Origin of the sequence: Helicobacter pylori (assembly GCF_021062735.1) — a bacterium.
GTDB lineage: Bacteria > Campylobacterota > Campylobacteria > Campylobacterales > Helicobacteraceae > Helicobacter > Helicobacter pylori_DN.
Window position 1 is genome coordinate 115344 of sequence record NZ_JAHXLB010000001.1, and the last position, 115343, is coordinate 230686.

The window sequence follows — 115343 nt, forward strand, 5'->3', positions numbered from 1 at the left end:
ATTGTGGTGGTGCTTTTGATGATGATAAACCTTTACATGCTCATCAATCAAATCAACGCGAGCGCTCAAATGAGCCAACAAATCAAAAAGATAGAAGAAAGGCTTAACCAAAAGCAAAAATAAAGGCTTTGGCTTATTAAGCATGAGTAACAAAATTAAAAAAGCTTAAAGGCATTTTTTAAAATAAATACAATAAAAGAGCTTGCGAAAAGCAAGTGATAGCCTCTTTAAAAGCAGTCTTTTGGGATTAGGGGGTTTTTAGTTGGGGGTTGTAGGGGAGGGTTATTGTAAAATACCCCCCTATTCTTTTAAGAAAATGCGTTTTACTTAAAAAATGAGTTTGACCATAAAATCAAAAGCAATCAAACAATTTTTTTTAAAAAAACCTTATTTTTAAACTTTAAACTTTCCTTAAATTCAGCAATATTTAAGCTTATTTCCTTATAATATTCGCTTTAATTTTATCAAAGGATTCTCATGACAAAGACTGCTAAAGTCAATGACATCGTTCGTGATTGGGTCGTTTTAGACGCTAAAGACAAGGTTTTTGGCCGCTTGATCACTGAAATCGCTGTGCTTTTAAGAGGCAAACACCGCCCTTTTTATACCCCTAATGTGGATTGTGGGGATTTTGTGGTGGTTATCAACGCTAATAAGGTTAAATTTTCAGGCATGAAATTAGAGGATAAAGAGTATTTTACCCATTCAGGCTATTTTGGCAGCACTAAGAGCAAGACTCTCCAAGAAATGCTAGAAAAAACCCCCGAAAAGCTCTACCACTTAGCCGTTAGGGGCATGCTCCCTAAAACGAAATTAGGGAAAGCGATGATTAAAAAACTCAAAGTTTATCGTGATGATAAGCACCCTCACACCGCACAAACTAGCAAAAAGGACGCTAAATGAGAAAAATCTATGCTACCGGTAAAAGAAAAACCGCCATCGCTAAAGTGTGGCTCACTCCGGGTAAAGGCGAATTGAGTGTCAATGAGCAGAGCCTGAATCAATGGTTAGGCGGGCATGAAGCCATTAAAATGAAAGTCATGCAGCCCTTGCTTTTAACCAAACAAGAGCAGTCTGTGGATATTAAAGCGGTGGTTTTTGGTGGGGGCTACTCAGCGCAAGCGGAAGCCTTAAGGCATGGCATTTCTAAGGCCTTGAACGCTTATGATATTGCTTTTAGAGCCATTTTAAAACCTAAAGGCTTGCTCACTAGGGATTCAAGGGTGGTTGAACGCAAAAAATATGGTAAAAGAAAGGCCAGAAGAAGCCCGCAATTCTCTAAAAGGTAATTTTTATTTCTTTAGCTCTTCTTTGGGGGAGCTTTGGAGGGCTTTGGCTCTCTTTTATTCTACTTTTTGTTCTCTCTTGTTTTATTAAAATTTCAAAATAATGTATAATAATCATTCTCTATCAATTCGTTTTAAAAGGGCAAAAGGAATGAGATCTACAAGAATTGGTTCTAAAATTGTCATGATGGTGTGTGCGGTTGTCATTGCGATTAGCGCTGTTATGAGCGTTATTATCAGCTACAAGGTTGAAAGCGTGTTGCAAAGCCAAGCCACAGAATTGCTGCAAAAAAAAGCTCAGTTAGTCAGTTTTAAAATTCAAAGCATCATGAAGCGCATTTTTATTGGTGCTAACACCCTTGAAAAATTTTTAAGCGATGAAAATAGCGCTATCAACGACACCCTAAAAAAGCGCATGCTCTCTGAGTTTTTACTAGCAAACCCTCATGTGTTATTGATTAGCGCGATTTATACGAATGATAATGAACGAATTATCACTGCCATGAATTTGGATTCAAAAATCGCCTACCCTAATACCACGCTCAATGAAACCATGACCAATCAAATCCATTCGCTCAAAAGTATAACCCGTTCAGATCCCTATTATAAAGAGATTAACGGCGATAAAATCTATGGCATGGATATTACCCTCCCCCTAATGGGTAAGAATCAAAAGATTATAGGCGCGCTGAATTTCTTTTTAAACATTGACGCTTTTTATACGGATGTGGTAGGCAAGACAAAGAGTAACACCTTTTTAATGGGGAAAGATGGCAGGCTTTTAATCAACCCTAATCGTGGGATTCAAGATAAAATCTTAAGCGCCATTAATCCGGACAAGCGAGTCGCTAAAGCTGTGGAATATTATAACAACAACGAAGCCGGGACTTTGAGCTACCATTCATTGAGCGGGGATACAGAAACCTTTTTAGCCATACAACCCTTTGATTTTTTTTGAAGGAAAAGAAAATAACGGCAACCATTGGCGTTGGGCGATTGGGAAATATGTCAATAAATCTTTGGTCTTTCAAGAGGCGACAAACACCAGATACATTATCATCACCACTTTGATTTTAGGCGTGGTAGTGTTAGCCCTTTTAGTCTTTATCATCATTTCCAGTCTCATAACCAAACGCATCAGTAGGGTCAATAACACCCTAAATGATTTTTTCAACTTGCTCAATAACCCCAAAAATAACCATGCCATAAGCCTAACGCCCCCAAGTGCTTATGATGAAATCGGGCAGATGCAAGCTTCTATCAATGAAAATATCCTTAAAACCCAAGAAAACATTCAAGCCGATAATAAAGCCATTCAAAACAGCATTGAAGTAACCAATCATGTGGAAAATGGGGATTTCACGCAAGAAATCGCATGCGTGCCTAAAAACAAAGACTTGCAAGCTTTAAGAAACACCATTAATAGCATTATCCAGTATTTCCGTAACCAAATTGGCGCCAATATTGAAGCCCTAAACAACGCCCTAGAGCATTATAAAAACCTGGATTTCACCCACCACATCCAAAACCCTAAAGCTAACATGGAAAAAGCGCTCAACACTTTAGGGCAAGAAATTTCTAGCATGCTTAAAGCTTCTTTAGGGTTTGCGAACGCGCTCAATCATGAATCCAAAGATTTAAAAACTTGCGTGGATAACTTGACTAAAACCGCCCACAAGCAAGAAAGAAGCCTAAAAAACACCACCCAATCCTTAGAAGAAATCACTAATATTATCACAACGATTGATTCTAAAAGCCAAGAGATGATCTCTCAAGGCGAAGACATTAAAAGCGTGGTGGATATGATTAGAGATATTGCCGATCAAACCAATCTTTTAGCCCTAAATGCGGCTATTGAAGCCGCAAGGGCCGGCGAGCATGGCAGAGGCTTTGCGGTGGTGGCTGATGAAGTGAGGAAGCTCGCTGAAAGGACGCAAAAATCGCTCAGCGAAATTGAAGCCAATATCAATATTTTAGTGCAAAGCATTGCCGATAACGCTGAGTGTATTAAAATGCAAAATAAGGGCGTAGAAAACATCCATAATTCCATTAACGCCTTGCAACAAGATGTCCAGGATAATTTGACTATCGCTAACCATTCTTTACAAGTCAGCACCAAAATTGATGGGATCTCCCAAGATATTTTAGAAGATGTGAGCAAGAAGAAATTTTAATTTCTGCTTTTAATTTTGAGCGTCTGCAACGTGGAATCGCCCCTTTTTCTAAAGCAAGGGGCTTTCTAGCTGTAAAGTGTTCTAACGGACGCTAACATGAAAGGCTCTTTAAAGTCTGCATGGGCGTTTCTTACCCTAAAAAGATTAGAGGTATTTTGTTAGCTTGAATATAGCCTAAGCGCTTACATCTTGTGCCCTAAAGGACGGAGTTTTTTGTGCTAGTTTGATAAAAAGCTTCAGTTAGATTTTTAAAAAGCGTTCTTAGGGGGAGTTAGTTGTGGGAGGTTAAAGGGGTATCAAAATATCCCCCTATCCCCCTTAAAAGAATTATAAATAAAAATATTAAGTTTTGGCTATCACTCTTTGATGTTGGGGGTTAATCTCAATTCCCCATATCGCCACCCATATCCCCCATGTCTCCCATATCGCCACCCATGTCGTCGTTCATGTCTCCCATATCGCCCATGTCATCGTTGCTATTACCCATGTCGTCGTTCATATCGTTCGCGTTGTTCATGTCATCGCCCATGTCGTTGCTATTACCCATGTCGTCATTAGCGTTGCCCGTATCATCGTTGCCGTTGTTCATGTTGCTCATATCATCAGTGTTACCGGTATCAGTGTTACCAGTGTCTGTGTTGCCGGTATCAGTATTATTCATATCGCCGGTATTGTTGCCGCTAGCATCTTTATCATCAGTGGGGGTGTCGTTTGCGTTGCCGGTGTCAGTGGTGTTAGTGTCCATGTGATCATCGTTGTGATCATCGTTGGTGGTGTTGTTAGGGTTTATGAGTGCATTACCCCCTTGATCTTTGTTGTCATTTGCATGGGTGTTGTCCATGTTGTTAATAGGCGTTTGTTGCACGGGTTGTTGCATAGGGTTACTCATCGCATCATTCAAATCGTCTCTGTCATCGCCATCAATTTTCAAACTCCCGTCTAAATAATTCCCCACCACATCGCTGCTATGGCTTAATTGTTGCACGCTGTCTAGGGCTTTATCCACTTGAGCTTGTTGCTCGCTTGAAAGCCCTTTTTGATCTTTTAAGTCATTGTCTAGTTGGTTCAAGTTATTGTCTAATTTGTCTCTCACTTCCATAGCTTTATTGACCACTGAATCAATCTTATTAGGGCTCGCCCCATCTTGCTTCATTTCTTTGATTTGCCCCACTAAATGGTTAAGCTCTTTGGCTTGAGAAGTTATCGCATCCACGCTTTTAGTGGGCATGGCTTTAGTGTGGAAAAGCGAATTGTCTTTGAGCATGCGGCTGTTGTCTAAATTGACTAAAGCGCTATTCAAGCGGTTGGTTTGAATGCCTTTGCTGAATTTGGGATCACGATAAAAGTTCATGAGATTAGCCTGCTGTAAGGATTTATCGTCCTTATCATCTCTGTCATCATCAGTAGGCGTATCAAGTTGATTAACAGAAGCGTCATGGTCTAAAATCTCTTCTTGATCGATCGCATACATATAATTTTCTAACATCAAGTAATCTTGAACTTGCATCATGAAAAACATGTTAGGGTAGAAGCCATACATGCCATCATAAAAGTCATAAAAATCATACATGCCCATGCCATACATGCCATACATTCCCATTCCATACATGCCATACATTCCGTAATAAGGGCTATAGTAAGAGTTGTAATAGTTGTTGCTCCTATAATAAGGGCTTTGAGCCTTTTCTTTCTCTTGTTGTTTTTTAAGATACGCCCCTACCACGCTCAAATCAGCGAGCATTTTTTGAGCCGTTTTTTGATCTTTTAAAGAAATGCCTAAGGGGATATAAATACCGGTGCGGTAACTATAAAAAGAATCCCTAGCGATGATTTTAAGGCAATATTTCAAATTCTTTTGCAATTTTAGGGCTTGCCTTAAATACGCATGCGCTCTTAAATTCCCCAAGATGCCAGAGCCAAAACGCATTTTTTCCACTAATGCGCTGAATTTTTTCGCATCGCCATTAGCCGCATTGATATAGTTTAAAGCCGTAGCTCCCCACTCTGTGGTGCTGCTTTTATAACCCCCAAAATTCACTATTTTTGGCGTTAATTCCCCTTTTAATTGCGAATCTTTTAAATCAAACAACGCCCTATTCACGCTAATAGCGTTTAAACTGAGTGTCATTATAAAAAGTATTTTTATAGCTTTCATTGATAACCTTAAAAAATATCTCTTGCGAGCATTATAGACTATTTTTAGAAATCAAAATGACTTTTGAAAACAAGCCAAAGTAAAAAATCAAACCTAAAAAACAAAAGGTTCTGTTTTAAACGCTTCTTTAGTTTTTAAAAAACTTTCTTAAACAAAAACCTAACCCCCAACAAAACAAATATCGCAAAAAAAGAAAAAAGAAACCAACAGAGAGAAAACCCTCTATTGAAAAGAAGAAAAAGGCTTAGAAGTTGATCATGTAGTTGAAATAGATAGAGAAATTCCTTTTATAGAACACATCTACCGATCCATCTACGCCCCTTTCTTTATAGAATTGGTTGGTGAATAAAGGCAATTTAAAGCCCACTTCAATCCCGCTGTGTTTAGAAAAATTGCTCCTGAAACCAAATTCCACAGGCATTTGGAAATAGCTCGTGTTCATGCTCGCTGAACAACCGGCGGTGTTGTTGCAAATTTGCATTTGAGATTTTAAGTAGCTCTCTCCTTGAACGATAAACGAATCCCCTCCTAACCCAAAGCCTAAGAACAACCCTGCTGTGTTATAGCCCTCTTTACTTTCATAGAAGTTATAGAGCGCATCAAAGCCCACGCCATAAGTGAAGTTATTCACTTGAGACGCGCCCTCCATGATTCCAAGCTGGCTCCCCACAAAGCTTAAATTCGCATGGTTATAGCTGTAGTATCCATAAGACCTAAAGCCAAAGCGTTTAGTTTTGCCAAAGAACCACTTATACCCTGCCATCGCATCTACCCCATACATTTGCCCGTAATTATTGGTGTTGATCACGCTTGGCGTGTAGGTTGCTTGGGCTTGAGCGACAGCGGTTTGAATGTTTTTATGCACATTCATGAAAGCGTCTTTTTGAGCCATTAGATTGTTTTTTAGCGCGTTTAAGAAATTGATGGCATCTGTCGTTGTCGTTGTGCTATCACTAGCAGCTGCAAGCGTAACGGCTTGCGTTTTTTGCGTATCAGTTGCACTAAGATCGGCCAAAGCCATATCCACTTGATTGATAGCTTTATCTAACGCGCCCACAACCGCATTAGAGCCGTTTGTCAATTGTCCGATCGTCGCGCTAGAAGAATTTAAATAGCCTTTTAAAGTGTTTTGAGTGCTTTCTAATACGCTAAACGCGCTACTTAGCCCTTGAGCGTTGGGAATCACACTGCTTAAATCGGTGCTACTATTCAAAAGGTTGCCAATCGTTGCGGTTTGTTGAGACATGGTTTTTACCCCACTTAAAGTGGTGTTCATGCCACTCACGCTCACGCTCTTAAGATTATTAACCGTAGTGGTGTCTTTAACTAGCTGGCTTGCCACGGAACTCCCACTAGCGCTTGGTGTGCCACTTGTTTCATCTTTTTTAGCTGGTGGGGTTAATGGAGCTGGTGTGCCACCACTTGAAGCGGTGTTTTGGGCTTGAGTTTGGGCTTGTTGTTGCGTTGGTGAATCGCTTGTTAATTTACTATCCTTATCCTTTTCAGCATAATTACCAAAAACATGCGATGATTTTTGCAATGCTGCGTAGGTTTCTAAATCGGTAGCATTCATGCTCCCTAAAAGCACGCCACTAGCCGCTAAAGAGACAAAGCCTAATTTTTTGAATGACTTTTTCATAACTTCCTTCTTATTTTTTCATCCAACTTGAGCTTGGATTGACTTTAGTGTCCGGTTTAGAAGCGCTTTGCGTTTCTTTGGCTGGAGCTGTTTGATTGCTGCCAAACATTGAAGTGTCTATCGGGGTGTTATTGTTAGCACCTAGGGTGCGGGTGGTGTTTTGGTTTTCTAAATTAGAATATTGAAACCCCCCTCCTAAAAACGCGCCGCTTTTTTCTGCCATAGACACACTAAAGGCTAATGCCATACCTAAAAAAACTTTTTTCATTTAAAACTCCTTAATGTGAGAAATCCTAAGGATTTCTTTTTTTATTGCATTCATGCTATGGTGCAAAAATATAGGGAGCTATCAAAATTTGAGAGTTGTCCCCATACATTCGCTTCTACAGAATACAGTCCGCTCTTACAAATATTAAGCTTTGGAGTTATATCACAAAAAAGTGAATTTTTTGTTAAGAATGGGTTAAATAAATTGTTTTATGTTTTAAAAGTGTATTTATATATAAAAATATATATATAGAATTTAAAATTATATTTATAACTAGATTTTAGGAAGCTTTTACGCTATTTTTGTGTGGGGCGAAAATTTAGAGCTTTTAGGGTTTTTGGTCTAATGGGTGGCTATCTTAAAAAAGGCTGTTTTATCGCTTTTGTCGTATCGTGTAAAAATCCTATTCAAACTGGCTTTGAGCATGAGCGATTAAAGGGTTAATCACTTCATCTAAATTCCCTGAAAGCATGATTTCTTCTAAACTATACAGAGTTAAATTGATTCTATGTTCGCTCAAGCGGTTTTGCGGGTAATTATAGGTGCGGATCCTTTCACTCCTGTCCCCACTACCCACTTGCTCCTTTCGGTCTTTAGCGTTAGCGAGTTGCTGTTCTTCAATTTGTTTTTCATAAAGGCGTGCTTTTAAGATTTTTAGGGCTTTATCCTTGTTTTTATGTTGGGATTTTTCATCTTGCATGCTCACGCTGATATTGGTGGGGAGATGCGTGATGCGCACCGCAGAGTCTGTGGTGTTGACGCATTGCCCCCCATGCCCGCCAGCGCGAAACACTTCAATCTTTAAATCGCTAGGGTTGATAGAAACTTCCACATCATCCACTTCAGGCATGATCGCTACTGTGATAGCGGAAGTGTGGATACGCCCTTGAGATTCTGTCTCGGGGACTCTTTGGACTCGATGCGTGCCTGCTTCAAATTTGAGCCTTGAATACACGCCCTTGCCCTTAATCAAAGCGATGATTTCTTTATAGCCCCCTACGCTGTTTTCGCTAGAGCTCACTATCTCTACTTTCCATTTTTTCAAATCCGCATAACGGCAATACGCCTTAAACAAATCCCCCACAAAAATGCCCGCTTCATCGCCCCCCGTGCCGGCCCTTAACTCTAAATAAATGTTTTTATCATCGTTAGGGTCTTTGGGGATAAGGAGTTGCTTAATGGCAGTTTCTAGATCGCTTTTTTGGATTTCTAAAATTTTTAACTCTTCTTTAGCCAGTTCGCTCAATTCCTTGTCTTCTAAAAGCTCTTTATTTTCTTTGATATTTTCTAAAACGCTCAAATACTCTTTACTCGCTATGGAGATTTCTTCAATGGAGCTTTGCTCTTTGCTCAATTCGGTGAGTTTTTTAATATCGCTAATCACTTCAGCGCTAGAAAGCAACGCTGTGAGTTCGTCGTATCGTTTGAGAATGGAAGAAAGCTTTTCAGCTAGAATAGACATGCAAAACTACCTATTAAAAAGATGTGAATAAAAAGATGCAACAATCTAAAAAACACAGAACTTAAAAAGAAGCCCAATAACAAAAACCCATTACTGAGCTTAAAGAAGTTAAAAACGCCCTAAAACTAAGCGAGAGCGATTTTTTTCACTGAAGCGTTAAGCCTTGAGACTTTCCTAGAAGCGGTGTTTTTCTTTAAAATCCCTTTGCTGACAAATTTATGCAACTCTTTATTAGCGATTTTCAAACGCTCTTGAGCTTTTGTTACATCATTGATGGCGACCGCTTCACGCACGGCCTTAATGATATTTTTAACTTTAGTTTTATAGAACCTGTTGCGTTCGGTTCTTTTAATGGTCTGTCTGATTCGCTTTTCTGCGGACTTATGATTTGCCATAGCCTTGTTTTAATCCCTTTGTAATGTAAAATTTGGCATAATTCTATCTAAAAATTGATTAAAAATAGTTTAAAAGGTATTTTATAACGATGAAAATTTTTGGGACTGATGGCGTGAGGGGTAAAGCAGGGGTGAAACTCACCCCCATGTTTGTGATGCGTTTGGGCGTTGCTGCCGGATTGTATTTTAAAAAACATTCTAAAACGAATAAAATTTTAATTGGTAAAGACACTAGAAAAAGCGGCTATATGGTAGAAAACGCTTTAGTGAGTGCTCTCACTTCCATAGGCTATAATGTGATTCAAATAGGGCCTATGCCCACCCCTGCGATTGCGTTTTTAACCGAAGACATGCGCTGTGATGCGGGCATTATGATAAGCGCGAGCCACAACCCTTTTGAAGATAATGGTATCAAGTTTTTCAATTCTTATGGTTATAAGCTTAAAGAAGAAGAAGAAAGAGCGATTGAAGAAATCTTTCATGATGAAGGATTGCTGCATTCTAGCTATAAAGTGGGCGAGAGCATCGGTAGCGCTAAAAGGATAGACGATGTCATAGGGCGCTATATTGTGCATTTAAAACACTCTTTCCCCAAACATTTGAATTTACAGAGTTTAAGGATCGTGCTAGATACCGCTAATGGCGCGGCTTATAAGGTGGCTCCGGTCGTTTTTAGCGAGCTTGGGGCTGATGTGTTAGTGATTAATGATGAGCCTAATGGGTGTAATATTAATGAGCAATGCGGGGCTTTACACCCCAACCAATTGAGCCAGGAAGTGAAAAAATACCGCGCGGATCTGGGCTTTGCTTTTGATGGCGATGCCGACAGGCTAGTGGTGGTGGATAATTTAGGGAATATCGTGCATGGGGACAAGCTTTTAGGGGTGTTAGGGGTTTATCAAAAGTCTAAAAACGCCCTTTCTTCTCAAGCAATTGTCGCTACGAGCATGAGCAATTTAGCCCTTAAAGAATACCTAAAATCCCAAGATTTAGAATTAAAACATTGCGCGATTGGGGATAAGTTTGTGAGCGAATGCATGCGATTGAATAAAGCCAATTTTGGAGGCGAGCAAAGCGGGCATATCATTTTTAGCGATTACGCTAAAACAGGCGATGGTTTGGTGTGCGCTTTGCAAGTGAGTGCGTTAGTGTTAGAAAGCAAGCAGGTAAGCTCTGTTGCGTTAAACCCCTTTGAATTATACCCTCAAAACCTAGTGAATTTGAATGTCCAAAAAAAGCCCCCTTTAGAAAGCCTGAAAGGTTATAGCACTCTTTTAAAAGAATTAGACCAACTAGAGATCCGCCATTTGATCCGTTATAGCGGCACTGAAAACAAATTACGAATCCTTTTAGAAGCTAAAGATGAAAAATTGCTCGAATTGAAAATGCAAGAATTAAAAGAGTTTTTTGAAGGGCATTTGTGCTAAAAACCACCCAACAAAGCCTGTTAGTTTTTATAGGGGTTTTTTTCCTTATTTTTGGCGTGGATCAAGCGATTAAATACGCTATTTTAGAGGGGTTTCGCTATGAAAGTTTGATGATAGATATTGTTTTGGTGTTCAATAAAGGTGTGGCGTTTTCCTTGCTCAGTTTTTTAGAGGGGGGTTTGAAATACTTGCAAATCCTTTTGATTTTAGGGCTTTTTATCTTTTTAATGCGCCAAAGGGAGCTTTTTAAAAACCATGCGATAGAGTTTGGCATGGTGTTTGGCGCTGGGGTTTCTAATGTTTTAGACCGGTTTGTGCATGGGGGCGTGGTGGATTATGTGTATTATCATTATGGCTTTGATTTTGCCATTTTTAATTTCGCTGATGTCATGATAGATGTGGGTGTGGGCGTTTTATTGTTGAAACAATTCTTTTTTAAGCAAAAACAAAACAAAATTAAGGCATAATCGCTCTTTTTAAAATAAAAGGTCGCGTAGCTCAGTTGGTAGAGCACTACCTTGACATGGTAGTGGCCGCTGGTTCAAGTCCAGTCGTGGCCACCATTATCACTCCAATTTTAATTCTCATTTTTTTGTGGGTTTTTGATTTTATCAAATGATTCTAAAGGGTATTAAACGCGCTCCCAATAACGCTTTTATAGCGCTTCAAAACTATAACACTAATTTATTTTAAATAATAATTGGTTAATGAACGCTTCTGTTAATCTTAGTAAATCAAAACATTGCTACAATTACATCCAACCTTGATTTCGTTATGTCTTCAAGGAAAAACACTTTAAGAATAGGAGAATGAGATGAAACTCACCCCAAAAGAGTTAGACAAGTTGATGCTCCACTACGCTGGAGAATTGGCTAAAAAACGCAAAGAAAAAGGCATTAAGCTTAACTATGTAGAAGCAGTAGCTTTGATTAGTGCCCATATTATGGAAGAAGCGAGAGCTGGTAAAAAGACTGCGGCTGAATTGATGCAAGAAGGGCGCACTCTTTTAAAACCCGATGATGTGATGGATGGCGTGGCAAGCATGATCCATGAAGTGGGTATTGAAGCGATGTTTCCTGATGGGACCAAACTCGTAACCGTGCATACCCCTATTGAGGCCAATGGTAAATTAGTTCCTGGTGAGTTGTTCTTAAAAAATGAAGACATCACTATCAACGAAGGCAAAAAAGCCGTTAGCGTGAAAGTTAAAAATGTTGGCGACAGACCGGTTCAAATCGGCTCACACTTCCATTTCTTTGAAGTGAACAGATGCTTAGACTTTGACAGAGAAAAAACTTTCGGTAAACGCTTAGATATTGCGAGCGGGACAGCGGTAAGGTTTGAACCTGGCGAAGAAAAATCCGTAGAATTGATTGACATTGGCGGTAACAGAAGAATCTTTGGATTTAACGCATTGGTTGATAGGCAAGCAGACAACGAAAGCAAAAAAATTGCTTTACACAGAGCTAAAGAGCGTGGTTTTCATGGTGCTAAAAGCGATGACAACTATGTAAAAACAATTAAGGAGTAAGAAATGAAAAAGATTAGCAGAAAAGAATATGTTTCTATGTATGGCCCTACTACAGGCGATAAAGTGAGATTGGGCGATACAGATTTGATCGCTGAAGTAGAACATGACTACACCATTTATGGCGAAGAGCTTAAATTCGGTGGCGGTAAAACCCTAAGAGAAGGCATGAGCCAATCCAATAACCCTAGCAAAGAAGAACTGGATTTAATCATCACTAACGCTTTAATCGTGGATTACACCGGTATTTATAAAGCGGATATTGGTATTAAAGATGGCAAAATCGCTGGCATTGGCAAAGGCGGTAACAAAGACATGCAAGATGGCGTTAAAAACAATCTTAGCGTGGGCCCTGCTACTGAAGCGCTAGCCGGTGAAGGTTTGATCGTAACTGCTGGTGGTATTGACACACACATCCACTTCATCTCCCCCCAACAAATCCCTACAGCTTTTGCAAGCGGTGTAACAACTATGATTGGTGGCGGAACTGGTCCTGCTGATGGCACTAACGCAACCACTATCACTCCAGGCAGAAGAAACTTAAAATGGATGCTCAGAGCAGCTGAAGAATATTCTATGAATTTAGGTTTCTTAGCTAAAGGTAACACTTCTAACGATGCGAGCTTAGCCGATCAAATTGAAGCTGGTGCGATTGGCTTTAAAATCCACGAAGACTGGGGAACAACTCCTTCTGCAATCAATCATGCGTTAGATGTTGCGGACAAATACGATGTGCAAGTCGCTATCCACACAGACACTTTGAATGAAGCCGGTTGTGTAGAAGACACTATGGCAGCCATTGCCGGACGCACTATGCACACTTTCCACACTGAAGGTGCTGGTGGCGGACACGCTCCTGATATTATTAAAGTGGCCGGTGAACACAACATTCTACCCGCTTCCACTAACCCCACTATCCCTTTCACCGTGAATACAGAAGCCGAACACATGGACATGCTTATGGTGTGCCACCACTTGGATAAAAGCATTAAAGAAGATGTTCAGTTCGCTGATTCAAGGATCCGCCCTCAAACCATTGCGGCTGAAGACACTTTGCATGACATGGGGATTTTCTCCATCACTAGTTCTGACTCTCAAGCGATGGGCCGTGTGGGTGAAGTTATCACTAGAACTTGGCAAACAGCTGACAAAAACAAAAAAGAATTTGGCCGCTTGAAAGAAGAAAAAGGCGATAACGACAACTTCAGGATCAAACGCTACTTGTCTAAATACACCATTAACCCAGCGATCGCTCATGGGATTAGCGAGTATGTGGGTTCTGTAGAAGTGGGTAAAGTGGCTGACTTGGTATTGTGGAGTCCCGCATTCTTTGGCGTGAAACCCAACATGATCATCAAAGGCGGGTTCATTGCGTTGAGTCAAATGGGCGATGCGAACGCTTCTATCCCTACCCCACAACCAGTTTATTACAGAGAAATGTTCGCTCACCATGGTAAAGCCAAATACGATGCAAACATCACTTTTGTATCTCAAGCGGCTTATGACAAAGGCATTAAAGAAGAATTAGGACTTGAAAGACAAGTGTTGCCGGTAAAAAATTGCAGAAACATCACTAAAAAAGACATGCAATTCAACGACACTACCGCTCACATTGAAGTCAATCCTGAAACTTACCATGTGTTCGTGGATGGCAAAGAAGTAACTTCTAAACCAGCCAATAAAGTGAGCTTGGCGCAACTCTTTAGCATTTTCTAGGATTTTTTAATTTTCTAAGGTTTTAGGAGCGTTTCTCCTTAAATCTTAGGTTGTAGGCTCTCTAACTTTTTTATTAAAAGTTAAGAGCTTATTTTTTTGTTTTTATTTTTTGTCAATTTACTATTTTTCTTTATGATTAGCTCAAGCAACAAAAGTTATTCGTAAGGTGCGTTTGTTGTAAAAATTTTTGTTTGGAAGGAAAAGGCAATGCTAGGACTTGTATTGTTATATGTTGGGATTGTTTTAATCAGCAATGGGATTTGCGGGTTAACCAAAGTCGATCCTAAAAGCACTGCGGTGATGAACTTTTTTGTGGGTGGGCTCTCCATTATTTGTAATATAGTTGTCATCACTTATTCTGCACTCCACCCTACAGCCCCTGTAGAAGGTGCCGAAGATATTGCTCAAGTATCGCACCATTTGACTAGTTTCTATGGGCCAGCGACTGGGTTATTGTTTGGTTTTACCTACTTGTATGCGGCTATCAACCACACTTTTGGTTTGGATTGGAGGCCTTATTCTTGGTATAGCTTATTCGTAGCGATCAACACTGTTCCTGCTGCGATTTTATCCCACTATAGCGATATGCTTGATGACCACAAAGTGTTAGGCATCACTGAAGGCGATTGGTGGGCGATCATTTGGTTGGCTTGGGGTGTTTTGTGGCTTACCGCTTTCATTGAAAACATCTTAAAAATCCCTTTAGGGAAATTCACTCCATGGCTTGCTATCATTGAGGGTATTTTAACCGCTTGGATCCCTGCTTGGTTGCTCTTTATCCAACACTGGGTGTGAGATGATCATAGAGCGTTTAATGGGCAATCTAAGGGATTTAAACCCCTTGGATTTCAGCGTGGATTATGTGGATTTAGAATGGTTTGAAACGAGGAAGAAAATCGCTCGTTTTAAAACCAGGCAAGGCAAAGACATAGCCATACGCCTTAAAGACGCTCCCAAGTTGGGTCTCTCTCAAGGGGATATTTTATTTAAAGAAGAGAAGGAAATTATCGCCGTTAATATCTTGGATTCTGAAGTCATTCACATTCAAGCTAAAAGCATGGCAGAAGTAGCAAAAATATGCTATGAAATAGGAAACCGCCATGCGGCTTTATACTATGGCGAGTCTCAATTTGAATTTAAAACACCATTTGAAAAGCCCACGCTAGCGTTACTAGAAAAGCTAGGGATTCAAAATCGTGTTTTAAGTTCAAAATTGGATTCCAAAGAACGCTTAACCGTGAGCATGCCTCATAGTGAGCCTAATTTTAAGGTCTCACTAGCGAGCGATTTTAAAGTGGTCGTAAAATAGAAAAGAAATAGAAAAATAACAGAATGGATAAAGGAAAGAGCGTGAAAAGCACTAAAAAAAGCGTGGGTACGCCCCCAAAAACCCCAAAGACAGACAACAATGCTCATGTGGATAATGAATTTCTGATCTTACAAGTCAATGATGCGGTGTTCCCTATTGGCTCTTACACGCATTCTTTTGGGCTAGAAACTTATATCCAGCAAAAAAAGGTTACCAATAAAGAAAGCGCTTTAGAGTATTTAAAAGCCAATCTTTCTAGCCAGTTCCTTTATACGGAAATGCTGAGCTTGAAATTAACCTATGAAAGCGCCATCCAACAGGATTTAAAAAAAATCTTAGGGGTTGAAGAAGTCATTATGCTATCCACAAGTCCCATGGAATTACGATTAGCCAATCAAAAGCTAGGCAATCGTTTCATTAAAACCTTACAAGCCATGAACGAATTAGACATGGGCGTATTTTTTAACGCTTACGCTCAACAAACCAAAGATCCCACCCATGCCACTAGCTATGGCGTTTTTGCGGCGAGTTTGAATATTGAATTGAAAAAGGCTTTAAGGCATTATCTTTATGCACAAACTTCTAACATGGTAATTAACTGCGTTAAAAGCGTCCCACTATCTCAAAACGACGGGCAAAAAATCTTATTGAGCTTGCAAAGCCCTTTTAACCAGCTCATAGAAAAAACCCTAGAACTAGACGAAAGCCACCTGTGCGCGGCAAGCGTTCAAAACGACATTAAGGCGATGCAGCATGAGAGTTTATACTCGCGCCTTTATATGTCTTGAATTTTAATCTCAAATTGAAAGGAATTTTATGGTAAAAATTGGAGTTTGTGGTCCTGTAGGAAGCGGTAAAACCGCCTTGATTGAAGCTTTAACGCGCCACATGTCAAAGGATTACGACATGGCGGTTATCACTAATGATATTTACACTAAAGAAGACGCAGAGTTTATGTGTAAAAATTCGGTGATGCCACGAGAGAGGATTATTGGCGTAGAAACAGGAGGCTGTCCGCACACAGCCATTAGAGAAGACGCTTCTATGAATTTAGAAGCCGTAGAAGAAATGCATGGCCGTTTCCCTAATTTGGAATTGCTTTTGATTGAAAGCGGAGGCGATAACCTTTCAGCGACTTTTAATCCGGAGTTAGCGGACTTTACGATTTTTGTGATTGATGTGGCTGAGGGCGATAAAATCCCCAGGAAAGGCGGGCCAGGAATCACGCGCTCAGACTTGCTTGTCATCAATAAAATTGACTTAGCCCCCTATGTGGGAGCGGACTTGAAAGTCATGGAAAGGGATTCTAAAAAAATGCGCGGCGAAAAGCCCTTTATTTTTACGAATATCCGCGCTAAAGAAGGTTTAGACGATGTGATCGCTTGGATCAAACGCAACGCTTTATTGGAAGATTGATGAACACTTACGCTCAAGAATCCAAGCTCAGGTTAAAAACCAAAATAGGGGCTGACGGGCGGTGCGTGATTGAAGACAATTTTTTCACGCCCCCCTTTAAGCTCATGGCGCCCTTTTACCCTAAAGATGATTTAGCTGAAATCATGCTTTTAGCGGTAAGCCCTGGCTTAATGAAAGGCGATGCGCAAGACATGCAATTAAACATCGGTCCAAATTGCAAGCTAAGGATCACTTCGCAATCCTTTGAAAAAATCCATAACACTGAAGACGGGTTTGCCAGCAGAGACATGCACATTGTTGTGGGGGAAAACGCTTTTTTAGACTTTGCGCCTTTCCCGTTAATCCCCTTTGAGAACGCGCATTTTAAGGGCAACACAACGATTTCTTTGCACTCTAGCTCTCAATTGCTCTATAGTGAAATCATTGTCGCAGGGCGAGTGGCACGCAATGAGCTGTTTAAATTCAACCGCTTGCACACCAAAATCTCTATTTTACAAGATGAGAAACCCATCTATTATGACAACACGATTTTAGATCCCAAAACCACCGACATGAACAACATGTGCATGTTTGATGGCTATACGCATTATTTGAATTTGGTGCTTGTCAATTGCCCCATAGAGCTCTCTGGTGTGCGAGAACGCATTGAAGAAAGCGAAGGGGTAGATGGGGCAGTGAGTGAAATCGCTAGTTCTCATTTATGCGTGAAAGCTTTAGCGAAAGGCTCAGAACCCTTGTTGCATTTAAGAGAAAAAATCGCTCGCCTCATCACGCAAACCATCACGCAAAAGGTTTAAAAGCGCTTCAAAAAGATTAAATCCCTTTAGTCTTTTTAACCCCCCCCCCTTTTTTTTGACCCTATAAGCTGAAAGGCCTGAATTCAGTATAGCTGTCTTTAGAAAGCTCTACAAATAGCGCATTGAGTTTGTTTTTCAATGAAGGCAAATCTTTTTTGATAGCGTCTAAGTTTTCCCTATTACACATAAAGGCCAGGCATTGCTTGAAGTGGTTGTTTAACAACTCTTTTAACTTGCCATCGTAATTAGCTTGAATTTGTTTGAAATCATGCGCAAAGATGATGCAATACTGCTCGTTGTCTGTGGCTTTTTCTAAAAACGATCTTAATTTTTCCACCCCTACTTTGTCATGCCATTCTTTCGCTTCGTTGAGATTGTCTATCACAAGCACGCTGTTAGGATTCATAGCGGTGTCTAAAACGCTTAAGATATTTTCTACAGGCGTGATGCCGTATTCTTTTTGCACATCAAAAGACCTTATCAAGCGTTTTTCTTTATTGCAAAAAACCAATTCTTTGTTCGTGCTCTTAATGTTTTGGAACAAAAGCTTCATTAAAGCGATGCGAGCGTTTAAATCTTGACTCACCACTAACAAATGCGATTCGTTGTTTTCAAACTCCACTATCAAGTCCTTTTGCTCATAATCCACTTTTTTGCCCAGATGCAAACGCATTTCATTAGCCTTAAGGGTGTTGGGCATTTTTAAAGGTGTCTCGCCATTATAGATTTTACGATCTATGGATGCGAGATTTCTTTGGTTAAATTCAGCGTGTATTTTTGTGAGAAAAGATTTGAAATCATCAGGGGCTTTAGGGATACTCATCTTGGTGTGGTATTTTTGATGCCCCCCGTTGTTGTTGAAAATGCCTTCTGGTTTTTGAAGCCCACAAGCTACATCATCGTCCAAAATTTTAGTGCTGTCGTCTGCATCCATAGGCAAAGCGATGCGGTTGGCGATTTGAGCCTTAATGCTACTATCAATTTCACCGCCGCGCATGGTCTGAGTGGCTAAAACTAAATGCACCCCATAGCTACGACCCTTTTTAAGCAGAGTGTTTAAAGATCGTTCCACGCTCCCTTTCACTTGAGTGGATTTATCGCTAAAAAGCACCTGAAATTCATCAACCACTACGATCAGTCTGGGCATTTTTTCATGCTTTCGGTAATCGCTTAAATCTTTCACCTTAAACTGCTTGAACCGATCGGCTCTTTTTTTTATTTCATCGCAAAGCCAGCTTAAAAAACTAACACCAAAACCCACCGAACTCGCCACGCTCACCAACCTCGCATGCTCTAAAATCGGATCTGTGTATGCGTTAAATTCCACCCCCTCTTTATAGTCTAACAAAAAGAGTTGGACTTCATTGGGCGCGTAGTAGAAAGCTAAATTTTGGATCAACACATGCAAGAAATTGGATTTCCCGCTCCCGCTGCGCCCGCAAATGAGCGTGTGGTTTTGTTCGTTACCGATTTCAAAACACACTTCCTTATGGTTAATATCCCACCCCACCGGTACAACCACCTCATGCTGAGAGCTTTTAGTCCAAAATTCTTTGTCTCTTTGTAAGTCCTTCAACTCCCTTTTAACTTCTTTTTTTTGCTTGTAATACGCTTTAATTTTATCAGCGAAGTCTTGCATGTGCTGGGATTTAATACCTTGATCGTTGATCACTTCTACATTAAGGTATTTAAAGCGTTCAAAACTTGTCGTATCCCTAAAAAACTCCGCATGTTTTTTCAGATCTTCTGCGGATTTATTGTTTTTTTCGCTCTCCAAATTGACAGAGCTCAAAACCCCCATTTTTAGAGCCAAAACGCATGATTTTTTCCAAATAATAAAGTGCGTCTTTGCTCAAAGCATCTACCCCACTTAAAAAAAGTGCTTTTAAAGGCAAGGGGTCTGTGGCGTCTTCATTATAATGCGCAAAATCTCTAAAGCCGGCCAATTTTTCTTGCAAATTAACCTTTAAATATTCATACAAATGCTTTAGAGCTTCTTCTATTTCCTTGCTTTCGGTCAAAATCCTTTGCTGGTAAATAAAATCATTGTCTTTATGTAAAAGCCTTCTTGCCAGATTGAAAATACCCCCCAAGCTCAACGCATCAACCAAAATCACTTCCAGTTGCACTAAAGGCGTGCTGGAGAGTAAGCGCATGAGCATTTCTCTTAAAAACTGCCCGTCTTTTTCATGCTCTATATACAAGCTTTTAGGAGGGAAAGGATAAACTTTAGGTAATAAAAATTCCATGTTAGCGCCATTTTTGCCCCTAACATGCAATAAACCATAGCTTAAAAATTGGGGGTAAGCGCTCGTTTCATTGAATTGCGGCGCGTCTGTGAATTGCGCTTGAATTTGCCTGATACTCTTTTGATAGTCCTCTATTTGTGAGATGATCGGCTTGAGAAAACTCTCTGGCTCTTTTTTAGCAACAACTTTATCTAAGGCATCGTCCAGTTCTTTTAATAAATTACCCGCATCAATCATCTTTATCCTTAAGATATTCATCATAGTGCCTCTTGGCTTCTCTTTCATGCTCTTTGGCTTCACGCATAAGCCTATCGATCTCGCTTGATGAATGGAAATTCATATCAATTTGCCTCATCAAAGATTTGGCTTCTTCAATTTGCTCGTTGATTTTTCTTCTTTGGTATTGAGTGTCTTGCTCTAAATTTTCTAAGTCATGTGCGATTTTTAGCATCTCACTTTTAAGCTTCTGCCCCAAATCATCTTGCATGGCGTTTTCTACGAAATAGTCGCAAATCCTTCTTAACTCATTGGTGCAACCCTCCAAAAAAACTTTATGAGAAAACATTTTAACCCCTTGATTCCAATTTTTTTAAAAACATTTTAAGATTTAATAGCGCTTTTTTTGAGCCATCATCAGTGTCTAAAAACAGCACCACATCAGTGGTCGTATTCCAAAGATAATACCCCCCATACCCGTCATTAGCAAAAACGATTTCTTCAGGCTCTAACCATTCTTTCAAGCTTTGCATGAAATCAATCAATAAGCCCTTGCCCTCTAAATTGAAGTTCAAAACATGTTTAAATGTGTAGGATTCATTGCCCACCATGAAATAACGCCATTGGCTAAAACCATAGTTTGATCGTTTGATGAAGTCCTTAAACGCATCGCTCAAGCCTATTTTTAATCGCTCTTCTAACCCGTTCAACGCATGGTCATTGAGCGGCTCTACAAATTCCCAATTCAGTTCTGTGTTTGTAGGAATTTCTCCCATAGTTTGTATCCTTTCGTGTGTTTCACGCCTAATAATAACTCTTCTCTCACCAACGCCACATTCCCTAAAACATTCGCGTCAAAATGCCATAAATAGCCCCTAGGAATGAATCCTTTTGCGATCTGTTCCAAATCTGCCGCATCAAAGCCCAAATCGTTGTCTTTAAGCGCGGCTTGTAAAGCCTTTAGGGCATGATGAGCGCATGCGGTTTTATCTAAATTCTCTAAAGGCACAATGGCGCTAAAAACGCTATCAAATTCCGCTAAACGCAACGCATTAAAGCGGACTTCTTCCGGATAGGGGTTTTTTTCATCTACAATAAAGCCCTCTTTATGGCTTTCTAAAAACTCCCTATACTCCAACGCTTTTTGCGTATAATTTTCATTCCGTTCTAAGATGGGTGCTATTTTTTGGCTCAAACTTTCTGTGGCGCGTTCCAACTCTGCTTCCAAGCTATCAAAAGCTTCATTAATAGCGTTTGAATCGTTAGGGGATTCTTTGATTTTTTCCGCAAAATCTTGTAAAGCTTTCTTACAATTTTTAACGCAACGATTTTTGGCTAGAGTCAAGCTTTCGTTATAAGAAGGCACGCCTAAAACGCTTGGCATCAAATCCTCTAAATTCTTTTCAAATTCTCGCTCTTTAGAGCTTGCCATGCGATCTAATCCATCGTTAGACAAAGCGTTAGTTTTATCTCTAAAGCTTGGCGTTAAGTCCCCTAAACTCTTTTCAAATTCTCGCTCTCTAAAAGCTATCATGCGATCTAATTCCTCGTTAGACAAGGCGTTATGATGGATCTTGTCTTTCAAATCAGCGCATAGATCAGCGTATAAAGAAGCGAAATTTTCCCTCAAATCTTTCAAGCGTTCATCATCTGTAGCCCTCTCTAACTCTGTTTTTAAACGATTAAAAGCTTCGTTCATAGCGTTCAAATCGTTGGGGGATTCTTTGATTTTTTCTGCAAAATCTTGTAAGGCTTTCTTACAATTTTTAACGCAACGATTTTTGGCTAAAGTCAAGCTCTCAAAATCAACGCTCATCAAATCCAATCCATGCTCTTTAGACGCTTTAGTGCGATCTGATTTAGAAGAAGCGTTAAATCTGTTTTTCAAATCAGCGTATAAAGAAAAGCTAAAATCTTCCCTCAAATCCTTCAAGCGCTCATCAAAAACGCTTTTTTTAGGGTTATAAGAGAAAGTAGGCCGTTCAAAATCGTATTCCATTAAAACGCCTGGGGTTGGAAAGTTGTATTCGTTATCTATCGCGTCGCTCGCTTGTTTCAAACGCCTGATAAATTCCTGGTGTTTATCAGTATAAAAATGCAACATCTTTTTAACGCTCTCCCAAGCTCCCTCTACAAGTTCCACGCTCGCTTTGGCTTGAGTGGAGTAGATTTCAAGCATTCGTTCTAATAAGCTTACATTGTGTTCCCATTTTTCTATATTGTCTTCCATAAGGTTTAAGCCCTTTTCACAAGCTTCAGCGCCTAATTTAGCAGGAGGGAAAATAGTCGAGACTGCATCACAAACACCTCCACAAAAATCTAAAACAGATCCCCAAAAGCCCTTTCGCTTTTTTATGGCTGCGTTTAATTTTCCTATGGCTTTTTCCAATTGCATTTCAATTTTTCTGCGTTCTAGTAGAATTCCTCGCGCATAACTATCAAGATTTGTGATAAATTGAAGGCACTTTTCTTCTTGCAAGGATCTTTTAAATTCCCTGCATCTTCTAACAACCTCTTTGACTTCTTCTGTGTCCGTTTTCCATTCAGCCATAAATTATCCTTAATAATCTTCTTCTAAAACCCTAATCCTCTCTTTAAGCCATGCGATTTGCTCTTGCGCGGCTTCATCAAATTCATTGAAAGTGCTTTTCAAATTATCCAGCACCTCGCTAAATCTCTCTCTTTTAACGTCTTGCCATGAATCCAAATTATGGAAATGGTTGCTCAAGCTATTCACTTCCTCGTTTAGTAACTCTTTAAAGCGTTCTAAATGCCCTACAAATCCTCTGACCTCTTCGGTATCCATTTGCACTCTGCTCATCGGTTGTCCTTTCTTTTAAAAATTTTCTTCATTGGAATCAGGCTTTTTATCGCCGCTGATCCTAATGCTCCCACCCCCATAGCTAGGGGGTGTTATGGGGCGAACCTCTAGCGTTTCGCCTCTTTCTCTTTTGTATTTTTCTTGCTGGCTTTGGTGGTATGTTTTCATGCTGTCTATCACGATTGCTTTGTGGTTTCTCCCTAAATCAGCGTTGGTGAGCAATTTTTGAACGCCATTACCCAAGCTGTTAGAATGCCTGTCTTCTATCTTAAGAGACAAATTCAAGCCCTTAAAATTCTCCAAAGCCTCCACCAGTTCCACCACAAGCTTCCTGTCCCAAATGGAATTTTTCAAATCCTTACACAAGGAAAAAACCTCGTTTGGAAACTGGTAATCATACAAAAACAAAAGGTCTAAATTTTCTAAAAATTCCACGTTGCAACGCTCTTTAAAACTTCTCAAAAAGCCCTCTTTTAACGGCGCAAAGCCTTCCGTGATAGGGATTAGCCCCTTGTCTTGGGTGTGTTTAAACACCATAATGCTTTTTTCAATCACGACAAACGCATAAGCGTTCTTAGTCATCATAATTTTTCTGCCTCGCTTTCATAGATTAATTGGCCGTCTTTAAACAGCCCCACTTTAATGCTTTGGGAATCCACGCAACACACCTTCACATCCACTTCTTCATGCTCTTCTAGCGCTATGGAGATCATTTGCGTATCTTGAATGTCCAAAGTGTTGGTGTTGGCGAGAGGTTTATCGCTGTAGCGTATCTCTAACTCATCAAAGCCTCCCCATTCCTCTTTAGTTTGGAAAATCTGGTATTCATTAGGCTTTAAAGAATCCCTATGGATTTTAGCGTGGAATTTCCCCTCTATCTCAATGCCTAAATCGTATTTAAACACCGGATTGGAATCTATAGAGGGCCTTTCAATCCCTTTAGCCTTATCCCTGCTTTCTAAAAGCCCAAAAGCCACCCCGGTTTTGCAAGTGGGCTTTAAATAAGCGGGCGTGTTAGAGACATCTTCTCCGGTAAGCTCTAAAATCTGTTTGTCTGATTTTTCCGTGCCTAGCGGCTCGTAAATGATGAATGTGAAATCATCTTTAGAAGTCTTTTGCTTATAATCTTTGAGCTGCTTTTCTTTGGCGTTTTCAAACGCTTGTTTGACCAACACCGATTTGCTCGCATTCTCGCCTAAGAAAATATGAAACGCCCGACACTGATCATCAATGTTTTCAGCCATCACTTTAGAAAATCCGGCAAAGAAGTTGGCAACGCCTTCATTGATCTTGTCTTTTAAGAGGCTTAAAAGCTCTTTGCAATCAACTTTAAGATCGCATTCTGTTTCTACCCCATTCCTATCAAACAGCATGGCTTTAAAATCCTTTTTAAAATCCTCTATCTCAAACTCTTCGCCTTCTTCTATCGCTTCTATAATATTGGCGTCTAAATTTTCTAAAAAAGGGCGCAAGCTAGAAGCGATCGTTTGCAAATTCAAGCGCGCTTCTCTAGAGTTTTGCATAAACGATCCGAAGCGTTGCGTATCGATCCTGTCATAGTTGGGCTTAGCAATGACAATGTCTTTTGCTTTCAGCTCTTGGAAATTTTTGGCATACACTTCCCAAGCCAACAATTCCAATAAATTCTCACCGCCTAAATACTTATCCCCTCCACTGCTAAAATGCGTCATTTTGTAAAGGAATTTGGGGCTAGCGCTTTTTCCCATTTGCCAAAGTCAAAATCCGTCGTCCCGCCCCCAAAATCAAACACCCCGTAATAAATAGGCTTGTCTAACTTCTCTGATTTAAAAAACCCGTAGCTTTTTAAAGCACTAATGGCATATGCGCAAGGCTCGCTCGCTTCTCAATTCCACTTTGAAAGTTTTAGCCGTTTTTTCATCGTCAAAAACATGCCGGGGTAAGGATTTTTTCAAGCCTCTTTCAAAACTCTCTCTGATTTTTTCAGCCTGATGCTTTTCATACTTGATGGGGTAGGATAAAAAGTATTTCAAAAACACGCCATTTTCCATGTTGTTGATGCAGCGGCCGATGCAGTAAGCGTAGATTTCTATGGGGTTAAAATCCGTGCAATTAGTGAAGCTTTCTAAAGAAAAATCCTTTTCTAAATCCCTAAAATTCTGTTTTTCATCCGCTCCAGCCCATTGCTTCAATTGAGAAAAAAACCGATACAAATCATTCCCTTTAACGCCTGCAGCGTTCTTTTGGGCTTCATGCGCCACTTCTATATCGTTCTTTTCTGTGAAAGGGCGGTGATCTAGTGCATTGTATTCTATAATAAATTTTTTTCTGTGTCTAAACTCCATGATCGTAGGGTTTTCAAACTTTGTCAGGCTTGCGTCATCTACTAGCCCGCCAATAGAGAGCAAGCGGTATTTTCCGTTCTCATCCATATAGCTTGCGGTCGTGCTTTTAGTCCCAAAGTCAATAGCGACAACGCCCTTTTTTAAATCCTTCAAACTTGAGTGCGCATAGAAGTTCATTTCTTTGTTGTTGCTGTCTAAATTATCAAACCTAAAGGTTACGCTTTCTTTAGGCGTGCTAGGCACCTCTAAATCCCAATGCCCTCCGTCCAAATCAAGCAATTGGCTTTGGCTATAGCTCTTAAGGCCTACCGCTACACTATCCACATTGAGCATCAATTCTTTAAATGCTTCAAAATCCACATCCACATCGCTATAAGAAACGATCTCTAAGGTTTTTTCTATTTTCTCATTAGTGATCTTTTTATCTTGCGCTAAATCCTCTATGAATTTTTGATTTTCATCAGAAAGATACCTTAAAGAAGTCTCATTATTGACGATCGCATGAAGCACCCGCAGCACTTGTTTGAATTTGATTTTGTCTTCTTCTGACACTTCATCTTTGAAATGGATCGGTATTTCTTCATTGAATGCGACTCCATCTTTTAAAGACAACTTGCACAATTTTTCTACTAACGGGTGGCCAATAGGCAGTCTTAAACTCTGTAAGGGGTTTGCCATGATATTTCTCCTTCAATTATGATTTTTGTTGTTTTGAGGGTTGCTCTTTCAAGCCATCAACCCTCTCTTTGAGTGCGATGTTCTCTTCTTCTAATTTTCTGTTTTGGCGTTTTAAATCCTGGTTTGTGCTCGCTAAACGCCTGTTGTGTAAGTCCAGGTCGCTTTTAGCTTCCATACCTTCTAAGCTCTTCAAGCGCGCGATTTCTCGCTCCAGCTCGGTTTTTTCTTTGGCTGTTTTTTCTTTAGCTTGCGCTAATTGAGCGTTAGAGTTTTCTAAAGCTTGCCGTAATTGATTGTGAGTGTTTTCCAAATTTTTTTGAGCGCTTTCTAATTGTTTGAGTTTGTCGGTTAGGTGTTGGTTGTCTTTTTCTAAATTAGCGCATAATTTTTCTAAAAACCCATGCGCATCTTGCAATTGTGCTCGCTCTTGTTTGAGGCTGCCATGCTCTTTATTGAGTGCGACAACTTGGTGGTTGAGTTTGTCGTTTTCGGTTTTCAGATCGGCGTTTGCTTTAGTTAGATTATCTTTTTCTTTTGATAACTCGGTGTTTTCTCTTCTTAGCCTTTCTTTTTCTGTGGTTAGCCTCTGATTTTTTTCAGTCAGTTCTGTTTTATCTTTAGTTAGATTGTCTTTTTCTCTTAACAATTCGGCTTTTTCATTTTTTAAAACTTGCTGAGATTGTTCTAACGCTTTCACTTGCTTTTGTAATTCGTTAAGCTGATTGGTTAGATTATCTTTTTCGTTAGTTAGCCTTTCTTTGTCTGTGGTTAGTGTTTTATTTTGGTCAGCTAGCTTATCTCTTTCTCTAGTTAGATCATTTTTTTCTTGATTTAGTGCGGTGTTTTCTTCTTGGACTTTTTTAAGCGTTTCCTCTTTTTTTTGATCGTCTTTTGGGTTTTCTTGGGTGTCGTTAGAAGATTTTCCAAGCGAAAAGAAATTGCCTATAAAATGAGAGAGTTTTCTAAGGGGTTCGAGATTCTCTAATTTATCATCTAATTTTTGAATGCGATCTTCAAGATCTCTGACACGATTTAAAAGCTCTTCATTATTGGGGGGGGGTGGAAGCAGTCGTTCTTGAAATATTTGTATTTTCTGTATTCGTGTTTTCCACAGTATGAGCACCACTCATAAGAATACATCCTTTTATATCATACCAATGTTAAAAAGATTGTTATTGTAATTTGAGAAAACTTAAAATGAGCTTTATTATCAGAATACAAAGTGCAAGCGTTGCAACTAAAAAGCGATCGCAATAAACACCTAACGCATGGCGTTTAATTAAGATGGGTTAAAAAGCGTTTTTAAAAGCGGATAAAAGCGGGTTTAGAAAAGGGAAAACCCCTAGGATCTAGGGTTAAAGGCTAGTATCCCAGTGGTTCAGATTAGAAGAGTAAGGGTCAAAAAGACCTGAAGGCATGCCGGTCGTTGTTTGTCTTTCTGTGTGGTGAGCTTCTTTTTTCATCGCCTTGTCATCAACACAAGCAAGACCTTGAGACTTATAGCTAGAGCAACCACTCAACAACAACACGCCAATTGCACCAATCATCAAACCGTTTCTAATTGTTTTCATTTTATATCCTTTTGTTTTTAAATTTTTTCGTTTAATTTAAAATCGTTTCTAAAGCTTTTAAATTACACGGCGAGAATAATAAAATTTATTTTTAAACGAAAAGTAAATGAACTTTTTAAAAGATCAAAAATTCTCCCCATTTTAACGCTCAATTGGTAAATAATTACCACATTTGAATATATCAATTTTAATAATTAAATTCATTTAGTATAAAAACAATCAAAAAATAAAAATCATTATTAAAAAATGCCTGTTTAAAACATGTTATAATCAAGCCAAAACCTTAAGGAGAAAGAGATGCAAAAGATCATTGATGATTCATTAGAATTGGCTGAAAAGTTGCAAAATCGTATCAGTCAGCATTTGAGCGAGCAAGAAAAAGCGTTCCACTCTAAAATGCAAAAGCTTTTAAACAACCCTGAAAACAAAGTCATGCTCATAGAGCTTATGGATCGGAGTTTTAGATGCCTGGACAATAAAGCCCGCTTTGAAATGATTGAGCATGTTTTAGACAAATACAAAAGCCGTGAGATTTTTTCTCCGTTTGAAAAATTGCTTTTAATGGGGTTTTTAAGCTTTGGGAAAATGCTCCCTGATATGAGCGTGCCTTTCTTTGTCAATAAAATCAGAAGCGACACGAAAGCGATGGTCTTAGATCAAGAAGAGAGCCAGTTAAAAGAGCGGATTTTAAAAAGAAAGAATGAAAAAATCATTTTGAACGTGAATTTTATTGGCGAAGAGGTTTTAGGCGAAGAAGAAGCTAATGCGCGTTTTGAAAAATACTCTCAAGCCCTAAAATCCAACTACATCCAATACATTTCCATTAAAATCACGACGATTTTTTCTCAAATCAATATCCTTGATTTTGAATACTCTAAAAAAGAGATTGTCAAACGCTTAGACGCTCTTTACGCTTTGGCTTTAGAAGAAGAAAAAAAGCAAGGCATGCCTAAATTTATTAATTTGGATATGGAAGAATTTAGGGATTTGGAGCTCACGGTGGAGTCTTTTATGGAATCCATCGCTAAATTTGATTTGAACGCCGGTATTGTGTTGCAAGCTTATATCCCTGATTCTTATGAATATTTGAAAAAACTGCACGCTTTTTCTAAAGAAAGGGTTTTAAAAGGGTTAAAGCCCATTAAAATCCGCTTTGTTAAGGGAGCGAACATGGAGAGCGAAGAGACTATCGCTTCTATGAAAGACTGGGCGTTACCCACATTTTCTAGTAAGCAAGACACCGATTCTAATTACAATAAAATGCTGGATTTTGTTTTAGAGGGCGATAATTATAAATACATTCATATTGGCGTAGCGAGCCACAATATTTTTGAAATCGCCTATGTCTATACGCGCATCCATGCCCTTAATGACCCTGTTGTGTTAGAGCATTTTAGTTTTGAAATGCTAGAGGGCATGAGCTTGCAAGCGAGCCAGGAACTAAAAGAGATGCACAAACTCATTCTTTATGCGCCGGTGTGCGATGAAGCGCATTTTAACAATGCGATCGCTTACTTGGTGAGGAGGCTAGATGAAAACACCTCAAGCGATAATTTCATGAAAGCTTTCTTCAATCTCAAAGTAGGCACGAGCGAATGGAAAGACCAAGAACAACGCTTTTTAAACAGCCTTAAAGGAATCGCTACTTTAGACAATGCCACCCACAGGACTCAAGACAGAAACGCCAAACAAACCGGGCATACCACCTACCCAAACCACTCCTTTAAAAACGAAAGCGATACCGATTTTATTTTAAAAGCCAACCGAGAGTGGGCTAAAAAAGTGCGCGAGAAAATGCATAACGCTCCTATTTTAGAGCTTTACCCAGAGTTGGATGGGAGGTTTGAAGATCCTAATTTAACCCCTTTAGAAGTCTTTGATAGAATCCATCATAAAAAAATCGCCAGCGTGCATTTAGCGGATAAAGAAGCGATTTTAAAAGCCCTAGAAGTGGCTAAAAGCGATAAGAGCCGTTTCAGTCAAAAAAGCTTTACAGAAATCCATGCTTTATTGAGTCAAACCGCCCAGCTTTTTAGAGAAAGAAGAGGCGATTTAATAGGGATTTCGGCTTTAGAAGTGGGTAAGACTTTCGCTGAAACGGACGCTGAAGTGAGCGAAGCCATTGACTTTTTAGAGTTTTACCCTTACAGCTTAAGGGTGTTGCAAGAGCAAAACCTAAAAACCCAATTCACCCCCAAAGGCGTGGGCGTGGTCATCGCTCCATGGAATTTCCCTGTGGGTATTTCTGTAGGCACTATCGCTGCCCCCCTAGCCGCTGGCAATCGGGTGATTTACAAGCCCTCAAGTTTGTCTAGCGTAACCGGCTATAAGCTTTGTGAGTGTTTTTGGGATGCGGGCGTGCCTAGAGATGCGCTCATTTACTTGCCCTCTAAAGGGAGCGATATTAGCGAACACCTTTTAAAAGATGAAAGCATCCAGTTTGCCATTTTAACCGGGGGCGAAGACACCGCTTACAAAATGCTCAAAGCTAACCCCACTTTAGCCTTGAGCGCTGAAACGGGCGGTAAAAACGCCACCATTGTGAGCAAAATGGCAGACAGGGATCAAGCGATTAAAAATGTTATCCATTCAGCTTTCAGCAATTCAGGGCAAAAATGCTCTGCCACTTCGCTTTTAGTGTTAGAAAAAGAAGTCTATGAAGATGAGAACTTTAAAAAGACTCTAATAGATGCAACTCTAAGCCTTAGCGTGGGCGATCCTTTTGATTTCAAAAACAAAATTGGCGCTCTGGCGGACAAGCCTAATGAAAAAGTCATCAAAGCCATAGATGAATTGAAAAGCTATGAAAATTACGAAATCCCAGCAAGCTTTGTGAATGATAACCCCTATTTGATGAAACCAAGCATCAAATACGGCACTAAAAAAGGCGATTTCACGCACCAAACTGAGCTTTTTACGCCCATTTTATCCGTGATGGAAGCGCAAGATTTAGACGAAGCGATAGAAATAGTCAATTCTACCGGTTACGGGCTGACTAGCGCGTTAGAGTCTTTGGACGAAAGGGAGTGGGAATATTATTTAGAACGCATTGAAGCCGGTAATATCTATATCAACAAACCCACCACAGGAGCGATCGTTTTGCGCCAGCCTTTTGGGGGGGTTAAAAAATCCGCTGTGGGGTTTGGGAGGAAGGTAGGCATTTTCAACTATATCACGCAATTTGTGAATATCCACCAAGAAGAAGAAGATGAACACGCCCTAAAAAACCCCTTAAGTGAAGCTTTAGAGAGCTTGACTCAAAAAGGCTATGATGAGCATACGCATGAGTTGAAGCGCGCGATTTTTATGGCGAAGAGCTACGCTTATCATTACAAGCATGAATTCAGCCAAACTAAAGACTATGTCAAAATCAGAGGCGAAGACAATCTCTTTTCCTACACCAAAGTTAAAAGCGTGGGCTATCGCATCACCGAAAAGGACACCTTAAGCGACATGTTGGGCGTGGCTTTGGCATGTTTAATTTCTCAAATCCCTTTAACGCTCAGCACAGAAAACGAACGAGCGAACAAAGATTTAACCTTTTTTTTAGAATGCTTAAAAGCGCTCCGATCAAACGCCCCTATCGTTTATGAAAGCTTGCAAAAATTTAGCGAAAAATTGCATGCTTTCAATCGTGTCCGTTATTTAAAAAGCGATTTGGATTTATTGCACGAGCAAGCGAGCGCTTTAGGGATGGTTTTAGCCACGGCTAAACCCTGCTTGAACGGGCGTTTTGAATTGCTGTATTACCACTTGGAGCGATCGGTTAGCATTTCTTATCATCGTTACGGGAATTTAGGCTCAAGGGTTTTAAGGCAACCCACTTGCCACAAGTCATGCTGTGCTGAAAAATAAATATTGTATTAAATAAGGAGATCAAAATGGGACATGTTGTTTTAAGCACCCCTATTGTTACGATGTTTGTCGTTTATTCGCTGTTAATGCTCTATATTGGTTTTTATTTTTACAAGCAAAACGAAACGACTGAAGATTATTTCTTAGGCGATCGTTCTATGGGCCCTGTGATTAGCGCTTTGAGTGCGGGGGCGAGTGACATGAGCGGGTGGCTTTTAATGGGATTACCGGGAGCTTTATATGTGGGGGGCTTAATCAACTCGCACATCGCCATAGGCTTGAGTTTAGGAGCACTCATTAACTGGGTTTTTGTGGCCAAACGCTTACGCATTTATACGAGCGTGATCGCTAATTCCATCACCATTTCAGATTATTTTGAAACGCGCTTTAGCGATGATAAACACATCTTGCGCTTGATTTCAGCTTTTGTGATTTTAATCTTTTTTATTTTTTACATTTCTTCAGGGCTAGTGAGTGGGGCTAAACTCTTTGAAGCGACCTTTGGCATCCAATACAACTACGCTTTAAGCATTGGCACGCTGATTATTGTCTCTTACACCTTTTTAGGAGGGTATAAGGCGGTGTGCTGGACGGATTTGATTCAAGGGCTTTTGATGATGAGCGCTTTAATCGTGGTGCCGATCGTTATGACAATCCATCTTGGTGGGATTGGAGAGGGGATTAAAATCATTAGAGAAATCAAGCCTGAAAACCTTTCTTTCTTACAAGGCTCTAGCGTGGTCGCTATTATTTCAAGTCTTGCTTGGGGCTTGGGCTATTTTGGGCAACCTCATATTTTAGTGCGTTTCATGTCTATCCGCTCCATTAGAGATGTGCCTAAAGCGACCACTATTGGGATTTCTTGGATGGTTGTTTCTTTGATTGGGGCATGCGTTATGGGGCTTTTAGGCGTTGCGTATGTGCATAAATTTGATTTGAGCTTAGAAGACCCTGAAAAGATTTTCATTGTGATGAGTCAATTGTTCTTTAACCCTTGGATCACAGGCATTTTATTGAGTGCGATTTTAGCGGCGGTGATGAGCACGGCCAGTTCGCAACTGCTTGTAAGCTCTTCTACCATTGCTGAAGATTTCTATGCGACGATTTTCAATAAAAACGCTCCGCAAAAATTAGTGATGGTTATTTCTAGGCTTTCGGTTTTAGGGGTGGCTTGCATCGCTTTTTTCATTTCAACGGATAGAAACGCCAGCATTCTCAGCATCGTGAGTTACGCATGGGCTGGCTTTGGCGCGAGTTTTGGCTCTGTGATTTTGTTTTCACTTTTTTGGTCAAGAATGACGCGCATTGGCGCGATTGCTGGCATGCTCTCTGGGGCTAGCACGGTGATTTTATACGATAAATTTGGCAAAAGCTTTTTGGATATTTATGAAATCGTTCCGGGCTTTATTGTAGCGAGCATCGCTATTGTTGTGTTTAGTTTGTTTTCTAGCGTGCGAGCAGGCACTAAAGAGGCTTTTGAAACCATGCTTAAAGAAATTAAAGAAATTGAAAGCTTGAAGCATTAATACTTCAAATGAGCTTGGTTTAATCCTTAAATCCCTCTATGCTCTTTAATCAAACCTTAACCTATATTTCTTTATTTTCTGGGGCAGGAGTGGGGTGCTATGGGCTTTTAGAAGAGGGGTTTGAATGCGTTGCTACCAATGAAATTTTAGAAAAACGCTTGAATATCCAAAGGATCAATCGCAAATGCAAACTAGATGAAAGCTACATTAGTGGGGATATTAAAAAGCCAGAAACAAAAGAAAAAATTTTAAAACAAATTGGATTTTATTCTAAAAAATTTGGTAATGATAGGGTTGATTTAGTGATAGCAACCCCACCTTGTCAAGGCATGAGCGTGGCCAATCATAAAAAGAAAAACGATGAAATCAAACGGAATTCTTTGGTGGTTGAGAGCATTGATTTGATCAAGCAAATCAAACCCAGATTTTTTATTTTAGAAAATGTCCCTAGTTTTTATAAAACAGGTTGTATAGACAAAAATGACAATTTACTAGAAATAGGATCCATGATAGAGCAAAATTTGAGTGGTGAATATATGCTCTATGATGAGGTGATCAATTTTAAAAATTTTGGAGCTAATTCAAGCCGAACAAGAACTTTAGTGATAGGGGTTTGTAAAGAGTTTAAAGATTTTACAAGCGCGTTTGAGAACGTCCAAGATGCGATAAGCGATTTAGCCTATCTTCGTTCTAATGAGGGGGCGTTTGAGAGCGATTATTTAAACCCTATCCAATCAAGCTATCAAGCTCTAATGCGAAAAGATAGCCCTAAATTATACAACCATCAAGCCACCAACCACTCGCAAGCCGCTTTAGAGAAATTAAAACTCATTAACAAAGAACAAGGCAAAGAATGCTTGCCTAAAAACTTGCATGGCAAACAGCAATTCAAAAGCACATGGGGGTGCCTGAACTGGAATAAAATCAGCCCCACCATAGACACACGCTTTGACACCCCGAGTAATGGCACCAACTCCCACCCCAAATTGCACCGCTCTATCACGCCCAGAGAAGCCGCCAGGATACAAAGTTTTAGCGATAATTATATCTTTTATGGCAATAAAACGAGCGTTTGTAAGCAAATCGGTAACGCTGTGCCTCCTCTTCTAGCCCTAGCTTTAGGCAAAGCGATCTTAAAAAACTTAAGAAAATGATACAAATTTATCACGCTGACGCTTTTGAAATCATCAAGGATTTTTACCAACAAAATTTAAAAGTGGATGCGATCATCACAGACCCTCCTTACAACATTTCGGTTAAAAACAATTTTTCCACCCTAAAGAGCGCTAAAGGGCAAGGCATAGATTTTGGGGAATGGGATAAAAATTTCAAGCTTTTAGAATGGATCAAGCGCTACGCCCCCTTAGTCAATCCAAACGGCTGCATGGTGATTTTTTGCTCTTACAGGTTTATAAGCTATATCGCTGATTTTTTAGAAGAAAACGGCTTTGTGGTCAAAGACTTTATCCAATGGGTTAAAAATAATCCCATGCCAAGAAATATCCACCGGCGCTATGTCCAGGACACGGAATTTGCTCTGTGGGCGGTTAAAAAGAAAGCTAAATGGGTGTTTAACAAACCCAAAAATGAAAAATATTTACGGCCTTTGATTTTAAAAAGCCCTGTGGTGAGCGGAATTGAAAAGACCAAACACCCCACGCAAAAAACTAGCCTTAATGGAAAAAATCATTTCCATCCACACAAACCCTAATGACATCGTTCTAGATCCTTTCATGGGGAGCGGCACCACCGGCTTAGCGTGCAAAAATTTAGAACGGAATTTTATCGGTATAGAATCAGAAAAAGAATATTTTCAAACCGCGCAAAAGCGTTTGAGCTAGCTTTTAAAAACGCTATTTGAATGAGATTGTGTTATAGTTATTTAAAAGGATATTTTTAATGAAAAGAATGTTAGCGGAGTTTGAAAAAATCCAAGCGATTTTAATGGCGTTCCCCCATGAGTTTGGCGACTGGGCGTATTGCATCAAAGAAGCTAGGGAAAGTTTTTTAAACATCATTCAAACCATAGCCAAACACGCTAAAGTGCTAGTGTGCGTCCATAATAACGATACTATCGGCTATGAAATGCTTAAAAACTTACCCGGTGTAGAGATCGCAAAGGTTGACACTAACGACACATGGGCTAGGGATTTTGGAGTAATCAGCGTTGAAAATCATGGCGTTTTAGAGTGCTTGGATTTTGGCTTTAATGGTTGGGGGTTAAAATACCCGTCCAATTTAGACAATTTAGTGAATTTCAAGCTCAAACATTTAGGGTTTTTAAAACACCCTTTAAAAACGATGCCCTATATTTTAGAGGGCGGGAGCATAGAAAGCGATGGGGCTGGGAGTGTTTTGACTAACACCCAATGCCTGCTAGAAAAAAATCGTAACCCCCATTTGAATCAAAATGGAATAGAAAACATGCTTAAAAAGGAATTAGGGGCTAAACAGGTGCTGTGGTATTCTTATGGCTATTTAAAAGGCGATGATACCGATAGCCATACCGACACGCTCGCTCGTTTTTTGGATAAAGACACCATTGTTTATAGTGCATGCGAAGATGAAAACGATGAACATTACACAGCCTTAAAAAAAATGCAAGAAGAATTAAAAACCTTTAAAAAACTAGACAAAACGCCTTATAAACTCATCCCCCTAGAAATCCCCAAAGCCATTTTTGATGAAAACCAACAACGCTTACCGGCAACTTATGTGAATTTTTTATTGTGCAATAACGCTCTCATCGTGCCCATTTACAACGACCCTAAAGACGCACTCATTTTAGAAACCTTAAAACAACACACGCCCTTAGAAGTGATAGGGGTTGATTGCAATACCTTAATCAAACAGCATGGGAGTTTGCATTGTGTAACGATGCAGCTTTATTGAATAAAATCACGCTTTTTGGCGTGGTTCAAGGCGTGGGCATGCGCCCTTTTATTTATACCCTGGCTCAAAAATTAGGGCTTGTAGGCTTTGTGCGTAACGCCCAAGCGGCTTTAGAGATTGTCTTACCCGCTCACAAAACAGAGTCTTTTTTAAACGCCCTAAAAAAAGAATTACCCCCTTTAGCGTTGGTGGAAAAAATCATTATTAGCCCTTATGATAAGGTGCTTCATTTCAATGATTTTAGGATTTTAGAAAGCAAGAACCACCCTTTAAATTTGCTCAGTCAAATCCCTAAAGATTTAGGCGTGTGCAAGGATTGCTTGAGAGAAATTAGAGATAAAAACTCCCCCTATTTTCATTACGCTTTCAATTCTTGCGCGAAATGCGGGGCGAGATACAGCCTTTTAAACGCCATGCCCTATGACAGAGAAAACTCCGCCCTAAAACCTTTCAAACTCTGTGAATTTTGCACTTCTACCTATCAAGACCCCACCAATAAGCGCTTCCACATTCAAGGCATCAGCTGCAAAAAATGCGGTATCGCGCTCAATTATAAGCGATTCAAAAATGATGACGCTCTTTTAGAATGCGCTAAAGACATTCAAAAGGGTAAAATCATCGCTCTTAAAGGTTTGGGAGGCTTTGCTCTCTTGTGCGATGCGAGGAATTTTCAAACCATAGAAAGATTACGGCTTTTAAAAAACCGCCCCCTAAAGCCTTTCGCGCTCATGTTTAAAGATTTAAACACAGCCAAACAGCATGCGTTTTTGAACGTATTAGAATGCGAGAGCTTAAATTCTACAAGCGCCCCCATTCTTTTAGCGCGTAAAAAACCAAACACACCATTAGCCCCTAATATCGCTAAAAACTCCCCCTTTTATGGCGTCATCTTACCCTATACCCCTTTGCATGCTTTATTACTGGATTTATTGGATTTCCCTATTGTGTTCACGAGCGCGAATTTCAGCTCCCTCCCTTTAGCGAGCGATGAGGCTGAGATTGACGCCTTGAGTTTCATTTTTGATTTTAAACTCACGCACAATCGCGCCATCATTCACAGGATTGATGACAGCATCGCGCAGCGTGTGGATAATATCATTCGCCCCATGCGTTTGGCTAGGGGGTTTGCCCCCCTTTACCTTGCTTTGCCTAAACACTCTAATGGTTCACCAAAAAAGATTTTAGCGCTTGGAGCGGAGCAAAAAGGGCATTTTAGCTTATTGGATAGCGAAACTTCCATTCTTTTACTCTCGCCTTTTTGTGGGGATTTGAGCGTTTTAGAAAATGAAAAACACTTTAAAGAAACCCTGAATTTTTTCTTAAAAACCTATGATTTCAAGCCCACGCTCTTAGCTTGCGATAAGCATCAAAACTACACCACCACTCAAATGGCTTTTGAATTTAATACGCCCTTATTGCAAGTCCAGCACCACCATGCCCACTTTTTAGCGAGCGTCTTAGACGCATTGTTACAAGATCCGCATTTAAATCACCCCTTTATAGGTATCATCTGGGATGGGAGTGGGGCTTATGAAAATAAGATTTATGGGGCGGAGTGTTTTATAGGGGATTTGGAATACATTGAAGAAGTGGCTAGGTTTGAAGAATTTTGGCTTTTAGGGGGGCAAAAAGCGATCAAAGAACCTAAACGCCTGGTTTTAGAAATCGCTTTAAAACACCAACTCAACAAGCTTTTAAAACGCGTTCAAAAACATTTTAAAGAAGACGAATTAGGAATTTTTAAACAAATGCATGACAAAAAAATTCAAAGCGTCGCCACCAATTCCATAGGGCGTTTGTTTGATATAGTAGCGTTTAGTTTGGATTTAGTAGGAACGATTAGTTTTGAAGCCGAGAGCGGGCAGGTTTTAGAAAATCTAGCCTTACAAAGCGATGAGATCGCCTTTTACCCTTTTGAAATCAAAAACAGCGTGGTGGGTTTGAAAGAATTTTATCAAGCGTTTGAAAAGGATTTGGGCGTTTTAGAACCCAAACGCATCGCTAAGAAATTTTTTAACAGCTTAGTAGAAATCATTACCGCTTTGATTGCGCCTTTTAAAGAGCATGTCGTGGTGTGCAGTGGGGGCGTGTTTTGCAACCAATTGTTGTGCGAACAATTGGCCCAACGATTGAGGGGGCTAAAGAGGCAGTATTTTTTCCACAAGCATTTCCCCCCTAATGACAGCAGTATCCCTGTCGGTCAAGCCTTAATGGCGTATTTCAACCCTACAATCATCAAAAAAGGATAAAAATGGATAGCGTAACTCTAGCATGCGGGAATGGGGGGAAAGAAACAAACGCTTTGATTGAGCGAGTCTTTATGCCCTATTTAAAAGAATTCATTAGCGCATTTGATGAAGACGCCCCTAAATTTGAAGCTAGTGGGGAATATTGCGTGAGCACGGATAGTTTTGTCATCACGCCTTTAATTTTTAATGGGGGCGATATAGGCAAGCTTTGCGTTTGTGGGAGCGCGAATGATGTGAGCGTGCAAGGGGGCGAACCTTTGTATTTGAATATGGGTTTTATTTTAGAAGAAGGCTTAGAAATCCCTCTTTTAAAACAAATTTTACAATCCATACAAAAAGAATTATTTAAAGCCAACCTGAAACTCCTCTCCCTAGACACTAAAGTCGTGCCAAAGGGGAGCGTGGATAAGCTTTTTATCAACACAACCTGCATTGGTAAAATCATCAAGCCAGGGATTTCTTCGCGCCATTTAAAACAAGGGCAAGCCATTATCCTAAGCGACACTATCGCCAATCATGGGGCAAGCCTGTTTGCGATGCGCCATGAAATCAAGCTTAAAACGAATCTAGAAAGCGATTGCCAGCTGCTCTATCCCTTATTAAAACCCCTATTTTTAAGCGATCTCAAAATTGATGCTTTAAGAGATGCGACTAGGGGCGGGTTAGCGAGCGTGCTGAATGAATGGGCGAACAGCTCTAGAGTGAAAATCGTTATAGAAGAAGAAAAAATCCCCTTAAAAGAAGAAACGAAAGGGATTTGTGAGATTTTAGGACTAGAACCCTACGCGCTAGCCAATGAGGGGGTGTTTGTTTTAGCACTCAATCAAAAAGACGCCCCTAAAGCCTTAGAAATTTTAAAAAATAATGAGAAAGCGAAAAACGCTTGCGTGATCGGTGGAGTGTTTGAAAACCCTTATCCTAGCGTGGTTTTAAAGAACGCATGGGGTTTTGAAAGGATTTTAGAGATGCCAGAGGGCGAATTATTGCCTAGGATTTGTTAAAGCTAATGCGCTTTTTAAAACCTCTCTACTCTCTAAAATTTTTTCACCTAAGCTAAGTCTACTATACTCAAGCTATTTGAGAGAAAACTTGCAATAAGAGGGTGTTAATGGCGGGTTATAAAAAAGCGGGCTTGATATTAGCAGTCATTTTTGGGTTTGCTGTGTTTTTTTCTGGGTGTAAGAGTGATTACGCAAAAAAAAGATAAAAGAAGAAGAGACAATAAAAAAAGAAAAGATAAAGGAAAAGATAAAAGAAGCGTTTGATGAAAAACTGCCAAAAAAACCACCAATAGATCTTAGAATGACTTTTGGATACAATCCTTATTGGATAAGCATCATTTCAAATGTTGATAGTATCACTATATTGAGCGCAAAAATCAATCGTGGGGATTGTGGTGGAATCAGTAGGATTGATAGAAAACTAGGATTTGGCAATAGTTATGAGTTTCGCATTCTTCCATCGTTTTGTCGGTATGTCAAAGAAATTAGCGTTAAGACCGATAAAGGGACTTGGAATTTTACATTTGCTAGAAAATGATGTCATGATTTCTACAAAATAAAAACAAACTAACAATCTAAAACAGACAATACAATTTAGAAATTATTGTCATAGCCCTTTGGGAGTTTATTTTTCATGCAAAGCAAGCAGTGGTTAATCTCATAAAAAAACCCCACTTTCCCCCACTCCCTAGCTCTTTATGAAAAATTAAAATGCTAACACGCCTTATTTTTTGAAAACGCTTGAGATTGAGAGCGAAGCGACCAAACCCCCATTAATGGCTCAAGCTTTTTGAAGCGAATTGATAATCACAATATCGTAAAATCGCTAGTCCAACGCTTAATAGCAAAGCGTTTTTTATAGCTCTATAAGAGCCTTGATTTTATTTCAAACCTCTAAAAGCTTCAAATAATACTCATAAGCTTCTTTAATGCCCTGCTCTAAAGGGATTTCTAATTCCCACTTTAAAGCCTTTTGTTTGGAAATATCCATAAGCTTTTGCTGCATGCCCACTGGTTTGGATAAATCCTTAACAAACACGCCCTTATAGTCTAAAACCTGAGCGACTTTTTCGTAATACTCTTCAATGCTGTAATCCACGCCAGAGCCGACATTCATCGCGCTAGGGATTGAAGCGATATTCTCATAAGCGAGAGCGATGAACCTGGCTAAATCTTTAGCGTTTAGATACTCTCTTCTGGCCGTGCCATCGCCCCACATCACAAACTCTTTTTCATTTTTTAATTTAGCGGTGTGCATCCTAGCAATAAGCCCTGGTATCATGTGCGCTATTTTTTCTTCAAATTTGTCAAACTCGCCATAAAGGTTGCAAGGCACTAGGGTTTTATAAAAAACGCCTTTTTCAGCGCTCACATACTCGCAATACTTCATCACAGAGAGTTTGGCTAAAGCATAGCCCTCGTTGGTTGGCTCTAAAGAGCCGTTCAATAAATCGCTTTCTTTTAAAGGGTTAGGGGCGAATTTAGGGTAAGCGCAAGAGCTCGCTAAATTAATGGCTTTTTTCACGCCCAAATCTAAAGCGCTAGAAAAGAGGTACAAACCCATCAATAAATTCTCAACCATGTAAGTTGAAAGATCGTTCATGTTAGCGACAATGCCCCCCACTCTCCCGGCGCAATGGATAATACCTGTAGGCTTGTGTTCTTTCAAATAAGCTTGAACATTGTCTTTATCCAATAAATACAATTCGCTCTTTTTAGGGGTGAGTAACGCCACATCAGGCTTATTTTTTTTAAAATACAACGCCGTGTTCTGCCCCACCATGCCATAGGCGCCGGTGATTAAAATAATCTCATTCATAAAAATTCCTTAAAATATAGCCCCCATCTTGCAGGTAAAGGTTTTTCTGGCATTCTTTTAAATCATGTTCTAACATGTCCTTAACCAACTCTTTTAAATCGTATTCCCTGACCCAGCCTAGCTCTTTTTCTGCCTTAGTGGGATCGCCTAAAAGCAAATCCACTTCAGTAGGCCTGAAATAGCACTCGTCTATGCGCACCACGATTTGGCCTTTTTTTAAATGGCTTAAGTTTAATTTTAAAGCGTTCGCTCTTTTTTCATCAACGCTTTTAATCAAACCGATTTCTTTAATCCCTGTATTTTGAAATTCTAAACCAATACCGATAAATTCAAAGCTCATTTTCACAAAATCGCGCACGCTTGTGGTCTTCCCTGTAGCGATCACATAATCTTGTGGAATGGGCGCTTGGAGCATTAAATGCATCATTTTCACATAATCTTTGGCATGCCCCCAGTCTCTTTTAGCGTCTAAATTCCCTAAATACAAGCAATCTGTTAAGTTATACGCTATCGCGCTAGCGGCTCGTGTGATTTTACGAGTGACAAAAGTTTCGCCTCTTACCCTACTTTCATGATTAAAAAGAATGCCATTAACCGCAAACAAGTTATAGGCCTCTCTGTAATTTTTGGTGATGTAAAAGGCATACATTTTAGCGACCGCATAGGGGCTTCGTGGGTTAAAGGGGGTGTTTTCATTTTGCGGGGTTTCTAAAACTTCGCCATACAATTCGCTCGTGCTGGCTTGATAAAATCGTGTTTTCTTTTCTAATCCTAAAATCCGCATGGCTTCTAAAATCCTTAGCGTGCCAATACCATCAGCGTTAGCGGTGTATTCTGGGGTTTCAAAAGAGACTTTCACATGGCTTTGAGCGGCTAAATTATAAATCTCTGTAGGCTTAGTGGTAGCGATTAAATGGATAAGATTAGAGCTATCGGTCATATCCCCATAGTGCAAGAAGAAACGCCTTTTGTGTTCGCTGTGCAAATCTTCATACAGATGATCGATCCTAGAAGTGTTGATGCTAGAAGAGCGCCTTTTTAACCCATGCACTTCATAACCTAAATTGAGTAAGTATTCAGCCAGATAGCTCCCGTCTTGCCCGGTAACCCCGGTGATTAAAGCGATTTTTTCTTTCATTGAATTTCCTTTATTAATTTTTCTTTATTAGGCGTTTTGATCTTGTCTGTTAAAATCATCATCAACCCTTACAATATCGTCTTCACCGACATACTCGCCTACTTGAACTTCTATGATGATTAAAGGGATTTTGCCATAATTAGCCAGGCGGTGTAAGGTGTTTTTAGGGATATAAGTGGATTCGTTAGCTTGCAATTCAAACGATTGGCGATCCAACTCCACGCTCGCCATCCCGCTAATCACCACCCAATGTTCGCTCCTGTGGAAATGCTTTTGTAAAGAAAGCCTTGCGTTAGGTTTGACTTCTAAAATCTTAACCTTGTAACAACCGCTCTCATGCAAGACTTCATAACTCCCCCAAGGGCGATACACTTTAGTGTGCGTTTGCAACAATTCTTGGTTGTTTGTTTCTACATCACTCACTAAAGCTTTTAAATCTTTGGCCTTGTCTTTATGAGCGATTAAAAGAGCGTCTTTAGTGTCAATAATGGCCAAATTCTCAACCCCTAAAAGAGCGCTCACTTTATGAGAAAACACTAAATTATTCTGGCTCTCTTTGGCAAAAACAGGCGTTTGATTCAGGCTGACATTTTCTTTAGGCTCGTTAGCCACTTCTTCAAAAAGAGCGTTAAAATTCCCTAAATCGCTCCACTTGGCGTTTAATCCTACCATTTTGATTTTGTGGCTTTGTTGCATTAAAGCAATATCCACGCTCACGTCTTCTAAATCTTGCATGCTCTTTTCGCTCAAACGAGCGATCTTTTGTTCAAAAAAATGCGTGTTTTCTAACGATTCAAACGCTCTTTCACACCCCTTTAAAATAGTAGGGGCATGCTTTTTCAATTCGTCTAAAAAAACGCCCGCTTGGAAAACAAACATGCCGCTATTGAAATAAAAACCCCCGCTTTTTTGAAACTCTATCGCTTTTTCTAAGCTTGGCTTTTCAATGAATCGCTTGACATCTAGAGCGTTAGGGCTTTCAATATACCCAAACTCCGTGTTGGGCTTTTCAATACTCACCCCAAAAGTGACTAAAAAGCCTTCTTGGGCTAAACCAATCGCTTTTTTTATCGCATTTTCATACGCTTGAAGGTCTTTAATCAAATGATCGCTTGGCGTAATGATGAGTAAATCTTCTTTATCGCTCATTAAAGCGCTCAAAGCAATGGCGTTAGCGGTGTTTTTGCTCAAGCTCTCTAATAAAAAACCCACGCTTTTGTTTTTGATTTCATTCTCTATTTCTTCTAGGGCTAAAAAATAATGCTTTTCATTGCACACAATGAGCGTTTCATCCACTAAGGAAGCGTTTCTTTTAAAACTCAATTCAAACAAGCTTTTATGATCAAAAAGCTTTAAAAATTGCTTAGGGTATAGGCTACGGCTTAAAGGCCATAGGCGTTTCCCGCTCCCCCCACTCAGTAAGATATTTTTAATTTTCATGGGCTTTCTTGCTAGGCTCTCTTTTGTTTTTTAGGGTTATTATAGCGTTTTTAAACTGGCATTTTTGAGTCACTTCAAAAACTCAGCGATGACTTCATTCTCTCTGGGTATAGGGAAGAAGATGTCAGTATTGGGCGAAATGAAGACCCTACTTCCCTCTCTAATCACCACAATGGGAGCGATTTTGCTCTTGTCTCTTAAAATTTGATTGACCACTTGATTGATCCCCATACCGCTTTGCCTCATCAATTGCATTAAAAGATAATCCCCAAAGAAATTGGTGGCTCCTTCTTTATTGCCTCTGTTGTTTAAAGCCGAAGTGATCCCAATCAATAGGCCGTTAGTGAGAGTAGAAAGCAGTAATGGCACGCCATAGCGCTGGAAATTCCTTTCAATCAATTCCCCCACCAAGCCGTTATAGCCTTTAATGTCCGCCCCTTTAGCGTTAGTGAGCATGATATTGATGCCATGGGGAGTGATGATGCGGCTCCATACAATATCCAAGCGGTATTCGCCCATTTTGTTATTGTTGCTGTAATAGCCTATGACTTTAGAGCCTTTGGGGATTAAGACGGCTTTGCCCATGTGAGCAAAAATATCGCTCTCCACTTGCGCGATGACTTTACCAGCAATCTGGCTAGAAATAGGCGTGATGAGAAAGGCGGGTATCATTTTATCCGCTGTAATGGTGCGTAAAAGCTTGTTTTCATTAGTAGCGATGTCTTTTTCTTTAAGGTTAGTAAAACCATCGATCCCTTTAGGGTTATCCATGGGGAAAATCAGGTTTTCTTCGTAATTTTTAGGGCTTTGTTTGAAAGGGGTGATGCGAGTGGCTAATAAATCTAATTGCTTTAAAGAAAAATCTTTTTTAGGGGGGGTTGTGTTTGTTTTTAAATCCATGGGAGGGCTCTTAAAAGTTTCTTCTTTGGAATAGTTCATTTCTTTGGAGTTTAGGGCTTTTAAAGCGGCTTTGAGCTGTTCTTGTAAGGCTTTGATGGTAGCGTCTTTGGAGCTTTCTGTGTTAGTTGGCTGTGGGTTTTGAGTGAAGGTGTAGTCTTGTAAGGGGTATTTCACCTCATCGTCATTTAAAAGGCTAGGCTGGTTATTTAAGGGGGCTTTTGGCTTTTGATGATAGACTAAAGAAATGGTTGTAATCGTTGCAAAACCCCCTATAAAAACAATCGCCCCCTTAAGCCACTTATTCATCTTTACCCTTTTTGACAAAACGGATGCACAAATAGTCCTTGCCTAGCCTTAAAGTCCATTTAGCCGAAACATCTTCAGCGATAATGTAATCGCCCACAATCCTAGTATTCACCGGGTTATCATAGCCATCAACGACCTTATAAATCACCGGGAATTTAGAGAGCGCTAATCTTTTGTCAAATTTGAAATAAGTGAATTGCTTGTCGTTAAAGATTTCTTTAGGCATCAAAGAGAGTTTGGATTTTTTAGAACAAATCCCTAAACAATACCATTTCCTTTGAGAGCTTTTTAAAGCCTTATAACCTTTTTGAATGTCTTTTTTAACGATTTTCATCGCGTTGGTGTTATCGCCAATAGTTATAGTCTCTTCTTCTTTTTCTTTGGTTTCTTCTTTTTCTTCTTTTAAGGGTTCTTCTTTTAAGGGCTTGTTGTTTGTGGGGGCATTTTCAAGGGCATTTTCTTTATTTTGTGGCTTCATAAAAGCGTTAGAATAATAGTTTTTATCTTCTATGAAAACCTGCAAATTAGGGTGTTTGGAGCTGGTAAAAGTGGTAGAAAACACATAGAAAGAAAAAATCTTACCCTCATTATCAATCACGCTGATATTGGAATCCACGCCAATTTGTAAGGGTTTGATGAGCAAAATGCGATCGTTACTTTCTAAGATTTTCGCATCAAAACCCACCTTATCCCCTAAAACAAAATCGCTAATGGGTTTTGAAAAAAACAATAAGGTCGCCATCGCATAACGCAAGCGGATTTTATAGGTTTGCCCTTGAAAGTAATCAATGTTCAAAGTGTTGGACATTTTGGAGCGGTTTTTGTCAAAAAAGCTCCCTTGAATGGCGTTTAAATCTTGCATGGGGTGGTTTAAATGCGCCGGGGCTGTTTCGTTAGCTTCTTCTAAAAAATCATCGGCTTTTAAAACGCTAAAAGTCAACAAAAAGCCCATGAGAGCGTATAAAAATTTCCGCATCAATCATTCCTATTAGTCGGCGCGATTTCAGTGATGCTGTAGCGAGTGATTTTAAAGCCGGTAGGGTTTTTAGGCATGGAAGCGTAATCAAAATCCGGGGTGTCAAACAAATAACTCAATACGATTTTATAACGCTTTTCATACACCAGCTTGTTTTCGTTCAAAAGTTTAGCCACAATAGAGACGCTCGCAATGGGGTTATTGTCTTGCTGATAGATCGCAATATTGACGATATGGACTTCTCTTTCCAAATGGCTTTGCGCATAAATGCTGTTTTGGGTTTTAATCAAATCTTCAAAGCGTTGCCACACTTTAGAACTGCTTTGCAAGCGCACCAATTCATAGCGCGATTTATCGTCAATGCGGTTAATGCTCTCTCGGTTTAACACATACGCCCCAATGAGCGAACGAGCCAACGCTTCATTACTGGAAATGCTTTTATCCGCTCTTTGGATAATGGCGTAATGCTTGTCCTGGTTTAAAAAATCCACGAAATGGTGTTCGGTTTTTTGTAAAGGCAGAACACTGATTAACACGATCGCTAAAACAAGAGCGATAAAACTCATCAAGCCTAAGAGTTTATAAGCGATTTTCAAGCGGTTCCTTTCTAGCCGAAACACGCTTTGCATGTCCAAATCATTCACCGAAAAACTAGAAAGCTTGTTTTCTAAATGCTTTTCTTGGTGGCTTAAAAGCTCTTCTAAATAGATCAACTGCTCGCTATTGAAAGGCTTTTCTCTCATGCGAGATTTAACCTGTTTTCATACAATGTGCAAGGGCTTTTTTTCATCTCATGCACCTTACTGGTGCAACCAAAAAACACAAGTCCCATAATAACAAAAAAAATTCTCATTAAATTCCTATTTATTTAAATTTCATTTTTTGTATTTATTGTATCCTTTTTAACCTTTTTTTGCTTGAAATTTGGGATTTTTACATCTAATTGAGTGGTTTCTACCTTAAATGTGGGGGAATGCGTTTCTTTTTCTTTAGAGACGCTTTCACTCATAGAAGAAGAAACGCTAGAGGGAGCGGGTGGGGTCGTGATGTATTGTAAGGAATTAAGGGCGTTTTGGCTGAGGTTGGCGCTCAAATTGGTGGCGAGTTTGTAAGTTTCTTTAAGGCTGTTTTGCACCCTAAACAAAGCGTTGATGAAAAAAGGCACGCCTATGATAAAAACGCAACACAAAAATAACGCTACCACCAATAAAAGGCTTAAGTCTTGTTTTTCTTGCATATGAGCGTCTATTAAAGCATTAGTAACCGACACATTCAAAAACCCCACCAACAACAAAAAAGGCTTGTAAAACCCAAGAGCGAAGCATTTTTTTAAACACGCAACCACAACGCTCCTCCAGGTTTTAAAAAACCCAAACGCTAAAAACAGCGCCCCTAAAGAGCACCACACATGCACTTCTAAATACACTAAAATGATGATCGCAAACAGCACGCTCAAAAAAAGCGCTTGCAAGATGCTTAAAAAAAGCCACACAGACATTTCATTATGGCTCAAATCGCTGATGAAACTAAGAGCATAAAAACCATGATTAAAGATAAAATCTAAAGAAAGCGCGTGGTTAGAAAAGTTACTCAAGCTTTGAGAAAGGCTTTGAGTGATCATGTTAGGCGCAATAAAAATAGCGTTTTGAAACAATTCATAAAAGCGCGAAGGGTTTTTTAAAGCGTAGTTAAACAGCGCAAAAAACCCCACAAATAATAACGCCTCTAAAAGCGCACTAGCGCTGAAGAAATTCTGTTCTTTCAAACTCCTGTAAGCAAAGAGCATGAACGCCAAAGCGACCACACCATTAAACACCAATTGTGCATGCAAAGTGTAGAGGAAAAATTCAGCGAAACGCCCTAAAATCGCCGTGAGAGGCGTGATAAACCAAGAAAGAATGATTTCATAAGCGTCATTTTTCATCATTTTTATTGATTAGCGGACTTTAATGTAAAATTCAAAGCCTTTACGCCAAACTAATAATTCAATTTTAGGCGCGCTTAACGCTTCTCTTAAAGCCTTTGGGTTGAACGAAACGCTTTTAGAATTCACCCATAAAATCCTATCCCCAAGCTTTAAAAAATCCAAGCCTTTGGGCAAATGACTGCCTATTTTAGTGATGATAAAACGCCTATCTAAAGCGATGCCATAGCGCTCTAAAAAAGTGTCTTTGAGTAAAAAACCCCCATAACGTTTATTGACTTTAAGCGTTACTTCTTTGATTTGGCGGTTTCGCTTGATTCTCACTTTGGCAAGGCTTTGGTATTTAAGATTGCTCACCACCCATTCAAACTCCGCTAACGAGTGGATCTTTTGATGGTTGATCGCTAGGATTTCATCGTTTTTTAAAAAAGGGTTTTTAGGGAAAAAGGGATCAAATTGCACTACCACTAAACGCTTATTATCTTCTTCTAAACGCACCCCAATATCCCCATAATAAGGCTCTTTTTGGTTTAAAAAGTGCTTGATAAATTTCGTTTCTATAAAGCCATTCCCCCCTATTCCTAGCCCTAACATTTGATAGCAAATATTGCTGATAACGCCATTTTTTTGAGTCTTTTGTGAAATTTGAGCGTAGTGCTCATAACCTTTTTGCCCCACTAATAATCGCGCTTCTAGGGCTTCTTTATCCCCTATGCTAGCCATTGGCCTTATCAGGGCGTCTTTGTCTAAATCCCTTAAGGTATAAACATACTCGCTTGGCGCGCTTTGTAACAAATACAACCCTACAAAGGGATCGGATTTGATGACTTTGGCGTGTTTAGGGTAGGTTTTGGAATAATATAAATACACGCCTTTAGGCAATTCTTTTAAAGCCACGCCCCCTTTTTGAAGGCTCGCTTTTTTAAAAAACGCCTGACAATGCTTGAAATCATAAGCCCCTAAGCCATTCAAAAAAAACCATAGAACGATAAAGGCTTTGTGAAGCATCACAATTTAGCAAAATTCCCTAGCATGTTAAAGGCTAAATTTTTTCGGTTTTCTTCTACGGCTTTATACCCGTCATTCAAAGCGCTCATCAAATAGATTTGCATCGCTTCTTTATCTTCTAACAGGCTGTCATCAATTTGCAAATCCACTAACTCCCCCAACCCATTAAAACTCACGCTCACCATTCCCCCACCGCTTTTGGAAGTGTGGATCGTGTCTTTATTTTTTTCTTCTAGTTGGGAAAACTCTTTTTTCATGCCGTCTAACAACCCGCTTAACCCGCCCAATTGACTAAAACCCATCTCTAACCCTTTTCTAAAATTTCGTTTTTTTCATCCACTAGAACGATGCATGGCTTGTGCGTATTGATTTCATCTTCATTCATGCTCGCATAAGCTAAAATGATCACCACATCGCCTATGGCCACTTTTCTAGCTGCTGCGCCATTGACGCAAATTTCGCCCTTTTTTTTCCCTAAAATCACATAGGTGCTGAAGCGTTCGCCGTTATTGACATCCACGATTTCCACTTTCATGCCCTCTCTGAGCTTAGCGAACTTGGCTAAATCCTCATCTATGGTGATCGAGCCTACGTAATTGAGATTAGCGTCTGTGATAGTAGCCCTATGGATTTTACTATAAAGCATTTCAAAAGTCATTTTCTTTCACCTTTTGCGCGTGCTTGATTTCTTTTAAAACCAATTGGTTTTTTTCTAGCAAGCAAGCGATCTTACAAGGTTTTTTAAACGATTGCAAGAGCAGTAGATCGCTTAATGGGGTTTTGATCTCATGGTGAATGATTTTTTTAATTTCCCTCGCTCCTAAAGTCGTTTGATAGCTTTTTTGTGCGATGAATTTCAAAACTTCTTTATGGAATTTTAAGGCTATGTCTTGCTCTAGCGCTAGGGCTTTTAATTTGTCTAATTCCACAGAAACAATGCGTTCAAAATCCTCCAAACTGAGCGCGTTAAACGGCACGATCGCATCAATCCTGGAGCGTAATTCAGGGGTCAAAAGCTCTTTAACGGCTCTATCATACTTGGTGTTTTTAGCGCTAAAAAACCCTAGCGTGTCCTTATCCTTACTCCCCACATTTGAAGTCATAATCAAAATCACATGCTTAAAACTCGCCTGATTGCCTAAATTATCGCTCAAAGTGGCGTTATCCATCACTTGCAACAACAAATCATACACATTAGAATGGGCTTTTTCTATCTCATCTAAAAGCAGCAAGCAATGCGGGTGTTTTTTAATCGCATTCACCAATAACCCCCCTTGCTCAAACCCCACATAACCGCTAGGACTCCCGATAAGTTTGGCCACGCTATGGGCTTCTTTGTATTCGCTCATGTCAAAGCGTTCAAAATGCAAATTCAAATTCAAGGCCAATTCTTTAGCCAACTCTGTTTTCCCCACCCCACTAGGCCCCACGAATAAAAAGCTCCCCACAGGCTTATTTTTAGAAGAAAGCCCGCAATACTGGATTTTAATCGCATTGCTGACAAGATTGATCGCTTCTGCTTGGGCAAAAATCTTATTTTTAAGCGATTTTTCTAAATTCCTTAAAAGGGCTTTTTTATCGCTGCTCAAACGCATTTTAGGGATTTTAAGCTTCAGAGCGAGCGTTTCTTTCACGTCATCAACGCCGATTTTTTTGCCCTTTTTAGGGCTAATTTTTTTCCTCGATCCCACCTCATCTAGTAGTTCGATCGCTTTATCCGGCAAGAATCTATCATGCATGTAATCACTCGTTAAATCCACGCATGCCTTAAACACGCTCTCATCATAACGCACCTGGTGGTGTTCTTCATAAAGAGGAGCGATCTTTTTTAAAATCAAATAACACGCCTCTTTAGAAGGCTCTTCAACTTTGATTACTGAAAAGCGCCTGTTGAAAGCTTTGTCTTTTTCAAACACGCTGCGGTATTCTTCAAAAGTGGTCGCTCCTAAACATTTCAAGCTCCCATCCGTTAGAACCGGTTTTAATATATTCGCCGCATCCAAGCTCCCAGCGTTACTGCTCCCTGCACCTAAAAGGGTGTGGATTTCATCAATGAATAAAATGATACGGCCGTTTTCTTGGATTTCTTTGAGCGTTTTTTTCAAGCGTTTTTCAAAATCCCCTCTGTATTTTGCCCCAGCCACCATTAAAGCTAAATCCAAAGAATAGACCTCATATTCTTGCAAAAATTCCGGCACTTCTTTTTGAGCGATCTTTAAAGCCAAAGCTTCAGCGATGGAGGTTTTCCCTACGCCCGCTTCGCCAATTAAAAGCGGGTTATTCTTTTTTCTGCGCCCTAAAATTTCTACCACTCTTAAAATCTCTTCTTCTCTGCCAATGACTGGATCTAAAGCGTTATCTTGGGCTAAAGCGCTCAAATTTTTAGCGTATTTTTTTAGGGGAGTGTTTTTGGGTGCTTCTTCATTATTGGTGTCATTAGGAATGCCATGGTTATCCAAATCCAATAAAGCAGGACTAGAATACAAACGAGCGATACCAAAACTATCCATGAGTTTTGAAGCGTAACAATCGGGGTGATCTAGTATTAAAATAAGCAATTCTTCCACGCCCACGCTCTCAAAACCACTCGCATACATTCTTTTAAGTATTCTTAATAGCACAAAACTCCTGGCAGGCATTTTGGCTGGATCACTCTTTAAGGGCACATATTGGAACAAATAGTCTTTAAGGATTTGTTTTAATTTATCATAGTCATCTCTTTCTAAAGCGCCAATAATCTTTGCCCCGCTCTCATGTTCTAAAATGACTAATAGCACATGCTCCGTGGTGCAAAGGGCGTGGTTAAGATCTAAGGCTAAATTTAAAGCTCGGTTTAGGACTTCATTGAGATCTTGATTGAATTTAGCCATTATCTTATCTCTTCTACCCATAATTTTAAAGGGAGATCTAGCTCTCTGGCTTTATCCCTAACCCATGCTGCCCTATGCCTGGCAATATCATAAGGATAGACGCCGCAAACCCCACAGCCATCACGATGGATGCTTGATATGAGAGCTTGAGCCTCTTCTAAAGACTTGTCAAAAAAATCCCTCAAAGCAGAGATGACAAATTCCGCTGTCGTAATGGGGTCATCAACCATGATCACTTGCGCCATGGTGGGGGTGGGTATGTTATACATTTTCATTTCATGCTGCTTATTCATGTTACTTGGCGATCACAACAGGGATACTGGATTGTTCAACCAAGCTATTTTGGTGTGAAATGAACAAACGATACAACAAATTGGATTCGCTCGCCCCGATCAATAACAAATCATAATCCTTAGCCATTTCTAAAACCACATCAATCAAATCACCGCTTTTTAAAACGCTCTCGCACTCTATGTTTTCTTTTTTGAAAGCGTCTTCAAATTGCTTTAACAAAGCCTTAGCTTTTTCTTCTTCTAAGGCTTCTGTTTGGCCGTAATCCATCATCCCGCTTTCGCTATAAATAAACACTTCCATGCTCACATGCAATAAGGTGAAACGGACCTCTTTAAGCGAATGGGCTAATTTGACAGCGAATTTAATAGCGTTATAACATTCTTGCGTGTCGCTAATCCCAAATAAAATATTCATAAGAACCAACCTTAAATGAAGTTTTGGTATTATACCAAATAAACCCTAATGACCCGCTGAAAGCTTAAAGATAAAGCGCTACAATCTCGCTTAAAGAAAAGGACACAAAATGCTATTGAATTACGACTTTTTAGAATTTGTTGATGAACCACAAAGAAACACTTCTTTATCTTTGACAGCATCTATTGATAAAGCGTTAGCGGACAGGAAATTAGCTAGACAAAATAAACCTAAAGTGAGAGTGAAAGACAACTTATCTTTAAGAGCCACGCTAGATGCCTTTGGTGAGGAACTCTCACAACTTAAAAGAGAACAAAACACGACTATTAAAGGCTCTACAATTGAAAGCACTAATCTTAACAGCATTGTCAATAAAATCAAAAGCGGACTACCTTTTGGGACTATCTCTGCGTTTAGACCTTTTAAAGACGCTTTTATTAAAGACTTTACTGAAAAAGAACGAGAATTATTGATAGAAGCTTATAAGAGCGGTTATAAGGCATCTCAATTAGACAAAGTATCTAAAAAATGGAATGACGACCCTAACCACATAGACGCTTCCTATCTTGCTGATGCTTTTTTGAGAGAATATAGGACTATCGCTCTCAAACTATCCACAGCATTAGGTAAGTCTTTTGTTAATAAATTCTTAAATCCTAAAAGTGAAACCACAATGAGAGACCTTATGTCTAGTAAAGAATTTGTTGAGAGATACCGCTACACTCAAAAAGACAATATGGAAAGGACACAACAGCTAAAAAGACTATTGGATAGTAAGCGAGACTTCATTGGTTATATTCAAGTAATCGGCTATTGGAAAGAAAGCTTAAAAGACGACATTATCCCTGATAAAGAGACTAGCTTTTTTGTATTTGTCAATGAACCTAGTAGCACATTTTATTTAAGAAACCATTTGTTATTATGGGCGAGACAATTCAATCAAGCAGCGATTTGTTATTGTCAAAATAATGTCTATAATAATAAAGACAGATACTATGTGGAATTGGTGAATGCCACACCAAAGAGATTTGGTAAGGTAGATGCTAAATTCACTAACATCACATTCTCTGTCCCTAGCAAATTACCAAATTCTCTCACAAGGCTAAAAAACCAAGTCTATACATTCTTTGAGAAAAACCCTGAAAAAGACAATTATGGTATAGCTTTTAAAGACATTGTTAAGACACAAATCAAAGCAACTTATATGCCCCACAATATTGGCAACCTTACAGACACATTTGAAAATGAAATTAAAAGATTTATTAAAAGAACACAAAGTAGGGTTCGTGCGTATGGGTATCCAAAGACTTTCAATATTGATGAGATAGAAAATTGGGAGCAACAAGCAATTAAAACAAGAGAGCAACGAAAATGCGCTATAAGTAAAAGTTACAGACAAAGCTACAACCACAACATTAAAGTCAATAACCTTGCCAACGCTATGCTAAAAGGCAAAAAAGCGAGTAAGACATTGATTGCTAAAGTGCTTGCTAACACCATAGACACCGATGCAGGTTATTGCTTTATCTCAGATTTAGAGACACAGCTTAACAACATCAGCCCAAGACTATCTAAAAGCATCGTTACCGCCATAGAGCAAGCAGAGGGAATTAGACTACTCTATGCGTTAATTGACAGGGTTTCGTATAACTCACTCCACAATATCTTAAGTTTCATTTTTGATATTGATAACCCTATGAGCGACCAATCATTAAACGAATTAGTGATTGAAGTCCCAAGAGAAGCGCTAAAGAATGTGAAGTTACCACAAATCAAAAATGTATTGACTTCTCAAATCTTTGATGGCGCTTATCAGTTTAAAAGTTAAACCATGCTCTTTATCAGCGCGACTAACACCAATGCCGGAAAAACCACATGCGCTAGGCTATTAGCCCAATATTGCAACGCTTGTGGCGTTAAAACGATTTTATTAAAGCCCATTGAAACGGGCGTTAATGACGCCATTAACCACTCTAGCGATGCGCATTTGTTCTTGCAAGATAACCGCCTTTTAGATCGCTCTTTAACCTTAAAAGACATTTCATTCTATCGTTATCATAAAGCTTCAGCCCCCCTTATCGCCCAACAAGAAGAAAACCAAAACGCTCCCATTGATATAGATCATTTAATCCAACGCCTCCAAAATTTCACCAAAACTTACGATTTAGTCATCGTTGAAGGGGCTGGGGGGCTATGCGTGCCTATCACTTTAGAAGAAAACATGCTGGATTTTGCCCTGAAATTAAAAGCCAAAATGCTTTTGATTAGCCACGACAATTTGGGCTTAATCAATGATTGTTTGCTGAATGACTTTTTATTGAAATCCCACCAACTAGACTATAAAATCGCTATCAATTTAAAAGGAAACAACACCGCTTTTCACAGCATCAGTTTGCCCTATATTGAGCTTTTTAATACACGCTCCAATAACCCCATTGTGATTTTCCAGCAAAGCCTAAAAGAATTAATGAGCTTTGCCCTTAAATAAAGTGCAAACAGAACGCACGCTGATAAAAAAGCCCCCTAACAGCAAAGCGTATAAAATCCAGCTAAAAATGGGTTTTGACATCTCAGCGTTCTCTTTTAAGGGCTTTAAAAAAATCACATTAGGGAACATGTTAAACAAATTGATCCGCCAACCATAGTATTGCACTTCCACTTGCTGATTGACTAAACTTTGAGCGAGAGCTGAAATATCAGCCGAATTAAACTTAAAATAAAAAGGGAAGCCAAAGCGCGTGTCTTCGTTACGATAGACGGTTACGCTTTTTTGATCCTTAGGGTCGTAAGTTTGCACAAAATAGACATCTCTAGCAAGGGTTTTTACTTCCTTATTATTGGGCGTGTTTTCATTTTCATTCATTCTTTTGACTTCCACCCCGCTAATGACAGCCGCGCTATAATGGGGCATGCAATAGCTCACCAAAAGCATGAGCGCTAAAAAGATCGCCGTTAAAATGAACAAAACCACATTACGCACAAATTTTATCAACTTCATTCCTTATGATAGTATTAGCCTAACAATCGCATTCAAACACCAGAGCTTAAAAAACGCTCTTTCACATGTTTTCAATCATCACGCTAGCAAATTCAGAGCATTTCACTTCTTTAGCCCCATCCATCAAGCGAGCGAAATCGTAAGTTACTTTCTTGCTTTTAATCGCTTTTTCCATCGCAGAAACGATCAAATCAGCCGCTTCCACCCAACCCATATGCCTTAACATCATTTCCGCGCTCAAAATAATAGACCCCGGATTAACTTTATCTAGCCCGGCGTATTTAGGAGCGGTGCCATGGGTGGCTTCAAACATGCCTACTGTGTCATTGAGATTAGCCCCAGGAGCGATACCAATGCCCCCCACCATCGCCGCTAGAGCATCAGAGATATAATCCCCGTTCAAATTCATGGTCGCAATGACGCTGTATTCGCTAGGGCGTAAGAGGATTTGTTGCAAGAACGCATCAGCGATCATGTCTTTAATGATGATTTCCTTACCGGTTTTAGGGTTTTTCAAAGAACACCATGGGCCTTTATCAATGACTTGAGCGTTAAATTCTTTTTGAGCGAGCGCATAGCCCCACTTCATGAACGCCCCCTCAGTGTATTTCATGATGTTACCTTTATGCACAAAAGTTACGCTTGGCTTGTCGTTATCAATAGCGTATTCAATCGCTTTCCTAACCAACCTCTCTGTGCCTTCCTTACTAATGGGTTTTACCCCTATGCCACTGCTTTCAGGGAAGCGGATTTTTTTAACCTTTAGTTCATTTTGTAAAAAATGGATGAGTTTTTTCGCTTCCGCGCTGCCTTCTTGCCATTCAATGCCCGCATAAATGTCTTCAGAATTTTCTCTAAAAATCACCATATCCACTTTTTGTGGCTCTTTAACTGGGCTTGGACTCCCATACCATCTAACCGGTCTCAAGCACACATACAAATCCATTTTTTGGCGTAACGCTACATTCAAAGATCTAAACCCCTCACCAATAGGCGTGGTCAAAGGCCCTTTAATGGAAACTTTATAATGGTTAATCGCTTCAATAGTGTCCGGTAACAGCCATTGCTCTTCTGGGCTTAATTCCTTGTGATCTTTAAATTTTTGATAGCATTTTTCGCCCACAAACACTTCATACCATGCGATTTTTTTCTCGCCTTTATACGCTTTTTGAACCGCGCTATCCACGACTTTAATCATCGCAGGGGTAATATCTGATCCAATGCCATCGCCCTCAATGAAAGGGATAATGGGGTGGTTTGGCACATGCAATTTGTTGTCTTTAATCGTAATTTCTTCGCCCTCTTTAGGCTTTTGTAAAATTTTAGGGTTGTAAGCCATCTCTCAATCCTTTTTATAAAATTTGAGTAACTATACTAGCGCAAAAATACTATATAACCCCTAAAAATCTTTTTTTGAATGCGTGTTTAAAAGTAGCGGTTGGAAATAACTTGAAAAAACGAAAATGTTTTTAAAAAGAAACCATTTAATTTTTTGGCTTATAATGGAGTGCTGTCATTCTAAAAACTTAAGGAAGTCAAATGTCTGTCACTTTAATCAATAATGAAAATAATGAACGCTATGAATTTGAAACGATTGAAGGCACTCGTGGGCCTAAAGCGGTGGATTTTTCCAAGCTTTTTGAAACGACTGGGTTTTTTTCTTACGATCCAGGGTATTCTTCTACCGCTGGGTGCCAATCTAAGATCAGCTATATCAACGGCAAAAAAGGCGAATTGTATTACAGAGGGCATAGAATAGAAGATTTAGTCGCCAAATACAAATATGTAGATGTGTGCAAATTGCTCCTCACAGGTGAATTACCCAAAAATCAAGAAGAAAGCTTGGAATTTGAACTGGAATTGCGCCACAGAAGCTTTGTGCATGAGAGCTTGTTAAACATGTTTTCAGCTTTCCCTAGTAACGCCCACCCTATGGCGAAACTCTCTAGCGGCGTGTCTATTTTATCCACCCTTTATTCCACGCACCAAAACATGCACACTGAAGAAGATTACCAAACGATGGCCAGAAGGATTGTCGCTAAAATCCCCACGCTTGCGGCTATTTGCTATCGTAATGAAGTGGGAGCGCCCATTATTTATCCGGATATTGCGCGCTCTTATGTGGAAAATATCCTTTTCATGCTGAGAGGGTATCCTTATAGCCGCTTAAAACACACCACTCAAGGCGAAGTGGGAATCACACCCCTAGAAGTGGAAGCATTTGATAAAATCCTAACCTTGCACGCTGATCACAGCCAAAACGCCTCTTCTACCACAGTAAGGAATGTCGCTAGCACCGGCGTGCATCCTTATGCCGCCATAAGTGCTGGCATTAGCGCTTTATGGGGGCATTTGCATGGCGGGGCGAATGAAAAAGTGCTTTTACAATTAGAAGAAATCGGCGATGTGAAGAATGTGGATAAATACATCGCACGAGTGAAAGACAAAAATGACAGTTTCAAACTCATGGGCTTTGGGCATAGGGTGTATAAAAGCTACGATCCGCGCGCTAAAATCTTAAAAGGCCTGAAAGACGAACTGCATAAAAAAGGCGTTAAAATGGACGAGAGGTTGAGCGAAATCGCTGCGAAAGTGGAAGAAATTGCGCTAAAAGACGAGTATTTCATTGAAAGGAATCTCTACCCTAATGTGGATTTCTACTCCGGCACGATTTTAAGGGCTTTAAAAATCCCGGTGCGTTTTTTCACGCCGGTGTTTGTCATTGGCCGAACCGTAGGCTGGTGCGCTCAGCTTTTAGAGCATGTCAAAAGCCCGCAAGCTAGGATCACACGCCCAAGACAAGTCTATGTAGGGGATTAATATTAGGCTAGGCTTTGTTTTATAAGCGTTGATGATAGTTTTAAAAAACGCTCAAAGCCTTTTTAAAAGAGTGAGAATCTCCCACCAAGCAAGCGGCAATTTTTAAATAACCGCATGCAAACGCCCCAAAACTCAAGGACAACCCCACTTTTACAAGCAAACCCTTGAGTTTTTGGGCTTAGGGAACGCTCTTAGAAATTAGCGTTTCATTGAAACCACCGCTTTTTTTAAAGAAACCCTAGAAACCCTTGAGTTTTTGGGGGGGAATGATTGCAAAACCTTCTATCTCCTTAAGAAAATCATTTTTATAACAAATCTCAAGCAATCAAATCTCATTTTTTAGAAAAAATCCTTTTTACAACAAATCTAAAACAACCACACAAAACAACCAAAGTTAAAAACCCCTTTTTTATAGCTACCCCTATTCAAACAACCTCATTTCTTTTAAAACCGCTTTATTACAAACAAATCTAAAACAACCACACAAAACAACCAAAGTTAAAAACCCCTTTTTTATAGCTACCCCTATTCAAACAACCTCATTTCTTTTAAAATGACCTTTATTGGTTTAATATTTGTTTAGAAACGCTACAAAAACCTTTTTTTTTTTTTTTTTTGAAAGGGCAAAAACGCCTAATTAATATCAAAATCCCATTAATTTATACTATACTAACAAAAGCTTGCGGTATAGAATTACTTAAATATACATTTCCGCAAGATTTACTGACAAAATCCATCTTATTTCAAGAAGTAAAGGAAAAAACATGAAGAAAAAATTTCTGTCATTAACCTTAGGTTCGCTTTTAGTTTCCACTTTAAGCGCTGAAGACAACGGCTTTTTTGTGAGCGCGGGCTATCAAATCGGTGAATCCGCTCAAATGGTGAAAAACACTAAAGGCATTCAAGATCTTTCAGATAGTTATGAAAGATTGAACAATCTTTTAACGAATTACAGCGCCCTAAGCACTCTCATCAGGCAGTCCTCCGACCCCAACGCTATCAATAACGCAAGGACTAATTTGAATGCGAGCGCAAAGAATTTAATCAATGATAAAGCCAACTCCCCAGCGTATCAAGCGGTGCTTTTAGCGCTCAATGCGGCAGCGGGGTTGTGGCAAGTCATGAGCTATGCGATCAGCCCTTGCGGCCCTGGCAAAGACAGCAGCAAAAATGGGGGCGTTCAAACCTTTGAAAACACACCAACAAATCAATGGGGAGGGACTACCATTACCTGTGGCACTACTAATTATGAACCAGGACCATATAGTATTATATCCACTGAAAATTACGCGAAAATCAATAAGGCTTATCAAATCATCCAAAAGGCTTTTGGAGCAAGTGGGAAGGATATTCCTGCCCTAAGCGACACCAACACCGAACTTAAATTTACAATCAACCAAAATGGGAGCAATAACAATAACAATAATAAAGAAGAAATTGTTACAAAAAATAACGCTCAAGAGCTTTTAAAACAGGCTAGCACTATTTTAACCACTCTTAATGAAGCATGCCCATGGATCAATAATGGTGGTGCAGGTGGTGCAAGCAGTGGTAGTTTATGGGAAGGAATATATTTGAAAGGCGATGGGAGCGCGTGCGGGATTTTTAAAAATGAAATCAGCGCGATTCAAGACATGATCAAAAACGCTGAAATAGCCGTAGAGCAATCCAAAATCGTTGCTGCCAACGCGCAAAACCAGCACAACCTAGACACTGGGAAAGCATTCAACCCCTATAAAGACGCTAGTTTTTCTCAAAACATGTTCGCTAACGCTAGAGCGCAAGCGGAGATTTTAAACCGCGCTCAAGCAGTGGTGAAGGATTTTGAAAGAATCCCTACAGAGTTTGTGAAAGACTCTTTAGGAGTATGCCATGAAAAGGATGGCAACGGCAATCTCCGTGGCACGCCATCTGGCACGGTTACTTCTAACACTTGGGGGGCCGGCTGCGCGTATGTGGGAGAGACCGTAACGAATCTAAAAAACAGCATCGCTCATTTTGGCACTCAAGCCGAGCAAATCCATAACGCGCAAAATCTCGCCTACACTTTAGCGAACTTCAGCGATCAGTATAAAAAGCTAGGCGAACATTATGACAGCATCACAGCGGCCATTTCAAGCTTGCCTGACGCTCAATCTTTACAAAATGTGGTGAGCAAAAAGACTAACCCTAACAGCCCGCAAGGCATACAGGATAACTACTACATTGACTCCAATATCCATTCTCAAGTGCAATCTAGGACTCAAGAATTAGGCAGTAACCCTTTCAGACGCGCCGGGCTAATCGCCGCTTCTACCACCAATAACGGCGCGATGAATGGAATTGGCTTTCAAGTGGGCTATAAGCAATTCTTTGGGAAAAACAAACGATGGGGCGCAAGATACTACGGCTTTGTGGATTACAACCACACCTATAACAAATCCCAATTTTTCAACGCCTCTTCTGATGTTTGGACTTATGGCGTGGGGAGCGATTTGTTAGTGAATTTCATCAACGATAAAGCCACTAAACACAATAAAATTTCTTTTGGCGCGTTTGGCGGTATCCAACTAGCCGGGACTTCATGGCTTAATTCTCAATTCGTGAATTTAGCGAATGTGAATAATTACTATAAAGCTAAAATCAACACCTCTAACTTCCAATTCTTATTCAATCTGGGCTTAAGGACTAATCTCGCTAGAAATAAGAGAAGAGGCGCTGATCATTCCGCGCAACATGGCATGGAATTAGGCGTGAAGATCCCCACGATCAACACGAATTACTATTCTTTGTTAGGCACTACCTTGCAATACAGAAGGCTTTATAGCGTGTACCTCAACTATGTGTTTGCTTACTAAAAGCTTAAACCCCTTTTTAAACCCTCTTTTTAGGGGGTTTAACCCACTTTTTTTAACTGGCTTTTCTTTTAGCTTTTTTTAATTTTTTCCACCAAACAAAGTTTTTTGACTTCAAGCGTTAATCACAAAAAATACTCAAAGGCGTTTTTTACAATCTAAATAAAAATTAGCGTTATTCAAGCGATCATTTTTATAACCCAGTGAAAACGCCCCAAAAGTCAAGGACAAACCCGCTTCACATAAGGAAACCCCTAAGCTTTTTAGGCTTAGGGGAACTTTGGCTAATAAACTACTTTTCTATAGAAAAGACTACTTTAAACCCCTTAAAAGAGATTTTAATGTATAATACAAAGGTTTTTATCATGTTTTCTTTTCATGATAAACCCTTTTAAGAACAGATTTGCCCCATATCCTAACTATGGGGCGTGGTAAAATCCTACAACAAACGTGCTTTAAAGCTCTTAAACGCAAGCCACCCTAACAAAAGCACTTTTTTTAGTCTTAAAATAAACCATAAAATCTCCATACCTACGATATAATCCTAAGATTGATTGACTTTAAGGGGCGTGTTTGGCATCATTATTCCATCTGAAGTTTTTAAAACCCCTAAGTTGTCTGCAAGCCGGTTTGCTTTATAGCCTTATTTTTGGCGTTTTATACCATTTCCCTTTGTTCGCTTATGTTTATAAAGAAAGCAACCAGGTTAGTTTTATCGCCATGATGGTTGTGGTGCTTTTTTGCGTTAATGGTGCTCTTTTTTTGGCGTTAGGCTTGATCTCTGCTTCTTTGATGCGTTGGAGCGCAATAGTTTTTAGTTGGCTCAATTCTGTCGCTTTCTATTTCATTAGCGCTTATAAGGTGTTTTTAAATAAGAGCATGATGGGCAATGTCTTAAACACCAACACGCATGAAGTTTTAGGCTTTTTGAGTGTCAAATTATTCGTTTTTATCGTTGTTTTTGGGGTGTTGCCTGGCTATATTATCTATAAAATCCCCCTCAAAAATTCTTCTAAAAAAGCACCCTTTTTAGCGATCTTGGCGTTAGTGTTTATCTTTATCGTTAGCGCTTTAGCTAACGCTAAAAATTGGCTGTGGTTTGACAAGCATGCGAAATTCATAGGGGGCTTAATTTTGCCCTTCGCTTATAGCGTGAACGCTTTTAGAGTGAGCGCTCTCAAATTTTTCGCCCCCACTATCAAGCCGCTCCCTCTCTTTTCGCCCAACCATTCCAATTCGTTTGTGGTGCTAGTCATTGGCGAAAGCGCCAGGAAGCATAATTACGCCCTTTATGGCTATCAAAAACCCACCACCCCAAGATTAAGCAAGCGCTTAGAAAATCACGAACTCACTCTTTTTAACGCCACTTCTTGCGCCACTTACACGACAGCGAGTTTGGAATGCATTTTAGATTCTTCTTTTAAAAACAACGCTTATGAAAATTTGCCGACTTACTTGACTAAAGCCGGTATCAAAGTCTTTTGGTATAGCGCGAATGACGGCGAAAAGAATGTTAAGGTTACAAGCTATCGTAAAAACTATGAATTGATTCAAAAATGCTCCAATTGTGAAGCGATCGCTCCTTATGATGAATCCTTACTCTATAATTTGCCTGACCTTTTAAAAGAACACTCTAATGAAAATGTCTTACTCATCTTACACCTTGCCGGCTCGCATGGTCCCAACTACGACAACAAAGTGCCTTTAAATTTTAGGGTGTTTAAGCCCTATTGCTCAAGCGCTGATCTGTCTTCTTGCTCCAAAGAAAGCCTGATTAACGCCTATGACAACACCATTTTTTACAACGACTATCTGTTAGACAAAATCATTAGCATGCTCAAAAAAGCCAAACAGCCCGCTTTAATGATTTATTTAAGCGATCATGGCGAAAGTTTGGGCGAAGAAGCGTTCTATTTGCATGGCATTCCTAAAAGCATCGCTCCTAAAGAGCAATACGAGATCCCCTTTATCGTTTATGCCAACGATCTTTTTAAAAAGGAGCATTCCATTATCCAAACCCAAACCCCCATTAATCAAAAGGTGATTTTCCATAGCGTTTTAGGGGTGTTTTTGGATTTTAAAAACCCTAGCGTTGTTTATCGCCCTTCTTTAGACCTACTTAAACACAAAAAAGAGTAAAATAACACGCATGAAAAAATTCTTATTTAAACAAAAATTTTGTGAAAGCCTGCCTAAAAGCTTTTCTAAAACTTTGTTAACGCTCAGTTTGGGCTTGATTTTACTAGGCGTTTTTGCACCCTTCCCTAAAGTCCCTAAACAGCCTAGCGTGCCTTTGGTGTTTCATCTCACCGAGCATTACGCGCGCTTTATCCCTACGATTTTATCTGTGGCGATCCCTTTAATCCAAAGAGATGCGGTAGGGCTTTTTCAAGTCGCTAACGCCTCTATCGCTACAACTATTCTCACGCACACCACCAAAAGAGCCTTAAACCATATAACAATCAACGATCAGCGTTTGGGCGAGCGCCCTTATGGGGGTAATTTCAACATGCCAAGCGGGCATTCGTCTATGGTGGGTTTGGCGGTGGCGTTTTTAATGCGCCGCTATTCTTTTAAAAAATACTTGTGGCTCTTGCCTTTAATCCCTTTAACCATGCTCGCTCGCATTTATTTAGACATGCACACCATTGGTGCAGTGTTGGCCGGGCTTGGCGTTGGAATGTTGTGCGTAAGCCTTTTTACAAGCCCCAAAAAGCCTTAACCAAAAGCCTTAGTTTCTGTTTTTATAATCTTCATAAGAAAAGTTTTTAAGGATTTTAAACCCTTGTTGATCCAATTTAGCCAAGCTTGGGAGCGGCACGCCATTAAACGAGTTGTTTTTGACAATCGTATAATGGAGCATGTCTTGAAACACGATTTTATCGCCCCTTTTTAAAGGCGTTTCAAAGCTAAAACTCCCCATAAAATCCCCCGCTAAACAAGTAGGGCCGCCTAAAAAGTAAGAAAACGCCCCTTGATTTTCACCCTTTTCAACTTCAATAAGCTCTTCATCATTTTCTACAGAGATTTTAAAAATGCTAGGGCGATAAGGCATTTCTAAGCAATCGGGCATGTGAGTGCTAAAAGAAGCGTCTAGAATCGCAATTTCTTGATCGTTTTGAACGATGTCTATCACGCTTGCGATTAAAAACCCGCATTGCCACCCTATGGCTTCCCCAGGCTCTAAAATCACTTCTATATTGTGGTAGCGTTCTTTAAAATCCTTAATCGTTTGGATGAGCAAATTCACATCATAATCGCTCCTGGTGATATGATGCCCCCCACCAAAATTCACCCACGCCATGTTTTCTAAATAGGGCTTGAAATGCCTTTCTACATGCTCTAAAGTCCGGCACAAAGCGTCAGCGTTTTGCTCGCAATGCGTATGGAAATGCAACCCGCTCACCCCCTCTAAGCCATGCTCTTTCACCCCCTTTTCAAATCCGCTAGGCGTAATCCCTAACCGGCTCACTTTAGAGCATGGGTTATAGATCGCTGGGGTTACTTCGCTATAGAGAGGGTTTATCCTCAAGCCCATTTTAATGGGGCTTAAGCCCAAGTTTTCTAATTGCTTGTTTTTATCTAAAATCCTGTCTTTATAGGTGGCGTATTGGTAAAAAGAGTTGAAAATGATGCTTGTCGCTAGGGGTAAAATCGCGCTCATTTCAGCCTCTTTAAAAGCCGGGCTATAAACGCAAATTTCCTTATGGCTCTCCCGCCCCCCAAATTCTTCAAAAGCGAGCCTAGCCTCATAAAGACCGCTCGCGCAACACCCGTTCAATCTTTGCCTCAAAATCCCAAACTCACGCCAAAACGCATACCCCTTTAAAGCGAGCAAGATCTTTGCCCCACTTTGTTGGCACACGATTTCTAAAATCTTGGCGTTTTTTTCTAAGCGTTCGCTCTCTAGCACATAGCAAGGGGTGGGGATAGCGCTGTATTTTTTCATGCTAATTCCAAAAATTGCTTAACCACCCGCTGGATGTCTTTAGGGTTAGACTTAGAGATGAAATCATCGGCCTTCAAACTCCTAGCCATGTCTTCATTAGAGCTGCCGCTCATAGAAGAATTGACCACGATAGGGATTTTTGAAGTCAAAGGATCGTTTTTAACCTGTTTGATCACTTCAAAACCGCTCGCTTCTGGCATTTCTAAATCGGTAATGATAAGGCCAATGCTGCTCACATCGGTTGTGGGGTTGAATAAATGCTCTAATAAGGTTTTACCATTGATAAAATCAATATGCTTGACGCCTAGCTTGTCTAAAATCATTTGCATGGTTTTTAAAACGCTTGGGGAGTCATCAGCAAGCAAAACGCATTGGTTAGAATGGATTTTAGAGAGCGTTTCTAAATCGCTGTGCTTTTCATCTTCAATCCAAGGGAACACATCTATAAGCATTTTTTCAATATCCACCACTTGCACCAAGCGCCCGTCAAAATAGCGCGTGCGGCTCACGAGTTTGTTATTGCCTGCAGATCCCCCTAGCCCAGCGCTTTGCTCCATTTCAGTCCATTTCTTGCTCAAAATCCTATCCGCTTCATAGATCCTAACGCCTATGGTCCAGCGAGAAAACTCACAAATCATGACAATATCGTCTTCGCCTTTTTCTTTTTCTATCCTATAAGGGCGTAAATCCTTGTTTTTGTTTTGGCTGTCATAATAAAACCATTTTTTCATATCAATCAAGGGAATGGTGAGCTCTCTTATAATGATTAAACCCTCAACGAGCGAATTGCTTTCGTGGCTAATGATTGTGAGATTGCCATGGTATTTCACCACTTCACGGATCTTAAAGACATTGACCGCATACAAATCCTTGTTTTTACCCAGCCTGAAACACAACAATTGCAACTCGTTATTTTTATGCAAACTCGTAACTTGATCAATGCCTGCTAAACTATCAGCCATGATTTCCCCTTAATTTAGGTTTTGGTATCGTTTTATAATTATATCGTGTTTGTGTTTAATGCTAACGACACTTAAAAACTATCTTTGGGGGTTTTTTAAATCATTTTAAACGATTCAAAACAAACCCGTTTTTAAAACTGCGCACATATAAAATATTATGGCGGTTAGAGCAAAAGATTTGTGGGGCTGTTACAAACCCCGAAAGCAATTCCCTAGCGTCAATGACTTTGGGGTTTTCAAGCGATCTTTTACAAGGCTTTAATGAAAACGAAAAAGCGTCAGTAGAATCAGCTTGAACTTCATAATTTTCAAAGGCTTTATTTTTGATACGCATAAGATAGATTTTATGGGCAAAAATGCTCGTGTTTCTGGTGTCTGCAAAAGTGCTAACGCCTGAATACAACGAAGTTACTAGCCCTCCAACAAACCCCAAATAATAATTCGCCACCGCTTGCATGCCCACCTTAAAAGTAGCCGATAAAATGGCTCTAGTGATAATGTAGGGCAATTGCTTCCTAAACTCGCTAGCGACCACCGCATCTATTGAGGCTAAAGTGTCAAAGGGTGTTACTTTTTCTCCGTCTTTTAAAGTGAAATTTTGATAAAACGCTTCCCCTTTTTCTAGCTTGGGCAAGGCCACACTCACATTATAAACCGAATCGATCATAAAAATAGGCACATCAATTTTAAATTCGCTTTTTTGCGGCTCTTTGCCATCTTCAATGATGATCCAAGTGAAATGGCTCCTATTAGGGTTTTTGAAAAAAACCAAGTCTTTAGCCACGAAAGGGCTTTGACTGATCCCATAAGCTTCATTAAGATAGCCTAACCCCTTATTTTTATCCCCATTTAAAGCGTAAAACAACCCTGAAAGATACGAAACCGCCGGATTAAGCAAGCCTTGATAAGCTTCGTATTTGTCTAAATTAGAATAGGTGTTGTTTAAAATCTCGCTCACTTCTACCCTAGAGCGTTCCATATTAATATTGTGCTTTTTGCTAGAATCGATCTCTTTAATGGCTTTTTGAACTTCCTCATAATAAAATTCCTTAGCCCTGCGCTGGCGTTCATTCGCGCGGTTGAATTGCACCCTAGCGTTCGCGCTATCGTTTAAAAGCATGTAGTCTATCGCTTTGTAATAATTGATTAAAACGCTCTCATAAATATTCCCCCCATAAGCGCGCACATTATCATTAATCATGGTAGCGCCCACATAACCAGCCCCTCTTGTAAAAGCGCTTTGGGTTTTATCAAAGCGTTGCTCAGCTTGTTCTAATACCCCTAAAGAAGTCTTGTAATCTCTTGCGTATAAAGCACTCAAGCCGTTTTGCAAATCCCATAAAAGAGCGTTCTTTTTTTTCTTAGTGAATTGTTTGGAATATTCATAAGCTTTTTTAGGGCTTTCTTCATAATAGAGCGTGTTAAAATGTTCTAAGTCCATACGATAGCCTATGCAACCTGTTAATGATACTCCTAAAATTACCGACATCAACAGAACGAATATTTTCAATCTAACCCTTTTAATTGACATTTTTTTGCTTGACTATTTGAGCGTATCATAACATTTTTAATGAAAACATAAGCTTTTTATGGCTAAAATGATCCCTAAGCTCTTATTTAGACCTATGCAATAGGAATTTAGGGTAACGCTTCAGGGTAGGAATACAGCAGAGTCCCCTAATTTCTTGTGTGCCTTAGCCATCTGAATAGGAGTGCTTCAAAATAATATTAACTTTTTAAAACTAGCTCTTCAAAAGTTTCTCACGCCACTCTGTAGGGTAGTCTTTTTGTAACGCTTTCACTTTATTCACATGGCTAGAGTCTGAATTAAAGATTTTCAAATAACGCCCTAAACTTTCCAAGCTCACATCAATCATGTTAGAACTCCCGTTACCCAGATTTTTGACTAAAACCTGCCTGGCATACAAAGGGGTGTTTTCTAAAAAAGAAATTTCAGTTTCGCTCAAAGGCACATTGAAATGGTGTTTCAACTCCCTAGCGTTTTTTTGCGGATACAAAATAAGAGTCCCCATGTTGCTTAAAAAACTATGGGCGTTTTTAACCCCGCTTAATTGGTAAATGTCTTGCAAAGCCAACACCACCACGCCATTAGCCTTTCTGGCTTGCGTGATTAAAGCGTTAATTTTAGCGTTCAATAAATCGTTTTCCACATAGGATTTAAACTCGTCTAAAAAAACCAAAAAACCGCTGTCGTTTTTCCTGGATTCTTCTAAGATTTTATAAAACAAATAATAGGCTAAAAGCCCTAAGTCTTTAGGGTTTTGGGTGATGGTGTCTAGGTTTATCACATTTAAAAAAGCGTTGGAGTTGAACGCGTCATTCAAAGCGTTAAAAAGGGGGTTATTCAAATACGGCTCTAAACTCAAACCTAATTGGTTAGATGAGGTTCTTTTAAGCGTTTCTTTAAAATCTAGCAAACTAAAAGCTTTAGGGTATAAGGTTTCATAAAGGCTCTTAATCGCACTAAAAATCGCATTCATGTCTTCTAATGCTTCTTTATCCCTTGAAGGGGCAAGATCAAACATGCTCAAAAAGAAGGATTGCAAAAATTCTAAATTCTGCAAATTAGGCTCTAAACAAAAGGGGTTGATGCTAAAAGATTTGCCGTCATGGTAATGCCCTTTAAAAAATTTTGTGAAAGAATACAGCCCTTGCATCCTGTCAAATGCTAAAAGGCGCATGTTTTGGTATTTCAAAGTGCTCATCATTAAAAAACTAATCAGCGTGCTTTTACCGCTCCCGGTAGCCCCTATGATTAGAGTATGCCCATTCACTCTGGCGATTTCTTTAGCGTTGTTGTGGCTCACTTCTTGGTTGTGGAAATTGAATAAAAAAGGGGAATAATCCAAATTTTTAAACACGCTCAAAGGGCTATTCCCCCATGAATTAGCCTTAAAGCCTAAATTTTGCCTTTCAAACACCATTAAACACGCTAAGGCTTTAGAGGTTAAAAAACGCAAGCGGTGGTTTAAATGGATGCGTTCAGGGAAAAAGGAAAAATACCCCCCCTTCAAGCCAAAAGTTTCTATAACGCCCACTAAGTTTTCTTTAAATAAAAGCCCTAAAATTAAGCTGGTTTGAGTGTCTAAATCCTCTAAACTAGGGGCTTTGATAAGAATGTTTAGGGCGAATTTTTGCATGGATAGGCGTTTGGTTTTGACTAATTCTTGGTATTCTAAAAGCTCGTTTTTAACGAGATTAGACATGCTAAACTTGGCTCTCTCTTTTAAAAAACTCAGCGTTTTATGCGTGCTCATAGGCTCTATAGAAAAGATAATGTCTAAAGGCGTTTCTTGGTATAAAAGCGCTCCCACCGCTATAGAAGTGATGCGTTCGCTCTCATAAGCTTTAATGCCAATCAAGCGGTTGTAGGTTTTTTGGTTAAAACTTTCTTGAATGAAATAATCTTTTTCAAAAGTGATGGAACTAGCGATATAGCTATCGCTCAAATACCCCCCTACTAGGGGCTTTAGGGGGAGATCAAACCCATTAATGTATTCTGCATAAAAATTCAAAACCTCTTTAGAGCTTAAGAGTTTGGGGGCATAGTTTTTGAGCTGGATTTCTAAGCTTTTTAAAGTTTCTTGCAAAAAATGCGCTTTATAAGAGAGAATATCCTTAAAATTTTCCTTATTGGCATGCATGAGAGATTTTTTCTTATGCTCCAAAACGCCCTGTAAAGAGTGAGTGCTTTCTAAAACTAAAAAATACTGATTCTCATACACTTCTTTATTTTCAAATTGATTCAAAATCGCTTGCAAGTATTGAGAGTCAGCTTGAATGCTTTGTTGGTGATCAATTTTACGCCTTTTAACCACCAGGCGCGCCACGACTTTTTCTAAAGAATCCAACGCCATCTGGCGCTCGGTGAAAAGATCTTGCAATTGCTCTGTGCTTAAATGGGTGTAACTCACCCCCTCTAAACGGAGGATGCCCACTAAGTTTTCGTTTTTAGTGAGTAAAAAATGCTCATCATACAAGCCTAAAATGTTGTTTTCTTCACTCATTGAATAGCTTTTAGGCAAAGCCCCTAAAAAATAGTTTGAAACTTTTTGTTTGATAGCGCCTAAAAGCTTTTCTAACATCCTACGCTCTATAACATTTGGTTTTAGTCTTTATTTTGCTTTTAGCCACAATAATATCTGCAATGTCTTCATCAAAAAATTCCAGCACGCTAAAGAACGCTAAAAACCCTAAATACAATAAAAAAGCGCTCAATAAATCAATCCAAGGGAGCAAAATAAAAGGCGCAAAAACAGAAATCAAATAAGATTTAGCGTTCAGCCATAAAAATTTTTCTTTAACCGAAATTTCACGCAAATTCTTCACGCTCGCTGAGAGGATAATCATTAAAAAATTCCCATAAACCAATTCGCCAAACTCGGGGCCTTAAAGAATAAAAAAATCCCAAACACCACGCCAAGGATCGTGAATAAAATCTCTTTCCACCGGTCCAAATTCCTCCACACATAAATGGCGATCCCTATGAAAATCACCATTAAAATCCCCTTAGCGATGGGGCTTTTGAGCTGGGCTTCTAGGGCGTTAAAAAACCCCTCTAAACCTTCAGCGAACAAACTTGAAACGCACATGCCTACTAAAAAAACGATTTTTAAAAAATGAGCGGACATCAAAACCCTTTTGTTTAATTTTAATTAACTTTCTAATGTTTAATTATCTCAAAAAAACCATAAAAATCCTCTAAAAGGGGGTCAAAAGGGGTGCATTTAATCTTTAAAAGGGTAAAAAAGCAAAGCCAAAGAGTGTAAAAGCCTTACTATTCTACGATTTGATAGACATAAGAAAGATTAGTGTGTTCTTTGGTTTGTAGGGTGTCTTCTTCTAAGAGGCTTTGAATCTTTTCAAAACTATATTGCAAATGGTTGTAAGCAACAATCACCACCTCATCGCCTTTTTGCAAAAAATGCTCTTGCGCAAAGGGCATATAAGGGGTAGCCCCTATCGCAAAAATCATTTTAGTAGGGAAATTATGGCGCTCTAAAAAAGGTCTTAGAGCCTCTAAAGAGTCGCCATCTTGTTGGTGGTTTAGTTGGTCTTTGATCCAGTCTAAAAGCTTTTGATAAAAAAACTCGTATTTGAGCAATTTGCTATTTTCCCCATAAATGTGCCAAACATTATTGTATTTCAAAAAAGACGCGATAGAGAAATTGTTGCACACCCCCCCATAAACAAACCTATCAATGGGCAATTTCTGCCCTATGCCTTTAGAAGCTGGTGAAAAATTCTTTTTTTGGGAGAGTTTTGCGACGTCTAGATTGCGCACAGAAGCGTCATTAAACGCCATGAAAAAATTAGGCACGAGCTTGGTTACCAAATGTTTTTCATCGTATTTAACATCGCATTCTAAAGCGATTTCTGGCTCTGCTTGCACCCTTAAATCTGGATCACTAGGCAAAATAATCTTATGGTTATCAATGCAACAACGCCCCAAATAGCAATTCTCATACGGGATATAAAAAGGGAATAACCCCTTAGGGGCGTCCTTTTCTTCGCTTTTCATGTTAATAAAACTATGACTCTCTCCTGCTTGCTCCAAATGCCCTGCAAAATTCCCCACCACACCAAAACCTAAAAACTCTTGCATGCAAACCTCCTAGCAAATAGCTTAATGATTAGAGCTTTTTCCATTATAGCATAAAAAGAAAACCCCTAAAATTCTCAAAAACTCCCTTTCAAGCGAACAAATACTCTCTAGCGCTCTCTTTATCCAAAGGGTAAAGCTCGCGCTTTTCATCCCCTATTTGAATGAGGTAAGCTTGATTTTTTAAAGTCTTAGCATAGCCTAAAGCGATACGGCCGGCTAATTCTTTATCTTCTTTGCTGGCGTTTTTATCCACTAAACTCAAAGGGCCTTTACAGCTTAATAATTCAATCTTATCCATTAAGGGGTGTTGAATATCCAACTTATGATTTTCTTCTTCATTCCTTGCCACCACCAAACGAGCGTTATGGGGCAAGACAAAATAACGCCCGTTTTTGACAATCACGCCATCTTCAAACACCATTTCTCTGTATTCTTTCAAATTCTTAATCTTATTGCTCACTTGAATGTCCGTAAGCAAACACCCTCCACCTGGCTTTTCATAATATTTCAAGCCGTAATCTTTGATCATTTGCAATTGCCTGCTCCGCCCCCTACCACTCACATCTAAAAGCTTTTCTCTATCAACAAAACCCTTTTTTTCCATAAAAGTAGGCTCTAAGAGTTTAGCGCTCATGGGCCTTAAGAGCAATTCATCTAAAAATTGCGGTTTTTCACCGCCTGCTTGCGTTCGGTCTAAAACGGGATCAAAACGCGCCTCTTCGCCCACTTCTCTGACTAATTTCCTCACCTGATTGAGCGCTTCTTTCCTTTGGGATTTAGGGCGTTGCCCTAGCACTTCCCCGCTCAAAACAAAATCCGCATCCAATTCAAGCATTTTATAAAAAGCGTTCCTAAACATGTTGGCATGGCAATCAATGCAAGGGTTGAAATATTTCCCATAGCCGTATTTGGGCTTGAACAACACATCGTTAAAGAACTGCTCTCTAATATCGCACACCAAGAGCTTAGCCCCGATTTGCGCGGTGGCGTTTTCAAAATACTCTCTTTTATCTTTATTCCCCCCAAACCCTATATTAAAGTGCAAAGCGGTTACTTCAATGCCTTGATCAATGAGTAATTTCATAGACAACAAACTATCCAACCCCCCACTAAATAGGGCTAAAGCTTTTATTTGTTTCATATGGCGACTAATTCTCCTTGTTTTAATTTCATAATGGCCTGGCGAGCCTTTTTTAAAAAAATCATTTTTTCGCTAAAAGGGAGCGAGCTTTTAGGGATTTCTTTGAGTTGTCGCTCAAAATAGCGCAAAATCAACAAACGCAATTCCTTTTCAAACCCCCCTTTTTTTAGGGGTAAATTCGCATCTAATAATAACGCAACTAATTTAGGGTCGTCCAATTTTTCTTGACACAAAGCATCAAATTCTTGTTTTTTATGCAAGAATACCCCACTATGGATATAACCCACCGCCAAATCCAACAAGCTTCTGTCTTCTAAAAGATAGCGGATCACTAATTTTTCTAAAAATTCCAAACTGAGCGTGTTAGAAACATGCGCAAACTTTTGAGGGCGATTAGGTTTTTCTGTTTTGGGGTAGAAAGGCTGAAAAGAAACTGGCTCTCTAATCCCTAAAACATGCAAAGGCGCTTGCAAAAGAGAAGCGATTAAGGGCTTGTATTCGCTTTGTAAAAGCAAGGAAAAGTTTTTTAAAAACCCTAACATTTCTTTAAGGGCCTTATCTTTTTCTAAAGGATCGTCTAAAAGATAAGAACCCGCCATGTGCCTTAAAACAAATTCAATAAAAGCCATGGGGCGCGATAACCAATTTTTTAAGGTTTCAATCTGGCCATTAGCGATCATATCCGCTGGATCCAGGTTGTTTTCAAAGAGAATCACTCCCCCCCTCCTTTGCTCTTTAGCCAGCATCAAGCTCGCTTTATAGGCTGCGTTTCGCCCTGCTTTATCCCCATCATAGCTTAAGAGAATTTCTGGATCGCCTTTTTTAAGCAAGGGCAAATGCGATGGCGTTAAAGCTGTCCCAAGCGTGGCTATGGCGTTTTTAAAACCCGCTTGGTGCAATAAAATCACATCCAAATACCCCTCTGTTACAATGACTTGCTTTTGTTTGTAGATGTGTTCTTTAGCCAAATGATAGCCATAGAGCAAACTGGATTTATCAAAAAGCTTATTTTGGGACGAATTGATATACTTGGCCGCTTTTTCTTTTAAGGTGCGCCCTCCAAAACCCACCACTTGAGCGCTAGGGCTATAAATAGGGAACATGATGCGATCCAAAAAGCGCAAATAGGTTTTATCCTTTTCATCGCTCTTTCCTAACACGCCTAATTCAATCAGTTTGTCCTTATTCAAGCCTTTATTTTCAATGCTATAATCAATTCTATTTGTGCATAAACCTAATTTAAACGCTTTGATACTCTCTAGGCTAAGCCCTCTTTTTTGCAAGTAATTCAAAAAAAATGGGGCGTTAAAAAGCTCTTCTTGATACAACGAACTCACCATTTCTAAAAGGTGGTAATCTTCTTTATGATCGTAATAAACGCCTTTGTCATGCTCTAAAGCTATATTGAATCGGTGGGCTAATTTCTCAAGCGCTTCCACAAACGAAAGTTTTTCAAACGCCATCACAAATTTAATGCTATCCCCGCTCGCTCCACACCCAAAGCAATGGTAAAACCCTTTAATTTGATTGACGCTAAAACTCGCGCTCCTTTCTTCATGAAAAGGGCAACAAGCCATGTAGCTAGAACCTGATTTCCTCAAATCCACATAAGAGCTAATGACTTCTACAATATCTATCGTTTGTAAAAGGCGATCAATGGAACTTTTAAGAATCATTTTTCATGCTTTCTTCAATGGGCTTTTTTGGTTTGACTTTCTCAAAAGGGATTATACTCAATAAATAAAATCTTCAAAAAGGTTTGTTAATAACGCCTCTTTTTCTAATCCTTATATTTTTAAACTAATAAAACTTTATACAAATAGACTTAATAATCCTTATAGTTATAGTCTTATATTTGTTTTTATGGCTTGACTTATCCCTAAAAATGCGCTATAGTTGTGTCGCTTAATAACAATAAGCGCTAAATTTCTATTTTATTTATCAAAACTTAGGAGAACTGAAATGAAGTTTCAACCATTAGGAGAAAGGGTCTTAGTAGAAAGACTTGAAGAAGAGAACAAAACCAGTTCAGGCATCATCATCCCTGATAACGCTAAAGAAAAGCCTTTAATGGGCGTAGTCAAAGCGGTTAGCCATAAAATCAGTGAGGGTTGCAAATGCGTTAAAGAAGGCGATGTGATCGCTTTTGGCAAATACAAAGGTGCAGAAATCGTTTTAGACGGTACTGAATACATGGTGCTAGAACTAGAAGACATTCTAGGTATTGTGGGCTCAGGCTCTTGCTGTCATACAGGTAATCATGACCATAAACATGCTAAAGAGCATGAAGCTTGCTGTCATGATCACAAAAAACACTAAAAACATTATTATTAAGGATACAAAATGGCAAAAGAAATCAAATTTTCAGATAGCGCAAGAAACCTTCTATTTGAAGGCGTGAAACAACTCCATGACGCTGTTAAAGTTACCATGGGGCCAAGAGGCAGGAACGTGTTGATTCAAAAAAGCTATGGCGCTCCAAGCATCACCAAAGACGGCGTGAGCGTGGCTAAAGAGATTGAATTAAGTTGCCCGGTGGCTAACATGGGCGCTCAACTCGTTAAAGAAGTAGCGAGCAAAACCGCTGATGCCGCTGGCGATGGCACGACCACAGCGACCGTGCTGGCTTATAGCATTTTTAAAGAGGGCTTGAGGAATATCACGGCTGGGGCTAACCCTATTGAAGTGAAACGAGGCATGGATAAAGCCGCTGAAGCGATCATTAATGAGCTTAAAAAAGCGAGCAAAAAAGTGGGCGGTAAAGAAGAAATCACCCAAGTAGCGACCATTTCTGCAAACTCCGATCACAATATTGGGAAACTCATCGCTGACGCTATGGAAAAAGTGGGCAAAGACGGCGTGATCACCGTTGAAGAGGCTAAGGGCATTGAAGACGAATTAGATGTCGTAGAGGGCATGCAATTTGATAGAGGCTACCTCTCCCCTTATTTTGTAACGAACGCTGAGAAAATGACCGCTCAATTGGATAACGCTTACATCCTTTTAACGGATAAAAAAATCTCTAGCATGAAAGACATTCTCCCGCTACTAGAAAAAACCATGAAAGAGGGCAAACCGCTTTTAATCATCGCTGAAGACATTGAGGGCGAAGCTTTAACGACTCTAGTGGTGAATAAATTAAGAGGCGTGTTGAATATCGCAGCGGTTAAAGCTCCAGGCTTTGGGGACAGAAGAAAAGAAATGCTCAAAGACATCGCCATTTTAACCGGCGGTCAAGTTATTAGCGAAGAATTAGGCTTGAGTCTAGAAAACGCTGAAGTGGAGTTTTTAGGCAAAGCCGGAAGGATTGTGATTGACAAAGACAACACCACGATCGTAGATGGCAAAGGCCATAGCCATGATGTTAAAGACAGAGTCGCGCAAATCAAAACCCAAATTGCAAGCACGACAAGCGATTATGACAAAGAAAAATTGCAAGAAAGATTGGCTAAGCTCTCTGGCGGTGTGGCTGTGATTAAAGTGGGCGCTGCGAGTGAAGTGGAAATGAAAGAGAAAAAAGACCGGGTTGATGATGCGTTGAGCGCGACTAAAGCGGCTGTTGAAGAAGGCATTGTTATTGGCGGCGGTGCGGCCCTCATTCGCGCGGCTCAAAAAGTGCATTTGAATTTACACGATGATGAAAAAGTGGGCTATGAAATCATCATGCGCGCCATTAAAGCCCCATTAGCTCAAATCGCTATCAATGCCGGTTATGATGGCGGTGTGGTCGTGAATGAAGTGCAAAAACACGAAGGGCATTTTGGTTTTAACGCTAGCAATGGCAAGTATGTGGATATGTTTAAAGAGGGCATTATTGACCCCTTAAAAGTAGAAAGGATCGCTCTACAAAATGCGGTTTCGGTTTCAAGCCTGCTTTTAACCACAGAAGCCACCGTGCATGAAATCAAAGAAGAAAAAGCAACCCCAGCAATGCCTGATATGGGTGGCATGGGCGGTATGGGTGGCATGATGTAAGCCCCCTTGCTTTTCTTAATGAAAGCCCTCTTTTTGGGGGCTTTTGACAAAACCGCTCGCTTTTAAAAACGTGCAACAAAAAATCTCTGTTAAGCTTTTATTATTAGCGCTCCATTAAAATAAAATCTAAAAACTCTTTACCACCCAAACAAAAGCGCAAAAAACGCAAAAATTCTAAAATTTTCTCCAAATGACAAAAAAAAAAAAAAACGATTTTATGCTACAATAGTCTCAAATACATTCTTACTCAATGTATAAAATCTCAATCACTCATTTTAATTTCAAGGAGAATATTCATGAAAAAAGCCCTTTTACTCTCTCTCTCTCTCTCGCTTCATCGCTTTTAAACGCTGAAGACAACGGCTTTTTTATAAGCGCGGGCTATCAAATCGGTGAAGCCGCTCAAATGGTGAAAAACACCGGCGAATTGAAAAGACTTTCAGACACTTATGAGAATTTGAGCAACCTTTTAAACAATTTTAACAACCTCAATCAGGCGGTAACGAACGCGAGCAGCCCTTCACAAATCAATGCTGCGATCGATAATTTAAAAGCAAACACGCAAGGGTTGACTGGCGAAAAAACCAATTCCCCCGCTTATCAAGCGGTGTATTTGGCGTTGAATGCGGCGGTGGGGCTGTGGAATGTCATCGCCTATAATGTCCAATGCGGTCCTGGTAATAGTGGGCAACAAAGCGTAACCTTTGAGGGCCAACCAGGACACAATTCAAGCTCCATTAATTGCAATTTAACCGGTTATAACAACGGGGTTAGCGGCCCTTTAAGTATTGATAACATGAAAACGCTTAACGACGCTTATCAAGTTCTCCAACAAGCTTTAAAACAAGGGGTACCCGCTTTGAATAACACGAATCAAAAGATAGAAGTCAAAGTAACAACACAAACTAATGGGCAAACTAGTAAAGAAACTACTACTACTACTACTAATGACGCTCAAACCCTTTTGCAAGAAGCCAGTAAAATGATAGGCGTTCTCACTACAAACTGCCCATGGGTAAATACCGCTACTAACTCAAACGGGGGTGCGCCGTGGGGTTTAAATACGACAGGGAATGTGTGTCAGGTTTTTGCCACGGAATTTAGCGCCGTTACTAGCATGATCAAAAACGCCCAAGAAATCGTAACGCAAGCTCAAAGCCTTAACAACCAGCAAAGCAATCAAAACGCGCCACAAGATTTCAACCCTTACACCTCTTCTGATAGGGCTTTCGCTCAAAACATGCTCAATCACGCTCAAGCGCAAGCCAAGATGCTTGAACTGGCCGATCAAATGAAAAAAGACCTTAACACTATCCCAAAACAATTTGTATCAAACTACTTGGCAGCTTGCAGAAGTGATGGCACAACGCCTAGTCAAGGGGTTACTTCTAACACTTGGGGAGCCGGTTGCGCGTATGTGGAAGAGACGATAACGGCTTTAAACAACAGCCTTGCGCATTTTGGCACTCAAGCCGAGCAAATCAAGCAATCTGAGTTGCTTGCACGCACTATACTTGATTTTAGAGGCAACCTTAGTAATTTAAACAACACTTATAACAGCATCACCACGACCGCTTCAAACACGCCTAATTCCCCATTCCTTAAAAATTTGATAAGCCAATCCACTAACCCTAATAACCCTGAGGGTTTAAAGACCGTTTATCAACTCAACCAAAGCGCTTATTCGCAATTATTAAGCGCCACGCAAGAATTAGGGCATAACCCTTTCAGACGCGTTGGATTAATCAGCTCCCAAACCAACAACGGCGCAATGAATGGGATCGGCGTGCAAATAGGGTATAAACAATTTTTTGGTGAAAAGAGAAGGTGGGGGTTAAGGTATTACGGCTTTTTTGATTACAACCATGCTTATATCAAATCCAGCTTTTTCAATTCAGCCTCTGATGTGTTCACTTATGGGGTAGGAACAGATGTCCTCTATAACTTTATCAATGATAAAGCCACCAAAAACAGCAAGATTTCTTTTGGGGTTTTTGGGGGGATTGCGTTAGCCGGCACTTCGTGGCTTAATTCTCAATACGTGAATTTAGCGACATTCAATAATTTCTATAGCGCTAAAATGAATGTGGCGAATTTCCAATTCTTATTCAACTTGGGCTTGAGGATGAACCTCGCTAAGAATAAGAAAAAAGCAAGCGATCATGCGGCGCAGCATGGCGTGGAATTGGGCGTGAAGATCCCCACGATCAACACGAATTACTATTCTTTGCTAGGCACTCAACTCCAATATCGCAGGCTTTATAGCGTGTATTTGAATTATGTGTTTGCTTACTAAAGCGTTAAAACCCTTTGTGAAACTCCCTTTTTAAGGGGTTTCTTTTGAAGCCTTTCTTTTTTTGAACCCTTTTTTTTGGGGGTCAAGCGTAAAATTCACCCCTATCCCTTTAAGAAAATAAAATAAAAGAAAATGCGTTTTACAACAAAATAAGATCTAAAACAATAAAACAAAAACCCATTTTTTAACAATGAAATTTTTTAAACAAAAAAAGCATTAAATCCTAATAAGATTTGTTAGATCTTGATAAAAACAAAGCTTTTTTAAAACCCCTAAAAACAAGACTAACCAACAACCAAAACGCATCTATTGTGATCCTTATAGCATTAAAGCGCAACCAAGTTTTTTATTTAAGCAAAAGCTGTTATGCCGTTTTAAGAGCGTGTCATTTCTATGAAAACCGCAATATTTTTCAATTATTCTTGACAAGCGTTAAAAAAAATTGTATCATTATCTTTTTGTGAGACCCGTTAGCTCAGCTGGTAGAGCAATTCCCTTTTAAGGAATGGGCCGTTGGTTCAAATCCAACACGGGTCACCATGAGCATCGTGGCTCCTTCATCTAGTGGTTAGGATACCACCCTTTCACGGTGGTTACAGGGGTTCAAATCCCCTAGGAGTCACCACTCTTTTATACGGGTTTAGTTGGATTTATCTCAATATTTTGGTCGCTTAGCTCAGTTGGTAGAGCGCTACCCTTACAAGGTAGATGTCATAAGTTCGAGTCTTATAGCGACCACCATGACTAAAGCATGCATTTTTAGGCTATGGATTTTGGATAGGGAGCGGTAGTTCAGCTGGTTAGAATATCTGCCTGTCACGCAGGGGGTCGCGGGTTCGAGTCCCGTCCGCTCCGCCACCAAGAACTTTTTAAATCATTTTCTACGCTTTATTTCCAATACAATAGTCAATCGTTAAAAATGACCCTTTCATCTAGTGGCCAAGGATACCACCCTTTCACGGTGGAAACGGAAGTTCAAATCTTTCAAGGGTCGCCACAAAAATTTCAAACTACACCCATAAATTATCTAAAAGCCTGGTTTTACCCACACGAGCCGCCACCAAAATGAGCGTGTTAGTTGGCTCTATGGTTTTTAAAGGCTCTAGCTTGTGGTTACAACATTCCAAATAATCCACTTCCAAGGTTTCTAAAATTTCAAGCCCTAGTTTTTTCAGTTTTTCGCACGCTTTTTCGCCCTTGTCTATGGCTTGCTGGATACTTTCTAAAGCTTTTGGAATGGCTAGGGCTTGTTTTCTTTCTGTGGCACTCAAATACACATTCCTAGAGCTTAAAGCCAAATGATCGCTATCGCGCACGATCTCGCATGGCACTATTTCAATGTCTAAAAGCAAATCTTTAACTAAATGCTGGACGATTAAAAGCTGTTGGGCGTCCTTTTTACCAAAATACGCTCTAGTGGGATTGACAAGATGGAACAATTTTAGCACGACCTGAACAACCCCATCAAAATGCCCCTTACGCACTGCTCCCTCTAAAGAGTGGGATAAAAATGTAGGGGCGTAGAGTTTCAGGCGTTGCTTTGCTTCATAGGGATACATTTCGCTGATTTTTGGCACAAACACCGCATTAACGCCCAATCTTTCACACAAAGCCAAATCCTTTTCTAAAGGGCACGGGTAAGCGCTAAAATCTTCGTTAGCCCCAAATTGCGTGGGGTTGACAAAAACGCTCACAATCGTGTGGGGATTTTCTTTCAAACTCCTTTCTATCAAGCTTTGATGCCCTTTGTGTAAAGCCCCCATAGTCGGCACAAACCCCACGCTTTCTTTCAAACTTTTACGATATTCTCTTAAAGCAGCAATCGTTTCTAACACCCGCATTTAACAATCCTTTAAAAGCTCTAAAACCACTTCTCTAGGCTCTTTAGCCTGATAAATGGGGCGGCCCACCACGATAAAATCGCTTAAATTTTGTTTAGCTTCTTTAGCGTTCGCCACCCTTTCTTGATCTTCTTTATCGTTTTTATCCAGCCTTATGCCAGGGGTTAAAGTCAAAAAGTCCTTACCTAAAGCCTCTTTAATCGCCAAACTTTCAAACACCGAACACACCACCCCATCAATCCCGCTCTCTTTACCCATAGCGCTTAATGTGATCGCTTGCGTTTTTAAAGGGGCGTTATACACCATCAAAAATTCCTCTTCGCTAAAGCTGGTTAAAGCGCTCACGCCCATGATCAAGGGGCGTTTTTTAAGAGCGTTTAAGCGTTGCATTAAAATGGTTAGCGCGCTTTTAGCGCTGCTTAAATGCACGGTGAGCATGTCAATGTCTAATTTCGCGCATTCTAGTGCAGCATTTGCCATAGTATAAGGAATATCATAGAGCTTCAAATCCAAAAAGATCTTAAAATTTTCATCAATCTTTCTGATTTCATCTAAAAAACTAGCCCCGTCTCTTATAAACGATCTAAGCCCCACCTTAGCCCATAAATCTAAGCCTTTCAATTCTTGCAATAAAGAAAGATTGTCCTCTTTTTTTTCTAAATCCAATGCGACACATAATTGCATGAAAGCCCTTTAAAGTGTAAAATAACGCCATTATAACAAAAAGAAATGCAAGATTTTTAGCTATGATAAGCGTTTTAAAATGAAAACCAAGTTTAAAAAAATGAGATTTAAGGGTTAAAGAGTGAAAGCGTTTTTAGGAGCGTTAGAGTTTCAAGAGAATGAATATGAAGAGCTTAAAGAGCTTTATGAGAGCTTAAAGACTAAGCAAAAGCCCCACACTTTGTTCATTTCTTGCGTGGATTCACGAGTCGTGCCTAATCTAATCACTGGCACCAAGCCGGGCGAATTGTATGTGATCCGCAACATGGGCAATGTGATCCCCCCTAAAACAAGCTATAGAGAGTCCCTTTCTACTATTGCGAGCATTGAATACGCTATCGCGCATGTGGGCGTTAAAAATTTAATTATTTGCGGGCATAGCGATTGTGGGGCTTGCGGGAGCATTCATTTAATCCATGATGAAACCACCAAAGCTAAAACCCCTTACATTGCAAACTGGATACAATTTTTAGAGCCTGTTAAAGAAGAATTAAAAGATCACCCGCAATTCAGCAACCATTTCGCCAAGCGTTCATGGCTTACAGAGCGTTTGAATGCGCGCTTGCAACTCAGCAACCTCTTAAGCTATGATTTCATTCAAGAAAGAGTGATGGATAACGAATTGAAAATTTTTGGTTGGCACTATATCATAGAAACAGGCAGGATTTATAATTATAATTTTGAAAGCCATTTTTTTGAGCCAATTGAAGAAACCATTAAACAAAGGAAAAGTCATGAAAACCCCTGAAACAAAAACCCCTAAATCCGTTTTAATCGCCGGGCCATGCGTTATTGAGAGTTTAGAAAATCTAAGGAGTATCGCTATTAAATTGCAACCCCTAGCCAACAACGAGCGGTTGGATTTTTATTTTAAAGCGAGTTTTGATAAGGCTAACCGCACGAGTTTGGAAAGCTACAGAGGGCCTGGTTTAGAAAAAGGCTTAGAAATGTTACAAACCATCAAAGATGAATTTGGCTATAAGATTTTAACCGATGTGCATGAGAGCTATCAAGCAAGCGTGGCAGCCAAAGTGGCGGATATTTTACAAATCCCAGCGTTTTTGTGCCGCCAAACGGATCTGATTGTAGAAGTGAGCCAGACTAACGCCATTGTCAATATCAAAAAAGGGCAATTCATGAACCCAAAAGATATGCAATATTCTGTCTTAAAAGCCCTTAAAACGAGAGATAAAAGCATTCAAAGCCCCACTTATGAAACAGCGTTAAAAAATGGCGTGTGGCTGTGTGAAAGGGGGAGCAGCTTTGGGTATGGGAATTTAGTGGTGGATATGCGCTCTTTAAAAATCATGCGAGAGTTTGCCCCTGTGATTTTTGACGCTACCCATAGCGTGCAAATGCCAGGGGGTGCGAATGGGAAAAGTTCAGGAGACAGCTCTTTTGCCCCTATTTTAGCGAGAGCAGCGGCGGCGGTGGGGATTGATGGGTTGTTCGCTGAAACACACATTGATCCTAAAAACGCCCTAAGCGATGGGGCGAACATGCTAAAACCTGACGAGCTAGAACACTTAGTAACCGACATGTTAAAAATCCAAAATTTATTTTAAAGGAATTTCATGCAAATCATAGAAGGGAAATTGCAATTGCAAGGGAATGAAAAAATCGCTATTTTAACATCGCGCTTCAATCATATCATCACAGACAGATTAAAAGAAGGGGCGATGGATTGCTTTAAAAGGCATGGGGGCGATGAGGATCTTTTAGACATCGTGTTGGTGCCTGGGGCTTATGAATTGCCTTTGATTTTAGAGAGGTTGTTAGGGAGTGAAAAATACGATGGCGTGTGCGTTTTAGGAGCGATCATTAGAGGGGGGACTCCGCATTTTGACTACGTGAGCGCGGAAGCGACTAAGGGCATTGCCAACGCGATGCTCAAATACAGCATGCCGGTAAGCTTTGGCGTGCTGACCACAGACAATATTGAACAAGCGATTGAAAGAGCGGGCAGTAAAGCCGGGAACAAGGGCTTTGAAGCGATGAGTACTCTCATTGAATTATTGAGCTTGTGCCAAACTCTCAAGGGTTAAAATGGCGACACGAACTCAAGCCAGGGGGGCTGTGGTTGAACTGTTGTATGCGTTTGAGAGCGGTAATGAAGAAATTAAAAAAATCGCTTCCAGCATGTTAGAAGAAAAAAAGATTAAAAACAACCAGCTCGCTTTCGCTTTAAGCCTTTTTAATGGCGTGTTAGAAAGAATCAATGAAATTGACGCTCTCATCGAACCGCATTTAAAAGACTGGGATTTCAAGCGATTAGGGAGCATGGAAAAGGCGATTTTACGCTTAGGAGCGTATGAAATTGGCTTCACGCCCACACAAAACCCTATCATCATCAATGAATGCATAGAGCTTGGCAAACTCTACGCTGAGCCTAACACCCCTAAATTTTTAAACGCTATCTTGGATTCTTTGAGCAAAAAACTCACTCAAAAACCCTTGAATTGAGGGCGTTTTATATTTAAATTTAAAAAATAATGCACTAATCACTAATCACTAATCACTAATCACTTCACTAAAGAGGGGGTTGGTGGGATTTGAGCGAGCGATAGAAATCAAATTAAAGGAATAATATGGCATACAAATATGATAGAGACTTGGAATTTTTAAAGCAACTGGAATCTAGTGATTTATTGGATTTGTTTGAGGTGCTTGTTTTTGGTAAAGACGGCGAAAAAAGACACAATGAAAAACTCACAAGCTCCATAGAATACAAAAGGCATGGCGATGACTACGCTAAATACGCAGAAAGAATCGCTGAAGAGTTGCAATACTATGGGAGCAATAGTTTTGCGAGTTTCATTAAAGGCGAAGGAGTCTTATACAAAGAGATTTTATGCGATGTGTGCGATAAATTAAAGGTCAATTACAACAAGAAAACTGAAACGACTTTAATTGAACAAAACATGCTTTCTAAAATCTTAGAAAGAAGTTTGGAAGAAATGGATGATGAAGAAGTGAAAGAAATGTGCGATGAATTGTCCATAAAAAACACGGACAATTTAAACAGACAAGCCTTAAGCGCGGCGACTTTAACGCTGTTTAAAATGGGAGGCTTTAAATCTTATCAATTAGCTGTCATTGTTGCGAATGCGGTCGCAAAAACCATTCTAGGGCGTGGTTTATCGCTTGCGGGCAATCAAGTGCTTACAAGAACTCTGAGCTTTTTAACAGGCCCTGTTGGCTGGATCATTACAGGCGTATGGACAGCGATTGATATTGCAGGGCCGGCTTATAGGGTAACCATACCGGCATGCATTGTGGTTGCCACTTTACGCCTAAAAACACAAGCAAACGAAATTAAAAATCTTCTTTAACTCTTTTTAAACCTTTCTTAAAAATACAATATAAACTTAGACGCTATAAAATGTCTGGATTTTATTTTTAGCGTTTAAAAGAATTGATGCTTTAAAGCAATCTATAGAGCTAAGAGCGTTGGGCTTTTGAGTTTAAGCCTTTTTAGAATATTAAGTATAGTTTTAGACAAATGATATTAAAATCAGTAACCACTTTAGAAAAACAGCGATGGGGTGCGAAAAGTCGTTTGTTTTTAATAAGTGATAAAACAATATAAAGGAATAATATGGCATACAAATATGATAGAGACTTGGAATTTTTAAAGCAACTGGAATCTAGTGATTTATTGGATTTGTTTGAGGTGCTTGTTTTTGGTAAAGACGGCGAAAAAAGACACAATGAAAAACTCACAAGCTCCATAGAATACAAAAGGCATGGCGATGACTACGCTAAATACGCAGAAAGAATCGCTGAAGAGTTGCAATACTATGGGAGCAATAGTTTTGCGAGTTTCATTAAAGGCGAAGGAGTCTTATACAAAGAGATTTTATGCGATGTGTGCGATAAATTAAAGGTCAATTACAACAAGAAAACTGAAACGACTTTAATTGAACAAAACATGCTTTCTAAAATCTTAGAAAGAAGTTTGGAAGAAATGGATGATGAAGAAGTGAAAGAAATGTGCGATGAATTGTCCATAAAAAACACGGACAATTTAAACAGACAAGCCTTAAGCGCGGCGACTTTAACGCTGTTTAAAATGGGAGGCTTTAAATCTTATCAATTAGCTGTCATTGTTGCGAATGCGGTCGCAAAAACCATTCTAGGGCGTGGTTTATCGCTTGCGGGCAATCAAGTGCTTACAAGAACTCTGAGCTTTTTAACAGGCCCTGTTGGCTGGATCATTACAGGCGTATGGACAGCGATTGATATTGCAGGGCCGGCTTATAGGGTAACCATACCGGCATGCATTGTGGTTGCCACTTTACGCCTAAAAACACAGCAAGCCAGTGAAGATAAGAAGTCGTTGCAAATAGAATCCATTTAAGCTTTTTTTTAGGGAAAAGGGTATAGAATGGAGACCTAGATGCGAAAACGCATCTAGTTTTTATTTTAATTTAAGGGAGACACAATGAGTAACAGTTGCAGTAATCAAAACCACAATCAAAAAGGTGATGCTAAAAACCAAAACAACGAAAGTTGTCAAAAAAATAGCCAAAACCAGGCTAATCAATGCAACGCTAACCACGAGCATAAAAACGATAAAAAGTAAGGGTTAGAGAGTTAAAGGAGGGGGTTTCTTGTGCCAAAAATCAAAATAGCGTTTCATTAAATTATACCTAAAGAAAAATCAATAGTTTCCTACTTTCAAATCAGATTTATCGTATCCAAAATGATAAGCGTATCAAAATATTTTAATTATTATTATTCTTTGGTTGTAAAATCAATAAAGCCCATTAGCATTTGTAACACAATATTCATGCACAGTTAGCTGGTGTGCTTGAGCCTTTTAGGGCGTTAGACATGATTTTAAAAAATGATGCTGTAATCACTAATCACTAAAAAGGGGGTTGGTGGGATTTGAGCGAGCGGTAGAAATAAATTAAAGGGATTGCATGGCATACAGATACGATAGCGACTTGGCATTTTTAAAGCGATTAAGCTCTAATGATTTGAAAGATTTGTTTGATGTGCTTGTTTATGATGAAGATGGCACACTAAGAATGAATGAAGAATTGACAAATTCAACAGAATATAAAAGGTGTGGTAGCGATTACGCCAAATACCCCAGAAGAATCGCTGAAGAACTGCAGTGTTATGGGGGCAATACTTTTATTAATTTTTTAGAAACGAAGGGGTCTTATACAAAGAGATTTTGTGCGATGCGTGCGATCATTTAAAGGTTAATTACCATGAAGAATCTCCAACCTCTTTGATTGAGAAAAACATGCTTTCTAAACTTTTGAAAGGTAGTTTAGAAAAAATGAGTGGGAAAGAGATTAAAGAACTCTGCGATGAATTGGGCATGACAAATATTGATAAAGTGATTGGTGAGAACAAACAAGTCCTAATCGCATCTACTTTAACGCTGTTTAAAGCGGGTGGCTCTCATTCTTATGCGTTGGCTGTATCTGTTGCAGATGCAATGGTAAGACAAACTCTAGGGCATGGTTTATCGTCTGTGGTGGGTAAAGTCGCGCTTAAAAAACTTTGGGCATTTTAGCTGGGCCTATTGGTTGGGTCATTACAGGTGCGTTAGTGAGCGTCAATCTTGCAGGGCCGGCTTATAGGGTAACCGTGCCTGCATGCGTTTTGGTTGCCACCTTACGCAAAAAATTGAAAGCGGAACGAGAAGCAAGATTAAAAGCGGAACAAGAAGCGAATGAAAAGAAAATGTGGTATTTAGTTATTATTTTTTGTATTCTCATTGGTCTAGCTGTTTTAGCTGTTTTTTACATGAAAAGGAAACACCAATCAAGCAACAACCCAAAAAGCGGTGTTGAAAACCTTAAAAACCCTAGCCACAAGAATTAAAGAATGGCAACAACCGCTCCAAAACACAAAACCACCCCAAGCACAAAAACAACAAGGGAGCAAGAGGTTAAAGAGCGTTAAGGAGAGTAAAATCCCCTTTTAGCGTTTGAGAGAATTGACTGTTTGGAGCATGGCGTCAGCGGTTTGAATGCTTTTAGAATTGGCTTCATAAGCCCTTTGAGCGGTGATTAGATCCGTCATTTCTTCTACCAATCTCACATTACTAAGCTCCAAAAAGCCTTGCCTTAACTTGCCCAATCCTTGAGAATCCGGATTGCCCACAATCGCATCGCCGCTAGCATTGGTGATTGAAAACAAATTATCCCCCATAGAATGAAGCCCCGCCGGGTTGACAAAATTAGCCAAAGTGATTTGCCCGATCACATTAGAAGTCGTTTGCAAGCCTTGAGTCACGCTCACCGTGCCATCCACACCGATATTTACTTGCGTGGTGTCTTCAGGTAAAGTGATTTGAGGGATGAGAAGATAGCCCTCGCTTGTTACAAGATTGCCCTGCTCGTCTAGTTTAAAATTCCCGCTTCTTGTATAAGCGGTGGTGCCATCAGGCAATTGGACTTGAAAAAAGCCTTTGCCCGTAATGGCGACATCTAAATTATTTTCCGTTTCTTTAGGGCTGCCTTGCGAAAACATTTTAGTGATCGCGCTAGGGCGCACGCCTAAGCCCACTTCCATGCCATCTGGCGATAAAGTCGTGTTGCTTGTGTTGGTGCCGGCGTATTGCATCGCTTGGTAAAACAAGTCGTTAAAATCCGCACGAGATTTTTTAAACCCGGTGGTATTGACATTAGCGATATTGTTTGAAGTGGTGTCAATATGCGTCTGTTGGGCGAGCATCCCTGAAGTGGCGCTATAGAGAGAGCGGAGCATTTTTTCCCTTTAAACTAAAACTTAACAACCTAGAATTATAACAAAAATAAGATTAAATTTGACTAAACTTGAAACGCTTTTTTAATAAAAAGGTTTAAAAAAGATTTAAACCTAGTCTCATGCAGAAATCTTATAAACGCCTTTAGCGTTTGAAATGAATGCGTTAGCATTTTTAAATGCTGTAAAAACCTTGTTAGTAGAATTAACTCTACTCTTCTCAGTGTCTTGTAATATTATGCTTTTCGCAAGTAAGTACGCCAAAATTCAGATTGAGATCAGTAGTTTATAAAGATTTTATTTTATGCTTAATATCTGGGATTTAGACTGAACAATATTAATTTTATGATATAATAAAACATGTGGCTGTGTTTTTGCATGCTACTTCAAACCATTAGGTTAGGAGCTAATGGTTTGAAGAATAATAATGCATGTTAAGAAACACGCCATAAATTAAAATTTAAAAGGAGATAAGCATGAAATTAATCATGATTATAGTGGTGTTAATAGTGCTCGCAACACCACTATACTAAACTACAAATCCTTGAGAGTTAATAGCTCTTAAGGATTTTTTAAACCCTTTTTTATGATGAAACTATAATACAATAATCATTAAAGTTAGCTTAAAACTTATAAAAAATTTGAGAATAATGACAATAAATAAAATATTATTATAACCATAGGTTCAAAATAACAAGCGTTACGCTTGGGACTTTATTCTTGTATCTTGTCAAGCGTTTCAAGGCTTTTGCTTACTCGTTAATTCAGTTTTAATGCGCTTTTATTCAAATTTAATCTCTCAAATACAGATAAAAGATTGATAAATTTTAGGGCGTTTTATCATGCGCTTTCTTTTTGTATCCATTCACTCAAAACTTTTTAACAGCGTTCTTGGCGAAATGTTAGCCTTTTCTAAAGGGACAAAGCGCTTTTTTTGATAAGCTTCTAGGCTGGATCGCCCTATCATGGCGGCATTGTCGCTGCAAAATTCTAAAGGGGCTAAAACAAGCTTGCAATCAAACGCATCGCACAAGTTTTCAAACGCCTTTCTTAAAGCAAGATTCTGGCTCGCTCCTCCCACAATGCCAAAAATTTTAGGGCGTTTGGTTTTAAAATAGCGTTTAGTCTGCTGGATTAAATGCTCAATAGCCGCGCTTTGAAAATGATAGCCAATCTTTTGTTTGATCGCTTCATTCAAATTATGGGCGTTTTTTTCAACCTCCAAACGCACCGCATTCTTTAAACCTGAAAAACTAAAAGCCAGATTCGGGCTGTTTTTTAAAGGGATAGGGAACATTAAAGGCTCGTTTGGGTGCGCATAATCAAGGGCTAATTTTTCCACTATGGGACCTCCTGGATAGCCCAAATCAAGCATTTTAGAAACCTTATCAAAACTCTCCCCAAAGCTATCGTCTAAACTCGTGGCAACGATTTTAATGTCTTCATAATCTCTAGCCTCTAAAATCAAAGAATGCCCCCCAGAAACTAAGAGCGTGCTTAAAGGCATGCAGGTTTGTTTTTCATTGATAAAGAGCGAATACACATGCCCTCTCAAATGGTCTTCTAAAATTAAGGGTAAATTCAAAGACAAGCTCAAGGCTTTTGCCATCATCAAACCTTCTATTAAAGTAACGCTCAAACCTGGCTGATTGGTGATAGCGATGGCTTTAATTTTGGAAAAATCCTTATTCAAGCTGATTTTAACGCGTTCTAATAAGAGCGGCAAATTCTCAGCATGCAAGCGCGATGCAAGCTCAGGCACAACGCCCCCATAAGAGCTGTGGTGCTTTTCTTGAGAGATTTTAAAATGAGCGATGAGTTTGGCGTCCTCTATTCTTGTAAGGGCTAAAGAGCTGTCATCGCAAGAACTTTCAATGCTTAAAATCATGTCTTTATCTTTGGGTGGTGTTTTTGCTTGAATTATACCTTGTTAGCAACACTCTAAAGCCTTTAAACCAAAACTAAAAAGTGGATTTACAAAAACACCAATGACAAAAATACCAATGAATAGAAAGCTAGAATTAAACATTGAGCATGAAGAATAAAGAGATGAAATCTAAAATTAAAGCTTTGAATGAAATAAGCCCCTTTTTTAGAAAAAGCCTTTAAGCTAAGTATTTGATCGCATTCAAATAGCTTTTGTTGCTCGCTTTGTTTTGATAAGCAATGTCAAACGCCGTGCCGTGGTCAGTGGAAGTGCGTAAAATGGGAGCGTTCAAACTCACATTGATGCTTTCATCAAAATAGAGTGCTTTTAAAGGGGCTAGCCCCACATCATGGCTCATGCTCACATAAAAGGGGGTTATTTTGCGCTTATTAGGGGCAAAAGCGCTATCAGCCGGCAGTGGCCCTAAAAAACATTCAAAGCCCAGCGTTTGGTTGCTCTTTTGAATGGCTTTTAAAATCTTTTCATCTTCTTCCCCAAACAAGCCCTCTTCGCCCGCATGGGGGTTAAAACCACACACTTGAACGATTTTAGCTTGAGTGCTTTTTTGAAACGCTAACAAAAACCGGACTAACGCTCCCACTTGAATGAGTTGAGAAACCGCCCCTAAAGGCACATGGTCGCTAAATAGCCCCACAAAGAGTTTAGAACACCCAAGCATCATGATGATTTGATGATCTTTATAGCGTTGTTTTAAAAAATCGGTATGCCCCACAAAAGGGATTTGAGCTTGTTGCCATGCGAGTTTGTTGATAGGCAAAGTGCAAATGCCATCCACTTCTTTATTATCCGCTAACTCGCAAGCCTTTTTAAAACTCTCAAAACTATACGCCCCGCTTTGAGCGCTGACTTTACCTATCGTGCTAGAGTTTAATAAAGGTAAGGGGGTATCAATAGCGATCGTGTTAAGCGTCTTAGTTTCATAAGCGTTATGAAGCAATTGATTGGCCCGCTCTAAAAGTTCGCCATCAATGAGATACAACGGCTCACAAAGCACGCTCACTTCCTTATGGCTTTTTAAAATCAATTCTAAGCCTACGCCTTGAACATCCCCGCAACTGATCGCAATTTTCTTTTTAGCCATTTTATCGCTTAATAAGTTGCGCCATTTCTAAAATCGCTTTTTCTAATCCCACTAAAACCGCTTTTGAAACCACGCTATGACCGATATTAAGCTCTCTTAAAGAGGGGATTTTTAACAATTCTTTCACGTTAGAATAATTCAACCCATGCCCTGCGCACGCCGTGATGCCCATAAAAAACGCTTCTTTACTCATTCTTCTTAATTGCAAAAAGGCGTTATGCAATTCTTCTTTCAGTTCTTTAGGGCTTTTGTCTTTGAGCGCGCTAATGGCATGGATTTGATTGTTAGCGTTAGAATATAAAGCGTTGTGCAAATTCGCATACACCCCAGTGTGGAACTCCACTTGCTTGACTTGATACTCCCTTGCAAAATGCAGAGCGTCTTTTAAAGGATCAATAAACAAAGACACTTCAATGCCTTTATTATGATACGCTCTAATCACCTCTCCTAAACCCTTTAATGAGCAATCCAACCCCCCCTCTGTCGTAACCTCATTCCTGTTTTCAGGCACGATCGTAACTTTACTGGGCTTATTTTTCAAAGAGCATAAAAAATCAGTGATTTCAGCATTAATAGAGCATTCAATGTTGATAGGCAAGGGGCTTATTTCAAGCAACTTCAAAACATCTTCATTTTGAATGTGCCGTTTGTCTTCTCTCAAATGGATGGTGATTAAATCCACTTTATGGGTGTTTTTAGCGATGAATAAGGCTTCTAAAATTTCAGGCTCGTAAGTTTTTCTTATCTCTCTTAAAGTAACAATGTGATCAATATTCAATCCAAAACGCATGACTATCCTTTATTTTATAATAATGATTTTTGGAATTGTAACATAAAACCCACCTCTTACACCTATAAGATTTTATCATCAAGCTATCTTTTGCTATAATACCCAAAACAAAATACCAATTAAATCCAATAAAAAGTGTTGTGGGTGCTATATTTTTTAACCAGTTTATTTATTTGCTCTTTGATTGTTCTGTGGTCTAAAAAATCCATGCTCTTTGTGGATAACGCTAATAAAATACAAGGCTTCCATCATGCAAGAACCCCACGAGCCGGGGGGCTTGGGATCTTTCTTTCTTTTGTGTTAGCTTATCTTTTTGAGCCTTTTGAAGCGCCTTTTAAGGGGTTTTTTGTTTTCTTAGGGCTATCGCTAGTGTTTTTGAGCGGTTTTTTAGAAGACATTAACCTTTCATTAAGCCCCAAAATACGCCTTATTTTACAAGCCGTAGGGGTTGTTTGCATCATCTCATCAACGCCTTTAGTGGTGAGCGATTTTTCGCCCCTTTTTAGCTTGCCTTATTTTATCGCTTTTTTATTCGCTGTTTTTATGCTAGTGGGTATCAGTAACGCTATCAATATCATTGACGGGTTTAACGGGCTGGCATCAGGGATTTGCGCAATTGTGCTTTTAGTCATTCATTATATAGACCCTAGCAGTTTGTCTTGTTTGCTAGCTTACATGGTGCTTGGGTTTATGGTGTTAAATTTCCCTTTAGGAAAGATTTTTTTAGGCGATGGGGGGGCGTATTTTTTGGGTTTGGTGTGCGGGATTTCCCTTTTACATTTGAGTTTAGAGCAAAAAATCAGCGTGTTTTTTGGGCTCAATTTAATGCTTTATCCGGTCATAGAGGTGCTTTTTAGTATCCTAAGGCGCAAAATAAAACGCCAGAAAGCCACCATGCCAGACAATTTGCATTTGCACACCCTTTTATTTAAATTCTTGCAACAACGCTCTTTCAATTACCCCAACCCTTTGTGCGCGTTTATCCTTATTCTGTGCAACCTGCCTTTTATTTTAATCAGCGTCTTATTCCGCTTAAATCCTTACGCGCTCATTGTCATTGGCCTGGTCTTTATCGCATGCTATTTAATGGGCTATGCTTATTTGAACAGGCAAGTTTGCACCTTAGGAAAGCGAGCGTTTTAATGAAAAAGCTCAAAAATCTTTTTTTGATCCTGCTCTTATGGGTCTATCCTTTAAGGAGTGAGCCGATCAATGAGGGGGCATACATTTTAGAAGAGATTGGCGATGTACTTAGGTTTTTACCTATTTTTGTCGGCACGGTCAGTTTGGCGATGCGCGATTATAGAGGGTTAGGGGAATTAGCGGTCGGCACATTAGTCACTCAAGGAGTGATTTATGGCCTTAAAGGAGCTTTTAGCACCGCCCATAAAGATGGGGCTAGAGTGGAATTTGCCAAACGCCCATGTTGTAATTCTTGGAGAGGCATGCCAAGCGGGCATGCTGGGGGGGCGTTTAGCGCGGCTGGGTTTGTGTATTACCGTTATGGGTGGAAGCCGGCTCTTCCTGTGATCGCTCTTGCAATCCTCACTGATGCTAGCAGAGTGGTGGCAAGACAACACACGATCTTGCAAGTTACGATTGGCAGCCTTATCGCATGGGGGTTTGCTTATTTATTCACTTCACGCTACAAACCTAAGCAATGGATGCTCTATCCTGAAATTTCTAGCGATTTTAAGGGCAGTAGCCGCTATGGGGTGAGCTTTTCTTATCAATGGTAAAGGGATAAAGTGCTAAAAAAGTTATTATTCATTTCGCTCTTTTTAGGGTTTTTAAAAGCAGAGGGCGAACATTATGAAATCATCGTTGAGCTTTCAAAGGCTTTTTTGAAAGCCCAAGAAGTTTTGACTGCGATCCATCAAGCTTATAAAACCTGCATAGAAACCGGGCATGATCGCACCCAAATACGCCTTCAAAGCGCTTTTTTAGAGAACTTGTCTCAAACAGAACAGCAATTTGATGATTATTTTGAGAAGGATTTTAAAAGCGTAGAAGTTTTAAAAACCTTGCTTAAAAACCTCCGATCGTTAGAAAAAGCTTCCAATAAGCTTGCATGTATTGCCCCAAAAAACGCTAAAAATTTTGAAATTTTAGAGGGAGCGATAACCCAAATCATAGACTTAGAAAAACAGATGGATAAATTTATCAACGGCGCAAAATAAAGCCCATTGTTGCATGAGAATTTAATGGAATATTCATCGTAAAAAGCTCTAATTCAGTTTGAGCGGTAACCTTTTAAAAGCGTTCTTAGAAAATTGAGTTTCGCCACAAACAAAGCTTAGCGATCCTATTTAAAAAGCCAAAGCGTATTAAAGTTGGCTTTGAATATTCGTATTTGATGAGAGCCAAATCCCTAATACTTATGCTTTCTTAGGCGTTTCACCACATAATCCCCTGTGCTTTGAATGATTTGCACTAAAACAATGATCACGACCACCGCATAAAAAAGCACATCGCCCCTATAACTTTGATAGCCAATCCTAATGGCTAAATCCCCCAAGCCCCCAGCCCCTAACGCTCCCGCCATAGCCGAATAGCCTATTAAAGAAATTAAGGTGATGGTGATATTGTTCACTAAAGAAGGCAGGCTCTCTAAAAGCATCATTTTAATGACTTCCAAATGAGACGCTCCCAAGCTTAAAGTGGTTTCAATCTTGCCATGCTCTACTTCCATTAGAGAATTTTCAAAAAGCTTTGCGACAAAAGGAATAGCTGAAATGGCTAACGGGATAATGCTCGCACTAGAGCCAATGCTCGTGCCAATCAAAAAGCGCGATAGAGGCAGGAGCAAAATAATGAGAATGATAAAAGGGAAAGAGCGAGTCATGTTGATAGAAGTGTCTAAAATCTTATGCAAAAGGGGTTTGTTTAACAAATGCCCTTTTTTACTCACTAACAATAAAACCCCCAAAGGCAAGCCAAAAACAACCGCCAAAAAGCTCGCCACAAACACCATATAAAGCGTTTCTAGCGTGGCTTGAATGAGCATTTGAGAAATCATTTTAATCCTTTAATTTTTCCACTTGTAAGCCTAAAGCGTTTAGATACTCTAAAGCCCTTTGAGTCTCTGTGGTGCTGCCTAAAAACCGCACCACTAAATACCCTATATCTTTAGTCGTAAGCTCTTCAATGTTGCCTGAAATGATACTCACATCTATTTTAAAACGCCTGATCAAATTAGAAATGATCGGCTCGTCTAAATGCTCCCCTAAAAACACGATGCGATAAATGTCTTGCGATTTTTGATCCCCATGCTCGTTTTTGATGCCAAGCAATTCCTTAGTAACGGCATGTTTAGGGTTAGCAAAAATTTCTTCTACCGAGCCTCTTTCCACAATTTCACCGCTGCTGATCACACACATTTGATTGCACAATTCTTTAACCACTTCAATTTCATGCGTGATGAAAACGATGCTCAAATCAAACTTTTTTTGAATGCCGCTTAAAAGCGTTAAAATAGAATGCGTGGTTTTAGAATCCAGCGCGGATGTGGCTTCATCGCAAAGCAATAAATCAGGGCAATTCGCTAAACTCCTAGCAATGGCTACTCTTTGTTTTTGCCCACCGCTGAGCTGTTTAGGATAAAAATGCATTTTATCTTCTAACCCCACTAATTCCAACAATTCATGCACCCTTGATTTAATCTTGGTTTTTTCCCATCGGGCGATTTCTAGAGCGAAAGCGATATTTTCAAACACATTTTTAGCGCTCAATAAATTGAAATGCTGGAAAATCATGCCTATTTTCTGGCGCACTTTTTGCAATTCTTTAGGCTTTAATTTTAACAGATTGACCCCATTGACTAAAACTTCGCCAGAACTGGGGCGTTCCAAGCAATTGATCAAGCGAATGAGCGTGGATTTCCCCGCCCCTGAATAGCCTATCACGCCTAAAATATCGCCTTTTTTCAATTCCAAATTCACGCCTTTTAGAGCATGGAATCCGTTTTCATAAATCTTTTCAATGTTTTTTAATTCTACTACCATCGTTTTAACTTTACATCCCGATCACTTGGACATTTGCGCGTTATTTTCCACGCTATTGAGCCATAAAAACACTTGCACCACGCTTTCATACAATTCTTCAGGTATCGCGCAATCTAATTCCACCTTTAAAAGCGAATCCACTAGCATGGGATTAGAAAAGAGCGCTATATCATATTCTTTAGCTTTTTGAATGATCCTTTTAGCCACTTCGCCCACCCCGCTTGCGATCACTTTTGGGGCATGATCTTGCCCCATGTTATAGGCTAGGGCGGCGGCTTTTATGGTTTTATTCATCTAATACCCTAAGGTCAAAGAATCGGCGTCATTCCAAGAGAAATTTTTTTCAAACCCTTTTGTTTTTTTCAAAATAGACGCAACGCTACGAACCAACATGTCCGTTTCAATATTTACGCGCCGTTTGAGTTTATAAGTCTTAAAAAGGGTGTTTTCTAAAGTGTAAGGGATAATCGTTAGCCAAAACCCTTTTTCTTCTACCTTGCTTAAAGTCAAACTCACCCCATCAATGGCGATAGAGCCTTGCTCAACGCACAATAAAAGCGTTTCGTTAGAAGCGCTGATGAAAAAATCCACTTGATTAGCGTTGTGAATGATTTTTTCAATGACCCCAATAGCGTCAATATGCCCTTGCACAAAATGCCCATCCAAACTCGCATCAGCTTTTAGGGCTGGCTCAATATGGACTAAATCCTTGTAATTTTCTAACGCTACGCTGTTTTGGGTTTTTTGGCTCAATTCCACGCTAAAATGCGTTTTTGAACTTTCTATGGCGGTCAAACACGCCCCATTGATCGCAATGCTATCGCCAAGCTTGGGATTGAGATCGCTCTCTATGTTTAAAATATTGTTTTGGAAACCTTTCACTTTAGCTATTTGATGGATTAGACCGCTGAACATCGTTAATGATTATTTTCCTTATGTTAAAATGCTTAAATATTGTAACATATTAAATAAAACCATTAGGATAAAAGCATGTTTATTGATACGCATTGCCATTTGGATCATAAGGACTATGAAAACGATTTAGAAGAAGTGTTAAAAGAAAGCCTAGAAAAAGGCGTTACTCAATGCGTGATTCCGGGTGCGGACATGAAGGATTTGAATAGAGCAATAGAGATTAGTGAAAAATTTGAAGGCGTGTTTTTTGCCATAGGCGCTCACCCTTATGATGTGGAGAGTTTTGATGAAAGCCTGTTTGAAAAGTTTGTTGGGCATCAAAAATGCGTGGCGATAGGCGAATGCGGACTGGATTACTACCGCTTGCCTGAATTAAATGAAAGAGAAAATTATAAAAGCAAGCAAAAAGAAATTTTTACCAAACAGATTGAATTTTCTATCCAACACAATAAGCCCTTGATCATCCATATTAGAGAGGCGAGTTTTGATAGTTTGAATATTTTAAAAAGCTATCCTAAGGCTTTTGGGGTGTTGCATTGCTTTAACGCTGATGGCATGCTTTTGGAATTGAGCGATCGTTTTTACTATGGGATAGGAGGGGTTAGCACTTTTAAAAACGCTAAAAGACTGGTAGAGATCCTCCCTAAAATTCCTAAAAACAGGCTTCTTTTAGAAACGGATTCGCCCTATTTAACCCCACACCCTTTTAGAGGCACCAGAAATAGCCCTACTTATATCCCTTTAATCGCTCAAAAAATTGCCGAAATCATCAACATAGAGACTGAAGAGCTCGCTTCTTTAAGCACGCATAACGCTCACACGCTCTTTAGTTTCCCCTAAAATTAAGGCTTGTTAGAAAGCGTTATTCAAGTTTAGTTATAATCAAGGCTGTTTAAAAGCTGAATAGTTATCAGGATGTGATGTCAAAAAGAATGAAGTGTTTTAGTCAAAAATGGTTGGTTTTTTTTGTTACCCTTTTATTGGCTTCTTTAGGCCATGCGAAAATGGCTTTTGAATCTAATATTGACACCAAAGCGCTAGAGGCTTTTGGGGTTAATGCGGGCTTTTTATCCCAAATGCCAAACGCTTTAAAAAAAATGAATAAAGAAGAAGAATGGAAAAAGTTAGTCAAAAGATTTGATGTGAATTACCAGTTCATCCCTATCATCAAAAACATGCTCATAGAAGCGAGCGTGCCACAAGAATTTTTGTTTTTAGCCATGGCAGAGTCTAAATTTTCATCAAGGGCTTATAGCAGGAAAAAAGCGGTAGGGATTTGGCAATTCATGCCAAGCACGGCTAAAGAATTAGGGCTTAAGGTCAATCATTACATTGATGAAAGAAGAGACCCCATTAAAAGCACTCAAGCGGCGATCGCTTATTTGAAACGGCTCTACAAACAAACCGGGGAATGGTATTTGGTCGCTATGGCGTATAATTACGGCTTACGCAAGGTTCAAAACGCTATTAAAGCCGCCGGCACTTCAGACATTAAGATTTTGTTGGATGAAGATAAGAAATACCTCCCTAAAGAAACACGAGAGTATATCCGCTCCATTCTAAGCCTGGCGTTGAAATTCAACAGCCTAGACAACCTCAAAGATAAAGAATATCTGCTCAATCGTGGGGCGAGGGTGAGTTTAGTGGGCGTTCCGTTTAAAAGGCACACTTCTTTAGTCCAGGTGGCTAAGAATTTAAACTTGAGTTTAGAAACCTTAAAATCCTACAACCACCAATTCCGCTATAACATTCTGCCCTCTAAAGACCCCACTTATACCATTTATATCCCTTATGAAAAACTCGCCCTTTTCAAACAACGCCAGCTCAAACAAAATAAAAGCATTCAAGCCAGTTCAAAAAGCCCTTTTATCACCCATGTGGTCTTGCCTAAAGAAACCTTGTCTTCTATCGCTAAACGCTATCAAGTCAGTATTTCCAGTATCCAATTAGCCAATAACCTCAAAGATTCTAATATCTTTATCCACCAGCGCTTAATCATCCCCACTAACAAAAAATTACTCGCTACAAGGGAATTTTAATGGGTTTGGCGTTAAAAAAAGTTTGTTTTTTAGGCGTTATTTTTTTGATTAGTGCTTGTGCGGTTAAAAAAGAGGGGGTAAGGAATTTGTCTTACAAGCATGAAAGCTTGCGCGCTTATGAAAACGCTAAAGACTATGATCCGACAACCAAAAAAGCCGCCTATAAACGCAATTTTTTTGAACGCCATTTCAAACGCCACTCCGATTCGCAAGATAGCAATACAAAACAACCCCTAGATAACGGCATGCGCGATTCTAGCGCGATCCAAAGAGCCACCATGCGCCCTTATCAAGTGGGAGGCAAGTGGTATTACCCCACTAAAGTGGATTTAGGCGAAAAATTTGATGGCGTTGCGAGCTGGTATGGCCCCAATTTCCATGCCAAAAAAACCAGTAATGGGGAAATTTATAACATGTATGCCCACACCGCCGCGCACAAGACTTTACCCATGAACACCGTGGTGAAAGTCATCAATGTTGATAATAACTTAAGCACCATTGTGCGCATTAATGATAGAGGGCCTTTTGTGAGCGATCGCATCATTGATTTGTCTAATGCGGCCGCTAGGGATATTGACATGGTTAAAAAAGGCACGGCCAGCGTGCGTCTCATTGTTTTGGGTTTTGGTGGGATTATCTCCACGCAATACGAACAATCCTTTAACGCCAGCTCTTCAAAGATCTTACACAAGGAATTTAAAGTCGGCGAGAGCGAAAAAAGCGTGAGCGGAGGGAAATTTTCTTTACAAATGGGGGCTTTTAGAAACCAAATAGGCGCTCAAACTTTAGCGGATAAATTGCAAGCAGAGAATCCAAATTACAGCGTCAAGGTTGCTTTTAAAGACGATTTGTATAAAGTTTTAGTTCAAGGGTTTCAAAGCGAAGAAGAGGCTAGGGATTTTATGAAAAAATATAACCAGAATGCGGTTTTAACGAGAGAATGATTAAGTTATTGCTTTTAGATGTGGATGGCACGCTCACGGACGGGTCGTTGTATTTTGATGAAAATTTTCACGAGTTCAAGGCTTTCAATGTCAAAGACGGGCTTGGCATGACGCTATGGCAAAAATTAGGCAAAAAAATCGCTATCATTACAGGAAGAACTTCAATCATGGTGAAAAAACGCATGGAGAGTTTGGGCGTTCAATTTGTTTTTATGGGCGTTGAAAATAAAAGCGTGGTTGTGGAGCGGCTCAAAAAAGACTTGCAATTGAGTGCACAAGAAATCGCATGCGTAGGTGATGATTATAACGATTTAGGCATGTTTAAGGCATGCGCTTTGAGTTTCGCTCCTTTTGATGCGCACCCCTTGCTTAAAAGCAAAGCCTATAAAGTGTTGCAAAATTCAGGGGGCAAGGGGGCCGTTAGGGAAGCGATTGATTATCTTTTAACATTAGAAGGCTTGCAAGATGAAGCGCTCAAGCTTTACCTCTAATAGCGTTTTAAACTTTTTTGTGGTTTTGTCTTTCATCACGATAGGGCTAGTTTTTTTCTTTTTGCGTTCCCAACCCACTAGCGTGGTCTCTAAAGAAAATATCCCTAAAATTGAATTAGAAAATTTTAAAGCGTTTCAAATCAACGATAAAATCCTTGATCTGTCTATAGAAGGCAAAAAAGCTCTGCAATATGATGATCATGAGATCTTTTTTGATTCCAAAATCAAGCGCTATGATGAAGACACGATAGAAAGCGTTGAATCCCCTAAAGCCAAACGGCAGCAGGATTTGTATTTCTTCCCTAATGGGGTAACTTATAAAAGAAGCGATGATTCTAGTTTTTGGAGTGAAACAGGGATTTATAACCACAAAGAGCAAAATTTTAAAGGCAAGGGCCGTTTCATTCTCACTTCAAAGGATAGCAAGGTTGAAGGGCTTGACATTTCTTATTCGCATGCTTTAGCCATTATTGAAGCTCAAAGCATTCAAGCTAATTTATTCTTAGATGAAATCAAACAAAGCCAGAAAGAAAAGAAAAAATTCCCCACTTTTAAAGGAGGGTTTTAATGCGTTGGTGGTGTGTTCTTGTGTGTTGTCTTGGCATTTTAAGCGTGATGAGCGCTCAAAAAACAGATAATAAAGGTTTGAAAAAAGAAAGAGAGCTTTTAGAGATTACCGGCAACCAATTTATAGCGAACGACAAAACCAAAACCGCCATCATTCAAGGCAATGTGCAGATCAAAAAAGGTAAAGATCGGTTGTTTGCGGATAAGGTGAGCGTGTTTTTAAACGATAAACGAAAGCCAGAGCGTTATGAAGCTACAGGGAACACGCATTTTAACATCTTTACAGAGGATAATCGTGAAATCAGCGGGAGCGCTGACAAGCTCATTTATAACGCGTTGAATGGGGAATACAAATTATTGCAAAATGCGGTGGTTAGAGAAGTGGGGAAATCTAATGTCATCACCGGTGATGAAATCATTTTAAACAAAACTAAGGGGTATGCTGACGTGTTGGGGAGCGCGAAACGGCCCGCTAAATTCGTGTTTGATATGGAAGATATTAATGAAGAAAATCGTAAGGCCAAATTGAAGAAGAAAGGCGAAAAACCATGATCGCCATTAAAGACGCTCATTTTCTCACTTCTTCAAGCCAACTTTTTCAATGCCCTGCGAGTTTGACTTCTGAAATGGTGGTTTTAGGGCGCAGCAATGTCGGTAAAAGCTCGTTTATTAATACCTTGTTGGGGAAAAATCTCGCTAAAAGCTCAGCGACGCCGGGAAAAACCCGCTTAGCGAATTTTTTTTCCACCACTTGGGAAGATAAAGAAAACGCTTTAAGGGCCACTTTTAATGTGATTGATTTGCCCGGGTTTGGCTACGCTAAAGTTTCTAAAAGCTTGAAAAAAGAATGGGAGGGGTTTTTATGGGAATTGTTGAGCGTTAGGACTTCAATCAAACTTTTTATCCACTTGGTGGATGCGCGCCATTTGGACTTAGAAATTGATAAAAACGCTAAAGAAAATATTCAAGCCCTTTTAAGGCCCGATCAAGCCTACCTTACTCTTTTTACGAAATTTGACAAGTTGAATAAAAACGAGCAACACCGCCTTTTTTTAAACGCTCCTAAACCTTTTTTAATCAATACCACCCATTTTAACGCTCTTTCTTCAAAATACCCAACCCTTGAAATAGTGCGCCAAACCCTTTTGAAATACTTGCTCACTAACCCATTATAAGCCGCAAAACCATGCTCTCTTTAAAACAAGATTCCTTTTTTTTCTTATGTTTAGGGATCTTTTGTTTTTATTTTTATAGCCTTTTGAGAGATTTAATGCCTTTTTTACCCCCTATGATTGGGTTTTTATTCTTGTTTTATGCGAAAAAATACGACCATTTTCTGCCAAGCCTAAGCGTGTTTGGTTGTTTGTTTTGGTTTGAAAGCATGCATTTAAAGACTTTAGGCGTTTTAGCTTTGCTGTTTTTAATCTACCATCAAATCGTTTATAAAAACTCTTTAAAGCTTTTTAATGACGGCTTTTTATTCAAAACTTTGCATGTCTTTTTGGTTTATTACCTCTATTTATCGCGCTTTTTTTCGGTGTCTTTGGATTTGAAGACGATCGGCTTTCTCGCTCTTTTTGCTTTAATAGAGAGCGCTTTGTGGGGTTTGTATGAAAAATCTTCGCTATAAGCTTTTGCTCTTTGTTTTTATAGGGTTTTGGGGGTTATTGGTTTTAAATTTATTTATTCTAAGCGTTAAAAATCAAGAATACTATGAAAAACTGGCCGAACGCAACATGACCAAAAAGGAATTTTTAGTCCCTACAAGGGGCGATATTACAGACAGAAACCATGAATTTTTAGCCACTAACGAATTGGTGTTTGGCGTGTTTTTGCCCAGTAGATTGAGGCAAAAAGAACTTTTAGAAAAAATTGAAGTGATCCAAAAGTTTTTCCCTAACTTTTCTAAAGAAACGCTTTTAAACAACTATCAAAAAGAAAATTCGCTTTATAACTACAATCTCATTAAAGTGGTTGGCTTCATTCCTTATGCCGCCGTGCAATCCCTTTATACCAAACTCATTCAAACTCAAGGCATTTTTGTGCGCCCTTTAGACAAACGCTACTACCCTAATAACGCTTTAGCTTCGCATGTTTTAGGCTATGTGGGGGTGGCAAGCTTGCAAGATTTAAAAGACGATGAGGAGAATCAATACAGCCAGATTGTGGGCAAAACCGGCGTTGAAAAAGAATACAACAAGCTTTTACAAGGCAAGGTGGGCTATAAAATCATGCGTGTCAATGCGCTCAATCAAGAATTAGCCACCTTAGAAGTAGTGCCGCCAAGCACCAATAACCACTTGCAATTGAGTTTAGACAAACGCTTGCAAAAAGAAGCGGACAAACTCTTTGAAAACAAAAGAGGGGCTATTTTAGTAATGAACGCCGAAAATGGGGAATTGCTCGTTGCAGGGAGTTACCCTGAATACAATTTGAACGATTTTGTAGGCGGGATCAGTCAAGATAAATGGCAAAAACTTCAAGATGATATTTATAACCCCTTACTAAACCGCTTCGCTAACGCCTTGTACCCGCCGGGATCTGTGGTTAAAATGGGCGTGGGGTTAAGCTTTTTAGAAAACCTTCATATCACAGAAAACACCACTATCCCCACCCCCCCTTTTATTGAAGTGGGTAAGCGCAAATTTAGGGATTGGAAAAAAACAGGGCATGGCAATTCTAATTTGTATAAAGCCATTAGGGAGTCTGTGGATGTGTATTTTTATAAGTTTGGGCTTGAAATCTCTATAGAAAAACTCTCTAAAACCTTAAGGGAAGTGGGCTTTGGGGAAAAAACGGGCGTTGATTTGCCGAATGAATTTGTGGGGATTGTGCCGGATAATTTGTGGAAACTCAAACGCTTCAATCAAGATTGGCGCGTTGGGGACACGCTCATTACCGCTATTGGGCAAGGCTCTTTTTTAGCCACGCCCTTACAAGTGCTAGCCTACACGGGACTCATTGCGACAGGCAAACTGGCAACGCCTCATTTTGCTATCAACAACAAACAACCGCTCAAAGATCCCTTAAATAGCTTTCAAAAAAAGAAGCTCCAAGCTTTGAGAGTGGGCATGTATGAAGTGTGTAACCATAAAGACGGCACCGCTTATCATTCCACAAGGGGTTCTAAGGTTACTTTAGCGTGTAAAACCGGCACCGCACAAGTCGTGGAAATCGCTCAAAACATCGTCAATCGCATGAAAGAAAAGGATATGGAATATTTCCATCGATCCCATGCGTGGATTACCGCATTTTTGCCTTATGAAAAACCCAAATACGCTATCACTATTTTAGTAGAACATGGGGAAGGGGGGTCAAAACTAGGGGGCTTGTTAGTGAAAATGAGCAATAAACTCTATGAGCTTGGCTATCTTTAATAAAATTCTAAATCTTTTCAAAAACGCATTACTCTCTAAACGCTAAGACTATTAGCCAACTTGTTTCACCGCTCTATAACTCAGTCTAACGGGTGGTTTAAAACTGGTCTTTATTAAAATTTTAGGCATTGGCTGCGCTCCACAGATGAAATTGACAATATGAGACTGATTGAGTTCTGCAAAATGATTGATCAAGTTGTGAAACACAACCCTAATGGCACTTATGTGAAGAGGTTTCGTTGCGTTTATTCGCAAGTGCGATACAACGAATAATCGTTGTTTGCGAATTGAATGAAAAGCGACACCTTGTTTAAAGGTGTCAGTGAAAATATTATCATGTTAGTGCTAGTGTTAATAATTTCACGCCATGAATGATACCCAAAATATCTCATTGAATGCAAGCGTTTCATTCCACTAGTGAAAAATAATGTTAAGTATAATTTAAGTATAGTTCCTAGCGGAACTAAAGCATTCATCCCAAACACTAAAGATATTTGGGATTTCTGCTTGGGTGGCTTAAAGGAATAAGGGAGGGTTATTTTGCACCATTCCCCCCCTTAAGAAATAACGCTTTTTAAGAAATTATCGCTTGATTAGCGCAAGCTCTTTTCGTTTTATTTTAAAAAGACTTTTAGCGTTTTGAATACTCAATAAGAAAAGAACTTTTGATTAGCGCCTAAAAAACCCCCTTTCATCATAAAGATGGATTTTATCCAAATGGCTTAAAAAGCCGGGATAATCGCTCCCTTATAGGTATCCAAAATAAATTTCCTGGTCTTTTCACTCTGCAAAGCTTCAATCAGCGCTTTTATGGCTTCATCTTGCGCGTTATCCTCACGAGCGGCTATTAGATTGGCATAAGGCGAGTCCTTGTCTTCTGAAAATAAGGCTCCGGTGAGTTTTGCTTGCAAGGCGTAATTCCCTGTTACAATAGCCCCATCCACATCCCCTAAAACTTTAGGCAACAATGCGGCTTCTAAAGGCTTGATTTTGATGTTGTAAGGATTTTTGACAATATCAAACTCCGTAGCGTATAGATTGCTTGGGTCTTTGAGAGCGATAAGGCCTTGCTTATGCAGTAAAATCAACGCCCTGCCTTGATTGGCCGGATCATTTGGCACGGCAATCACTGAGCCTTTTTTAAGGTTTTTAATGTCTGTGATTTTTTGAGAATAAAATCTTAAAGGCTCCACATGGATATTGGCCAAACCAACAAGGTGCATTTTTCTGTCCAAATTAAACCGATCCAAATAAGGGCGGTGCTGGAAGTAATTCGCGTCTAAAGAGCCGTCATTGAGTGCTAAATTAGGCAACACATAATCGGTAAAAGACACGATCACTAATTTGATCCCTTTCTCTTTCAAATCATCCACGACTGATTGCAAGATTTGCGCATGCGGCACAGGGTTAGCGCCCACTTTAAGCTCACGAGTGATTTTGTGGTTTTCTTTTTTTTCCTTGTGGTGTTTGGCGTCTAAGAGATTAAAAAAACCTAAAACAATAGCGGTTATGCAAATAATACGCTTGAATATATTCATAAAAACCCCTTTATTAACAAAATTAATTCAAAAATGATAAAAAGATAAAACGATACGGAAATTCTAGAAACTGGCAAAGAATGAAAAGAAAAGGATTCAACCAAGAAAAACGAAGTTTCTCTTGGTTAAACAACGAATCAAACCATTAAAGGTTAATGGAATTTTCTTTAAGATATTCTGCAACGCCTTTATGGGTAGCTTTCATACCTTTATCGCCTTTTCTCCAGCCTGCTGGGCATACTTCACCATGTTCTTCAAAGTGCAAGAGAGCGTCTACCATGCGAAGCATTTCATCGGCATTCCTACCCAATGGCAAGTCATTGATCACTGCGTGTCTTACTTTCATGTTTTTGTCAATCAAAAAAGCTCCTCTCAAAGCGATCGCTTCTTCAAACAGCACATCATAGTCTCTAGAAATGCTCTTAGTAATATCAGCCACCATAGGGAAAGTTACTTGACCAATACCGCCTTTTTCTACAGGGGTGTTTTTCCATGCAAGATGCACTTGTTCGCTGTCAATAGACACGCCAATCACATTAAAGCCTTTTTCTTGGAAGTCTTTCACTCTTTTGTCAAACGCAATGATTTCTGTAGGGCATACAAAAGTAAAATCTTTTGGCCAAAAGAAAAGAATCGCACCGCTCTTACCTAAATTTTTAGAAAGCTCAAAGTGTTCATCAACCTCGTTGTTTCCTAAAACGGCAGGCGCTTTAAAATCGGGGGCAAGTTTTGTAACTAACATATACAACTCCTTAAGTGTTTTAAAATTTTGTTGGATCAAAATTAAACCTGAATAGATTTAATTTTATTATGCTTTCCACTCAATCAGCGGAAACATGGTGGAGTATATTCTTAAAAAGTTAATGAAAAGATATTTCCTTTTAAATTTTAAGATTTTGTGAAAAAAAGTTTCATTTTTACTGCTTGTATTTCCTTGAATAGTGTTATAATTGCTTCATAAATCATACGAAAGGAATTGTTATGCTAATCGCTCGCTTTAAAAAAGCTTTAATCTCTTATTCTTTAGGCGCGTTCATTGTTTCATCTTTATTGGGCATGGCTAATGCTTCAGTGCAAGAAGTCAAAGTCAAGGATTATTTCGGGGAGCAAACTATAAAGCTTCCTGTTTCCAAAATAATCTACTTGGGTAGCTTTGCAGAAGTGCCTGCCATGTTTAATACTTGGGATAGGGTCGTGGGCATTTCGGATTACGCTTTTAAATCTGATATTGTTAAAGCCACTCTCAAAGATCCTAAACGCATTAAATCCATGAGCAGTGATCATGTGGCGGCATTGAATGTGGAGCTTTTAAAAAAGCTTAGCCCTGATCTTGTGGTAACCTTTGTGGGCAACCCTAAAGCGGTAGAGCATGCGAAAAAATTTGGGATATCATTTCTTTCTTTCCAAGAAAAAACCATTGCAGAAGTCATGGAAGATATTGACGCTCAAGCTAAAGCCTTAGAAATTGACGCTTCTAAAAAGCTGGCTAAAATGCAAGAAACTTTGGATTTTATCAAAGAGCGTTTGAAAAATGTCAAAAAGAAAAAAGGGGTGGAGCTTTTCCACAAAGCCAGTAAGATTAGCGGCCATCAAGCCCTTGACTCAGATATTTTAGAAAAAGGGGGCATAGACAATTTTGGCTTGAAATATGTCAAATTTGGGCGTGCTGATATTAGTGTGGAAAAAATCGTTAAAGAAAACCCTGAGATTATCTTTATTTGGTGGATAAGCCCGCTTAGCCCTGAAGATGTATTAAACAACCCTAAATTTACTACTATTAAGGCCATCAAAAACAAGCAAGTTTATAAACTCCCCACAATGGATATTGGCGGTCCTAGAGCCCCACTCATTAGCCTTTTTATCGCTTTAAAAGCCCACCCTGAAGCCTTTAAGGGCGTGGATATTAATGCGATAGTCAAAGACTATTATAAGGTGGTTTTTGATTTGAATGACGCAGAAGTTGAACCCTTTTTATGGCATTAATTTTTAAAAAAGGATAAGCTTTAGCCCTTCGTGTATCGCACTAGGCTTAAAACAAGCCTTGTAGCTAAAATTTTCTTCCCTAATTTTTATCTTATCTTTAACTTTTAAGATTTTATGAAAAATAGTTTCATTTTTACTATTGTTATTTTCTTAATGGTGTTATAATCGCTTTATAAATCATACAAAAAGGATCGTTATGTTAGTTACTCGCTTTAAAAAAGCCTTCATTTCTTATTCTTTAGGTGCGCTTGTCGCTTCATTATTATTGAATGTGGGCAACGCTTCAGTGCAAGAGGTTAAAGTCAAGGATTATTTTGGGGAGCAAACGATAAAACTTCCTGTTTCTAAAATAGCCTATATAGGGAGCTATGTAGAAGTGCCTGCCATGCTTAATGTTTGGAATAGGGTTGTAGGCGTTTCGGATTACGCTTTTAAAGATGACATTGTTAAAGCCACTCTCAAAGGCGAAGATCTTAAACGAGTCAAACACATGAGTACTGATCATACAGCCGCATTGAATGTGGAGCTTTTAAAAAAACTTAGCCCTGATCTTGTGGTAACCTTTGTGGGTAACCCTAAAGCGGTAGAGCATGCGAAAAAATTTGGTATATCATTTCTTTCTTTCCAAGAGACAACGATTGCAGAGGCCATGCAGGCCATGCAAGCTCAAGCTACGGTCTTAGAAATTGACGCTTCTAAAAAATTCGCCAAAATGCAAGAAACTTTGGATTTTATTGCTGAGCGTTTGAAAGGTGTTAAAAAGAAAAAGGGCGTGGAACTTTTCCATAAAGCCAATAAGATTAGCGGCCATCAAGCCATTAGCTCAGACATTTTAGAAAAAGGGGGCATAGACAATTTTGGCTTGAAATACGTTAAGTTTGGGCGTGCTGACATTAGCGTGGAAAAAATCGTTAAAGAAAACCCTGAAATCATTTTCATTTGGTGGGTAAGCCCACTCACGCCTGAAGACGTGTTGAACAACCCCAAATTTTCCACTATCAAAGCTATCAAAAACAAGCAAGTTTATAAACTCCCCACGATGGATATTGGCGGTCCTAGAGCCCCACTCATAAGCTTGTATATCGCTTTAAAAGCCCACCCTGAAGCCTTTAAGGGCGTGGATATTAATGCGATGGTGAAAGATTATTATAAGGTGGTTTTTGATTTGAATGACGCAGAAATTGAACCCTTTTTATGGCACTGATTTTAAAAAGGGTTAGTATTCTTTAGTCTTTCGTGTATCGTGCTAGGCTTAGAACAAGCCCTATAGCGATACAATTCGCTAAAAGCGAACTCCCTCCATAGCTCAAAAACGGCACCGCTAGACCTTTAACCGGAAGAATCCCGCCCACCCCAAAGGCGTTGATCACCAAAGAAAAACTGATGAGCAACACCACGCCCACGCAAAATAGCGAATATTTTGGCTCTTTCAAGCGGTTAGCGATCCTAAAAATCAAAACAATCAAAACAGAAAACAAAATAAAACAAACGCATAGCCCCAAAAATCCCCATTCTTCAGCGATCCCAGCTAAGACCATGTCCGTATGCACTTCGCTCAAAAACCCAAGCTTGATTTGCCCAAGCCCAAGCCCTTGCCCAAACAACCCCCCATTATGCATGGCATTGCCTGCATGAAAGACCTGATAGGATTCGGGCAAGTCGCTTATTCTAAGAGCGTTCGCTAATTTATCCGGCAAAAGCGTGAAAAGCGAGTTTTGCAAATTAGACCACCACAATTTCAAGCGTAAAATCCTATGAGCGCTTGTAACAATCGCTAAAACGCTGATCGCAAACGCCCCTGAAACAATCAAGCCAAACAAATGCACGCTCCCCCCAGAAAAAACCAACAACACCGCTAAAACCGCCCCCAAAAGAATGATCTGCCCCAAATCATTTTGCAAAACCCCCACCCCAATCGCTAAGGCTACAAACACCACCGAATAAGGCACAAAAGTTTTCAGTTCTTCTTTAACATTAGCCTTTTCTTTTGCCACAAAGGTGCGAGACAAACTCCACGCAAGAAAAAAAGTGAAACCAATCTTTAAAAACTCCAAGGGTGCGAGAGAAAAAAATCCCAAACGAATCCATCGTTTCGCCCCCCCCGCACTACTAGAAAGGCTTTCTGGCAAAAAAAACATGCCAATAATGAGTAATGGTGGGATAAAAAGAAGAAAAAACCCCAAACGGCTAAACCACTTGCTAGGATCAACCCTAGACAACCCCCACATGATGACAATCCCTATGATCGCACTTAAAAGCTGGCGTATGAAAAAATGGAATTCCCCATAATGATACAGCACCACTGTGGTGTAAGTTGAGAGCGAATAGCTCATCAATACCCCCAAAAAAATCAATAGCGAAGTGCAAAAAAACAGATTTCTGTCTGTAGTCATTAGGATTTCCTTATTTTGGTTTTTGAATAGGCGTTCTCTTAAGGTATTTTAGGGGTATTTTACACTATAATGGCTCTGAATTGTCTTATCGCTCAAGCTTAAAGCATGCTTTGAAATGGATCGCATTCTTTGATGAGAAGCGAGAAAAAAGCGAGCCGATTTTGGAATGCTTTTTGCATGTTATTAATTTGCAAGGGTTTAAAAAAAGGGTTTTGTATGGATTTTTCTAAAGCGTTTGGATTGGTTTATAAAGCACTAGATTATAGGGCTTTAAGGCAGGATATGATCGCTTCTAACATCGCTAATGTGGACACCCCCTTTTACAGGCCAAAGGATTTGGATTTTGAAAGCGTTTTAGCAAAGAAAAAAGCAGAAATTTTTGAAAACCAAACTAGTAAAGTTTTGCCTTTAGCCCACACTAACCCTAGGCATTTAGACTTTGAAAATAGCGCTAAAGATGGGGCGAGCCTTTTTTTTAGAGACGGGCATTTGGCTAAAAATGATGGCAACAGCGTGGATTTAGACATTGAAACGAGCGAAATGGGCAAGAACTCTACCATGTATTTAGCCTTGAGTTCAGCCTTAAAAAAGTATCGAGGCGTGATCAATTACGCCATTGATTCCAGTAAGAATTTATAGTTAAGGGAAAGCATGTTTTTATCTTCTTTTGATATTAGCGGTTATGGTTTGTCCGCCCAACGCTTAAGGGCTAATTTGATTTCTTCTAATATCGCTAACGCTAACACCACACGCACGAGCGAAGGAGGCCCTTATAGGAGGCAAGAAGCGGTGTTTAAGGCTTTTGATTTCAATGAGATTTTAAACCAAAAAATCGCCCAAAACAATCAAATTACCCCCTATGAAGACCCCTTAGATGAAGGCGATGACAACCCCTTAATCCCTATCACAAGCGTGGTGGTGGATAAGATTGTGCGCGATGATAACGAGCCTTTGATGAAATACGACCCCAGCCACCCTGACGCTAACGCTCAAGGCTATGTGGCTTACCCCAATGTGAATGCGGTGGTTGAAATGGCGGATTTAGTGGAAGCGACTAGAGCCTATCAGGCTAATGTTGCAGCCTTTCAAAGCGCTAAAAACATGGCGCAAAATGCGATTGGTATGTTACAAACATGAACGATTTTCAACAATTTATGGTAGTATAAGAAAATTTAGGTAGTATTAGCCAAAGATCAGTAGAATACAGAAATGAATAAGATATTTAATAGAGTTAAATTTTTAAAAAAGAGCTTAAGGAGGTTCTATGCAAGCCATACACAATGATAAAAGCTTATTGAGTCCTTTCTCTGAGCTTAACACGGACAACAGGACTAAAAGAGAAGAATCAGGTAGCACCTTTAAAGAACAAAAAGGTGGGGAGTTTTCCAAACTCTTAAAACAATCTATCAATGAGCTTAACAACACTCAAGAGCAATCTGATAAAGCATTAGCCGACATGGCGACAGGGCAAATCAAAGACTTGCACCAAGCGGCTATCGCTATAGGGAAGGCTGAAACGAGCATGAAACTCATGCTTGAGGTGCGTAACAAAGCGATCAGCGCTTATAAAGAGCTTTTAAGAACGCAGATCTAGTCTCTTAAGTGGCTTCTCTTTAAATGATCGCTTGGTCCTTTTTAAAGGGAGGGTTTGTTGTTGCTACGCCCCATTTTAACAGATTTTACCATCAAAAATTCATGTTCTCATGCGTTGTGAAAATCCAACGCTACGCCATTTTCGAGTGAGCGTTCATGGATAATAAGAACATTGATCCTAGCTTCAACCCAGAGCAATTTTTAGAAACCCAAAAATACAAGGGTTCTGTTACGGCTTTAATCTTTTTATTGCTTTTTTTTATTTTTTTAATGGTGGCTTTTAAAAAAGCTTTTTTTGCCCAAGCCAACATGCCAACTCTGGTGATGAGCAAACAAGACACTGCGACTAGAGGGACTATCTATAGTCAAGACAACTACAGCCTGGCCGCTTCGCAAACCCTTTTCAAACTGGGCTTTGATACAAGGTTTTTAAACCCGGATAAAGAAGATTTTTTCATTGATTTTCTCTCTATCTATAGCAATATCCCTAAAAAATCCTTAAAAGACGCTATCAATACAAAAGGCTATATCATTCTAGCCTATAATCTCACGCCCAATATGGCTGCTAACATTAGAGACTTGAATAAGAAATTTTTAGCCTTTGGGGTTTTTCAAAATTTCAAAGACGCGCACGATAAGGTGTGGCAAAAACAAGGGCTAAACATTGAAGTGAGCGGCGTTTCTAGGCATTACCCTTATCAAAATAGCCTAGAGCCAATCATTGGCTATGTGCAAAAACAAGAAGAAGACAAACTCACTTTAACTACCGGTAAAAAAGGCGTTGAAAAATCTCAAGATCACTTGCTTAAAGCCCAACAAAATGGCATAAGAACAGGCAAAAGAGACGTGAGTTTTAACTTCATTCAAAACCACTCTTACACAGAGGTTGAAAGGCTTGATGGCTATGAGGTGTATTTGAGCATTCCTTTAAAACTCCAAAGAGAAATTGAAACCCTATTAGATAAAACTAAAGACAAACTCAAGGCTAAAGAAATCCTAGTGGGCATCATTAACCCTAAAAGCGGGGAAATCTTATCGCTGGCTTCAAGCAAGCGCTTCAATCCTAACGCCATTAAAACCAGCGATTATGAAAGCTTGAATTTGAGCGTTGCCGAAAAGGTTTTTGAACCAGGCAGCACGATTAAACCCATTGTTTATTCCTTGCTGTTAGACAAGAATTTAATCAACCCTAAAGAACGCATTGATTTAAACCATGGCTATTACCAATTAGGAAAATACACCATTAAAGACGACTTTATCCCCAGTAAAAAAGCCGTTGTGGAAGATATTTTGATCCAATCTAGCAATGTGGGCATGATAAAAATCAGTAAAAATCTCAACCCAGAGGATTTCTATAACGGGCTTTTAGGCTATGGATTTTCTCAAAAAACCGGCATTGACTTATCCTTAGAAGCCACAGGAAAGATCCCTCCTTTGTCCGCTTTCAAGCGTGAAGTGTTAAAGGGCAGCGTCTCTTATGGCTATGGGTTGAACGCGACTTTTTTGCAACTTTTAAGGGCTTATGCGGTGTTTTCTAATGAAGGCAAATTGACTACCCCCTATTTAGTGCAACGAGAAACCGCCCCTAATGGCGATATTTACATCCCTAGCCCCAAACCCACTTTTCAAGTCATTAGCCCCAAAAGTGCTAGGAAAATGAAAGAAACCTTAATCAAAGTGGTGCGTTATGGCACAGGCAAAAACGCTCAATTTGAAGGGCTATACGTAGGGGGCAAAACCGGCACGGCTAGGGTTGCTAAAAACGGGAGTTATAGCGCAGAGTCCTACAACAGCTCTTTTTTTGGGTTCGCTGAAGATGAAAGGCAGGTTTTTACTATCGGCGTGGTTATCTTAGGCTCGCATGGCAAGGAAGAATATTACGCTAGCAAGATTGCAGCCCCTATTTTTAAAGAAATCACCGAAATTTTAGTGCGTTACAATTATCTATCGCCCTCTATCGCGATTCAAAATGCACTCGAGAAAAACCGCTTTAAGATAAAATAAAAGGCTCTTTTCAACCCAAACTCCAAAAAAGGAGTCTAAAGTTGCCGGATCTGCGATTCGGGGCTAAATTTAGAGGACAGATTAGAAAAAATCTGTTTAAGTTAGGTTGATCCCAATTAAATAAAATGAGACTTGCATGGTCCCTAGAAAGACAATCAAAACTAACCCTTAAATCAAAAAAGAATGCGGATTAACTTGTTATTGTAATTTAAACGCAAGGTTTACAATAGGTGAGCGTTCAAAATTTAATCAAAATAATGTAAAATTAGAGCAATTATACCAATGTCTAGTGGCATCAATTCAAGCTAACTAAAAGGCGAAATTCAAATGATTAAAAGCATAGAGATTGAAAGTTACAAAAATTTCAAGCACTTTAAAATGGAAAATTTTAAATAAAGAAAGTTGAAAAGTTAGAAGAAACAACCTTAAAGGTTGTTTTCTAAAATCTCACTTCATTTGCAAAGCCACTTCTTCAGCGAAATTCTCTGCCTTTTTCTCAATGCCTTCGCCCAATTCAAAACGCACATACTCAGTGATTTTTAAATCATCATCCCACTCTTTGGAACAATCAGCGATGACTTGAGCGATAGTTTTTTTATCGTCCATGACATAGAATTGCCCTAAAAGGGTCAGGCGTTGATCAATAAGGGTGTTATCAGCGATAAACCTTTCCATTTTTCCAGGAACGATTTTATCCCAGATTTTTTCAGGCTTGCCCTGCTCTTTTAGTTCGTTTTCAAAAGCCTTTTTTTGATGGGCTAAAACTTCATCGCTCAATTCAATGCGGCTCCCAAAAGTGGGGATGTTTTTTAAAGGTTTGCCCAAGCGTTTAGCCTCTTCATTGTCTTTTTCAATTTCAGCGATCAAGGCTAAAGTTTCTTTTTTGACAAAATCAAGGCTAAAGTCTTTGCAATCTAATACTTGAGGTTTCATCGCTGCGGCATGCATAGCGATGTTTCGGGCCAGTTCCACCACTTTTTGAGCGTTTTTTTCATTATCGTATTTTATACCGATTAACACGCCCACTCTAGCGTTAGAATGCGCATAACCATTGATGATATGAGAGCTAGGGGCTTTTAAATGAGCGATTTTTCTCACTAAAATGTTTTCACCAATCACAGCGATTTGAGAGTGCAAGTATTCTTCAAAAGGCTTGTTGTCTAACGGGCTTTTAAGCAGTTCTTCTGGAGTATGAATGTTGTGGGCTTTGATCGTTTCTAAAGTTTTTTTAACCAATTCCTTAAAGCCCTCATTTTTAGCCACAAAATCCGTTTCGCTATTGATTTCTACCATCATCGCGCTTTTAAAATCAGGCGCTACTTCTAAAGCGACCACGCCTTCAGCAGCGATCCTATCGGCCTTTTTAGCGGCTTTACTCAAGCCTTTTTCGCGCAAGAAATCAATAGCCTTTTGCAAATCCCCAGCCACTTCTACAAGGGCTTTTTTGCAATCCATCATGCCCGCATCGGTTAAGTCCCTTAATTTTTTGACTAATTGAGCGCTAATTCCTGACATTATTCGGCTCCTTGAGTGATTTCTTTTTGGATTTCAGCGAGCATTTCTTCTTTTTCTTCATTGCTCACAAACTCTATCTCTTCGCTATTTTCATCCGCATGGACGATTTCTTCTTGCATGAGTTCTCGCCCTTCTAAAATCGCTTCGCTCATTTCTTTACAAAATAGCCTAATAGAGCGGATTGCATCGTCATTTCCAGGAATGGGGTAATCCACTAAATC

Annotated in this window: 107 protein-coding genes, 6 tRNA genes, 1 other RNA gene and 7 pseudogenes (2 of these 121 cut by a window edge); 67 read left to right on the forward strand and 54 right to left on the reverse strand. The window is 39.6% G+C overall.

What is annotated here, in order from left to right; translation table 11 throughout:
• The 4 genes and pseudogenes from KX581_RS00565 to tlpC form a co-directional block, all read left to right on the forward strand.
• Positions 1–123, forward strand: the 3' portion of a protein-coding gene (locus KX581_RS00565) for a DUF5408 family protein (protein WP_001168438.1). It extends 66 nt beyond the left edge of the window; the window shows 123 of its 189 coding nt (coding positions 67–189); its start codon lies off the left edge, out of view; its stop codon occupies positions 121–123.
• A 354-nt stretch (positions 124–477) separates the two neighbouring features.
• A complete protein-coding gene (rplM, locus tag KX581_RS00570) occupies positions 478–903 on the forward strand; it encodes a 50S ribosomal protein L13 (protein WP_000167675.1) in 426 nt (141 codons plus the stop codon).
• Positions 900–1289, forward strand: coding sequence for a 30S ribosomal protein S9 (gene rpsI / locus KX581_RS00575; protein WP_021305635.1), 390 nt, complete (start codon positions 900–902; stop codon positions 1287–1289). Before rplM ends, rpsI begins: the two co-directional genes overlap by 4 nt.
• Before the next feature lie 148 nt (positions 1290–1437).
• Positions 1438–3460 (forward strand): annotated as a pseudogene (gene tlpC, locus KX581_RS00580) (methyl-accepting chemotaxis protein TlpC).
• 382 nt (positions 3461–3842) lie between these two features.
• Here tlpC and KX581_RS00585 read toward each other — a convergent pair.
• From KX581_RS00585 to rpsT, 5 genes are all read right to left on the reverse strand, one after another.
• A complete protein-coding gene (locus tag KX581_RS00585; RefSeq protein ID WP_231175308.1) occupies positions 3843–5615 on the reverse strand; it encodes a dentin sialophosphopreproprotein in 1773 nt (590 codons plus the stop codon).
• Between the two features lie 244 nt (positions 5616–5859).
• Entirely contained in the window at positions 5860–7254 is a 1395-nt protein-coding gene (locus KX581_RS00590; protein ID WP_180604395.1) for an outer membrane protein, read from the reverse strand.
• Between the two features lie 10 nt (positions 7255–7264).
• Positions 7265–7522, reverse strand: a complete 258-nt coding sequence (locus KX581_RS00595; protein ID WP_120871819.1) for a hypothetical protein — start codon at positions 7520–7522, stop codon at positions 7265–7267.
• Between the two features lie 403 nt (positions 7523–7925).
• Entirely contained in the window at positions 7926–8984 is a 1059-nt protein-coding gene (gene prfA, locus KX581_RS00600; RefSeq protein WP_000025111.1) for a peptide chain release factor 1, read from the reverse strand.
• Positions 8985–9109: 125 nt separating this feature from the next.
• A complete protein-coding gene (rpsT, locus tag KX581_RS00605) occupies positions 9110–9379 on the reverse strand; it encodes a 30S ribosomal protein S20 (protein WP_001273629.1) in 270 nt (89 codons plus the stop codon).
• 89 nt (positions 9380–9468) lie between these two features.
• On the opposite strand from rpsT, the gene glmM reads away from it, so the two are divergent.
• The 10 genes from glmM (at position 9469) to KX581_RS00655 (ending at position 17572) form a co-directional block, all read left to right on the forward strand.
• Entirely contained in the window at positions 9469–10806 is a 1338-nt protein-coding gene (glmM, locus tag KX581_RS00610) for a phosphoglucosamine mutase (RefSeq protein ID WP_120871821.1), read from the forward strand.
• Positions 10800–11273: a signal peptidase II gene (gene lspA / locus KX581_RS00615; RefSeq protein WP_231175309.1), complete on the forward strand. Its 474-nt coding sequence runs from the start codon at positions 10800–10802 to the stop codon at positions 11271–11273. Before glmM ends, lspA begins: the two co-directional genes overlap by 7 nt.
• A 20-nt stretch (positions 11274–11293) precedes the next feature.
• Positions 11294–11369, forward strand: a tRNA-Val gene (locus tag KX581_RS00620).
• Between the two features lie 251 nt (positions 11370–11620).
• Complete coding sequence (gene ureA, locus KX581_RS00625) at positions 11621–12337, forward strand: urease subunit alpha (RefSeq protein WP_000779223.1); 717 nt, start codon at positions 11621–11623, stop codon at positions 12335–12337.
• A 3-nt stretch (positions 12338–12340) separates the two neighbouring features.
• Positions 12341–14050 (forward strand): urease subunit beta, encoded by a 1710-nt coding sequence (ureB, locus tag KX581_RS00630; protein WP_000724308.1) that lies wholly within the window; start codon positions 12341–12343, stop codon positions 14048–14050.
• A gap of 207 nt (positions 14051–14257) precedes the next feature.
• Positions 14258–14845: an acid-activated urea channel protein UreI gene (gene ureI, locus KX581_RS00635; protein WP_000901248.1), complete on the forward strand. Its 588-nt coding sequence runs from the start codon at positions 14258–14260 to the stop codon at positions 14843–14845.
• A gap of 1 nt (position 14846) precedes the next feature.
• Positions 14847–15359, forward strand: a complete 513-nt coding sequence (gene ureE, locus KX581_RS00640) for an urease accessory protein UreE (RefSeq protein ID WP_231175310.1) — start codon at positions 14847–14849, stop codon at positions 15357–15359.
• Between the two features lie 23 nt (positions 15360–15382).
• The gene (locus KX581_RS00645) at positions 15383–16147 is read left to right on the forward strand and encodes an urease accessory protein UreF (RefSeq protein ID WP_231175311.1); all 765 of its coding nucleotides are present in this window, start codon (positions 15383–15385) and stop codon (positions 16145–16147) included.
• Positions 16148–16175: 28 nt separating this feature from the next.
• The gene (ureG, locus tag KX581_RS00650; RefSeq protein ID WP_000238762.1) at positions 16176–16775 is read left to right on the forward strand and encodes an urease accessory protein UreG; all 600 of its coding nucleotides are present in this window, start codon (positions 16176–16178) and stop codon (positions 16773–16775) included.
• Positions 16775–17572: an urease accessory protein UreD gene (locus tag KX581_RS00655; protein WP_180494910.1), complete on the forward strand. Its 798-nt coding sequence runs from the start codon at positions 16775–16777 to the stop codon at positions 17570–17572. The genes ureG and KX581_RS00655 overlap by 1 nt, the downstream gene beginning before the upstream one ends.
• A gap of 61 nt (positions 17573–17633) precedes the next feature.
• Here KX581_RS00655 and KX581_RS00660 read toward each other — a convergent pair.
• From KX581_RS00660 to KX581_RS00700, 9 genes and pseudogenes are all read right to left on the reverse strand, one after another.
• Positions 17634–20058 (reverse strand): annotated as a pseudogene (locus KX581_RS00660) (FtsK/SpoIIIE domain-containing protein).
• Positions 20051–20386: a hypothetical protein gene (locus KX581_RS00665; RefSeq protein WP_231175312.1), complete on the reverse strand. Its 336-nt coding sequence runs from the start codon at positions 20384–20386 to the stop codon at positions 20051–20053. The pseudogene KX581_RS00660 and the gene KX581_RS00665 overlap by 8 nt, the downstream one beginning before the upstream one ends.
• Position 20387: 1 nt before the next feature.
• On the reverse strand, positions 20388–20813 hold the full coding sequence (locus KX581_RS00670) for an SMI1/KNR4 family protein (RefSeq protein WP_180510157.1): 426 nt from the start codon (positions 20811–20813) through the stop codon (positions 20388–20390).
• Positions 20783–22588, reverse strand: coding sequence for an HNH endonuclease (locus KX581_RS00675; RefSeq protein WP_231175313.1), 1806 nt, complete (start codon positions 22586–22588; stop codon positions 20783–20785). The genes KX581_RS00670 and KX581_RS00675 overlap by 31 nt, the downstream gene beginning before the upstream one ends.
• Positions 22589–22597: 9 nt before the next feature.
• The gene (locus KX581_RS00680; RefSeq protein WP_219025956.1) at positions 22598–22858 is read right to left on the reverse strand and encodes a type VII secretion protein; all 261 of its coding nucleotides are present in this window, start codon (positions 22856–22858) and stop codon (positions 22598–22600) included.
• A gap of 15 nt (positions 22859–22873) precedes the next feature.
• A complete protein-coding gene (locus tag KX581_RS00685; protein ID WP_180629038.1) occupies positions 22874–23443 on the reverse strand; it encodes a hypothetical protein in 570 nt (189 codons plus the stop codon).
• Positions 23440–25860 (reverse strand): annotated as a pseudogene (locus tag KX581_RS00690) (hypothetical protein). Before KX581_RS00690 ends, KX581_RS00685 begins: the two are co-directional and overlap by 4 nt.
• 16 nt (positions 25861–25876) lie before the next feature.
• Positions 25877–26986, reverse strand: coding sequence for a coiled-coil domain-containing protein (locus tag KX581_RS00695; protein ID WP_462437629.1), 1110 nt, complete (start codon positions 26984–26986; stop codon positions 25877–25879).
• A 229-nt stretch (positions 26987–27215) separates the two neighbouring features.
• Positions 27216–27431 carry a hypothetical protein gene (locus KX581_RS00700; protein WP_231175314.1) on the reverse strand — a complete coding sequence of 72 codons (216 nt, stop codon included), beginning with the start codon at positions 27429–27431 and terminating at the stop codon, positions 27216–27218.
• 297 nt (positions 27432–27728) lie between these two features.
• Between KX581_RS00700 and KX581_RS00705 the strand changes: the two genes are divergently transcribed.
• The 8 genes and pseudogenes from KX581_RS00705 to KX581_RS00740 all read left to right on the forward strand — a co-directional run bounded on the left by KX581_RS00705 (position 27729) and on the right by KX581_RS00740 (position 39492).
• Positions 27729–31286, forward strand: coding sequence for a bifunctional proline dehydrogenase/L-glutamate gamma-semialdehyde dehydrogenase (locus KX581_RS00705; protein WP_180629037.1), 3558 nt, complete (start codon positions 27729–27731; stop codon positions 31284–31286).
• 26 nt (positions 31287–31312) lie between these two features.
• The gene (gene putP / locus KX581_RS00710) at positions 31313–32812 is read left to right on the forward strand and encodes a sodium/proline symporter PutP (RefSeq protein WP_231175315.1); all 1500 of its coding nucleotides are present in this window, start codon (positions 31313–31315) and stop codon (positions 32810–32812) included.
• A gap of 38 nt (positions 32813–32850) precedes the next feature.
• The gene (locus tag KX581_RS00715; RefSeq protein ID WP_231175316.1) at positions 32851–33966 is read left to right on the forward strand and encodes a DNA cytosine methyltransferase; all 1116 of its coding nucleotides are present in this window, start codon (positions 32851–32853) and stop codon (positions 33964–33966) included.
• Positions 33963–34653, forward strand: a pseudogene (locus tag KX581_RS00720) (DNA-methyltransferase). Before KX581_RS00715 ends, KX581_RS00720 begins: the two are co-directional and overlap by 4 nt.
• Positions 34654–34711: 58 nt before the next feature.
• Entirely contained in the window at positions 34712–35704 is a 993-nt protein-coding gene (locus KX581_RS00725) for an agmatine deiminase family protein (protein WP_231175317.1), read from the forward strand.
• On the forward strand, positions 35701–37953 hold the full coding sequence (hypF, locus tag KX581_RS00730; protein ID WP_231175367.1) for a carbamoyltransferase HypF: 2253 nt from the start codon (positions 35701–35703) through the stop codon (positions 37951–37953). The genes KX581_RS00725 and hypF overlap by 4 nt, the downstream gene beginning before the upstream one ends.
• A gap of 2 nt (positions 37954–37955) precedes the next feature.
• The gene (hypE, locus tag KX581_RS00735) at positions 37956–38954 is read left to right on the forward strand and encodes a hydrogenase expression/formation protein HypE (protein ID WP_219025962.1); all 999 of its coding nucleotides are present in this window, start codon (positions 37956–37958) and stop codon (positions 38952–38954) included.
• A 107-nt stretch (positions 38955–39061) separates the two neighbouring features.
• A pseudogene (locus KX581_RS00740) lies at positions 39062–39492 on the forward strand (hypothetical protein).
• 348 nt (positions 39493–39840) lie between these two features.
• On the opposite strand, the gene KX581_RS00745 reads toward KX581_RS00740, so the two are convergent.
• The 14 genes from KX581_RS00745 to KX581_RS00810 form a co-directional block, all read right to left on the reverse strand.
• A complete protein-coding gene (locus tag KX581_RS00745) occupies positions 39841–40773 on the reverse strand; it encodes a GDP-L-fucose synthase family protein (RefSeq protein WP_231175318.1) in 933 nt (310 codons plus the stop codon).
• Positions 40766–41911 (reverse strand): GDP-mannose 4,6-dehydratase, encoded by a 1146-nt coding sequence (gene gmd / locus KX581_RS00750; RefSeq protein ID WP_131128569.1) that lies wholly within the window; start codon positions 41909–41911, stop codon positions 40766–40768. The genes KX581_RS00745 and gmd overlap by 8 nt, the downstream gene beginning before the upstream one ends.
• Positions 41912–41938: 27 nt before the next feature.
• Positions 41939–43351 (reverse strand): mannose-1-phosphate guanylyltransferase/mannose-6-phosphate isomerase, encoded by a 1413-nt coding sequence (locus KX581_RS00755; protein WP_231175319.1) that lies wholly within the window; start codon positions 43349–43351, stop codon positions 41939–41941.
• 69 nt (positions 43352–43420) lie between these two features.
• Positions 43421–44557, reverse strand: coding sequence for a DNA type IV secretion system protein ComB10 (locus tag KX581_RS00760; RefSeq protein ID WP_220969132.1), 1137 nt, complete (start codon positions 44555–44557; stop codon positions 43421–43423).
• The gene (locus tag KX581_RS00765; protein ID WP_231175320.1) at positions 44550–45533 is read right to left on the reverse strand and encodes a TrbG/VirB9 family P-type conjugative transfer protein; all 984 of its coding nucleotides are present in this window, start codon (positions 45531–45533) and stop codon (positions 44550–44552) included. Before KX581_RS00765 ends, KX581_RS00760 begins: the two co-directional genes overlap by 8 nt.
• On the reverse strand, positions 45533–46276 hold the full coding sequence (locus KX581_RS00770; RefSeq protein WP_231175321.1) for a VirB8 family type IV secretion system protein: 744 nt from the start codon (positions 46274–46276) through the stop codon (positions 45533–45535). Before KX581_RS00770 ends, KX581_RS00765 begins: the two co-directional genes overlap by 1 nt.
• Positions 46273–46386: a hypothetical protein gene (locus KX581_RS00775; protein ID WP_001217873.1), complete on the reverse strand. Its 114-nt coding sequence runs from the start codon at positions 46384–46386 to the stop codon at positions 46273–46275. The genes KX581_RS00770 and KX581_RS00775 overlap by 4 nt, the downstream gene beginning before the upstream one ends.
• 15 nt (positions 46387–46401) lie before the next feature.
• Positions 46402–47457, reverse strand: coding sequence for a type IV secretion system protein (locus tag KX581_RS00780; protein ID WP_231175368.1), 1056 nt, complete (start codon positions 47455–47457; stop codon positions 46402–46404).
• A gap of 12 nt (positions 47458–47469) precedes the next feature.
• The gene (locus tag KX581_RS00785) at positions 47470–48465 is read right to left on the reverse strand and encodes a PDZ domain-containing protein (protein ID WP_231175369.1); all 996 of its coding nucleotides are present in this window, start codon (positions 48463–48465) and stop codon (positions 47470–47472) included.
• Positions 48465–48767, reverse strand: coding sequence for a YbaB/EbfC family nucleoid-associated protein (locus KX581_RS00790; RefSeq protein ID WP_231175322.1), 303 nt, complete (start codon positions 48765–48767; stop codon positions 48465–48467). The genes KX581_RS00785 and KX581_RS00790 overlap by 1 nt, the downstream gene beginning before the upstream one ends.
• A 2-nt stretch (positions 48768–48769) precedes the next feature.
• Complete coding sequence (panD, locus tag KX581_RS00795; protein ID WP_120871868.1) at positions 48770–49123, reverse strand: aspartate 1-decarboxylase; 354 nt, start codon at positions 49121–49123, stop codon at positions 48770–48772.
• Positions 49113–51335: an AAA family ATPase gene (locus KX581_RS00800; protein WP_231175323.1), complete on the reverse strand. Its 2223-nt coding sequence runs from the start codon at positions 51333–51335 to the stop codon at positions 49113–49115. The genes panD and KX581_RS00800 overlap by 11 nt, the downstream gene beginning before the upstream one ends.
• Positions 51335–51610, reverse strand: a complete 276-nt coding sequence (locus KX581_RS00805; protein ID WP_231175324.1) for an ATP-dependent Clp protease adaptor ClpS — start codon at positions 51608–51610, stop codon at positions 51335–51337. Before KX581_RS00805 ends, KX581_RS00800 begins: the two co-directional genes overlap by 1 nt.
• A gap of 19 nt (positions 51611–51629) precedes the next feature.
• On the reverse strand, positions 51630–52043 hold the full coding sequence (locus tag KX581_RS00810) for a universal stress protein (protein WP_001023008.1): 414 nt from the start codon (positions 52041–52043) through the stop codon (positions 51630–51632).
• A gap of 109 nt (positions 52044–52152) precedes the next feature.
• On the opposite strand from KX581_RS00810, the gene KX581_RS00815 reads away from it, so the two are divergent.
• Positions 52153–53871 (forward strand): hypothetical protein, encoded by a 1719-nt coding sequence (locus tag KX581_RS00815; RefSeq protein WP_231175325.1) that lies wholly within the window; start codon positions 52153–52155, stop codon positions 53869–53871.
• A 3-nt stretch (positions 53872–53874) separates the two neighbouring features.
• Entirely contained in the window at positions 53875–54531 is a 657-nt protein-coding gene (bioD, locus tag KX581_RS00820; protein WP_231175326.1) for a dethiobiotin synthase, read from the forward strand.
• On the opposite strand, the gene KX581_RS00825 is transcribed toward bioD, so the two are convergent.
• Together KX581_RS00825 and icd are read right to left on the reverse strand one after the other, a co-directional pair.
• A complete protein-coding gene (locus KX581_RS00825; protein WP_231175327.1) occupies positions 54508–55035 on the reverse strand; it encodes a DUF1523 family protein in 528 nt (175 codons plus the stop codon). The two genes, bioD and KX581_RS00825, sit on opposite strands and share 24 nt — an antisense overlap.
• 67 nt (positions 55036–55102) lie before the next feature.
• Positions 55103–56380, reverse strand: coding sequence for an isocitrate dehydrogenase (NADP(+)) (gene icd, locus KX581_RS00830; RefSeq protein ID WP_000323967.1), 1278 nt, complete (start codon positions 56378–56380; stop codon positions 55103–55105).
• 200 nt (positions 56381–56580) lie between these two features.
• Here icd and KX581_RS00835 point away from each other — a divergent pair, with 200 nt between their 5' ends.
• The 4 genes from KX581_RS00835 to lpxE all read left to right on the forward strand — a co-directional run bounded on the left by KX581_RS00835 (position 56581) and on the right by lpxE (position 63417).
• Positions 56581–57861, forward strand: a complete 1281-nt coding sequence (locus KX581_RS00835; RefSeq protein WP_231175328.1) for a citrate synthase — start codon at positions 56581–56583, stop codon at positions 57859–57861.
• A gap of 764 nt (positions 57862–58625) precedes the next feature.
• The gene (sabA, locus tag KX581_RS00840) at positions 58626–60698 is read left to right on the forward strand and encodes a Hop family adhesin SabA/HopD (RefSeq protein WP_231175329.1); all 2073 of its coding nucleotides are present in this window, start codon (positions 58626–58628) and stop codon (positions 60696–60698) included.
• Between the two features lie 570 nt (positions 60699–61268).
• Positions 61269–62834 carry a phosphoethanolamine--lipid A transferase EptA gene (gene eptA / locus KX581_RS00845; protein ID WP_231175330.1) on the forward strand — a complete coding sequence of 522 codons (1566 nt, stop codon included), beginning with the start codon at positions 61269–61271 and terminating at the stop codon, positions 62832–62834.
• Between the two features lie 49 nt (positions 62835–62883).
• The gene (gene lpxE / locus KX581_RS00850; RefSeq protein ID WP_231175370.1) at positions 62884–63417 is read left to right on the forward strand and encodes a lipid A 1-phosphatase LpxE; all 534 of its coding nucleotides are present in this window, start codon (positions 62884–62886) and stop codon (positions 63415–63417) included.
• Between the two features lie 9 nt (positions 63418–63426).
• Here the strand turns inward: lpxE and nspC are convergent, their stop codons facing one another.
• From nspC to KX581_RS00865, 3 genes are all read right to left on the reverse strand, one after another.
• Positions 63427–64644, reverse strand: coding sequence for a carboxynorspermidine decarboxylase (gene nspC, locus KX581_RS00855; protein ID WP_231175331.1), 1218 nt, complete (start codon positions 64642–64644; stop codon positions 63427–63429).
• Complete coding sequence (cheV1, locus tag KX581_RS00860) at positions 64641–65606, reverse strand: chemotaxis protein CheV1 (protein ID WP_231175332.1); 966 nt, start codon at positions 65604–65606, stop codon at positions 64641–64643. The genes nspC and cheV1 overlap by 4 nt, the downstream gene beginning before the upstream one ends.
• A gap of 100 nt (positions 65607–65706) precedes the next feature.
• Positions 65707–67047, reverse strand: coding sequence for a COG3014 family protein (locus tag KX581_RS00865; protein WP_041201979.1), 1341 nt, complete (start codon positions 67045–67047; stop codon positions 65707–65709).
• A 173-nt stretch (positions 67048–67220) separates the two neighbouring features.
• Between KX581_RS00865 and ffs the strand changes: the two genes are divergently transcribed.
• Positions 67221–67318: signal recognition particle sRNA small type (gene ffs / locus KX581_RS00870), an RNA gene on the forward strand.
• Between the two features lie 30 nt (positions 67319–67348).
• Here the strand turns inward: ffs and KX581_RS00875 are convergent.
• The 6 genes from KX581_RS00875 to dnaG form a co-directional block, all read right to left on the reverse strand.
• Positions 67349–69712 (reverse strand): VirB4 family type IV secretion/conjugal transfer ATPase, encoded by a 2364-nt coding sequence (locus tag KX581_RS00875; RefSeq protein ID WP_231175333.1) that lies wholly within the window; start codon positions 69710–69712, stop codon positions 67349–67351.
• Between the two features lies 1 nt (position 69713).
• On the reverse strand, positions 69714–69977 hold the full coding sequence (locus tag KX581_RS00880) for a competence protein ComB (protein ID WP_108347435.1): 264 nt from the start codon (positions 69975–69977) through the stop codon (positions 69714–69716).
• Positions 69977–70258: a TrbC/VirB2 family protein gene (locus tag KX581_RS00885; RefSeq protein ID WP_001272690.1), complete on the reverse strand. Its 282-nt coding sequence runs from the start codon at positions 70256–70258 to the stop codon at positions 69977–69979. The genes KX581_RS00880 and KX581_RS00885 overlap by 1 nt, the downstream gene beginning before the upstream one ends.
• Positions 70259–70404: 146 nt before the next feature.
• On the reverse strand, positions 70405–71232 hold the full coding sequence (locus tag KX581_RS00890; RefSeq protein WP_231175334.1) for a DUF5718 family protein: 828 nt from the start codon (positions 71230–71232) through the stop codon (positions 70405–70407).
• Positions 71233–71320: 88 nt separating this feature from the next.
• Positions 71321–72373, reverse strand: coding sequence for an MnmA/TRMU family protein (locus tag KX581_RS00895; protein ID WP_231175335.1), 1053 nt, complete (start codon positions 72371–72373; stop codon positions 71321–71323).
• A complete protein-coding gene (gene dnaG / locus KX581_RS00900; RefSeq protein ID WP_231175336.1) occupies positions 72370–74049 on the reverse strand; it encodes a DNA primase in 1680 nt (559 codons plus the stop codon). The genes KX581_RS00895 and dnaG overlap by 4 nt, the downstream gene beginning before the upstream one ends.
• A gap of 286 nt (positions 74050–74335) precedes the next feature.
• Here dnaG and groES point away from each other — a divergent pair, with 286 nt between their 5' ends.
• The 8 genes from groES to KX581_RS00940 all read left to right on the forward strand — a co-directional run bounded on the left by groES (position 74336) and on the right by KX581_RS00940 (position 79641).
• Complete coding sequence (gene groES / locus KX581_RS00905; RefSeq protein ID WP_000671934.1) at positions 74336–74692, forward strand: co-chaperone GroES; 357 nt, start codon at positions 74336–74338, stop codon at positions 74690–74692.
• A 24-nt stretch (positions 74693–74716) separates the two neighbouring features.
• Complete coding sequence (gene groL, locus KX581_RS00910; protein WP_231175337.1) at positions 74717–76348, forward strand: chaperonin GroEL; 1632 nt, start codon at positions 74717–74719, stop codon at positions 76346–76348.
• A 250-nt stretch (positions 76349–76598) separates the two neighbouring features.
• Entirely contained in the window at positions 76599–78644 is a 2046-nt protein-coding gene (hopZ, locus tag KX581_RS00915) for a Hop family adhesin HopZ (RefSeq protein WP_231175338.1), read from the forward strand.
• Between the two features lie 464 nt (positions 78645–79108).
• A tRNA-Lys gene (locus KX581_RS00920) sits at positions 79109–79184 on the forward strand.
• A 10-nt stretch (positions 79185–79194) separates the two neighbouring features.
• Positions 79195–79269: transfer RNA gene (locus tag KX581_RS00925), tRNA-Glu, on the forward strand.
• Positions 79270–79309: 40 nt separating this feature from the next.
• Positions 79310–79385: transfer RNA gene (locus KX581_RS00930), tRNA-Val, on the forward strand.
• Between the two features lie 40 nt (positions 79386–79425).
• Positions 79426–79502 (forward strand) — tRNA-Asp (locus KX581_RS00935).
• A gap of 63 nt (positions 79503–79565) precedes the next feature.
• Positions 79566–79641: transfer RNA gene (locus KX581_RS00940), tRNA-Glu, on the forward strand.
• A 13-nt stretch (positions 79642–79654) separates the two neighbouring features.
• Here KX581_RS00940 and panC read toward each other — a convergent pair.
• Together panC and pyrF are read right to left on the reverse strand one after the other, a co-directional pair.
• Entirely contained in the window at positions 79655–80485 is an 831-nt protein-coding gene (gene panC, locus KX581_RS00945) for a pantoate--beta-alanine ligase (protein WP_231175339.1), read from the reverse strand.
• On the reverse strand, positions 80486–81169 hold the full coding sequence (gene pyrF / locus KX581_RS00950; RefSeq protein ID WP_120871902.1) for an orotidine-5'-phosphate decarboxylase: 684 nt from the start codon (positions 81167–81169) through the stop codon (positions 80486–80488).
• Between the two features lie 121 nt (positions 81170–81290).
• On the opposite strand from pyrF, the gene KX581_RS00955 reads away from it, so the two are divergent.
• The 10 genes from KX581_RS00955 (at position 81291) to KX581_RS08305 (ending at position 87055) form a co-directional block, all read left to right on the forward strand.
• Positions 81291–81956: a carbonic anhydrase gene (locus KX581_RS00955; RefSeq protein ID WP_231175340.1), complete on the forward strand. Its 666-nt coding sequence runs from the start codon at positions 81291–81293 to the stop codon at positions 81954–81956.
• A complete protein-coding gene (gene kdsA, locus KX581_RS00960; protein WP_120871907.1) occupies positions 81943–82773 on the forward strand; it encodes a 3-deoxy-8-phosphooctulonate synthase in 831 nt (276 codons plus the stop codon). The genes KX581_RS00955 and kdsA overlap by 14 nt, the downstream gene beginning before the upstream one ends.
• Before the next feature lie 9 nt (positions 82774–82782).
• Entirely contained in the window at positions 82783–83253 is a 471-nt protein-coding gene (gene ribH / locus KX581_RS00965) for a 6,7-dimethyl-8-ribityllumazine synthase (RefSeq protein ID WP_120871909.1), read from the forward strand.
• Between the two features lies 1 nt (position 83254).
• Complete coding sequence (nusB, locus tag KX581_RS00970; protein ID WP_000235751.1) at positions 83255–83671, forward strand: transcription antitermination factor NusB; 417 nt, start codon at positions 83255–83257, stop codon at positions 83669–83671.
• A gap of 125 nt (positions 83672–83796) precedes the next feature.
• Positions 83797–84540 carry a YaaW family protein gene (locus tag KX581_RS00975; protein WP_165561322.1) on the forward strand — a complete coding sequence of 248 codons (744 nt, stop codon included), beginning with the start codon at positions 83797–83799 and terminating at the stop codon, positions 84538–84540.
• Between the two features lie 266 nt (positions 84541–84806).
• The gene (locus KX581_RS00980) at positions 84807–85568 is read left to right on the forward strand and encodes a YaaW family protein (RefSeq protein WP_000323696.1); all 762 of its coding nucleotides are present in this window, start codon (positions 84807–84809) and stop codon (positions 85566–85568) included.
• An 84-nt stretch (positions 85569–85652) separates the two neighbouring features.
• Positions 85653–85793, forward strand: a complete 141-nt coding sequence (locus KX581_RS00985; protein ID WP_000071328.1) for a hypothetical protein — start codon at positions 85653–85655, stop codon at positions 85791–85793.
• A 343-nt stretch (positions 85794–86136) separates the two neighbouring features.
• The gene (locus KX581_RS08295; RefSeq protein ID WP_331273810.1) at positions 86137–86421 is read left to right on the forward strand and encodes a DUF3944 domain-containing protein; all 285 of its coding nucleotides are present in this window, start codon (positions 86137–86139) and stop codon (positions 86419–86421) included.
• Positions 86422–86453: 32 nt separating this feature from the next.
• A complete protein-coding gene (locus KX581_RS08300) occupies positions 86454–86744 on the forward strand; it encodes a hypothetical protein (protein ID WP_331273811.1) in 291 nt (96 codons plus the stop codon).
• Complete coding sequence (locus KX581_RS08305) at positions 86732–87055, forward strand: p24 family protein (RefSeq protein WP_120862603.1); 324 nt, start codon at positions 86732–86734, stop codon at positions 87053–87055. Before KX581_RS08300 ends, KX581_RS08305 begins: the two co-directional genes overlap by 13 nt.
• Before the next feature lie 99 nt (positions 87056–87154).
• On the opposite strand, the gene flgG is transcribed toward KX581_RS08305, so the two are convergent.
• The 4 genes from flgG to pdxJ all read right to left on the reverse strand — a co-directional run bounded on the left by flgG (position 87155) and on the right by pdxJ (position 91759).
• A complete protein-coding gene (gene flgG, locus KX581_RS00995) occupies positions 87155–87943 on the reverse strand; it encodes a flagellar basal-body rod protein FlgG (RefSeq protein ID WP_000946437.1) in 789 nt (262 codons plus the stop codon).
• A gap of 862 nt (positions 87944–88805) precedes the next feature.
• Positions 88806–89828 (reverse strand): tRNA (adenosine(37)-N6)-threonylcarbamoyltransferase complex transferase subunit TsaD, encoded by a 1023-nt coding sequence (tsaD, locus tag KX581_RS01000; RefSeq protein WP_231175341.1) that lies wholly within the window; start codon positions 89826–89828, stop codon positions 88806–88808.
• A gap of 217 nt (positions 89829–90045) precedes the next feature.
• A complete protein-coding gene (pdxA, locus tag KX581_RS01005; RefSeq protein WP_120871919.1) occupies positions 90046–90969 on the reverse strand; it encodes a 4-hydroxythreonine-4-phosphate dehydrogenase in 924 nt (307 codons plus the stop codon).
• Between the two features lies 1 nt (position 90970).
• Positions 90971–91759 (reverse strand): pyridoxine 5'-phosphate synthase, encoded by a 789-nt coding sequence (gene pdxJ, locus KX581_RS01010; RefSeq protein WP_120871921.1) that lies wholly within the window; start codon positions 91757–91759, stop codon positions 90971–90973.
• Positions 91760–91894: 135 nt separating this feature from the next.
• On the opposite strand from pdxJ, the gene wecA reads away from it, so the two are divergent.
• From wecA to KX581_RS01025, 3 genes are read left to right on the forward strand one after another with little or no spacing between them, the layout of a single operon-like run.
• Positions 91895–92902, forward strand: a complete 1008-nt coding sequence (gene wecA / locus KX581_RS01015; RefSeq protein ID WP_120871923.1) for an undecaprenylphosphate N-acetylglucosaminyl transferase WecA — start codon at positions 91895–91897, stop codon at positions 92900–92902.
• Positions 92902–93498: a lipid A 4'-phosphatase gene (gene lpxF, locus KX581_RS01020; protein WP_164866305.1), complete on the forward strand. Its 597-nt coding sequence runs from the start codon at positions 92902–92904 to the stop codon at positions 93496–93498. The genes wecA and lpxF overlap by 1 nt, the downstream gene beginning before the upstream one ends.
• Positions 93499–93507: 9 nt before the next feature.
• Entirely contained in the window at positions 93508–93939 is a 432-nt protein-coding gene (locus tag KX581_RS01025; protein ID WP_120871927.1) for a hypothetical protein, read from the forward strand.
• A 191-nt stretch (positions 93940–94130) separates the two neighbouring features.
• On the opposite strand, the gene metI is transcribed toward KX581_RS01025, so the two are convergent.
• The 4 genes from metI to ribE are packed head-to-tail and all read right to left on the reverse strand — an operon-like array spanning position 94131 to position 96678.
• Entirely contained in the window at positions 94131–94778 is a 648-nt protein-coding gene (gene metI / locus KX581_RS01030; protein ID WP_000625454.1) for a methionine ABC transporter permease, read from the reverse strand.
• 1 nt (position 94779) lies between these two features.
• A complete protein-coding gene (locus tag KX581_RS01035) occupies positions 94780–95763 on the reverse strand; it encodes a methionine ABC transporter ATP-binding protein (protein ID WP_231175342.1) in 984 nt (327 codons plus the stop codon).
• Positions 95764–95784: 21 nt separating this feature from the next.
• Entirely contained in the window at positions 95785–96057 is a 273-nt protein-coding gene (locus KX581_RS01040) for a FlhB-like flagellar biosynthesis protein (protein WP_001044047.1), read from the reverse strand.
• On the reverse strand, positions 96058–96678 hold the full coding sequence (gene ribE / locus KX581_RS01045) for a riboflavin synthase (RefSeq protein ID WP_180629005.1): 621 nt from the start codon (positions 96676–96678) through the stop codon (positions 96058–96060). It lies immediately after the preceding gene.
• A 75-nt stretch (positions 96679–96753) separates the two neighbouring features.
• Here ribE and KX581_RS01050 point away from each other — a divergent pair, with 75 nt between their 5' ends.
• The 10 genes and pseudogenes from KX581_RS01050 to KX581_RS01095 form a co-directional block, all read left to right on the forward strand.
• The gene (locus KX581_RS01050; protein WP_120871933.1) at positions 96754–97518 is read left to right on the forward strand and encodes a TatD family hydrolase; all 765 of its coding nucleotides are present in this window, start codon (positions 96754–96756) and stop codon (positions 97516–97518) included.
• 80 nt (positions 97519–97598) lie between these two features.
• On the forward strand, positions 97599–98717 hold the full coding sequence (locus KX581_RS01055) for a lytic transglycosylase domain-containing protein (RefSeq protein ID WP_180514379.1): 1119 nt from the start codon (positions 97599–97601) through the stop codon (positions 98715–98717).
• Positions 98717–99661, forward strand: a complete 945-nt coding sequence (locus KX581_RS01060; RefSeq protein ID WP_120871936.1) for a septal ring lytic transglycosylase RlpA family protein — start codon at positions 98717–98719, stop codon at positions 99659–99661. The genes KX581_RS01055 and KX581_RS01060 overlap by 1 nt, the downstream gene beginning before the upstream one ends.
• Positions 99658–100152, forward strand: a complete 495-nt coding sequence (locus tag KX581_RS01065) for a KdsC family phosphatase (protein ID WP_000593684.1) — start codon at positions 99658–99660, stop codon at positions 100150–100152. Before KX581_RS01060 ends, KX581_RS01065 begins: the two co-directional genes overlap by 4 nt.
• Positions 100127–100720, forward strand: coding sequence for a hypothetical protein (locus tag KX581_RS01070; RefSeq protein ID WP_000831006.1), 594 nt, complete (start codon positions 100127–100129; stop codon positions 100718–100720). The genes KX581_RS01065 and KX581_RS01070 overlap by 26 nt, the downstream gene beginning before the upstream one ends.
• Entirely contained in the window at positions 100720–101271 is a 552-nt protein-coding gene (gene lptA, locus KX581_RS01075; protein ID WP_231175343.1) for a lipopolysaccharide transport periplasmic protein LptA, read from the forward strand. Before KX581_RS01070 ends, lptA begins: the two co-directional genes overlap by 1 nt.
• Positions 101268–101894, forward strand: a complete 627-nt coding sequence (yihA, locus tag KX581_RS01080) for a ribosome biogenesis GTP-binding protein YihA/YsxC (RefSeq protein WP_108334699.1) — start codon at positions 101268–101270, stop codon at positions 101892–101894. Before lptA ends, yihA begins: the two co-directional genes overlap by 4 nt.
• Positions 101895–101905: 11 nt before the next feature.
• Complete coding sequence (locus KX581_RS01085; protein ID WP_003013444.1) at positions 101906–102349, forward strand: hypothetical protein; 444 nt, start codon at positions 101906–101908, stop codon at positions 102347–102349.
• Entirely contained in the window at positions 102330–104096 is a 1767-nt protein-coding gene (gene mrdA / locus KX581_RS01090; protein WP_231175344.1) for a penicillin-binding protein 2, read from the forward strand. Before KX581_RS01085 ends, mrdA begins: the two co-directional genes overlap by 20 nt.
• 198 nt (positions 104097–104294) lie before the next feature.
• Positions 104295–104369, forward strand: a pseudogene (locus tag KX581_RS01095) (sodium:calcium antiporter); the annotation flags it as partial.
• Positions 104370–104818: 449 nt separating this feature from the next.
• On the opposite strand, the gene KX581_RS01100 reads toward KX581_RS01095, so the two are convergent.
• Positions 104819–105634 (reverse strand): MetQ/NlpA family ABC transporter substrate-binding protein, encoded by an 816-nt coding sequence (locus tag KX581_RS01100; RefSeq protein ID WP_001020038.1) that lies wholly within the window; start codon positions 105632–105634, stop codon positions 104819–104821.
• A gap of 145 nt (positions 105635–105779) precedes the next feature.
• Positions 105780–106376, reverse strand: coding sequence for a peroxiredoxin (locus KX581_RS01105; protein WP_231175345.1), 597 nt, complete (start codon positions 106374–106376; stop codon positions 105780–105782).
• A gap of 239 nt (positions 106377–106615) precedes the next feature.
• On the opposite strand from KX581_RS01105, the gene KX581_RS01110 reads away from it, so the two are divergent.
• The gene (locus tag KX581_RS01110; RefSeq protein WP_231175346.1) at positions 106616–107617 is read left to right on the forward strand and encodes an ABC transporter substrate-binding protein; all 1002 of its coding nucleotides are present in this window, start codon (positions 106616–106618) and stop codon (positions 107615–107617) included.
• A gap of 196 nt (positions 107618–107813) precedes the next feature.
• On the forward strand, positions 107814–108821 hold the full coding sequence (locus KX581_RS01115) for an ABC transporter substrate-binding protein (protein ID WP_180628996.1): 1008 nt from the start codon (positions 107814–107816) through the stop codon (positions 108819–108821).
• Positions 108822–108843: 22 nt separating this feature from the next.
• On the opposite strand, the gene KX581_RS01120 is transcribed toward KX581_RS01115, so the two are convergent.
• A complete protein-coding gene (locus KX581_RS01120) occupies positions 108844–110010 on the reverse strand; it encodes an FtsW/RodA/SpoVE family cell cycle protein (protein WP_231175347.1) in 1167 nt (388 codons plus the stop codon).
• 110 nt (positions 110011–110120) lie between these two features.
• Between KX581_RS01120 and flgB the strand changes: the two are divergent.
• The 5 genes and pseudogenes from flgB (at position 110121) to KX581_RS01145 (ending at position 113607) form a co-directional block, all read left to right on the forward strand.
• Positions 110121–110649: pseudogene (flgB, locus tag KX581_RS01125) on the forward strand (flagellar basal body rod protein FlgB).
• Between the two features lie 12 nt (positions 110650–110661).
• Entirely contained in the window at positions 110662–111147 is a 486-nt protein-coding gene (gene flgC, locus KX581_RS01130; protein ID WP_033777127.1) for a flagellar basal body rod protein FlgC, read from the forward strand.
• Between the two features lie 127 nt (positions 111148–111274).
• On the forward strand, positions 111275–111604 hold the full coding sequence (gene fliE, locus KX581_RS01135; RefSeq protein ID WP_001147918.1) for a flagellar hook-basal body complex protein FliE: 330 nt from the start codon (positions 111275–111277) through the stop codon (positions 111602–111604).
• Between the two features lie 23 nt (positions 111605–111627).
• On the forward strand, positions 111628–111753 hold the full coding sequence (locus tag KX581_RS01140) for a transcriptional regulator (RefSeq protein ID WP_231175348.1): 126 nt from the start codon (positions 111628–111630) through the stop codon (positions 111751–111753).
• 6 nt (positions 111754–111759) lie between these two features.
• Positions 111760–113607: a peptidoglycan D,D-transpeptidase FtsI family protein gene (locus KX581_RS01145; RefSeq protein WP_180628993.1), complete on the forward strand. Its 1848-nt coding sequence runs from the start codon at positions 111760–111762 to the stop codon at positions 113605–113607.
• 447 nt (positions 113608–114054) lie between these two features.
• Here the strand turns inward: KX581_RS01145 and tsf are convergent, their stop codons facing one another.
• Entirely contained in the window at positions 114055–115122 is a 1068-nt protein-coding gene (tsf, locus tag KX581_RS01150) for a translation elongation factor Ts (RefSeq protein ID WP_120871950.1), read from the reverse strand.
• On the reverse strand, positions 115122–115343 hold the final stretch of the coding sequence (gene rpsB / locus KX581_RS01155) for a 30S ribosomal protein S2 (protein WP_000258276.1). It continues 573 nt past the right edge of the window; 222 of the gene's 795 nt are visible here — the last part of the coding sequence; the start codon falls outside the window, past its right edge; it ends in the stop codon at positions 115122–115124. The genes tsf and rpsB overlap by 1 nt, the downstream gene beginning before the upstream one ends.

Coding starts and splice junctions, on each gene's coding strand:
- rplM (WP_000167675.1), top strand. CDS start 478: ATGACAAAGACTGCTAAAGTCAATGACATCGTTCGTGATTGGGTCGTT.
- rpsI (WP_021305635.1), top strand. CDS start 900: ATGAGAAAAATCTATGCTACCGGTAAAAGAAAAACCGCCATCGCTAAA.
- KX581_RS00585 (WP_231175308.1), bottom strand. CDS start 5,615: ATGAAAGCTATAAAAATACTTTTTATAATGACACTCAGTTTAAACGCT.
- KX581_RS00590 (WP_180604395.1), bottom strand. CDS start 7,254: ATGAAAAAGTCATTCAAAAAATTAGGCTTTGTCTCTTTAGCGGCTAGT.
- KX581_RS00595 (WP_120871819.1), bottom strand. CDS start 7,522: ATGAAAAAAGTTTTTTTAGGTATGGCATTAGCCTTTAGTGTGTCTATG.
- prfA (WP_000025111.1), bottom strand. CDS start 8,984: ATGTCTATTCTAGCTGAAAAGCTTTCTTCCATTCTCAAACGATACGAC.
- rpsT (WP_001273629.1), bottom strand. CDS start 9,379: ATGGCAAATCATAAGTCCGCAGAAAAGCGAATCAGACAGACCATTAAA.
- glmM (WP_120871821.1), top strand. CDS start 9,469: ATGAAAATTTTTGGGACTGATGGCGTGAGGGGTAAAGCAGGGGTGAAA.
- ureA (WP_000779223.1), top strand. CDS start 11,621: ATGAAACTCACCCCAAAAGAGTTAGACAAGTTGATGCTCCACTACGCT.
- ureB (WP_000724308.1), top strand. CDS start 12,341: ATGAAAAAGATTAGCAGAAAAGAATATGTTTCTATGTATGGCCCTACT.
- ureI (WP_000901248.1), top strand. CDS start 14,258: ATGCTAGGACTTGTATTGTTATATGTTGGGATTGTTTTAATCAGCAAT.
- ureE (WP_231175310.1), top strand. CDS start 14,847: ATGATCATAGAGCGTTTAATGGGCAATCTAAGGGATTTAAACCCCTTG.
- KX581_RS00645 (WP_231175311.1), top strand. CDS start 15,383: ATGGATAAAGGAAAGAGCGTGAAAAGCACTAAAAAAAGCGTGGGTACG.
- ureG (WP_000238762.1), top strand. CDS start 16,176: ATGGTAAAAATTGGAGTTTGTGGTCCTGTAGGAAGCGGTAAAACCGCC.
- KX581_RS00655 (WP_180494910.1), top strand. CDS start 16,775: ATGAACACTTACGCTCAAGAATCCAAGCTCAGGTTAAAAACCAAAATA.
- KX581_RS00665 (WP_231175312.1), bottom strand. CDS start 20,386: ATGTTTTCTCATAAAGTTTTTTTGGAGGGTTGCACCAATGAGTTAAGA.
- KX581_RS00670 (WP_180510157.1), bottom strand. CDS start 20,813: ATGGGAGAAATTCCTACAAACACAGAACTGAATTGGGAATTTGTAGAG.
- KX581_RS00675 (WP_231175313.1), bottom strand. CDS start 22,588: ATGGCTGAATGGAAAACGGACACAGAAGAAGTCAAAGAGGTTGTTAGA.
- KX581_RS00680 (WP_219025956.1), bottom strand. CDS start 22,858: ATGAGCAGAGTGCAAATGGATACCGAAGAGGTCAGAGGATTTGTAGGG.
- KX581_RS00685 (WP_180629038.1), bottom strand. CDS start 23,443: ATGATGACTAAGAACGCTTATGCGTTTGTCGTGATTGAAAAAAGCATT.
- KX581_RS00700 (WP_231175314.1), bottom strand. CDS start 27,431: ATGAAAACAATTAGAAACGGTTTGATGATTGGTGCAATTGGCGTGTTG.
- KX581_RS00705 (WP_180629037.1), top strand. CDS start 27,729: ATGCAAAAGATCATTGATGATTCATTAGAATTGGCTGAAAAGTTGCAA.
- putP (WP_231175315.1), top strand. CDS start 31,313: ATGGGACATGTTGTTTTAAGCACCCCTATTGTTACGATGTTTGTCGTT.
- KX581_RS00715 (WP_231175316.1), top strand. CDS start 32,851: ATGCTCTTTAATCAAACCTTAACCTATATTTCTTTATTTTCTGGGGCA.
- KX581_RS00725 (WP_231175317.1), top strand. CDS start 34,712: ATGAAAAGAATGTTAGCGGAGTTTGAAAAAATCCAAGCGATTTTAATG.
- hypE (WP_219025962.1), top strand. CDS start 37,956: ATGGATAGCGTAACTCTAGCATGCGGGAATGGGGGGAAAGAAACAAAC.
- KX581_RS00745 (WP_231175318.1), bottom strand. CDS start 40,773: ATGAATGAGATTATTTTAATCACCGGCGCCTATGGCATGGTGGGGCAG.
- gmd (WP_131128569.1), bottom strand. CDS start 41,911: ATGAAAGAAAAAATCGCTTTAATCACCGGGGTTACCGGGCAAGACGGG.
- KX581_RS00755 (WP_231175319.1), bottom strand. CDS start 43,351: ATGAAAATTAAAAATATCTTACTGAGTGGGGGGAGCGGGAAACGCCTA.
- KX581_RS00760 (WP_220969132.1), bottom strand. CDS start 44,557: ATGAATAAGTGGCTTAAGGGGGCGATTGTTTTTATAGGGGGTTTTGCA.
- KX581_RS00765 (WP_231175320.1), bottom strand. CDS start 45,533: ATGCGGAAATTTTTATACGCTCTCATGGGCTTTTTGTTGACTTTTAGC.
- KX581_RS00770 (WP_231175321.1), bottom strand. CDS start 46,276: ATGAGAGAAAAGCCTTTCAATAGCGAGCAGTTGATCTATTTAGAAGAG.
- KX581_RS00775 (WP_001217873.1), bottom strand. CDS start 46,386: ATGAGAATTTTTTTTGTTATTATGGGACTTGTGTTTTTTGGTTGCACC.
- KX581_RS00780 (WP_231175368.1), bottom strand. CDS start 47,457: ATGAAAAATGACGCTTATGAAATCATTCTTTCTTGGTTTATCACGCCT.
- KX581_RS00785 (WP_231175369.1), bottom strand. CDS start 48,465: ATGCTTCACAAAGCCTTTATCGTTCTATGGTTTTTTTTGAATGGCTTA.
- KX581_RS00790 (WP_231175322.1), bottom strand. CDS start 48,767: ATGGGTTTTAGTCAATTGGGCGGGTTAAGCGGGTTGTTAGACGGCATG.
- panD (WP_120871868.1), bottom strand. CDS start 49,123: ATGACTTTTGAAATGCTTTATAGTAAAATCCATAGGGCTACTATCACA.
- KX581_RS00800 (WP_231175323.1), bottom strand. CDS start 51,335: ATGGCTAAATTCAATCAAGATCTCAATGAAGTCCTAAACCGAGCTTTA.
- KX581_RS00805 (WP_231175324.1), bottom strand. CDS start 51,610: ATGAAAATGTATAACATACCCACCCCCACCATGGCGCAAGTGATCATG.
- KX581_RS00810 (WP_001023008.1), bottom strand. CDS start 52,043: ATGAATATTTTATTTGGGATTAGCGACACGCAAGAATGTTATAACGCT.
- KX581_RS00815 (WP_231175325.1), top strand. CDS start 52,153: ATGCTATTGAATTACGACTTTTTAGAATTTGTTGATGAACCACAAAGA.
- bioD (WP_231175326.1), top strand. CDS start 53,875: ATGCTCTTTATCAGCGCGACTAACACCAATGCCGGAAAAACCACATGC.
- icd (WP_000323967.1), bottom strand. CDS start 56,380: ATGGCTTACAACCCTAAAATTTTACAAAAGCCTAAAGAGGGCGAAGAA.
- KX581_RS00835 (WP_231175328.1), top strand. CDS start 56,581: ATGTCTGTCACTTTAATCAATAATGAAAATAATGAACGCTATGAATTT.
- sabA (WP_231175329.1), top strand. CDS start 58,626: ATGAAGAAAAAATTTCTGTCATTAACCTTAGGTTCGCTTTTAGTTTCC.
- nspC (WP_231175331.1), bottom strand. CDS start 64,644: ATGAAAAAATACAGCGCTATCCCCACCCCTTGCTATGTGCTAGAGAGC.
- cheV1 (WP_231175332.1), bottom strand. CDS start 65,606: ATGGCTGATAGTTTAGCAGGCATTGATCAAGTTACGAGTTTGCATAAA.
- KX581_RS00865 (WP_041201979.1), bottom strand. CDS start 67,047: ATGGACTTAGAACATTTTAACACGCTCTATTATGAAGAAAGCCCTAAA.
- KX581_RS00875 (WP_231175333.1), bottom strand. CDS start 69,712: ATGTTAGAAAAGCTTTTAGGCGCTATCAAACAAAAAGTTTCAAACTAT.
- KX581_RS00880 (WP_108347435.1), bottom strand. CDS start 69,977: ATGATTATCCTCTCAGCGAGCGTGAAGAATTTGCGTGAAATTTCGGTT.
- KX581_RS00885 (WP_001272690.1), bottom strand. CDS start 70,258: ATGTCCGCTCATTTTTTAAAAATCGTTTTTTTAGTAGGCATGTGCGTT.
- KX581_RS00890 (WP_231175334.1), bottom strand. CDS start 71,232: ATGCAAGAGTTTTTAGGTTTTGGTGTGGTGGGGAATTTTGCAGGGCAT.
- KX581_RS00895 (WP_231175335.1), bottom strand. CDS start 72,373: ATGAAACAAATAAAAGCTTTAGCCCTATTTAGTGGGGGGTTGGATAGT.
- dnaG (WP_231175336.1), bottom strand. CDS start 74,049: ATGATTCTTAAAAGTTCCATTGATCGCCTTTTACAAACGATAGATATT.
- groES (WP_000671934.1), top strand. CDS start 74,336: ATGAAGTTTCAACCATTAGGAGAAAGGGTCTTAGTAGAAAGACTTGAA.
- groL (WP_231175337.1), top strand. CDS start 74,717: ATGGCAAAAGAAATCAAATTTTCAGATAGCGCAAGAAACCTTCTATTT.
- hopZ (WP_231175338.1), top strand. CDS start 76,599: ATGTATAAAATCTCAATCACTCATTTTAATTTCAAGGAGAATATTCAT.
- panC (WP_231175339.1), bottom strand. CDS start 80,485: ATGCGGGTGTTAGAAACGATTGCTGCTTTAAGAGAATATCGTAAAAGT.
- pyrF (WP_120871902.1), bottom strand. CDS start 81,169: ATGCAATTATGTGTCGCATTGGATTTAGAAAAAAAAGAGGACAATCTT.
- kdsA (WP_120871907.1), top strand. CDS start 81,943: ATGAAAACCCCTGAAACAAAAACCCCTAAATCCGTTTTAATCGCCGGG.
- ribH (WP_120871909.1), top strand. CDS start 82,783: ATGCAAATCATAGAAGGGAAATTGCAATTGCAAGGGAATGAAAAAATC.
- nusB (WP_000235751.1), top strand. CDS start 83,255: ATGGCGACACGAACTCAAGCCAGGGGGGCTGTGGTTGAACTGTTGTAT.
- KX581_RS00975 (WP_165561322.1), top strand. CDS start 83,797: ATGGCATACAAATATGATAGAGACTTGGAATTTTTAAAGCAACTGGAA.
- KX581_RS00980 (WP_000323696.1), top strand. CDS start 84,807: ATGGCATACAAATATGATAGAGACTTGGAATTTTTAAAGCAACTGGAA.
- KX581_RS00985 (WP_000071328.1), top strand. CDS start 85,653: ATGAGTAACAGTTGCAGTAATCAAAACCACAATCAAAAAGGTGATGCT.
- KX581_RS08295 (WP_331273810.1), top strand. CDS start 86,137: ATGGCATACAGATACGATAGCGACTTGGCATTTTTAAAGCGATTAAGC.
- flgG (WP_000946437.1), bottom strand. CDS start 87,943: ATGCTCCGCTCTCTCTATAGCGCCACTTCAGGGATGCTCGCCCAACAG.
- tsaD (WP_231175341.1), bottom strand. CDS start 89,828: ATGATTTTAAGCATTGAAAGTTCTTGCGATGACAGCTCTTTAGCCCTT.
- pdxA (WP_120871919.1), bottom strand. CDS start 90,969: ATGGCTAAAAAGAAAATTGCGATCAGTTGCGGGGATGTTCAAGGCGTA.
- pdxJ (WP_120871921.1), bottom strand. CDS start 91,759: ATGCGTTTTGGATTGAATATTGATCACATTGTTACTTTAAGAGAGATA.
- lpxF (WP_164866305.1), top strand. CDS start 92,902: ATGAAAAAGCTCAAAAATCTTTTTTTGATCCTGCTCTTATGGGTCTAT.
- metI (WP_000625454.1), bottom strand. CDS start 94,778: ATGATTTCTCAAATGCTCATTCAAGCCACGCTAGAAACGCTTTATATG.
- KX581_RS01035 (WP_231175342.1), bottom strand. CDS start 95,763: ATGGTAGTAGAATTAAAAAACATTGAAAAGATTTATGAAAACGGATTC.
- KX581_RS01040 (WP_001044047.1), bottom strand. CDS start 96,057: ATGAATAAAACCATAAAAGCCGCCGCCCTAGCCTATAACATGGGGCAA.
- ribE (WP_180629005.1), bottom strand. CDS start 96,678: ATGTTCAGCGGTCTAATCCATCAAATAGCTAAAGTGAAAGGTTTCCAA.
- KX581_RS01050 (WP_120871933.1), top strand. CDS start 96,754: ATGTTTATTGATACGCATTGCCATTTGGATCATAAGGACTATGAAAAC.
- KX581_RS01055 (WP_180514379.1), top strand. CDS start 97,599: ATGTCAAAAAGAATGAAGTGTTTTAGTCAAAAATGGTTGGTTTTTTTT.
- KX581_RS01060 (WP_120871936.1), top strand. CDS start 98,717: ATGGGTTTGGCGTTAAAAAAAGTTTGTTTTTTAGGCGTTATTTTTTTG.
- KX581_RS01065 (WP_000593684.1), top strand. CDS start 99,658: ATGATTAAGTTATTGCTTTTAGATGTGGATGGCACGCTCACGGACGGG.
- KX581_RS01070 (WP_000831006.1), top strand. CDS start 100,127: ATGAAGCGCTCAAGCTTTACCTCTAATAGCGTTTTAAACTTTTTTGTG.
- lptA (WP_231175343.1), top strand. CDS start 100,720: ATGCGTTGGTGGTGTGTTCTTGTGTGTTGTCTTGGCATTTTAAGCGTG.
- yihA (WP_108334699.1), top strand. CDS start 101,268: ATGATCGCCATTAAAGACGCTCATTTTCTCACTTCTTCAAGCCAACTT.
- KX581_RS01085 (WP_003013444.1), top strand. CDS start 101,906: ATGCTCTCTTTAAAACAAGATTCCTTTTTTTTCTTATGTTTAGGGATC.
- mrdA (WP_231175344.1), top strand. CDS start 102,330: ATGAAAAATCTTCGCTATAAGCTTTTGCTCTTTGTTTTTATAGGGTTT.
- KX581_RS01100 (WP_001020038.1), bottom strand. CDS start 105,634: ATGAATATATTCAAGCGTATTATTTGCATAACCGCTATTGTTTTAGGT.
- KX581_RS01105 (WP_231175345.1), bottom strand. CDS start 106,376: ATGTTAGTTACAAAACTTGCCCCCGATTTTAAAGCGCCTGCCGTTTTA.
- KX581_RS01110 (WP_231175346.1), top strand. CDS start 106,616: ATGCTAATCGCTCGCTTTAAAAAAGCTTTAATCTCTTATTCTTTAGGC.
- KX581_RS01115 (WP_180628996.1), top strand. CDS start 107,814: ATGTTAGTTACTCGCTTTAAAAAAGCCTTCATTTCTTATTCTTTAGGT.
- KX581_RS01120 (WP_231175347.1), bottom strand. CDS start 110,010: ATGACTACAGACAGAAATCTGTTTTTTTGCACTTCGCTATTGATTTTT.
- flgC (WP_033777127.1), top strand. CDS start 110,662: ATGTTTTTATCTTCTTTTGATATTAGCGGTTATGGTTTGTCCGCCCAA.
- fliE (WP_001147918.1), top strand. CDS start 111,275: ATGCAAGCCATACACAATGATAAAAGCTTATTGAGTCCTTTCTCTGAG.
- KX581_RS01140 (WP_231175348.1), top strand. CDS start 111,628: ATGATCGCTTGGTCCTTTTTAAAGGGAGGGTTTGTTGTTGCTACGCCC.
- KX581_RS01145 (WP_180628993.1), top strand. CDS start 111,760: ATGGATAATAAGAACATTGATCCTAGCTTCAACCCAGAGCAATTTTTA.
- tsf (WP_120871950.1), bottom strand. CDS start 115,122: ATGTCAGGAATTAGCGCTCAATTAGTCAAAAAATTAAGGGACTTAACC.